Source organism: Glaciihabitans tibetensis, assembly GCF_003003265.1.
GTDB lineage: Bacteria > Actinomycetota > Actinomycetes > Actinomycetales > Microbacteriaceae > Glaciihabitans > Glaciihabitans tibetensis.
The window spans coordinates 281795-391791 of record NZ_PVTL01000003.1 but is presented as its reverse complement, the minus strand read 5'-3'; the positions used below and the strand labels follow the sequence as shown (position 1 = coordinate 391791).

Sequence of the window (109997 nt, the reverse complement as noted above, 5' to 3'; positions counted from 1 at the left end):
CATCACCTCCCGCAGCAGCAAGAACCCGGCGCGCTAGGTGCGGCCGCGTCGCCACCGGCCGAGCACTCCGGCGTCAACCGACCTGCGTTGATACCTGGCCGCCCTCGGCGATGATGCGCTCCAGGTGCGACAGCATCCGCGCTTCGTCCGGGGCGATGCCCGTGAACAGCCGGAACCCTTCCGCCGCCTGGAAGACCAGCATGTGTCCACCGCCCACGGTGAGACATCCGGTCGCCCGTGCCGCGGCCATCAGCTCGGTTTCCAGCGGCATGTAGACGACGTCGTGAACCCAGGTGGCCGGCTGCAGCAGGTTCACCGGCACCGCGGAACCGGGGCTCGCCGGCATTCCCAGGGGTGTGGCGTTTACCACGCCGTCCGCAGCGCGCATCCAGCGGGCCGCGTCCTCCACCGGGGCCGGCAGAATCGCCGCGCGCCCGTGAGCGGCATTGAGCGTGGTGGCCGTGTCGGCGGCGCGTGTCTCGTCGATATCGATCAGGACGAGTCGTTCCACGCCGCTGCGCAGGAGGGCATATGCGACGGCGACACCGGCGCCACCCGCGCCGAACTGCACAACCGTGCGTCGCGGCACGGCCGCGAGATTTTTGTCAATGGACCTGGCAAAGCCATACCAGTCCGTGTTGTACCCGGTCGCACGGGAGCCATCGAACACGACCGTGTTCACCGAGCCGAGAACACGCGCATCTGCCGACAGTGCATCGACGTGCTGCACTGCGGCCTGCTTGAAGGGGTGGGTGACATTCACTCCGCGGTAGCCATCCGCGCGAGCGTTCCGGATTCCTGCGCCGAGGTCGGAGTAGCCCGGGTCGCGACTGCCGTCAAAGACGTCGTAGCGGTAGTTGAGGCCTAGGGCGGCACCCTCCGTCTCGTGAAGCACCCGGGAGAGCGACAGGTCGAGGTCCAGGCCGATGAGCCCCACCCGGATCGGCGCCGCGGAGCTCGCGCGCGCAAACTTGTCTGCCATGACCTCGTCGTCTCGTCTAAAGCTGGTGTCTCGGGCGCTGGATTCCTAGACGCTGGGTCTCATCGCACCCGGTTCAGTCGAATTGTGGGCGACCGGATCGGTCGCGGCAATACGAAGTGCCACCTAGTGGAACGCTACGCGGGCGGGCGGGCGGCAAGACGTCGGCCCAGCGCGATGGCCGCCGTCCGCACGGCGAGAGTCACGCTTTCCCCACCCGCGGTACTCTGCGGACCGGAGATCGCGATGGCTGCGATGGGCTGGAGGTCAGGGGTGAGGATCGCGCTTGCAGCGCACGTTATCTCCGAACCCTCTCGATCGTGCCGCAGCACCAGCCCCGGGTCGCGCACTGAGCCGAACCCGGGCACGTAGGCGCGCATCACCCTGCCTGCGGCGGTCGAATCGGCCGACCACCGGTCCCCCACCCGCGGGTGCCTGCCCACCGCATCCTGCCCGCGCAACACACCGATGCACACGACGTCGGATCCGTCCAGAACCTCCAGGTGGACCGTTTGCCCGGTCGCGTCCCGCAGGTCTGCCATCGTCGACAATGCCAGTCCTCGTAGCGCGTTGGGCTGCGCCGCGAGCTCGCCCAGCTCGAACAGCCGAAGGCCAAGGCGAATACCCGAGCCGTCCCGTTCGAGGTAGCGATGTTCCACGAGTTCCGAGACGAGGCGTGACACCGTCGACTTCGGCAAATTCGCGCGGCGAGCAAGTTCGGACACACCCAACCTCTTGTCGTCGACGCGAAAACACTCTAAAACGAGGGTCACCCGGTCGATCACTGAAACCGCGTCGTTCCATTGCGTGGTGCGCATGAGTGAAGTATCGGCCCCCTTCGTGCCCCGTGACAAGAGCCCGAGCGGGACTCAGGGTGGCGCGGGAGCGAGCCGGTCGCCCGGCCCGCTCCGGTCGCCCGGTCCGCCCCTGTCTCCCGGTCCGCTGTTGGTTAGCCCGCCATCTCGCGGATGGACTCGTACAGTTCAAGGCGCTCGCCGTCGTAGTAGGTCGAGAAGAACTCTTCCGCCTTCTCGGTGAAGGCAGCGCGGTCAACCTCATCCTCTTCGACCACGGTGTACGACGAGTCGGCGCGGTACTCGTCGAGGATCTTGTTCGTCTCCTCTTCCACGCACTCGCGGTTCTCGGCACGGATGCCGTGAAGGGTTTCGTCGAGAAGTTCCGACTGCTCATCGCTGAGCTTGTCGTACGTGTTCTCGCCCACAACCAGCCAGTGAATGCCCACCTGGTGGTTGTTCAGGGACGCGACTTTGAGAATCTCGTCGAAACTCTGCGAGTGGGTGGCGACAATGGGGTTCTCCTGCCCCTCGGCGATCCCCTGCTGGAGAGCGACATAGATTTCCTCGTTCGCTACCGTGACCGGGGTGACGCCCATTGCCTCGGCGTTGGCGAGAAACTGGGGCGAATCCGGGAACCGGATCGCGAGGCCCTCCAGGTCATCAGGGCTTTCGATCGGGGTGTCGGTGGTCGTGAACGTGCGGTTTCCGAAGAACCAGCCGTCGACAATGCGTGCTCCCGTCTCTGCGCTGAAATCCTCAAATAGCTCGGACGATGCGGTGTCGATCCACTCGAACGCATGGTCCACATCATCGAAGACATACGCCGCATCCACCACTCCGATGGGTTCGTAGGTCGCACTCAAGGCGGAAGCGCCCTGCAGGTCGATGTCGATGTCGCCGGCTTGCACGGCGGCGAACCGCTCCGTGTCGGGGCCGAGCTGGCTCGCCGGATACAGCTCCACGGTGAAGCCGATGTCGGCGTCCTCAAGGCGCTCCTTCAGCAGCTCGACGCCGCAGTAGTAGTTTGGCGTCGTTTCGGGCTGGCTGGTCGCGACCGTCAGGGTGACGTCCTCGTTTTCGGTTGGGCCCTCGTCGGCCGTGTCCCCGGAGTCTTGGCCGCACCCGGTGATGAGCAGGGTCGCCGCCGTCAGCAACGACGCCCCTAACACCACCCGGCGCGTGCCGTGAGCGTAGCTCATGTGATTCTCCCTTTTACTGTGTGATTGCCGGAGTCGGATGGCCCGGCACTGGACGGCCCTGAGGAGCGGACCGAAGGCAATGTGTAGTTGTCGGCATGGGTCTACAGGCCCAGAATGGTCGGCACGATCGTCACGATCGGTGGGAACACCGTGAGGAGCAGCAGAACCGCGACGAGCGGAATCAGGAAGGGCAGAACGCCTCGGAACACCACGCCCATCGGTTGTCTGGTGATCGACCCGACCACAAAGAGCACGGCTCCGACGGGCGGAGTCAGCGAGCCGATCATGAGGTTCAGGATCATCACCACCCCCAGGTGCACGGGATCGATCCCGAACTGCGCCGCGATCGGCATCAGCACCGGTACGAGCACGAGGATGACCGGCGGTGCTTCCAGGAAGGTGCCGAGCAGCAGGAGCATGACGTTGAGCACCAACAGGAAGATGATGGGGCTGTCGGTGAGGTTGGTGAGCCAGTCGCCCAGTACCCGGGATACCTGTTCGCGGGCGAGAACCTGGCCCATGAGGTTTGCCGCCCCGAGGATGAGGAGGATGCCGCTGGTGACCACCACGGTTTCCTTCGCTGACCTGAGGAGCACCTTCAGGGTCAGCGTGCGATAGGCGGCACCGAGCACGAGCATGTAGGCGGCCGCGATGGCTGCCGCCTCTGTGGGGGTGAAGATGCCCCCGAGGATGCCACCGAGAATGATGACCGGAGTGAAGAGAGCGCCGATGACCCGCACGCCCGCTGTCCGGAACGCCGGTCCGTCAAAGCGTGTCCCCTCCATTCCCGGACGTTTGCGCACCCAGATGAAAACATAGATCGCGAGGCCGAGCGTCATCAGGATGGCTGGCAGGATGGATCCGGCAAAGAGTGCCCCGGTGGAGATCGCTGCCGTTGCCGCGAAAAGCACCGCCGGGATGCTCGGCGGCATGATCGTGCTCAGCAGGGATCCCGACGCACTCAAACCCGAAGCGAAACCGTATGTGTATCCCTTGCGCACCATTTCGGGAACGAGCACCTTGCTCAGCGCGGCGGCGTCGGCCAGCGCAGATCCACTGATCCACGAGAATCCCACGCTGGTGCCAAGGTTCACGTAGGCGAGATTGCCTCGTACCCGAGGAAGTGTGGCGAGGGCGAAGTCGAACAGACGGCTCGCGATGCCCAGATGGTTGGCGACGGTTCCCACGAAGATGAAGAGGGGCACGGCCAGAAGGGGAAAGCTGTTGATGCCGTCAACCACAGACCGAATCGCCAGCCCCGGGGAGTTGCCGTTGGTGTAGAAGTACAGCATGCTCGAGGCCATCATCGCGAAGGCGACCGGCACGCGCAGCAGGAGAAGCGCGGTCAGCACAAGCAGGTAGACGGTCAGGTCCATGTCAGCCCTCCATCTCTGAGATGTCGAGCTTCGGCTCCGGCCGGTTTGCAGCGAAGATCTTCGCGATGGAGTGAATCGCCCCGGATGTGAAGCCGATAAACGCGAAGACGTACAACACCGCGATGGGCATGTGGAGCACCGTTGTCACTCGCCGCCAACCCTGTTCGATCATCAGGAGCGATTCCCAGGCGAGCGCGATGCAGGTGATCACCATCACCACAGCCGCGAAGACGCGCAGCACCGTGAACAGCCGCTTGCCCTGCAGGATTGCGTCGAATACCTCAATGACGATGTGACCGTTTTTACCGATCAGATACCCGGCGGTAATAAAGGTCAGGGCAACCATGGACAGCCGGGCCACTTCTCCGGCGCCTACCCACGCGATGGCGGGAACATACCTCCCGAGCACCTGCCACATCACGCCGAAGAAAATGAGCCAGAAGAATACTGTTCCGGCCCAGATCTCGATCCGTGCTAGCCACCGGATGGGGCCAGGAAAGTGGGCAGGCGAGTCCGACACGGGTGCAGTCTGCGGCTTGTCGCTCATCGGAATCGCCACACGGGTCGAGAGGGGCGGGACCGGCAAACTCGGGGTGCGACGGTAAACATCATCAACCTCTCTGTCAATGTGCGGATTCCTGCCGCTGAAGCGACTGTGGGCCTAATGGCCGCCGCGCACAAGCACGTGTCCCATCAACTGGAACGACGCGCCAAGCGGGCGATCGCTTTCCTACACCTTTCTGGCGGTCGTGCCCCGTTGGTCGAGGCCTTCGCGCTGAGTCGTCGTCGAGACATCCGCCCGTTCCCGCCGACTGATCAGGTTGAGCATCGTCTGCGACATCACCACCTCGCCACGCTGGTTGAACAGTTCGATGCGCGTGTGAAGCAACCCACGGTCAGGCCTGCTGTTCGATTTTCGGGCGGCGACAACGGTGAACCGAACGGACAGGGTGTCTCCGGCGCGCACGGGCAGGTGCCAGCGGAGTTCGTCGACGCCGGGAGATCCGAGGCTTGTGCGCTCGTTCAGGTAGTTGTCCACCATGATGCGCATCATCATCGATGTGGTGTGCCAGCCGCTGGCGATGAGGCCACCGAACGGCCCGGCAAGGGCCGCGATCGGATCGGTGTGCATGAGGTGCGGGTCGAATTCCTCCGCGAATGCGACGATGCTCTCTTCGCTGACATAAGTCGACCCGTACTCACCGGTTGCGCCGACGCGGTAGTCCTCGAAGTGGCGGTCCGCCAGGGGCACCGCGAAAAAGTCATTCATAGAGCTGTCACTCTAACCGCCAGAATCAGACGGCCGGGGGTGCCGATTTCTGGCTGACGCGCGGACGCCCGGAGAGCAACTTCCAGACGGTGAAACCCGCGCCGAGCACAACGGCGAAATCGTCGGTGAGGCCCAGCGGTCCGGTGAGGAGTTCGGGGATGATGTCGATCGGCGACGCGCCATAGACAACTGCGGCGACGGCGACCAATACAGCGGCGACAGTCTTGCGGCGAGAGCTCATTTCGGCAAGATACCCGGCGAGGCTGGGACCCTGCCGCGAGCCGAGGGTGCGCCACTCGCCTTGACTACTCCTCACGAGAGTCCCAAACTCAGTTGTGACTAGAGAAGTTGACGACGAAGACACCATCCGCCAGGTTGTAGACCGGCTGCAAGAGAAGTACCCCGAAGTGGCACGGCAGGAGCTGGAAAGCGTCGCCCGCGAGGAATTTCATTCTCTCGCTGGCCGACCGGTGCGCGACTACCTATCGATCCTCACGGAGCGGGCAGCAAAGAAGCGTCTCAAACGCGATATCAAGGAATCGTCGTAGGGCGACGATACCCGGCGCGAGCAGATTCGGCACGTGGCGCAGCCTCTCGGTCTACCCCTAGCAAGAGAGGCGCGCAGCCCGGCAAACTTTCCCTCGGATTGTTACGCTGAGAAGTGTCAACGCTGTTGACACTGATCTCGACGAGGAGACCGATCGCTCGCAGCCGACGCCCCCTTGCGTGACTGCATTCTCGAAAGGACTGCCGTGACCAAGGTAACCGCGGAGCTGAACCCGAATCGCCTCGCCACCCTTCGGCTTCGCCGCACCCGCCGCCCCCATTCATTCGATGCGCCGCGTTCCGTCAGCGAGATCCCGACGACCCACCCGTTGATGTCCCCCGAAGCAAATGTGCAACGAATCATGCAGACCGGGACGATCTGGTTCGCCGCGGCTATCGGAAGCGTCGCGGTCACCCTCGGGCTGCTGCTCGCATCGGGCTGGCGACCGGCGCTGCTCACCGGCGCCGTGCGAGTGCTGTGGTGGGCCGCCTCCGCCCTGGTCGCGGTCAGTGTCGGCTTGATCGGCTGGTCGGGCTGCCCGATCCTGGAGGTCGACGTGCCGACGGCAAACCGCAACAAATCGCGTACCATGCAGCTCGGAACGATGATGTTCATCGTCGGCGGAACCACCGCCCTGCTCGCAGTTCTCCTCGGCCCCGCGGTCTAGTCTCCTCGCCCCGCCTCAGCTTTATTTCGGCGATTCGTCTGGGGTAATGAGGTGCTGCATAGATGCCCCATACAGGCGGATGACGGCATCCCGACTTCCGGCAATTGCCGTCTCCTCCGTGACCCATAGGGCGCTCATGAGGCCAGAGAGCTGGGTGATGACGAGCTGGGCTCGAAGTTCCTGGTCGGGCCCCTCGAGCCGATGACGCAGGGGATCTACGAGCAAACGATGCACCGCGGTGCGCAGTTCGTCCCTCACCTCGGGGCTGTCCGACGCCCGGATGAGCGCGACGTAGGTTCCGCTGGCGGCCGCCACGCGCCGCTGATCGAACACAAAACGTGCGAGTTGTTCCCCAATCCGGTCCTGCGGGCCCTCGACGGCCGCGCTCCAGGAACCGGGAAGAATCATCGTGCCGAGGAACAGCGCTGCCTTCGAGCCGAAGTGGCGGATGACGATCGCCGGGTCCACGCCCGCTCGTTCCGCAATGTCGCGCACCCCGGTGGCTGCGAACCCCTGCGTTGAGAAAAGGTGGGTGGCGCTCTCGCGGATCGCGTGTTTTACAGCCCACGACCGGTCGCCGCTCACCTTCGCGCCCTCACTCACCTGGCCATGGTCTCATAGGTGCCCGGCGTGCGATCGTCATAGATCGCCGGTCGTCGCAACGCGCGCCTCGCGCTAGCGCATCGAACGCAGATCCCCATCCGTTTTCGACCAATACTTACTGGGAAAATCCTGATGTGGGGGGTCCTGTTGGAGACTCCCACCCCAGCCGTTGTCGACGTACTGTCGAGTGTATGAATAATACGAGGCGTCTGCGCCGCTGCCGGGGTGGGCGGGCATGAGCTCCGCCGATCGCCCCCACACAACGGTCTCCCGGCCTCGCCGCTCACCGCGATTGTTCGAGATGATTCGTGACTACGTTGCGGTCTTCGCCGGCCGCTCCGTCGCCGCGCTCCTCCACGTCGTTCGGCCGGGTGGCGGCACGGCCCTGCCCGGCACCGTGGCACATCGAATCTCGCCCAGGCTGCTCGCCCGGGTTCTCCAGGGCCCCCGCGAAGGCATTGTCGTCGTGACCGGATCCAGCGGAAAATCCACAACAACGCAGATGGTCGTCGGCATTCTCCGCCAGCACGGTCTCACCGTCTTTACAAACAACCGCACGGCCAACATCACCAAGGGTCTCGTCTCGGAGCTGCTTCCCCAGCTCAATTGGCGAAACCGCATTGAGGTGGATGTCGCTGTCCTCGAGATCGACGAGGGCTACTCAGCGATCATTTCCGAGATGGTGACCGCCCGGGTCTCCATCCTGCTCAACGTGATGATCGACCAGTTGCACCGCTGGCACGAGCCCGAGCGGGTGGCTGGCTATCTCGCGCGAACCGCAGGCGCGACGAGCGATACCGTCGTGGTGAACGCGGACGATCCCCATCTCGCGGCTATCGGCATGGCGACGGACCTCAGCACGACCGCCGACGCGACCGTGCGCCGGTTCGCCCTCGGCAGCGACATCACGGCCGCGGCGAAACGCACCGCGTCCGCTCCACGATTTAGCGAGGACTCCGCTACCACGCCCCGACCGGCAGATAGCGTCGTTGTTTCGGTGGACGGCAGCGAAGCGCTCATCAGCATCAACGGTACTGACCTGCAGGTCGCACTTCCCAGCGCCGGAACTCATATCGCCTCGGATGCGGCAGCCGCCATCGAAGGAGCGCGCGCGCTGCTCGGCGACCGCTTCGATGCCGAAACGACTCGGCTCGCGTTCCAGTCCATGCCGGGCGTCTCCGGGCGCAACGAGCGCGTGACCATCGGCGGGCACACCGTTGACTTCGTTTTCACCAAGAGCCCCGCGAGCATGCAACTCAACCTCGATCTGCTCGATGACACAGCGGAGCAGGTCATGCTCGCCGTTGGTAAGGACATCTACGACACGTCACAGTTGTGGCTGGTCGACTGGTCGACCCTGCCGGACGTCGCCGTTGTTTCGGGCTGGCAAGCGTGGGATGCGGCGCTACGGCTCGCCTACGACGAGGTCGCCGTCGACGCGGTCGAACCGGATGTTCGGATCGCCACCCGCGAATTTCTTGACCGCCAAAACTCGAGTGAGGGGCACAGCACCATTATCTATACCCCGGAATCGATGCGGGTAATGCGCCGCAACCTCCGTTTGAAATGGGCGGATAGCTGATGAGTGCGATCACGATACTCGACATGTACCCCACCCACCTCAACGTGAATGGTGACGGCGGCAACGTTCTCGCGCTGACCCGTCGGCTGCAGTGGGCGGGCATTGCATCGCGGGTGGAGCGGGCCGAGGTCGGCGCCACGTGGTGGGACGTCGAACCCGACATCCTCCACATCGGCGGCGGCACCATTGCCGCGCAGAAAGCAGTGCTCGCCGACCTCACCGGCGCGCGCACCCGGCTGCACGCCTGGGCAGCAGACGGCGTCTCGATCCTTGGCGTTGCCGGCGGGTTTCACCTCTTACTTGACGAGGTTCTTTTCCCCGGCGAATCGAATAGCGTCGCGGGCGTTGGGCTGTTGGGCGGCCGAAGTCTCCCCGCCGAGGAGCGCATCAGCGAGTACATGGTCGCCAGGGCGGGCAGCGATCTGGTGCACGGGTACCAGAACTCCGGGCAGCTCGTCGACCTCGCGGCGGACAGCACACCGTGGGCGCGGGTGCTTGCGGGTGTGGGAAACGGTGCCCCCGAGGGCACGGAGGGCGCGGTTCGCGGAACTGTACTCGGCACCAGCCTCAACGGACCCCTGCTCCCCCGAAATCCGTTGGTCGCCGACGCGATCCTTGCCCACGCGGCCGCCCGCCGCGGGCTCGAATACGTCACCGGTCCCCAGCACGCCCACGCCGATGCTGTTGCTAGCCAGGCATCCGCGGTAATCCGCGAACGCCTCGGCGTGAAGGACTGAACGATGTCACGCAACTCCCCCTCAGTAGGAAGCGCCCTGGCCGGACTGCTTGGGGTGCTCAGCTTCAGCGTCCTGGCCGGGATCCTCGTGGCCGTGATGGTCACACCGGCGATCACCGTTGCGCGAGCCGCCGTCAGCACCACCGCCGAGGTGTTCGACCGTGTGCCCGGCGAGATCACCATCGACCGCCAGCCCCAACAGAATCGAATCTTCGCGACCGAAAATGGTTCTCCGGTGCAGATCGCGACCATCTTCGACCAAAACCGCGAAGAGGTCACCTGGGATCAGGTATCGGAGTTTGCGAAAGACGCCGCCGTCAGCGGAGAAGACCGGCGCTTCTATGAGCACGGCGGGATCGACCCCGCTGGAATCGTGCGCGCCGCCGTCACCAATGTTGCCGCAGGCAGCATCGCCGAAGGTGCCTCGACGATCACCCAGCAATATGTGAAAAACACCTTCATTCAGGCCGCGCTCGAATTACCCGAGGCCGAGCAGGCGGCGGCCTACAACGCCGCGATCGACACCTCCTTCGCGCGCAAGGTGCAAGAGATGAAGCTCGCCATCACCCTGGAGAAGGAGTACACCAAAGAGGAGATACTTCTCGCCTACCTCAACATCGCCAGCTTCGGTGGCACAACCTATGGCATCGAAGCGGCCGCTCAGCGGTACTACAACACTTCCAGCCTCAATCTCAGCGCCGCGCAAGCCGCGAGCCTGATCGCGATTGTGCAGTCCCCCACGGCTCTTCGCCTTGACAACCCCGACAACTGGCAGCGCAATACCGAGCGCCGCAACGTGATTTTGAACGCCATGCTCGCCGACGGAAATCTGACCCCGGAGCAACACGCCGAAGCGGTCGCTGTCGTCGCAGATGGCAGTACCGTTGCGCTCACCAACTCCTCCAACGGGTGTCTGGTCGCGCACGACTTTGCGCAGTACTTCTGCGACTACATAACCAATCTCATTCCGGAACTCACCGCCCTCGGGTCTAATCCAGACGAGCGAGTTGCCGCCTGGCGACACGGCGGATTCGACATCCACACCACCCTCGATCTCAATCTTCAGGTCACGGCGCAGAACGCCGTGTGGGCGAATGCTCCGAACGACACAACCCGCCTCGAGCTGGGAGCCGCTGCGGTCTCCGTCGAAGCAGGCACGGGACGAATTCTGACCATGGCGCAGAACAAAATCTTTGACAACACGGGGGATGCTGACGCCACAACCACCGCGGTCAACTTCACCACTGACCGTGCCTACGGTGGATCAAGCGGATTCCAGCCAGGGTCGACCTACAAGGTCTTCACGCTGCTCAACTGGCTCGAAAACGGCCGCGGGATCAACGAGATCGTGAACGGTTCGCCGCGCACGATCCCCCAGAACCAGTTCAGCAACCGCTGCGATCCATCACAACTGATCGGCCGCCCATACGAATTCGGCAACGACGACGGTTTCGGCGGCAACATGACGGTCGCCACCGGCGTGCAACGGTCGGTCAACGGGGCCTTTATGTCCATGGCGTTGGAACTCGACCTCTGCGAGATCAAGGAGACCGCCGAGTCCATCGGAGTGCACCGCGCCGACGGCGGCGAATTGGGTTCGACGCCGGCATCCGTTTTGGGCACGAACGAGATCGCGCCACTCACCATGGCCACCGCCTACGCGGCAATCGCGAACGAGGGTGTCTTCTGTGAGGCGATCGCGGTCGATCGCGTGACCGGGCCCGACGGCACCGAGCTCGGCGGGCAACCTCAGGAATGCTCCCGGCAGCTCAGCGAGGACGTCGCCAACACCGCCGCCTACGCGATGGCCGGGGTGATGGTCGGGGGCGGTACAGCCACCCGATCCAACCCGAATGACGGCGTGGAGTACATCGGTAAAACGGGAACCACCGACAGCTCGAACCAGACCTGGGTCGTCGGGGCCTCCACCCGCGTCGCCACCGCCGTCTGGGTGGGCAACATCGAGGGGGCCTACCCGATGCGCAGCTACCGCAATATTCAGGGGGTGCAGGGCGGCGTGATCCGCCACGACATCTTCCGTCCGATCGCCTCGGCGGTAGACGACATACCCGCTTACCGTGGGACGGACTTCCCCGAACCGGCCCCGGATCTGGTGGGGCGCTCAGCACCGACACGACGGAGTTCTGCCGACTAAGTCGGTAAAACGATACTTAGCGTCCGCGCGACCACGGGCGCGACGAAGAGAAACTTCTTGTTCAGGAGTAGACCTTTCAGGGGAGCGGGTTCAGAAGGCGGAGTCAGCCGAGGGTGATCGTTGCGCTGAATAGCGCGAACCCGGAGCTGCGGAACGCCCCCGAGCTTCACGCCGCGGGAAGGTCTTCGATTGTCGAAACCCACCAAAAAGCACTTCACTAACCCTTGGGTGGGCATAATTTTCGGAGCCTTGGGAATGTCGCTGGCAATCTACGTACTCATCGCGCCCGCGGGCGGAGAAAATGCGGTGATCGGAGTCTCCGGATTGTTCGGCCTTCCCATCTGGACCATGAGGGTCGTGCTCTTCGTGCCTTCCGCGCTGTTCATCTACTGGGGGCTGCGTCAACTCATGACCGACCGATGAACCTGAGGGGCTCGAGCGCCCGATCAGCAAGTACCGATGCCTGGCGATCGTCGTACCAATGATCACCCATCGGCGATTTTGGCCGCTATCTGGGCAGACAAAAAATGCCCGGCTCCTCCTCACGCAGAAGAGAAACCGGGCTGTTGTGACCCCAACCGGATTCGAACCGGTGTTACCGCCGTGAGAGGGCAGCGTACTAGGCCGCTATACGATGGGGCCGTCGCGACAACTTGACAATGATGCCACACCTTAGGTGCTCGCACCAAACTGGCCCGTCCGCCCGGCGAGTCGGCCAGCGATTCGCTAGGCGAGCACCCGCAGCACTCCCTCACTCACCTCGAGCTCGAGCGGGAGCGGTCCGAACCGCTCGCCATCGGCGTAGGCCACCACGGAATCTGCCTCGATCCTGACGGTTCGCGCCCGGTGAATCGATACGCGGGGGTCGGTGAGGTGGGTGCCGGCGAACACGCGCGGGAAGATCCGCAGGAACGCGAGACGCGATAGCGGGCGCACGACCAGGATGTCGAGCAACCCGTCATCCATCACGGCATTGGGCGTAACCTTCATGCCTCCCCCAATCGAGACATTGTTGCCCACCGACACCAGCAGTGCGTCGGTAGTCAGTTCTTCGCCGTCGAGGACGAGTCGGTAGCGAATGGGCCGCAGTCGCACCAGCTCGATGAGCAACGCGAGGATGTAGCGGCTTTTGCCCCGCGGACGCCGCATCGCGTTCGCCCGCTCGTTGACGATGGCGTCGAAGCCGGCAGACAACGCACCCGCGAACCAACGCCGCTCCCCCGACGCAGACGTCACCCGCACCGCGTCAATGACACGGCCACCCCGGTCGAGACTCTCCAGCAGCGCTTCCACTGCGACGTCCGGTTTATTCAGCGGCAGTCCGAGCCCGCGCGCGAGGTCGTTGCCCGTTCCACAGGCGATGATGCCCAGCGGGATGTCGCTGCCCACCAGCAACCCGGCACCGAAGTTCACCATTCCATCACCGCCCACCACGACGAGCGCATCGGGCCGCCCGACGAGCGCCAGTCGCGTCGCCTCCACCAACTCCGCGAGGCTCGCTGCCTGCAGCGCCACCACCCCGTGTCCGTGGTTTCGGAGCGCAGCCACCACCTGCGTCCCGACCCCCCGGCTCGCGCCGAAGCCGGCGGCGGGGTTGATGGCCACGACCAATTCGCGGCGCCGAGGCATCCGCTCCCCACCGTCATCGGAAGCTGGCACGGGCGCGGGTGCGGGGGACGTCATTCCCCGATTATCTCGTGGTGGCTGCGTCACCCAGCTTCACCCGGCGCAGCAGCTGCGCGTTCAACGCCACCACAATCGTGGAGACGGACATAAAGACCGCGCCGAGCGCCGGCGACAGCAGGATCCCGGCGCCGTAGAGCACGCCCGCCGCCAGCGGGATGCCGACGATGTTGTAGCCGGTCGCCCAGAAGAGGTTTTGCTGCATCTTGCGATAGGTCGCCCGGCTGAGGTTCAGCACGTCGGCGACGCCCCGGGGGTCGCTGGCGGCGAGCACCACCCCGGCGGATTCGATAGCGACGTCGGTACCGGCGCCGATGGCGACGCCCAGATCGGCCTGGGCCAGGGCGGGAGCATCGTTCACCCCGTCGCCCACCATCGCGACCCGCGCTCCCCCGGTTTGCAGCGCGACCACCACGTTCGCCTTGTCGGCGGGGAGCACCTCCGCGAAGATCTCGGTGATGCCGAGGCGTTCGGCAACCCAGTCGGCGACCGCGCGAGAGTCGCCGGTAAGCATCGCCACCCGCACCCCGCGCGCCTGCAGCGCGGCGACGGCCTGCCGGGACTCCGGCCGAATGACGTCAGCCAGCGCGATGGCGCCGAGCACGGCGTGTTCCGACATCACGTACACGACGCTCTGGCCCGTGCCGGTGGCCCGCCCCGCGGCATCCGCCAGCCCCTCGGGAATGGCCAGGGCGCGCTCCTCGACCACACGCGCGCTCGCGACCGTGATCCGGGCGCCGTCGACGGTCGCCTCGGCGCCACGTCCCGCAAGGGAACGGAAGTCCGTCGTCACCGCCGCGATTTTTTCTGTGGGATGCTCCGCTGCCGCACGCACGATCGCCCGTGCGATGGGGTGCTCGGATGCCTGCTCAACCGCGGCCGCCAGCGCGAGCACGCGTGAGCGCTCGGTCGCTGTGCGCTCGGGATCGGATTCGGGCGTGCGCTCGGTCGGCGTGCGCTCGGTCGGCGTGCGCCCGGTCGATGGCGTCGGCAGCAGCACCGCGGCGACACCCTGGCGTCCCTCGGTCAGCGTGCCGGTCTTGTCGAACAGCACCACCTCGATGGTGCGGGCGTCTTCCAGCGCAGCGCGGCTGCGCACCAGCAGTCCTCGTCGGGCGCCGATCGCGGTCGACAGCTGGGCGACCAACGGAATCGCGAGTCCCAGGGCGTGTGGGCAGGCGATCACGAGCACGGTCACTACCCGTTCGATCACAAACGCCGGATCATCCGGACTGATCCAGGTCCAGGCAATCAGCGTCAGGGCCGCGGCGGCCAGGGCGACGTAGAAGAGCCAGGCTGCGGCGCGATCCGCGAGTATCTGACTGCCCGACTTGCTCGCCTGCGCGTCGGCCACCATCTTCATCACCCCGGCAAGGGTGGTGTCGGCGCCCGTCTTGGTGACCCGCACGGTCAGGGATCCGGAGCCGTTGAGGCTCCCGGCAATCACGCCGTCGCCGGTCGACTTGCTGACGGCGCTCGATTCGCCGGTCAGCAGGGCTTCATTCACGTCGGAGCTGCCGGCGATCACCTCTCCGTCCACGGGAATCGCCGCTCCCGGGCGCACCAGCACCGCATCATCCACCTTCAGGCTCGACACCGGCACCGCCACAACACGGTCGCCGTCACCGTCGCCGCCACTTGCGCCGTCACCGGCGTTGACGATGCGGTCTGCTTCGTCGGGGATCAACTTCGCCAACTCGCCCAGCGCGTTCTGGGCGCCGGAGATGGCCGACATCTCGACCCAGTGGCCGAGCAACATGATCGTGATCAGAGTCGCCAGTTCCCACCAGAAGTCCATGCCGGGGAAGCCCAGGGTGACGGCCGCGCTGTACGCAAACGCGACGACGATGGCGAGCGAGATCAGTGTCATCATGCCGGGCTGGCGGGCGCGCAGTTCGCGAACCGCGCCGGTGAGGAACACCGATCCGCCGTAGAAGAAGAGAGCGACACCAAACACCGCCGGGATGAGGGTGCTGCCCTCGAAGCGGGGTCCAGACAACCCGAGGATGTCCTGCAAACCCGTACTGAAGACGAGTGTGGGGATCGTCAGGATCAGGCTGACGATGAACTTTCGGCGAAAGACGGACGGGTCATGGTGCGCGTGTTCGGAGGCGGGGTGGTCGTGGGCGGGGTGGTCGTGGTCTGGGTGGTCGAGGTCTGGGTGGTCGTGGGCCGGGTGGTCGTGCGCCGGGTGGTCGTCGTCTGGCACGTCAGGGGCGTGCGGGTGTGAGGTGTGGGCGCCGGAGTCGTGCGGGTTTGAGGCGTGGGAGCCAGGGGTGTGGCTTGCACCAAGCGGATGTTCCGTGCGGAAGTTCATGGACCCGAACATACCCCTAGGGGGTATATAGCGCAAGAGTCTGACGTAGGCTCGCGGTATGAGAATTACGAAGTTCGAGCACGCGTGTTTTGCGGTGGAGCGGGACAACCACCGGGTGGTCGTCGACCCGGGTTCGTACACGACACCGCTTCTGGACCTCCGTGACGTCGTGGCGATTGTGATCACGCACGAGCATGCCGACCACTGGACGCCAGACCAGTTGCGCCGCATCCTCGACCTCAACCCGACCGCACGCCTGTTCGCGCCCGCGGGCGTGATCGCCGCCGCACGCAAAGCTGCCGCCGCCGCCGACGACGCAGCCTCCAACGCGGGCGCGGGGTTCGAGTTCACGGAGGTGGCCGACGGCGCTGTGCACGAGGTCGGCCCGTTCGTGCTGACGTTCTACGGTGCGAAGCACGCCGTCATCCATTCGTCGATTCCCGTCGTCGACAACGTCGGTGTGCTCATCAACGAGACCATCTTTTACCCCGGTGACGCGTACACCGTTCCCCCGGTCGCCATCGACGTGCTCGCGGTGCCGTCCAGCGCGCCCTGGCTCAAGATCGGCGAGGCAATGGACTACGTGCTCGCCGTGGCTCCCAAGCGCGCTTTCGCCACCCACGAGATGGTCAATTCGGTGATTGGCAAGGGCATGGCGACGGCGCGAATCCGCTGGGCAACCGAACAGGGTGGCGGCGAGTTCTTCCCCCTCGAGCCCGGCGAGTCGCTCGACCTATAGCGGCAGCCTGCAGCGCGCTGCCTGTAGCGCGCTGCCTGTAGCGCGCTGCCTGTAGCGCGCTGCCGACTACTCGTTCTCGCCGACCGGACAGGAGCCGTCGGCAGATGGCACCGGAGCCACCGATTGGCTCGCCGACCGGGCGCCTATCGACGAAAAATCGCGAAACAACGCCCACGCCTGTCCTGGCGGCGAAGGTCTTCCCGGCATCAGGACCGACGACTGTCCTGTCGGCGATCGCAGTCACCGGCGACTGTCCTGTCGGCGTCCGAGCTCCGACCCGCGCGGGCGAATTCGGGACCATGTGCCCTAATACGCTCCGCCGATCGGCGAAATGATGAATTGAGAAACCCGCCACACCCGCAACACCGGCACCACGGAGGACGCACATCATGGACCTGGCACAGGCAGTCGAGGCTTCCGAGTTGTACGCCCCGACGCCGTCGCCGCCTCCGGTGCACATCCCCGCCAGCGAGAAGCGGCCCGAGCCCATCGAGCCTGCCGCTCTCGCAGTTGCTGTCGCCCATCGCCTCGATGCGGTCAAGGCCGACCTCTTCAAAGGTCTCGCTCACCCCGCGCGAATTCGTGTGCTTGAGGCGCTCGTCGACGCCGACAACGTGCCGGTAGCTACGTTGCTTGTGCACACCGGGCTGGAGGCGTCAAACCTGTCCCAGCACCTGGCCGTTCTACGGAACCACAACCTCGTGGTTGCCGAGCGCCGCGGGAGCCAGGTGTTCTACCAGCTCGCGTACCCCGAGGTCGCCGACCTCATGGTGGTGGCCAAGACGCTGCTGATCTCAATCCTGGAGACCACGCACCGCAACCTCACCTCCACGGTGAGCGCCGTGGCGATCAGCTCCACACTCGCCGAGGCCAACCCCAGCGAATCCGGCACCCTGCGGGCGGTTGCCTATCCAACGCCGCTCCCGGTTCCTCCCGCCGGCACGACCTACGACCGCGCAGCGCCGCTCGCTGCAGCACCGCTCGCTGCTGCCCCGCTCCCCGTGCCTTCGGCCGAAGCGTGAAGTCCGGGCGCACTCCCGTCCATCACACCCTCGCTCACGTCGCTCACCTCGCGCACAACGCGCACCTCGCGCACCTCGCTCCCGGCAAGCGGGACTATCGCGCTGTTCCCCGCACCTGGAAGGGCGATCTCGTCGCGGGAATCACCGTCGGCATCGTCGCGCTGCCCCTCGCACTGGCGTTCGGCGTCAGCTCCGGCGCGGGTGCCGAAGCGGGGCTGATCACCGCGATCGTCGCCGGCCTCGTTGCCGCGATCTTCGGCGGATCCAACGTGCAGGTCTCCGGCCCCACCGGAGCGATGGTGGTTGTGCTCGGTCCGATCGTCGCTACCTACGGCATCGCCGCCGTTCCCGTTGTCACGGTGCTCGCCGGCGCCATCGTTATGCTCGCCGGACTCCTCAAACTTGGACGCACCGTCACTTTCATCCCGTGGCCCGTCATCGAAGGGTTCACGCTCGGCATCGCAGTCATCATCTTCCTGCAACAGGTGCCGTCCGCCTTCGGTGTGGTCGCCGGTGACAGCAGCAACGCCGCCGTTGCCGCCGTCCAGGCGCTATCTACGGTGAGCTGGCCAGAAGTGCTCTGGCCGGTCGCGATCGTCGCGGCAGTCATCGCCATCATGTGGGCGACCCCGCGTATTCACCGCTCGCTCCCGGGCTCGATCCTCGCGATCGTCGTGGTGACGGTGATGGCCACCCTCGCCGACCTGCCCGTGGCCCGCATCGGCGCGCTGCCTGCGAGCCTGCCTTCGCCGTCGCTACCGCTCATCGACGGGCACGCGCTCACCACCTTCCTCGCTCCCGCGCTCACCATCGCCGCGCTCGCCGCGATCGAATCACTGCTCTCCGCGCGGGTGGCCACCGCCCTGGCCGACACCGGCACGTACGACGCCGACCGCGAACTGGTCGGGCAGGGCCTCGCGTCGATCGCGTCCGGATTTTTTGGCGGGATGCCGGCCACCGGCGCCATCGCGCGCACCGCAGTCAACGTACGCGCAGGGGGACGCACGCGGCTTGCCGCAATCACCCACGCGTTGGTGCTCCTCGGCGTGGTGTACCTGGCAACCGGACCGGTCTCCCAGATCCCGCTCGCCGCGCTGGCGGGCGTGCTGATGTTCACCGCCGTCAAGATGGTGTCACCGAGCGTCGTGAGGAGCGTGCTGGGCTCGACCCGCTCCGACGCCGTGGTCTTCGTTGTTACCGCGATCATCACCGTGTCGTTCGACCTCATCCTCGCCGTCGAGATCGGCATTGTCGTCGCGGCATTCTTCGCGCTGCGCACCCTCGCGAAGTCGGGTGGGGTGCACCGCGAACCACTCCCCCTGCCCTCGGTGAGCGGCGACGAGCGAATCGCGCTGTTCCGCCTCGATGGCGCCCTGTTCTTTGGCACGGCGGAGCGGATGTTGGAACGGGTCAGCGAAATCGACCGGGTCAGCGTTGCCATCATCCGGATGTCCCAGATTGACGTTCTGGACGCCACCGGCGCCCGCGTGATCGCGGACATCGTGCGCACCCTCGAAGCGCGCGGAATCACCGTCCTGATCAAGGGTGTACAGGAGCGCCACCTCCAGTTGGTCACCCGGGTGGGCGTTCTGCGCACGCTGCGCACCAAACAGCACCTGTTCGCCGACCTCGCCAGCGCGGTCGAGCATGCCCGCAGCCACGTTCGCCGCGACGACGCCGCATCCCGTGCCGCGGCACTAATTGCCGCGGAACCCCGTGCCGCCGTGCCGGGCACGACAGGCCCGGCCACAACGCCCGCGCCGAGCATTTCTTAGACTTATTCTCAGGTTGGCTAGCGCTGACAGCAGTTGGCGGGCTATCGTGCAGAGATGCGCGCGACCATCCCCCTCCGGTTCGCTCGCCGCGGCGCAGTGGTAACCGTGCTCGCGGTGGTATGCGGGATGTCGCTGTCCGCCTGTATCGGCCCGGGCGGCTATTCCGTCTTCGACGATCAAGCGGGGTATCCCGCCTTCGCTGAAGAGCAGTCGGCCGCTGACGTGCTTCCGCCTGATTTCGACGAGCTGGATCTGGCTCAGTTCGACCCCGACACGTCCCGGTATTCGGGCAGCTACAACGACGCGGACTACTTTCTCATCCGGATGACGGAGGACACTGGCGGCGGCCACTGTCTCGCGGTCGCCGCGGGTATCAACTCCTCGATCGTGTGCGGCGGAGACATGGCAACCTTGAGCTATGACGGAGGAGTCGAGGCGCAGCTGATGCCCGCACCCGCGATTTCTGCCGACGGGTGGACGTCTATCAGCGACAACGTTCGGGTTCGCGAGTAAATCTGCGCCCGAGCGATTGCGCCCTACTCCGCCCGATACGACGCGGCGAGGCGCTCGAAGCCCTCGTCAAGGGTGACGCTCGGGGTCCACCGAAGGTCGGCCCGGGTGCGCCGCTGGTCAAACCAGTGCGCGGTCGACAGCTGTTCGGCGAGGAAGCGCGTCATCGGGGGCTCGTCCGAGCCGGGCGCGATCCGCCACACCGATTCGATCACCGAGCCGGCGGCGCGGGCCAGAGCGGCAGGAACCCGCCATCCCGGAGCCTTCACTCCGGCCGCGGCGCACATGCCGGCGAGCAACTCCGCGACCGGGCGCGGTTCCCCGTTGGTCAGCACATAGCTGTTGCCGTGCACCTCGTCGACGCGGGCAAGTGCCGCCGCGATGCCGGATGCCGCGTTGTCGATGTAAATCGAATCGATGAGAGCGGCCCCGTGGCCGAGCAGGGGCAACCGTCCGTCGCGGGCGCGCTGCACAACCCGCGCCACCAGCTGGGTGTCCCCCGGGCCCCAGACGAGGTGCGGGCGCACCGCGACCACGTGCAGGGCGGGCGAGTCGGCCGCCAGTGCGAGCAGTTCCGCCGTGGCCTTCGTGCGGGCGTAATCGCCGCGCGCCTGTTCGGGATCGGCCGGCCCCGCATCATCCCCCACGATCGACGATCCCGAGTGCGCGACCGACGGCGAGGACACAAGCACGAGCCGCGCCACCCCGGCCGAACGCGCCGCGGCGAGCAGGCTGCGCGTTCCGTCGACGTTGACGCGGTCGAAGTCTGCGGGGTCACCCGCGAGCGACACCTTCGCCGCGAGGTGCACGATGGCATCGACACCGTCGACGGCCCGGGCGACGTCGTCGGCGTTGGTGACGGATCCGAGCTCATCGCTCAGCCGCGGCACCACCCCGCCAAGCCCGGACGGCCTGCGTTGAAAGGTGCGAACGTCGTGTCCCTGCCCGGCGATTTCCGTCGCGACAGCGCGGCCGAGCAGCCCGCTCGCACCGGTGACCAGCACCCTCACGGGCGGGTCATCCGTCCCCCGCTGAGAATCCCCGCAGCCCAGGTGGACAGGCGCACGCGATCGATTTTTGAATTGTGGCGGATGTCGGTGGGCAGGTGCGGCACCACGAGGACCGCAGCGATCGGCACCGACGTCGCGGCGCGCACGGCCGAGGCGAGCTCCGGCGAGGCCAGCCCGACGCGCCGGGCGGAACGCACCGTCTCGACGACCGCGACAACCTGCTGGTTACCGCGTGGTCCGACCCCGGCGACTGCGGCGCGAGCGATGGCGGCAACTGTTTCGATCCGCTGTTCGGGTCCGACCGGGGTGACGATGCCGTTCGCGGTGACCAGCACGTGCGGCATCCGCCCCTCAATCCAGAGGCGCCCCGCAGAGTCGAGGTGGCCGACATCGCCGGTGCGGTGCCAGCGCTCACCCGCACCAGTGCTGGCAACCTCGCGCTTGGAGGCGCGGTCGGTGAGCCAGAGGCGGTCGTAGTGGTCCTTGACATGGGGCGCCGACACGATGATCTCGCCGGTGATGCCGGGAGTATCGCTGGGCTCGCCGACGGCGTCGCCGTTGACGTCGAGCGCGCTGATGCGCACCCGGGCGGTGGCCGCGGGAGTTCCCACGCAGACGCCGCCCGCGGATCCCTCGGGCGCTGACGCGGTGGCCTCGCGGATCTCTGCGAGCGTGATATCGGTCATGAGGAGACCCTCGGTCATCCCGTAGGGGGTGTGCGGGGTCGCGTTCGGCATCAGCGTGGCGATCGCGGTGAGCAGCGGCTCCGACACCGGAGCGCCCGCCGACAGGAAGCTGGTGACACTGCGCAGCGCCACATAGTCGGGGGCAGACAGCTCCGGAGCGGTGGCGACCACGTTGGTGACGGCGGCCGGCGAGAGAAACAGCACGGTCGCATCGACTGCGGCGACGGCCTGCGCGACCGCGGTGGCCGTCAGGGTCTTCGGTGATGTCACGACCATGTCCGGGGTGACCGAGCGGGCGCCCAGCGCGGGGCCGAGCAGGGCGAACGGGGCGAAGCCGGCGACAAGGCCGGTGCCCACCCCGATGCCGTACTTCGATGACAGCGCTTCCGCGACGGCCGACAGCTGGTCGTGGGTGTACACCACGCCCTTCGCAGGTCCCGTGGAGCCCGAGGTGAACAAGACGGCGGCCGTGTCATCTGGCCGCGGCGCCTCGGGAAGAACCTCGTCGGCGCCCAGCTCGATGAGGTCGGCGAGGCTGTGCTGCACGTCGAGCGCGCGGGCCGTCGCGGCGGGAAAACGCACGGTCGAGATCTTCTGGCCGGGCCAGCCGAGGGCACGGGCGGCCATCAGACCAGGAGCGGCGCCGATCACGTGGGCGGGCCACGCGCCGCGCACCGCGCGGGTCAGTCCGCGAAGGCCGAGGCCCGCGTCGGCCACAACCACGATGGCGCCGATGCGGAGGCACGCGTACAGCACGGCGGTGAGATCGGCGCCCGGCTGGATCAGCAGCGACACGCGGTCGCCCTTCTTCACGCCGGCCTTGCTGAGGCCGGACGCGATCTGCCGCACCCTCCGCGAGAGCAGCTTCCAGCTGACCACCCGGGGGCCGTCGCCCGAGGAGGGAACCATTTCCACGAGCGCGACATCGTCGCTGTCGCGCATCACGTCAAGGTTCTGCCAGAGCGGCGCGCGCAACGCGACTGAGCCATGACCGGCCGAGTCGGGATTGGGACTGGTGGATGTCGCCCCCTGGCGGTCACCCAGCCAGGTCAGCGCCGCGGAGGCAAAGTCGACATCCTCGGCGATGAGGTGCCCGGCGCCCTCGAAGCGATGTACATCGGCGTGCGGCATCCGCTCGACAAGGTCGTCGAGGTAGCGGTCGCTGAAGATCGGGTCACGCGGACCCCACAGCATCAGCGCGGGTACCGACAGGGCACTGACGCCGGCCGCGATCCGGTGCAGCTCGCCCAAGCTGGGGTGCTGCGCATCGACGGGAATATCCGCGACGAACCCGCCGATGCCTCCGCGGCGGGCGGCCGTGCGATACGGCGCGCGGTACGCGTTTTTCACCTCGGACGACAGCGGCGGATGAGCCAGGGCGAGGGTGGTTTCGAGGAACGCGGGCGTCGCAACGGTGGCATTGCCGAGCACCCCGCGGGCAAGCGCAAGCCGCAACGGCGCGGGAATCGGCGCCGCCTCGCTCTGGTGCACCGCGGTGTTGAGCAGCATGACGCCGGCGAGCAACTCGGGATGGTCGACGGCCCAGCCGAGCGACACAACCCCGCCCCAGTCGTGCCCGAAGGTGAGAACCGGGCCATCGAGCTCGAGGGCGTCCGTCAGTGCCGAGAGGTCACGCACGCGCTGCGGAAGCGCACGCACGAGTCCGCTGCGCTCGGAGAATCCCATGTCGAGCTGGTCGACGGCGATGATGCGCCAGGCGGGATGCCCCGTGGCGGCGTCAGCGGTAGCCTCCGAGACCAGCGAGCGCCACAGATACGACCAGGTCGGGTTACCGTGAACGCAGAGCACCGTGCCCACCGTCTCCACGCCGAGCTTCGCCAGCTCGGGCCCGTTGTCGAGGATGTGCCAGGTGCGGGTGACCGGCGCCGAGACATCCGCCTCCCCACCGCGCTCCGACACCGCTGCTCGCACCAGCCGGGAAAACTTCGGGTCGAGGCCGGGCAAGCCGGCGGGCGGGTGGGATGCTTCGGCGGCCACACTCGCGGCCCGGGGAAGGCGACTCACCAGGCGAGCTCCATCATGGCGGTGTTGAGGCCGGAACCCACACCCATCAGGAGAACGCGGTCGCCCTTCTTCAGATGCTCCGCCTCCTGCGACAGGGTGATCGGGATCGAGGCGGGGCCCACGTTGCCGAGCTTGGGGTAGGTCAGCGGCACGCGGTTCTTGTTCATTCCCGTGGCCTTGACGATGGCGTCGGTGTGCACGGAGGAGACCTGGTGGAGGATGTAGCGGTCCATGTTGGTCCAGTTCCAGTCGCGCTTGGCCTCTTTCCAGGCGGCGACGACCAGGCCCATGCCCCCACGGAGCAGTTCCTTGGCATTGGTGAACATGCCGTCGACGCTGCCCACGCAGAGTTCGTTGAATTCGGTGGCGGCGCGGGTCACTCCGCCGAGGAGGCGGTGGCCTTCGGGGTGGCGGTCGGCGCGGCCGAGCACGGCGGCGGCGGCACCGGACCCGAGGGTGAGGCTCGCGAATTCGCTCATAAACGCGTCGCGGTCCATCTCGGAACTGAGAAGACGTTCGATCGTGTTGTGCTGGATGACGTCGGCGTCTTCGCCGTCCACGATGATCGCGTAATCGATGGACCCGGAGTCGATCAGCTGCCCGGCGAGGTTCATGCCGTTGACGAACCCGAGGCAGGCGTTGGCGATGTCGAAGTTGGTCGCCGAGGACGGCAGCCCGAGTCCGTGGTGGATTTTCACCGCAACGGAGGGCTCGAGGTTGCGCCGGGTCACCGAGGTGTTGATCAGCAATCCCACCTGGCCGGGCTGAATCCCCGCAGCGGCGAGCGCACGCTTTCCCGCAGAAATGGCGGCGTCGTCGAAGTTCTCGCCCTCGGCCCAGTTGCGCCGTTCGTACACTCCGGCGACGCGCTGGAGCAGTCCCTTGGGCAGCTTCAGACGCTTCAGGACGGGAGCCAGGCGAGCATCAATTTCTTCCGACGTTGTGACACGGGGTGCGATCGTTGTTGCCAGCGAAAGAAGCGCCACATTTTTGTGTGTCGTCGTTGCATTTCCGTCCAACGGAACTCCATATCCAGTCCTCGCTGATTCTTCAGCGCACAGCTTCCCAGTATCCCTTACCTGCCTGTGTGCCGCTTGCGAGTGAACGGTATGTGCGGGTCTGCGGCCCTTTTGCTATCGTGCGCGGCCGATCACGCGCGACTGGCCGGGGTCGCATACGCTGTGATCATGGTGGATGCCCCGCTGATAGGCCCCGCGCTGGCTCCCGACCTGCACGTGATGACGTACAACATTCGCCGGCGCATTCCCCACGCGAACCGGCGCAGTCCCGACCTGTGGACTCCACGTCACAGGATCATGCGGCGACTGCTTCAGGCTGAGCGCCCGACCGTGCTGGGTGTGCAGGAGGCGCTACCCGACCAGGTGCAGTTTCTCGATGAGTGCCTGGGCGCGGGATACCAGTGGGTGGGCCGGGGCCGAAACGCCAACGGCAGCGGCGAGCACTGCGCGATCTTCTACGATTCGCGCCGGCTGACCCTCCTCGACTGGACGCAGAAGGCGCTGTCGAACACTCCCGATGTACCCGGATCTCGCAGCTTCGGAAACCACGTGCCGCGCATCGCGGTGCTGGCGCGTTTCACCGACCGCGTGACGGGGGTCGAGTTTCTTGTGGTGAACACTCACTTCGATCACCTGTCGCCCAAGTCGCGGCTGCGCTCGGCCGAAATGCTCAGTGAGCTCGTCTCCTCGGCCGCGGTACCAGCAGTGGTGATGGGAGACGTCAATACCCGCCCGGGGTCGCGGCCCTACCAGCAGTTCACCGGTGGCGGGCAGTTTCGCGACGCGTGGACTGCCGCCCGGATTCGCCTCACCCCGGCGTACACGACGTTCTCGAACTACCGCCAACCGCGGATCGGCGCCAAACGCATCGACTGGATCCTGGTCAGTGGCCCGGTGACCGTGCGGAGCGTCGGCATCAACCCGTTCCGTCTGCGCGGCCGAGCGGCCTCCGACCACGAACCGGTGCAAGCCGTACTGCGCATCAATCCCGAGATCACCTAAATAGGGGCCTGTGTTGCCGACACCCTGTGATTAGCCTGCTTGCGTGATGGAGACATTCCGGCGTCCGCCCGAGTCACCCGCGGAGTTCGCCGCCGACGGGGTACGCATCTTCGGCGTACTCAGCCTCGTGATTTCCCTCGTCATCTTCGGCACTCCGGCCATCGCCGCCTTCTCCCTGGTGATCGTCGGCCAGATGGTGCCGCGGATGCTCGGGATGCGTCCCGCCCTCGACATCGCCGTCGGAATTGTGCTGCTGGTTGCCGGTTGGAGCAACGTTCTGAATCTGTACACCACCGTGCCGGGGTGGGACCTTCTGGTGCACTTCTTTACCAACGGACTCGTCGCCGCCATGCTTTACCTGCTGTTCGTGCGCTTTACCGATCCCGAGGGAGCGCGAACCGTGCGCACCTCCCCCACGGTCGTGATTCTCACCACCGCGTTCGGGCTCTCGGCCGGAGTCTTCTGGGAACAATTCGAGTGGCTCGCCCACAACCTCGTCGACGACACGATCTTCGTCGCCTACAACGACACGATCGGCGACCTGACCGCGGGCGGACTTGGCTCGCTGCTGGCGGGTCTGGCCATGACGTTCGTGGCGTCGCCGGCCAAGTCCCCCTCGCGCCGCGCGACGAGCGCGGTGTCGTAGCAGGCGCGGTGTCGTAGCAGGTCGCGCGCGGTTCAGGCGTCGCGGACGCAGCGAAATCCGATGTGGGTGGCGGACGTGTCATCCGTTTGGGGAGATCGAGCGGCGGGCCGGTAACGCAGGCAGTACTCCGGCGCGCACAGGTGCGAGCCGCCCTTCAGCACGCGTTGCCGGTCCGCCCGGTCAACCGAGACGGACGCAGCGGCGCCCTCGCCCGCAACCTCGCCTTCCGACATGGAGCAGCACGAGCCGTCAACTACAGCCTCGGCCCCGGTCGGCGCGAAAGACGGCGCGACGGCCGGCGCCGCTGCCTCCGCAGCGACATGCCTCGGCCCGTAGGCGGTCGTGGTCCATTCCCACACGTTGCCGATCATGTCGAACAGCCCGAACCCGTTGGCCGGGAACAGCCCGACCGGGGACGTGCCGCGCCAGCCCCGGGCACCCTCGTTGCGGTACGGAAACGCGCCCTGCCAGGTGTTCGCCATCAGGCGTCCCCCGGGTCGCACCTCGCTGCCCCAGGCAAAATCCGCAGCGGCCAGACCGCCGCGCGCCGCAAATTCCCACTCGGCCTCGGTGGGCAGCCGCCGCCCCGCCCACGCGGCATACGCGCTCGCGTCGTCGAACGACACCTGGACGACGGGATGATCCAGCCAGTCGATCGTGGTGGGCGGCACCCCGTGGGGCTGGCGCCAGCTGGCGCCCGGCGCCCAATCCCACCACCGGCGCCAATTAGTGAGAGGAACGGGTCCCGCGGTCTCGCGGAACACGAGCGCACCCGGGGCACGCTCGTTCTCGGACAGCTCGGGGTATTCGTCGGCGGGCAATGGCCGCTCGGCCGTGGTGACGTAACCCGAATCATCCACGAATCGCGCAAAATCACGGTTGGTGACGGGGCGAAGGTCGATATCGAACGCGTGCACCTCCACCTCGTGCACCGGACCCTCGTCCGCATAGAACGCTTCAGAGCCCATCAGGAATCGGCCGCCCGCCAGGTGAACCATGGGAACGGACCGCTCGGCGGTGTGGTTTATGAAAGTCGAGACACTCGTCATTGCCTCAGCCTTGCCGCTGTGCGCTCGGCGAACCATCACCCGCGGTGGGTGACTGCAGCCTAGAAAGTGATGCTGGGATGCAGTCGCGCGATCGTCCAGGTGCGCTTCTGGTGCGCGGCCAATACGGTGACGAGCAGCGACGCCCCGATCGTGAGGCACAGCACACCGACCGCGGTCCACGCCGCGGCCGGGTCACCGCCGGCAATCAGGGTGCGCAGTCCCCCGACCACGTAGGTCAGCGGAAAGAACGGACTGATCGCCTGAAAGAAGGGCGGCGCCGTCTGCACCGCGTAGGCCCCGCCACCCGAGGTCAGCATGAACACCAACAGGATCAGGGCGAGCAGCCGGCCGATCCCGCCAAACCACGCGACGAGCGCCTGGTGCATGGCCGCGAACGCGACGGCGGTGAGGGAGATAAGTCCCAGCAGGGCAGAAAAGTTGGGGGCGCTCACCCCGACCACGAACTTGAGAACCACCGAAAGCAGAACTCCCTGCACCAGCGCGAACAGCACGCCGGGGACGTACCCCGCAACGGCGATCCGCCACGACCGGGCGGGCGAGGCGAACGCCCGCGGCGGCACGGCCCGAAGCACCTGGTAGGTGATCAGCCCGCCGATCCACAACGCGATGGGAATGAAGTACGGCGCGATGCCATCCCCGTAGGCGGCTACCGCATTTGCGCGGGTCGCCTTCGCCTCGACCGGGGCAGAAATGACCTTGGTGCGGATGTCCCGGTCGAGGCTACTGAAGGTGGGCACCCGCTCGGCTCCCGCTACCAGAGACTGCGCCAGCACCCCCGCGCCCGCGGCGAGCGCCGCCGAGCCGACCTTTGCCCGGCTGGTGCCAGCCAGCGCGGATTCCGTACCCGTCCGCAACGCCGTCGCGCCCGCGGCGACATCCGCAGCTCCCGTGGACAGCTCGCGGAGCCCACCGGAGAGAGCCGCTGCGCCGCTCGCCACGCGCTGCGCGCCCGCGTTGAGCGCGGCGATCTCCGTCGCGATGTTCCGCGCGGACGCCGAGGCCTGCGCCGCGTTGTCGCGCACCGCGGCATCCGTCGAGGCGATTTCCGTCGCGACCGTGCCCGCCGTCGCGGCAGCCGGGGTGAGGACGGCGTTTGCTTCTGTCAGCGAGCGACCCAGCGCGGCGACATCCGGGTCATCTGGATACCTCGCCGCAAGAGTCGCCACCTGGCTCGACAGGCTGGTCTGCACCAGGTCGCGGGAAGTCGCGAGCTGACCGGCAACGGTGTCGGCTCGCGGACGGGCTTGCCCGAGAGCTCCGTCAAGTGCGGCCTGCGCCGATGCCACGCGGGTCACCACGTCGTTCGTCGAGGCAGCAACCCGGGCCGTGCCCGCCGCGACCTGCCGCGCACCGGCGCTGAGGGTGGCCGCGCCCGTCGCGGAGGATGCCGTGCCGGCGGCGAGGGTGGATGCCCCTTGCTGCAACTGTGCGGCTCCCGCATCGAGTTCACCGACTCCCGTTACGAGGCCCCCGAGACCCGCGTCCAGCGCGGCGCTGCCCTCCGCGAGAACGCGGGCACCATCGGCGGCGCTACTGACGCTCGAGTGCAGCTCGTTGAACCCGATGTAGATGCTGTCGAGGTAGGCCGCGATGGTGGTGGCCGACAGGCGGTCGCTGACACTGGCGAGCAAAGCCTGGGCGATGTTGCCATTGATGTAGTTGTAGGCGTCGTTGGTCTGGATGGAAAGCGCGGCCGCCTTGGGTGAGTCACCCGCCAGCGACGCGAGAGAAGCCGAGAACGACGCGGGAACCGTGAGCACGGCCGCGTATCGTCCCTTCTCGAGCCCGTCCTCCGCCTGCCCTGCCGTCGCCTCCGTCCAGGAGAACCCCGCGTCCTCCCCCGTGGTCAACCGGGCCGTCAGGTCTTCTCCCGCGGAGATGGTCGTGGTCTCTCCATCGGTGGACACCGCAGCGGGGGTGTCCGCGTTCACCACGGCAGCGGTCAGATTGTCCAGGTTGTCCGTGGGGTTCCAGTTCGCGACGAGATACGCCGCTCCGTAGAAGGTCGGGGTGACGATCACGACGACCAGGGCCGCACGGGTTACGAGCTTGCGCCGGAATCGCGCGATCTCCAGCAGGGGAAGCGAGAACATTCGGTGTCCCTTCTCAGTTCATGCGCACGATCTTCACCCGTGAGCGGGCCAGCCGCTCGGCTGGATCGTGCGCAAAGAGGTCGCCCAGATCGGTCGCGTCTTCACAACTGACCGCAACGGTGAGCGTGCGCCGGGCTCCGACGAGCGCGAGAAGGGCCGACCAGGCGCGGAGGCGATTCTCGTGCTCCCGAAGAGCGTCGATGTCGTCAATGATCAGGAGCTGGGGATCGCCGATCAGGGCGAGGGTGGTGCCGAGAACAAATTGGTCGAGTGGGGCAAGGTCGCCGACAAAGCGGTGCCCCACGAGCGTGGGGGGCCGTGTGTGATTCACCGGGAGCAGCGGCGAGGCACCGAGACGCTGAAGCACCGCGTTCGCCCGCTGCAGATAGGACTCGACCGTGGCTCGGGTAACGCGGGGCCGCCACCACGATTGGTGGAAGATCACCCGCTCCGCGACATGCTGCTCCACGGTCAAGGACGCATCGAGATCATTGACGCCCTGCACCACCCCCAGTCCGGTGACCGCTCGCACGGCGCCCGCCTGAACCGGCAGGCTGAAGCCCAGCACCGTGAGCCGCCCGCTCTGCTGTTTCATCCGGCCGGCGAGAGTCAGCAGAAGTGCCGTCTTGCCGGATTGCGCTCGGCCCTCGATCACCAGGAGGTCGCCGGTGTCAGCGTCGAAGCTGAGCATCTGCGGTCGAGCGATGGAGGGAGCACTGGCGATGCAGAGATCACGGGCAGAAACCGCGGGCACCCGTGCTGGGCGCCCCACCGGCGCTGGTCCTGTTACGCTCTGGCTCACCTCGGCCTCCTCGCGGGCCACGGCCCGCTCGACAACACGGTTCGTTAAGCTTCACCACCGTGTCGCCCAACCGCTAGCGGGGAGGTAGAGAAAAAACTCAGGTCACGGGCGAGAACCACGAGTTAGAGCGGCATTGCGCCGAACCGAGCACGCGAGGCACTCTGCTGGGCAAGTCGCCGCAGCGCGAGGAGCAGAGGCTCGACCAGCACCGTACCGAGCACGACGTAATGCACCGCGGCCTCGGCCGAGTCCGTCGGAACCCCGGCGATTTCCGCTGAGGCCACCGTGTGCATGGCACCGGCGTAGGTGTCGAGCATTCCCTCCGGCAGCTCGAAGCCCGCGGCGCGTATCCCGTCGATCGCCCCGGCCACAGCGGCCTTCGCCGCGCTGTCGCAGCCATGGGTGTCCCAGCCCCACTGGTCGAGGAGTGCGTCGACAGCGGTCGTGTCGACATCCGCGGCCGTCGGCGCTATCAGGGCATGGTGGGCGATGCCGAGCAGGTCATGACCCGATTCTGGAGGGGCGTCCACCCCGTCGAGCAGGTCGCGCGTGACAGCAATGCTCAAGCCAGCACCGACGATGAGCGCGCGGATGAGGCGCAGCCGGCGCACGTGCGACTCGTCGTAGCTGGCTTGCGTCGCGGACGTCAGCTGCCCCTCATGGAGCAACCGTTCGCGCAGGTAATACTTGATCGTCGCAACCGGCACGGTGCTTTCTCTCGAGAGCTGGGAAATTCGCACGGCCTACTCCTTGACTTAGATAGTAGAACTCTCCAATACTAGCGAGTACCACTATCTATTGAAGGGGATCGACATGGCACAGGTCAATATCGGCAGGATGACTCATCACTATGACGGTGAGCTCATCGTGTTTCTCATCGGCATGAGGTTCAACCGGCCGTGGCGCGTGGACAAGTGGTTGCCCGCGTTCCTCGCCATGCCGCGCATGCTCACCGAGCTCTCTAAGGATCCGGACTCCGGGTTGATGGGCTTTCGGCTCTCCTTCAGCGCGGACGGCCCCGTCATCGTTCAGTACTGGAACTCGCGCGAGAAGCTCTACGACTACGCCAGCGCTCCGTCGGCTGAACATCGGCCAGCCTGGACCGCGTTCAACAAGCGCGCACGCAAGGCCGCGGGAGCCGTCGGAATCTGGCACGAAACTTTTCAGGTCGAACGTGCGGAAAGTATGTACGTCGGCATGCCAGCCATCGGGTTGGCGCACGCAACCGAGACCGTGCCGGTGACCAGGAACTCCGACCGAGCGCGGCAGCGGATGTCGGGCGGCAGCACGCCCTCCGCTGCCATGCCCGGACCGAGTTGATCGCCCTCGGGCTCGGGAGGACTCACGACACTGCGCGGCCTCCGCCGGGTGGGGCGAACCTCATGAGGAGACGAAACCCCTGCCTGTCGACAGAACGGTGTTGTGCCGCCAGGACAACAACGCCAACACCGGCCTCTCGGTCGAGCCCGATCCAGCTGCCGAACCCCCCGGTACTGCCGTTGTGCCAGGTGACTGCGCGGCCCTGAAACTCAAGCGTGATCCACCCCGCGCCAATGCCGACCCGGGGAGTGAACTGTGAGACCGGGTCGAGAGCGGAGTATCCCCTCGTGCTCCCGTCCAGAACCGAGCGAAGAAACCCGCGCATTGTGCCGATGGTCGCGCGAACGCCACCCGCGGGCGCGAGGGCTTCACCTACCCAGGCGGCCACCGGGCGCCCGAAGCGACTGGATCCCGTTAGGTCCGCGGGTCCAAGCTGCTCCGGCCGCGCGGGAGTTGAGAAGCCGGCGCCGAGAACGTCATGCAGCAGTTGTTCATAGCTACTCCCTGCCGCGTTCGCGACGGCATGCCCGAGTAACTGAAAACCCAGGTTCGAGTACCGGGGTCGAGGAGCACCAAGCCGCATGTTGCGGGTCTGTTCGAGGAGGTCAGCCAGCGAATCACCGTAGGGGTTTCTTCCTCGGATCCAGAAGTCATAGTTGCGGCGAAGGGGATGCATCCCGGGCGGTAAACCCGGAAGGCCCGACCGGTGCATGGCAAGAGAACTGAGGCTCACGGAGCCAATTTCACCGTGATTCTCAAGGGGAAGAAGATCGCGCAGGATCGTCTCCTGCGAGAGGAGGCCGCGCTCCACCGCGTCCCGATACAGCATGCCCGTGAGAGCCTTGGAGATCGACCCGATCTCAAAGGTGGAGTGATGGCCAGCGCCTACCGTCGCAGTTAATTCGTGCTCGGGGGTGAGCACCGCGACCGCCACCGGCGCTGCCCCCGTCGACCCGAACACGTGGCCTATCGCGCGAACCAGGTCAGCGTCGCCAATCCATCCAGTTTCCATCGAACACGTCCTCATCCGCGGCCTCTGGCGACGATCGCCAGTGTTCGAATCGTCAACATCTGCTGACGAACTCGCCGAGGTCAAGAATAGTGAGGTGCGCGGGAAAAAGTCAACATTTGTTGACGCACGGTGTTACCTCTTGCCGTACTTCCGGTGGACTGCCTGCTTGGTCACGCCGAGGCACTGAGCGATCGCTTCCCACGACAGGCCTGCTTGACGCGCGCTTCGAACCACGCCGGCCTCGCTGCGCGCGACCTCGCGATGAAGCTCAGCGAGGATCTGCAACGCTTCCGCTGGCCCCTTGCCGTCCATCGATCCGACTAGGGTCTGCAGCTTCTCGGCCTCCATTCGTCAATTCTAGTTGACGGGCGGAATGGTGCGCACAGCGGATTCCAGCGCAGAATGGAACCATGACCCCCGAGCCGAAGACCTGCCGCTCCTGCGGCAGGGAGATTACCTGGCGCAAAAAGTGGGAACGCAACTGGGACGAGGTCGCCTATTGCAGCGCCGCCTGTCGGTCTCACAAGATCTCAGCGACCGACCGCAAGCTCGAAGAGGCGATCCGTAGCCTGCTCGCCGCGCGGGCTGCGACGTCGACCATCTGTCCATCGGATGCCGCGCGCGCGGTTTCCCCGGATGACTGGCGAGAGCTGATGGAACCCGCACGCCGCGCCGCCCGGCGAATGGTGGACGCCGGCGAGGTGGACATCACTCAGGGAGGGTCAGTCGTCGACCCATCCCGGGCGAAAGGGCCTATCCGAATACGTCGCCGCCCATAAGTTTGCGCCGTCGAACCGTCGCACGGTCACCTACTGGAACGGTTCTTGATCGACAGCGCGGGGCGTTCGATGAGGATCCACGACAGCCAGCCGAGCGCCACGGATCCGACTAGGACGATGCCGATGTTGACAATCAACGGAATGGGCCCGAGGATCGCGATGACGATCTGCTGGACAAGAAAACCCCAGAGGTAGGTGCCGTAGGAGACGTCGCCCATCCGGGCGAGTGTTTTCGAGGCAGGAGTACGGACTCTGCCGCAGGTGACGACGCAATACGGGAGCGCCAACCAGGCGAAAGGAATTGCCGCTTCTGGCCAAAGAGCCGTGGCGATCGCCCAGACACTGAGCGCCAATGCCGCGGTTCGTCGGCGATACGCGCTTTCGGGAACCGCTATCCGGAGGAGGGCGCCGACTGCGAAGAAGACGATCGCCGGCGCCGCATCGGCAAAGCCCGGGAACAGCGTGGTGGCCGCCGTGACGAAAAAGATGGTGGCCGCCAACAGACCGAGGGCCAGATATCCCAGGGAGCGTGCTCGCGGCGGGGTCAGGCCGACGAGGATGACAGCGGCGTAGCAGACCAGCTCCACGCCTAGGCTCCAGAGCGATCCGTTAACCACCGCACGGGGGTGCCCGACGAACACGCCGGGGAGCTCGTACTGGACGAGTGTCGTCATGCCCTGGAGGTAGGTCCAGGTCTGAGCCGACGTCACGTATGTGGCTAGGTCGCGGGTGGTGAACAACGGCCCGATCACAAAGACCGTGATCAGCACGACCGCAACCAGCGCAGGGAAGATGCGAAGGGCGCGGTGACGCACGAACCGCACGATGCCGGGGCGCGTCTCCCAGCTGCCAGCGATGAGATACCCGCTTGTCGCGAAGAACACGGCCACGGCAAGGGAATGGATCGGAAATCCGAGCACGACAGGCGCCGGACCGGAACCCGTCAGAACGAACGCATGTCCCACAATCACCGTCATCGCCGCAGCCAGGCGAATGGCATCGAAGCTGTTACGAGTGCGATCGATAGGAGCCTCGCGTTTGCTCGCTATCTCGAGAATCGCGGCGACGGTGGGATTCGGAGTTATCGGCAAGAGTGATGTCCTCTAGTTCTGATGGTCGCTATATATCGAACACCTTACTATTAATGCTTCGACGGGTTGAGTATGCTGTGGTGATGGCTACACAGGACATGCGCGAGCCGACCTTTTTGATCCTGGCCGCGCTGGCGAACGGGAAAAAACACGGCTACGCGCTTATCGGCGAAGCCGATGAGCTCTCCGGCGGCCGGGTCAAGTTGAAGGTCGGGACTCTCTACGCGGCGCTCGACCGACTGCAAGCTGAAGGGGCTGTCGCCTCAGCTGGCGAGGAGGTCGTCGACGGGAGGCACCGCCGTTACTACGAACTCACCGACCACGGCGTCGCCGTCCTGGGCGACGAGGTGGCGCGTATGGAACAGAACCTGGAGCAGGCCAAGGCGCGACTGCGGATGCGCCCCGTTCCGCCCGTGGCGGTGCGTCTGTCGTGACGCAGCTGGAGACTAACTACCGGAGGGCGCTGCGGTCCTACCCGAGAGTATGGCGGCAACAGAACGAGAGCGTGATCCTCGGAACACTGCTCGATGTTGCCGAGGCCGAGGAACGCACCGCTCCGCGCGCGATGGAGCTCATGCACCTCGTCGTATCCGGGATGCTGACGCGGTTCGGGCTCTGGCTCACGACGAGGACTCGTGACTGGATTGCAACGACAGCGCTCGGGATAGGCGCAGCGATGTCAGTGGGGCTGGTCTTGTCAGGGACTTGGATGCCGTGGTCGAGAGTTCTCGGTCCTTACACCGGGCGCTACATCCCAGAAGCGAACCCGCTACTGGACTTCGGCATCATCATCTACACGTTGTGGATCCTGGGCTTCATCGCCAGCCTGATCCCGGGGCAATGGAAGACCGGGCGCGCCTTCATGATCGTCGCCCTGGTCGCGCCCCTCGTCTTCGCGGTCATCAATCGCCCGACTCACCTGTACGGACCCAACGACCGCACGCTCGTCTTCTTCACAATCATGGCCGCGTTGGTCTTGCTCGGCACTCCCCGCCAGAAAAAGGTCGGCTACGTCGCGTCGGCCGCGGGTGTCGGGATCGTCTTCTTGTGGCTGGCGAACGCAAAGCCCGCGATCGGGTACATCGACGATCGCCGCTTCTGGGACGCGCTTGTCTCACCGGACAAGCTCGCGATCGCGATCGCGATCGCCGCTGTGGCGGCGGTCTACCTCAACGTTCGCTACCGCACCCCCCGACAGATAATCCTGATCCTCCTCATCCCGTGGATCACCGTTTGCGGCGCCAGCTTCTACCTGGACGACCCGATGAACGGCGTCCGATTCGCGATTGCGGTGGCCGCAGGCTTGATCCTGACCGAAAGCGTATATCGCGGTCTCATCGACACTGAAAGCGGATACTTCGGACGCAACCGGATCGGCGCGTAGCGGTCGCTATGCGGTCGCGAAACGCTTCGCCGACCGCTCCTTGGCCTTCGCTGCCTCGTCGTCGCGGTTCTTCGGAGGAGCGGAGGTCACCAGATCCTGGAGCAGGTGACCGGTGATGTGGGCGATCTCGGCGACCGCGCGGTCGAAGGCGTCCTGGTTGGCCTTGGACGGCTTCGTTGCCCCACTGATCTTGCGCACATATTGCAGGGCCGCGGCGTGCACTTCATCGTCTGTGGCAGCTGGCTCAAAATTGTGAAGGGTATGAATATTCCGGCACATGCGATCACGTTACGCCGCACTGCTGGCACACGAAAGTCCCTTATTAGCGCTTGCGCACTATCGTTGCCTGATCGCGGTCAGCGGCCGAATCGGGTCGTCACGCCGGGTGAGTACAGCACCGAATCAGGGGGGCGCGCCGCTAGAGAGTCAAAGCCGGCCCGCGCCAGCAGGGTGTCGCTGAGCGAGACCAGTTCCGCTTCGTAGACCTGCCACGGTGCGTGGGTGTTACGCAATCGCACCGTTCTCCCGGCAACCCGGGTGTACAGAGCCCACCGAGCTGTGAGGAAATCGGCCAGCGGATCATCTACGACAGGAATATCCGTGGTGCGCACGACGACCTCGCAGGTCGCTGCCCGATCGAGATGGCGTCGCCCCCTATAGATCAGCCCGTCGTCGGTATGGGTCAGGGTGGTGTCGGACCACACATAGGGCAGCGCGAACAGCACGCGCGCCGCGAGAACCGCCGCGAGTCGCCCCGCGTCGAGGGTGACAAAGACAACACCGCGGTGACCGTGTTGGTCGACCGCGTACAGGCGCACGTTGATCTCAACAAAGTCGCCAAAGTATGGCACGGGCGGGCTGCCGAGCACGGTCGCGCGGTCGAGCACGAAGGGGATCAGGCCCACCCACGACGAGCCGTCGAACTCGTCGGGTCGCAAGCCCTTCGGCAACAGCGGTGCAACCAGCGCCGAGTCCACCCGCCAGTGCACAAACGCCAGGTGAGACCACCGCTGGCTTGCCACGGCTCGGCTCGTCAGCTCTGGAGCGGTTGAGGTGATGGGGTCGATCATGTATTGAGGCACCGATCAGTTCTGGAAGCGGTTCGCGCGAGGCCCGGTTGACGTGTGAAGTGTGACGTGTGAAGTGTGAAGTGTGAATTGTACGGAGGAGACGCCGGTTGCACATGGACGTTGCCGGCACCGGACCGGTCTACATCATCTGCAGCTCGTACCCCCGCCAGATGATCACAGCTGCAGCGATGGCCACGACGATCGAACCGACGATAACGATCCGCCCCCGCACGGCCCCAAGCGGGTTGTCCGACTTTGACGTCGCGATGCCGACCAGCAGTACGAACACCGACAGCGGGAAAATTGACAACACCCCCGCCGCGAACAGCTTTGTGTATGGGTCTGCCGGTATCCAGGAGGCATAGAGCCACTCCGGGTTCAGCCACGGAACGAACACCACGACGACGATAGCCGCCTGGACGCCAAGCATCCAGAGTGCAGCCCGACCGGTTCGACCCTCTCTGCTGGGTGCATCTCCTTGTGTCGCGGGCGGCAGTGGCGCCTCGGTTTCCGTCATGCGGTAACCCTAACCGGTGACGACTGCTGCCCGATGTCCCGTCTGTCGATCCTTTGGCGGGAGTTGTTGCATCGGAATTCGTGGTCTGTGCTGCATAGGACGCAGCGTCCCAGGATAAAAGGTGAGGCAGCTCAAAGCAGGGCAAAGAGCCGCATGTTCGTGGGTACTTGGCTAGTCGCGGGCGAACGGATCGAACATCTCCCACGAAGACCGGACCATCAACCGATCATTGCGAGGTGATCGTGAGTGTCAGCTTGGCGGCATAGGTTCCGGCCGGGCTGTCCACGGGCGAAACGAGGGTGACTTCGCCGCCGAGCACGGTAACCCCCGCGCCGCTCCCCGACGCGAACTGGGCCGGGTAGACGGCGGTACCGGCGAGCTGCGCCACGGCCGGCGCGGCCCTTATGGCTGTGGAACGGATGACAAACGGGCGCAGCCCAACGTGCCGAGTGCCAATCGTCTGGCTCGCATCAGCCTTGTTGATGAACGGGGTCAGGTTGGCCGAGACATCCCAGCCCTGCTTGCTGGCGACGCGACCGTCGTGCACCGTGATCTCGGGCAGTGTGCCCGTGACGACCGAGACCCCGTTCACAAGTTCCGCCGTGCCGAGCTTCGCCGGCTCGTCGGTGGAAAACTCAATGCTCAGGAGGGAGTCACCAGCCGGGATCGTCGAGACCGATAGATCAATTGAGTTCGGACTCGGGCTGTCGCAGGTCACGTCGACCGACTCGGCCCCCGGAATGCTGTGGATTTGGTCGAGCCCCTCGGTGACGAGGTTGATCGGCAGCGGCGCGTAGCCATAGTTTTCGGCAAGCGCCTGGCCCTCGCACAGCGCAAAGCGGGCGAACTGGCCCAGCGACCGCCCCTTTTGCGTGGTGAAGTTCGCCGTGACCTCGTTCGGCACAAACATGCTCGAGTAGCTCGACAGCGGGTAGGCGCGGGGATCGGGGTTAGCAAAGACTCCCTCTGGGCCAGCTGCGGAGCCCTGGAGAGCGATCCCCACGGCGGCGGCGGTCGGCGCGACAAACGCTCCGCTCGCGTTGAGGAGGTTGGCCGTAGCGACGCCACTCTTCACGGCGTAGCTGTTTTCCACGTAGGTGATCGATCCGTTGCCGTACGACTGGCTGACGTAGCCCACCACGCCGAGCGAACCGGCAATCGCCCTCATACCCTCGGTGACGGGGTAGTGCGAAGTCGCGCCGCAATCTGGCTGCGCACCCCGTCACACACAGTAGTCACTCCAGACACCCTCGTGCTGGGTGGACATCCAACTTGTAAACACCTCGGTCGATCCCGACAGGTCGGCCCGCACCACGGGCGTGATGTCCTGCGCTGGCATCACAATCTGCGGGTTCTCCGCCTGCACCGCAGGGTCGTCCCAGCGCGTGATCACGCCGGTGAAGATTTTCGCCACCGTATCGCCGCTCAGACGCAGATCGTCGACCAACGTGTCCCCGGAGCGCAGGTTGTATGCGATCGAAGTCGCGCCCGCCGCGATCGGCAGCGACGCGAAGTCAAAGGGGGGTGACGCGATCGCGTACTCCCCGTCCGCTTCAGAATCGAACGCGTGCTCACTCACCGCAAAGTCCATCGTGCCCCTGGCGAACTCCCCGAGCCCGCCGCGGGAACCGACCCCCGCGTAGGACATCGCCTGTCCCGTGGCGGAGTAAACAGCGGCGCGCCACTGCTCGACCGCATCTTGGGCCCAGGTCGACCCACTGCCTGAGATCGGCACCAGCGTCTCGGCCAGCGCGGGAGCCACACCGAGCGGGGTTAGCAGTGCTGCCGTGAGTGTGATGCCGAGTGCAGCGCTGCGCGCGGTGAAACGTCGTGTCCCCATTGCCAAACGCTCCCCCATGTCGACCATCACCGTAGGGGCCGATCGTGAATGGCGCATGAACGGCGAGGACAGAAACGAAAAATAGTCGCGCGAGGTCTGGCGAACAAAAGACTTTTCGGAGCCTCACCCGGAGCTTCTACGACACGAGCCCTAACGTCGAAGAAGGGCTCTGCCCGCAAATGATGCTCTTAACGCAAAAACCCCCGTATTAGCGGGGGTTTGAAGCTGGGGTACCTGGACTCGAACCAAGAACAAAAGAATCAGAATCTTCCGTGTTGCCAATTACACCATACCCCAAGGCGACTCACCGAAGCGGGCCGACTAGTTACTGTAACGCACTCTGCGCAGCGCGCCAAAATCGAGCGGTCAACCCCGGCGAGTCGCGATCGTTGCGGCCACCAGATCGAGGTTGATGGCGTTTGCGGTGCGGCCACCGGCGCCGGCGGCAACGATCAGCTGCTGTGGCCCTGGCGGGGTGGAGTCCCCCGCGGCGTAGACCCCGGGCACGCTGGTACGGCCCTCCGAGTCGATCACGATGAAACCGTCGGCGTCGTAGCGGAGCCCGAGGTTTTCTGCGTAGCCCAGCGCTGCGGAGAAGATCGGTCGCACGAAGATCGCGTCGCGCGCGATGGTTTCACCGTCGGCGAGCAGTACACCGGTCAGCCCCGAACGGTCGCCCGCGACATCCGCCACAGCCCGTCGTTCGACCCGGATACCGCGCTCGGCAAGCCGCGCCTCCTCGGCCTCGGACACGACTCCGATGGCGTTGGTGAACACGATGAGGTTCGTGCTCCACTGGGCAAGAATGTGGGCGCGGGCGGCGAGGTCGTTGGTCTCTCCCAGCAGGGCGATCGGGCGATCCGCGTACTCGTAGGCGTCGCAGGCGATGCAGCTGTGAATGCTGGTGCCATAAAACGAGCGGATGCCGGGAAGCGCGGGTAACGTCTCCGTCACACCGGTGGTGATCAGCACCGTGGATGCCCGAACTGATCCCGTCCGGTCGGTGATGACGAACCCATCACCGTCGGCCAAAATACTGGTCACAACCGTCTTGCGAAACTCGGTCTCCGGGTAGGCGGCGAGTTCGTCGCGGCCGAGGCTGCGCAGTTGCATCGGTGAGACACCGTCGCGGGTGAGAAAGCCGTGCGAGGCGAGGGTGACGGCGTTGCGGGGGCGGTTGCTGTCGAGCACCAGCGTGCGACGGCGCGCGCGGGCAAGGTTCAGCGCCGCGGACAAGCCAGCGGGACCGGCGCCGATGACGGCGACCTCGAACGCGTCATCCGACCCCGCAGCGGGCGTGGCAGAACCCGCGTCAACGCCGCCGAGCGTCACAGCAGCGCCCGCAGTTTCGCGAGCCTCGCCAGCGTCGAAGACTTGCCCAACAGGTGCATCGACTCGAACAGTGGCGGGCTGATGCGGCGCCCGGAGATCGCGGTGCGCAACGGGCCAAACGCGATTCGTGGTTTCAGCTCGAGGTTCTCGATCAGGGCAACGCGGAGCGCCGCCTCGATCGTCGCGTGGTTCCAGTCACCCAGCGGTTCGAGCGCCTCGATGGACGCTTCGAGCACGGGCGCCGCGGCCTCGGGCTTCGGCATCGCGTCGGCGTCGTACTTGAGAGCGTCGTCGGAGGTGAAGAGGAAGCCAAGCAGCGCAGGCGCCTCGCCGAGCAGCTGCATGCGTTCCTGGATCAGCGGTGTCGCCGACAGGAGGATCGCGAGGTCCTCGGAGGTGAGAATGTAGTCGCCCATGTAGGGAACGAGGCGGTGGGCGAGCTCCGTGGTCTCCAGCAGGCGAATCTGGTCGCCGTTGAGCGATTCCGCCTTCTTCTGGTCGAAGCGGGCGGGGTTCGGGTTGACGTCAACCACGTCGAAGGCCGCAACCATCTCCTCGATCGAGAACACGTCGCGGTCGTGCGTGAGCGACCACCCGAGCAAAGCGAGGTAGTTGACCAGGCCCTCGGGAATGAATCCGCGGTCGCGGTGGTGGAACAGGTTCGACTCGGGATCGCGCTTGCTGAGCTTCTTGTTGTTCTCGCCCATGACATAGGGAAGGTGGCCGAAGCGCGGGATGAAATCGGTCAGGCCGATCTCGATGAGTGCGTGGTACAGCGCGATCTGGCGGGGCGTCGACGAGAGCAGGTCTTCGCCGCGCAGCACGTGCGTGATGCCCATCAGGGCGTCGTCGACCGGATTTACAAACGTATATAGCGGGATGCCGTTGGGCCGAACCACAACGAAATCGCTGAACGATCCGACCGGGAAGGTAATCTCGCCGCGCACCAGATCATCGAAGCTCAGCTCGGTGTCCGGTACGCGCAAGCGCAGCGCCGGCGCCCGACCCTCGGCCCGGTACGCGGCGATCGCCTCGGCCGTGAGCTCGCGCTCGAAGTTGTCGTAGCCCTGCTTCGGGTCGCGCCCGTTGGCGATGTTGCGAGCCTCGATCTCTTCGCCCGTGGCGAAGCTCTCGTAGAGGTGACCGGATGCTTTCAGCTGTTCGATGACGCCGGCGTAGATGTCGGCGCGCTGCGACTGGCGGTAGGGCGCGTGCGGGCCGCCCACGTCGATGCCCTCATCCCAGTCGAGTTTGAGCCAGCGCATGGCATCGATCAGCTGCGCGTAGCTTTCCTCGGAATCGCGGGCGGCATCGGTGTCTTCGATGCGGAAGATGAGCTTGCCCCCGGTGTGGCGCGCATAGGCCCAGTTGAACAGGGCCGTGCGGATGAGCCCGACGTGCGGCGTTCCGGTCGGCGAAGGGCAGAAGCGAACTCGGACGGCGTCACCGGTAGCGGTGGTAAAGGCAGCAGACATATCGGCAGTAATCCTACCGGCGATGACAGAGGGGTGAGGCTAGAACGTGAGGCAGAGCTCCCGCGCGTACTCGGCCTGTTCTGTTGTCTCCTCAAACGGCTCGTCACAGATGAAGAACGTGTTGCCCACGCTGCTCGTGAGTACCGAGCGAATGCTGCCCTCGACGGGGTCCATCCCGGAGCATTGAATCTCGAAGGGCATCGACAGCTGCGGGCTGGTCACGACCTGCACGACCGTGCCGGGGGCCTCCGCCACCATCGTCGCGTTCGGTGCGGCGGGCAGCCTGGAGGGTTCTCCGAAGTCCCGAGCCACCTGACCGGTCTGCCTTGCGTCCTCGAGGAGCGCGCTCTCCCAGGTTTCGCGCAGCTCCGCGTCGAAATCGGTCAGCTGGTTCAAGCCGTCTCCGGTGTATTCGGGAGCGGTATCAAGATCGACGATGTCCGGGGCCGGACGCTCTGAGGCCTCCCCCGTCATATCGGTCAGGAGGTACGCGCCGACCTTCACCTCGGGACCCTCCATCTTCTCGTCCCAGAAAATGCTTGCGGTGTCGGGGGTGCAGTTCGAAGCTGAGCCAGACGACACGGCGGTCGGCCCCGGCTGCGTCTCGCCCAGGCATCCGGTCAGGCTCGCGGCCACCCCCAGCGCGAGCGCGCAGGCGGCGTACGTGCGTGTGGTGCGGCGTCCACGTAATGACATGACTTCCACGCTACGGCCGTTGCCACAAAACCAACTATTTCTCACGGGTCATACACACCCGACACGGAGGTAACACTCGCGCTCGTCGAGATGAGATCACCGTGCTCGCCGGGACTTTTGGCTCTGACGCGGCATCCGTCTTACGAGATTGGATAGATAGAGGACTAAGGGAGAACGCTCATGCTCGAAAACGATCACGACCTCGACGGGTGGTCGCCCCAGGGGCCGGTGACAGAACTTTCGCCGGCCAGCAGCTGGGAGTTGCTGAACAGCGCCTCCTTCGGACGACTCGGGGTGAGCGTCGACAACCAGCCCAAGATCTTCCCGGTGAATTACCACGCGGACGGGTCCGCCATCATCTTCCGCACCGCGGCCGGAACGAAACTGCATGACCTAATCGCCAACCGGTCGGTTGTGTTCGAAGTCGATTCCCGATCCGCCCAGGGCGCCTGGAGCGTGATCGCCGAGGGCAACGCGGAGGTCATCGACGACAGTGACGAGATCACCGCCGCCGAACGCCTGCCCCTGCCCGAGTGGGTGCCCGTGCAGACGTATGTGTTTGTTCGCATCATCCCGACCCACCTGCACGGCCGACGATTCCTCCGCCATGTCGAGGTGTCGCGTCACGAAAGTCCGGTCGCCGAGCAGAACGAGCAGAACGGTCCGGCGCTGTGAGGGTCGGTGCACTGCGCGAGACCGCGATCGGCGAGCACCGGGTAGCGCTCGACCCCGAGGTTGTGGTGCGTCTGGTCAAGGACGGCCGGGAGGTCGTGGTCGAATCCGGCGCCGGCACCGCCGCGAGCTTCCCCGACGCCAGCTACGAGCGGGCCGGAGCACAGATCCTTTCGCGCGCCGAGGTGATCGCGACCAGCGATGTGCTCGCCGTGGTGCGGTGCCCCGAGGCCTCCGTCGTCTCCGCCCTGCGCTCCGACCAGCTGCTCATCGGGTTGCTTGATCCGCTGAACAACCTCCCGGTGATCGAGACACTGGCCGCCAAGCGCGTCACGGCGGTGGCGTTCGAGCTGCTGCCGCGCACCGTCAGCCGCGCCCAGTCGATGGACGCCCTGAGCTCCCAGGCCTCCGCCGCCGGTTACCGTGCGGCCATCGTCGCCGCGGAAGCCTTCGGCCGCTACCTCCCCATGATGATTACTGCCTCGGGCACCGCCCGGCCGGCCAGCGTCATCGTCATCGGCACCGGGGTCGCCGGGCTGCAGGCCATCGCAACCGCGCGCCGCCTCGGCGCCGTGGTCACCGGATACGACGTGCGTGCCGACTCCCGCGAGCAGGTCGAGTCGCTCGGCGCCCAATTTCTGACGTCGTCAATCACCGCGGGCGCCGGCGAAGGTGGCTACGCGCGCGCCATGACCGCGGAGGAACAGGCCGGCCAGCAGGCCGAGCTCGCCGCCGCCCTCAAGAGCTTCGACGTGATCATCACCACCGCCAAGGTGCCGGGACGCACTCCTCCACTGCTGGTTTCGGCCGAGACCCTCGCCGCTCTCAAGCCGGGATCGGTGTGCATCGACCTGGCCGCGAGCGATAGGGGCGGAAACGTCGCCGGCTCCATCGACCGCGAACGCGTGGTCACCCCGGGCGGCGTGATTGTGGTGGGGGCGGGCGAACTCGCTGCCGACATGCCCACCTCGTCATCGCAGATGTATGCCCGCAATGTGCTCGCCATGATCAATGACCTTGTGACGGATGACGCGATCGCCTTCGATCTCGCCGACGAAGTGAGATCGGCGGTAGTTCTCTGCCACGCGGGCCAGGTGACGAGCCGCGCCGTGCGAACGGCGCTCAAGCTCGACCCGGTGCTCGATCCGCCGCAGGACCCACTGCACGCCGGGCAACCCGAGGTTCCGGAAGCCGCCGCCGCGGCATCCATCACCATTGAATTTGATCCCAAGAATGGGCAAGCCGCATGAGCGACCCGATGTTCACCAACCTGGCGCTGTTTGTGCTCAGCCTTCTCGTGGGGTTTGAAGTGATCAGCAAGATCCCCTCGACCCTGCACACGCCGATGATGTCGGGCGCCAACGCCATTCACGGCGTCGTCGTCGCCGGCGCGATCGTGATCGCCGCCCTCGCGGACGACCCTGCCGGATATGTGCTCACCTTCATCGCCGCCGCGTTTGCGGCCGCAAACGTGGTGGGCGGCTACGTCGTCACCGATCGGATGCTCAAGATGTTCCGCAAACCCGACCGTCCCGCAGCAGACGCCCCGAAGGCAGGCCAGAAATGACCGCGCTCGAGTGGGTCACCGGGCTGGCCTATCTCATTGCCTCGACCATGTTCGTCGTCGGTCTGCACCTCATGCGGTCGCCCGCCAGTGCACGCCGGGGCAACCTGCTCTCCGCCGCCGGCATGGTGCTCGCCATCGTCGCCACCTTTGTCTACGCGGCCGTCACCTTCGGCGGCAACTGGATCGGCTGGACGGCGCTGGCCGTCGGCCTCGCCCTCGGTGGCGCCTTCGGTGCCATCAGCGCCCGCCAGGTCAAGATGACCGACATCCCGCAGCTGGTCAGCATGTTCAATGCCGTCGGTGGTGGCGCCGCCGCCGCCGTCGCGTTTGCCGACTTTGTGCACCGCATCGCCGAGAGCGCGGCGACCGGCGCGGGCGAGGGTCACATCGAACTCACCGTGTCGATCCCGATTGTGCTCGACGTGCTCATCGGCGCGATCACCCTCTCCGGTTCCGTGATCGCCGCGGGCAAGCTGCAGGGAATCATCCCCGGCAAGCCAATCGTGTTCCCCGGCTCGCGGATTCTCAACGTTCTGATGGCCCTCATCGCCGTCGCCGCGGGCGTTCTCACGATCGTTCTGCCGCCCAGCGCCCTCACGCTGTCTGTGCTGTTGGTCGCCGCACTCGCGATCGGCGTGCTGATGGTTCTCCCGATTGGTGGTGCGGATGCCCCGGTGGTGGTCTCGCTGCTGAACGCGTTCACCGGCCTCGCCGTTGCCATGGCCGGATTTGTCATCGACAACCAGGCGATGATCATCGCGGGAGCGCTCGTGGGAGCCGCCGGAACCATCCTGACGCTGCAGATGGCGACCGCCATGAACCGCTCGGTCCTGAGTATCATCATCGGCGGCTTCGGCACCGGTGATACCGTCGCCCCGGCCGGCGGGCCCGGAGCGGACGCCGCCGGGGTTCGCCAGATCAGCGCCGACGACGTGGGAATCCAGCTCGCCTACGCCCGGCACGTGATGATCGTTCCCGGGTATGGCCTCGCCGCGGCGCAAGCCCAGCACGAGATCGCCGAACTCGCGAAGATCCTGACCGACCAGGGTATCGACGTGAAGTACGCGATCCACCCGGTGGCCGGACGGATGCCCGGCCACATGAACGTGCTGCTCGCCGAGGCGAACGTGCCGTACACGCAGATGCTGCAGCTCGAAGAGGCGAACCCCGCCTTCGACACCTGTGACGTTGCGCTCGTCGTCGGTGCGAACGACGTCACCAACCCGGCCGCGCGCCGGCCGGGCAACGCCGTCTCAGGTATGCCCATCCTCGACGTCGACCACGCCAAGTCCATCGTCGTGGTGAAGCGGTCGATGAGCCCCGGCTATGCGGGTCTCGACAACGAACTCTTCAGCAACACGAAGACGGGCATGCTGTTCGCGGACGCCAAGGGCGGGCTCGCCGACATCATCACCTCGGTGAAGGAGTACGTCGCGAACTGACCCACCCCGCTTCGTGGAGGCGTTCAAAACCGTCGAGCAGCAGGCTGAGCGCGAACTCAAACTCGAAGCGGTCGTCACACCCGTGTGCCACAACCGAGTCATCGTGCGAAGCCGCGCCCGCGACGAGCGCTATGTGGGGATAGCGCTCGTTCATCTCCCGCGGCATCGTGGCCTCCGCGGCGCTACCACCGCTGGGCAGGAAGAGTTCCTGGGTGAAGCCCCACATTCGGCTGCCGAGTGCGTGCATCACGTGGTGGGTGAGATCCACCGAGAACCCGCCACCGAGAAACATCCCGACCATCGAATTCATGTAGTCCAGCACAACCGGGGTCTGGTGCTTGCGCGACTCGAGAACCTGCCGCGCCCACGGATGACGCAGCAGAACATCTCGGGCCGACAGTATCCGTAGCCGCACCGCGTCCTTCCAGGCCGCGTCTGCGGCGGGAGGGTCGATCTCGCCGACGATCACCTCCACCATCGCGTCGAGGAGCTCTTCCTTGTTCGCGACGTGCTTGTAGAGCGCCATCGGAACGACGCCGAGCTCCTCGCTGAGCCGGCGCATGCTCACCGCCTCGATGCCGATGTGGTCGGCCAGCGCGACGGCGGCGGTTTGCACGCGGTCACGGTTGAGGCGCGGGCGTGTCGAGGCGAGTTTCTCGGTCATTTCGCTACCTCCGCATTGCCAGCCGCCTCGACTCTTGACAGGAGTACACCGTACACCTTACGGTCAGAGTGAATAGGTGTACACCGTACACCTGGCTGTTGCTACCCCACACCGACTCAGGAGATCACATGGACCCCACCCGCAAAACGGCAATCATAATCGGCGTGCTCTTCCTTCTCACGGAGGTCGGCGCGATCGTTGGTCGGCTGCTTTACCGTCCGGTCCTGGGAAACCCAGCCTTCGTCCTCGAGTCTGACCCGGCCACCAGCGTGTACGTCGGAGTTCTGTTCGAGGTGGTGCTGATCATCGCGGTCGTCGGCACCGCTGTCGCCGCGTACCCCGTTCTCAAGCGACAGAACGAGGCCCTGGCGCTGGCCTACGTCGCCGCGCGAATCCTGGAGGCGGCGATCGTCGCGGTCGGAACCCTCAGCCTCCTGACGGTGCTCATGCTGCGGCAGCAGCCGGGCGGAAGCAACGATGCGGCGCGGGAGACGGTGGCCGGCGCTTTGCTCGCACTCCAGGACGGCACCCTGCTGTTCGGCCCGGGATTCGCCCTCGGGGTCGGCTCGCTGCTCCTGGCCTCGCTCATGTACGGCTCCCGACTGGTTCCCCGGCCGCTCGCCCTGCTGGGGCTGGTGGGCGGAGCGGCAATCACCCTGTCGACGGTCGCGGTGATCTTCGGCCTCTACGGACAGTTCTCCACCACGGGCCTGCTAGCGGCGCTTCCGGTGTTCGCCTGGGAGCTCGGACTCGCGCTGTGGCTGATCATCAGGGGATTTTCCGCGATTGACAGCCCGAAACGAATCCGACGCGGGTCCACCTCCGTCTCAGCCGGGCTCTTATAGGCGCTCCATTTCGGCGTGATTTATGAAGGTGGATGTCGCGGCGCGGGAGGTTCAGCCCCGCGCCGCGACACCGTGGAGGACTACTCGGCGCTGTCCTCCCGGGCGCGGCACTACCCGGCTGTACTGCTCGGCCGTACTACTCGGCCGTACTACTCGGCCGTGCTACTCGGCGCTGTAGTACTCGGCCGTACTACTCGGCGCTGTACTCGGCGGCGACGTCGAGGATCCAGGTCACCCCGAAGCTGTCGGTGAGCATGCCGAAGCCGGGGCTCCAGGCGGATGCCGCGAGGGGCTCGACGACCGCGGCGCCGACGGACAACTTGCTCCAGTAGCCCTGCACCTCGTCGAGGCCCTCTCCCCGGACGGACACGAAAAAGGGCTGGTCGGTGATGGTGACGCCGTTCTCACGGTGCGTCGAGCCCGCGCTCTCGGATGATTTCGCGGCAAGCCCGGGAATGTCATACGCCATCACCCGGAAGCCATCCGCGGTCTCGACTTGACCGAAGACGACGTCGTCGGCGCCGGGGGCCTCCTTGGGCATTCCGAAGTCGCCGTAGGTCGCGATCGTGACCTGGCCCCCGAAGACGGACTGGTAGAACTCAAGAGCCGCGCGGGCGTCGCCGCGGAAGTTGAGGTGCGTTGTGGTCTTGATACTCATGTCTACTCCAAAGTGAGAATGTCGCCTGGGTTTCTCCCCGACAACATCCACCCTGCCAGCCGTGTAGGACAGTTTCGGTCCTAGACCACGCCTAGACTCGAATCCATGACGACGACCACCTCCCGCCTGCTTAATCTGCTGTCGCTGCTGCAGACCAGGCGCGACTGGCCGGGCTCTGTGCTCGCCGACCGCCTCGGCATCAGCCACCGCACTGTGCGCCGCGACGTCGACCGGCTGCGCGAGATGGGATACAGCATCCAGGCGACGATGGGGCCGGACGGCGGCTACCGTCTCGACGCGGGCAGCGAGCTGCCGCCCCTCCTGTTCGACGACGATCAGGTCATCGCCCTGGCTGTCGCGTTGCGATCCGCGAGCGTCAGCGGCGTCGGTATCGAGGAGGCCGCTTTTCGCGCCCTGACTACCGTGCGGCAGGTTATGCCCTCACGACTGCGCCACCGCCTCGACGCGCTCTCGTTCACGACGATCCCGCTCGGCCCCGGTAGCGCAGCGAACGATCCGGTGTCTCCGGAGGTACTCATTGCGATCTCCGCGGCCGCCCGCGCGCGGGAGGTACTTCGCTTCGACTACGCGAGCCGTCGCTCGACCACCACCGCCACCGCCACCGCCGGTGACGGTGACGGTCACGACCAGCCCGCGTTCAAGCCCGACCGCGAGCCCGAAGCGCCGCGACGGGTCGAGCCGCACCACCTGGTGACCTCGACCGGCCGGTGGTACCTGGTCGCGTGGGACCTCGACCGCGACGACTGGCGCGTCTTCCGCGCCGACCGCGTCACCCCGCGCACGCCAACCGGCCCGCGCTTTTCGCAGCGCGAGATTCCCGGCGGCGACGTCTCCGAGTACGTGTCCGCGATCTTCAAAGGATCGCCGATCCTCAAAGGATCGCCGCGGGCCAACGTGTGGCCCTGCACCGGCAAAGTCATCCTGCACCGGCCGGCGAGCTACGTTCTTCCGTTTGCCGGCGACGGCACGGTCGAAGACCTCGGTCCTGACCGGTGCAGCCTCGAGGTCGGGTCCTGGTCGTGGGTCGCCCTTGCCGCCGCGCTTAACCGGTTTGACACCGACATCGACGTCATCGGCCCGCCCGAGCTCACCCAGGCGTTCGCGCAGCTCGCTGCCCGCAACGCGGCGACCGCGCGCTAAGAGTTGGCGATGACCGGCGTGGCAGGCGCGCGGATCGACTCCTTGTTCAGGAGAAGACGATTATGCCCACGATCGCATTTCAATCAAGATGCCGAGCAGAAGGCTGTAAAACACGGGCAATCGGCGGCGCCTGCGCTCCCGGCTGAGTCCGGGCCAGTACAGCCACAGCGTCAAGGCCGCGAGAAGACCGACGTGGATGAGGAAGAAGAACACGATGCCAGTTGCGTGCGTCATAGTCACCACTCTCGGACAGCTAATTCTCTTCGTTACCCGGAAGTTCCCCGCGATTCGCTACGCGCCCGTTCTCCCGGCTACCCTGCGGGCTGCGGGCTGCGGGCTGCGGGCTGCGGGCTGCGGGCTGCGGGCTGCGGGCTGCGGGCTGCGGGCTGCGGCACAATGCTAGAGGAAATCTCGCGTCGGTCGGGTTCCCGTGCATCAGAATGGTCGATGTGCCGTTCGAACAGCTCGCAGCGACTGACACCGACGGCTTCCGCGACTTCATACGAGCTGAGTCCGGACGGCGCGCACGCGCTGATCCGTAGCGTCGCCGTCGCGCCCACGCGACGCGCGGCGGGTGCGGGTTCTCGACTCGCAATGTGGGCAATGGCGCATGCCGCGCGCTCAGGTGCTGAGCAAGCCTGGCTTTTCTCGCGCTGCACCGCGAAGTCGCGTGGTCACGCGACCTCACTGATCTGTCTCATGGACGTCCAGGCTGGGAGACAGACAGCGCGTGAACTCCCGACATCGTCAGTACGGCCGCGTAAAGGATCAGTACGGGTGGCAGGAAGGTGAACGGCGAGAGCACGACGGCGATCACCGCGAAAACTGCGCACGTAACAGAATGCGCCTTGCCCATACGCACCGTGAGCAAACGGCACTAGAAACAACACGCTGACCCATACCCAGGCGATCACGGCCGTAGCTGCCGCAGCGAGGACGGCGGCAGCAGGGAGGGTCGCAGCCAGCCCCCAGCGCACGGCGAGACGGCCATGCTCCCATGCAGCGTGATCGTCGAAGTACACGCGCGCGGCGCAGGCAAACACGATGTACTCGACGACGACAATCGGAAGCCCGACCGCGGCGAAAAAGGCCAACCAGACACCAACCGCATGTCGGCGACACGGGAGGGCCGTTTGGACGGGACACTCGGGCAACCCGAAATATTCCAACGCACCCCCGACGAACGCCGAGGTGGTTGGCACCAGCGCGACCGCCGCCAGTAGCGCGATGGCCGCCACAAAGCGGCCCACCAGTCGGTTGATGTCCCGGGCGTCTCGTGCGGTGTGAACGCCGCCCGCTGGGTGTGCCGGGTCGAATGGCTTCACCACGATCAGGACCGGTTCCGCGTGCAACGGTCGCTGTAGCCCATCGTCGGGCGGAGAAAGATGGCCTGCCCGCTTGCCCACACCCGGAGGATCGTCCGATCGTGTGGATGCGCGCGCGCCGGTATCAGTGTGAATTGGTTTCGCTTGAGAAGCACCCGTGAAGACACGCTGTAGTCGGTATATGTGGAGCCGAGAATCGAACCCGCAGCGAGCGTGAAGTAGTACGTGTTCCGTGCCGAACCGCTCAGCAGGTCGGGGTGGCTGATACCGAGATGCCTCGACGCGAGCTCGCAACCGTCAGCGGCACGGCCCTCGACGAAGTATGGCCCTGCGGCCTCCGGCACGCTCGTCGCCCAGCTGACCGACGGAGCTGCGTGCTCATGATCTGCCCCGGCGGAGACCCGCACACCCACAACAAACGGGGTCGTAGTGCCAGCTTTCGCAAAAAGCGAATCAACGGTGCGCTCTACCTCCGTCGGGGTACTGCCCCGCGGAACGTTGATCTCACCCACCCCGCCGGGGCCCGCGAGACGCAGCCATTTCACGTCGAGCCCCCGTGATCGGCTCTCCGCCATGACCGCCGCGACTGACGACCGATCTTCAGGGTCAAGCGTGAGTGCAGAAGCTGCGGGTTGGGGCGCGTCGCCGTTGTCGTCTGGGTCGAGGGCGTGGGCGGATGTCCCGGCCATCACCACCGCGAATACCGCGAGGCATAGCGCGGCTGAGTAGCCTGCCCCAAAGCTCACGTGCGTGGCATCCCTCCTGTCGACAAAGCGCAGCGCCCAGACGGAAACATGACAATAACTTAGACTTGTACGACGCCGTCCAGTGAAGCAGCCCAACAGGGACGGCGACAAGCGGGAGCGAGAAACTTATCCGCGTGTTCAGATCAGTTACACCTCCTGGAAACCAGAAACTAGGGCGACGAACCCAGCGTCGGCGCCGGCGCCATTGTGCCGCGCGGCCCGCGCGACCCTTTGGTGATCCGTCGAGTGTGTGTCCTACCTGTTTCTGATGCTGTCTGGTGGCGCGGCCCGGCTTAGAAGGGTGTGGGCGCGTCGGAGGGTGGGTTGTACCAGCCGTCGTCATCGCTGTCGGCCTCAAGTTGGTTCCACGCCTCGAGGAATCCGTACGCCGGTGTCGCCTCCGCAGTCTCATCCACCTCTCCTTCATCGTCGCCTTCCACCCCGTTGGCAGTGTCGGCGTTGATGGTGAACTGGATCGGAACAGCAGGGTCGGTGGTGTGCGTGCGCCCCGCAGGGGAAATCCACTCGATTGTGCCGTTCTCCAAGTACCGCACCGACCAACTGGTGTAACCCTTAACATGATGGTGACCAGCACAAAGATGTTGAAGATTGTCGGTACTGGTATGTCCGCCGTACTGCCAATCGACGATGTGGTCGACATCACAATGTTTCGCAGACCGATTGCAGCCCGGGAATCGGCAGATCAAGTCCCTGATCCGTAACCACATCCGCATCGCCGCCGGAATCTTGTACCGGGTGTTCCCGACCGACATCACTACTCCCGTCTCCGGGTGGGTCAATACCCGAATCCAGGACGGGGCGCCTGCGGCGAGTTCCATCGCGGTGTCTAGATCGATCGGACCATACCCTTCCAGGGTCGCCGGCTCATCTGACCGGCCGAGGGCGGTGAGGGCGGGAACCATGATCATCACCGTGGCGGTGATCCCGGTGGCAGCCAGTCCGGCCATCACAACACCCTCGCCCGCTTCTCCAAGAGTGTCCGCCTCTCCGTCGGTCTCAGGGTTGGTGGTGCGGTTGGGAGAATCAGTAGGGATGGTGCCATTGATCGCGACATCACGGAACGCGTCCACACGAAGTTGTCCGAGGGTGCGCTTTTCGTCCTTGGTTTGCAGGCTCCGCGCGGTGTCGGTGTAGCGGTTGTAGATCCCGACAGCATCCACCGCTGTGAGCTTTACCGACAGCATCGCCATGCCGTCTTCGGCAGGGTCAACCTCCATGTAGCGCCCGCGAACAGCTTTCTTTTTCCGGCTATCAATGCTCTCCGGGTGCAGCCGCTCCCGGACAATACGTGCCCGGGACTTCAGCTGCGACACCGTCGATGCCGCAGCGACCGGGACAACCGCGTCTTCAAAATCGGGACGCATCTCCTCGGGTACATCTTTCGCCTGCGAGGCGATCACCGAGGCGTGCCGGTAACTCATCGCCCCCTCCGTCAAGGCGATCATCGTGGAGGGGAGGGTGGCGCAGAGGATCTCGGCCTCATTGATCAGCTGCGCGATACCGTTCTCCGACTTATGGGTCGCCGTAGCCAGCTCTGTGATCATTTCCCGCCGGGCAATGACCTCCGCGTTCCATCCCGCCTTCTCGGCCCCCGCCCTGAACTGCTGCGCGCCCTGCACCGCTCGAACGGATAAAACACGGTATTGCTCGAACAGTCGGGTGCGCCGCGCATGCAGGGTCGCTTCTTCTCTATCGAGGTCAATCAGCTGTTCTGTGATCGCGTCCTTCTCCGCCGCCACTGCACGAGGGTCATACAGAACGCTGGCGTCGATGGAGCCAGAGGAGCCGGAGGAGTCGGAGGAGCCACCGCAGTCAGTCGATTCGGTGGAATCACTGGACGCGCCCAGAGGGTGGGCGGAAGCCCATTCTGCGAACTGGGCATCATCCAACACGCCCAGGTTCGGGTCGACAACCGCCGGTGTCGGCCGGGCCTGCTGGGCCTGCTCCAGCAGGATCGCCACCTCGTTCTTCCACTGCGCCTCGGAATCCCACCCGGTCGCAAAGTGGCACCGAACCACTGGGAGACCATTACGGAACTCCCGCTCAACGGCAGCATCGCCAACGATGTCGCGTGCAGCGTCATGACCCGACGACACAGGCTCGTGGGGTGGCGGATCGTCGGCAGGATCAGGGGCGAACCTGTCGTCCGGCGGGTCGACTGAACTTGTCATACCCTTACCTCACACCCACCCACCGACATTAGAACAAATATTCGATAAGTTTGGGGAAAGGGTTGACAAGTTCAGACAAAAACCTGGTCAACCGGTCGTTCTACCCAGAAGATTCCCGAACCGTAACCCATACCGGCGTCTGTTCGGCGCACTAATTTGCCACTGGGTTCGTCACTGGGTTCGTCACTGGCGTGGACGAAGCGATTTACCCTTCTTCGCGCGCTTTTTCAGGCTGCCGAGAAGAGCCAGACGAAGCATAGACCGAGTACCAGTATCAGCGCCCAAGAGAGAAGTCCGGCGGCGAAGGCACGCGCTCCGGAGCGGGCGAGGGTCTCCAGCCGGAGCGACGCGCCAATTCCGAACAGCGCCATCGCAATGAAGACCGTCTGCACAAAGTCGGCGGCGCGAAGCACCTGCTCGGGCACCAGGAGGAACGACCGCACGAGCACCAGCGCGACGAACCCCACGATGAACAGGGGCACGATCGGCGGGCGTGGCAGGAAGGGCGCTGCCGTGCTGGCGGAGCGAGCCACGTCGCCAGAGCGAGCCACGTCGCCAGAGCGAGCCACGTCAGCAGAGCGAGCCACGTCAGCAGAGCGAGCCACGTCAGCTGCGTCGGCGGCGCGGGCTGTGCGGCGACGGGTCGCGACCGAGATGACGGCGACCATGGGCGCGAGGGTAAGCACCCGCGTGAGCTTGACCACCACGGCGCTGGCGAGCGCCACGCTTCCGCCCGTTTGTGCGGTGGCGACGACCTGGCCGACGTCGTGCACGCTGGCGCCAACCCAGTGTCCGAACTGGCTGGCATCGAGACCGAAGACGGGCGCGAGGGCGGGCAGCACCACGATCGCGGCGGTGCCGTAGAGCGTGACGAGGGCCACCGGCGTTGCGGTGTCTTTCGGATCCGATCCCCGCGCGGCACTGACCGCACCCACTGCAGACACTCCACAGATGGAGAAACCCGCCGCGAGCAGAACCGGTTGGTCCCCTTCGAGCCGGAACAGCCGCGCAATCGACAACGTGAGGCCGAAGCTGGCGAGAACGAGCGCCACGATTGCGACGATCGCGACCCATCCCAGTTCTGCGATGTCGCCGAGGCTGAGTTTGAGCCCGAGCAGCACGATCCCGAGGCGCAGCAGTCGTTTCGATGACATCGCGAGCCCCGGGGCGAAGCGGCCGCCGAGCGCTGGCCGGAAGCCGGGCACACACCCCACGACGACACCGACCACGAGCGACGCGGTGAGGGCGGGGATCGCCGGAACGGCCCAGTGCAGCCCGAACGCGAGCGCCGCGCCGATGGCCGCAAGCAGCACCCCGGGAATCGCCCCGCGCCAGGTGGACGTCACGACGTGGCCCCGCGCCAGGTGGACGTCACGACGTGGCCTCGCGCCAGGTGGACGTCACGATGTTCTCCCGTGCGTGGCGGATGTCTCGACGACCCAGCTGCGCCACGGGCGACTCACGGGTGCGGCGAACTAGCCGCGGTTGCGGGCCGGGTTGCTCAGCGTGCCGATGCCCTCAATGGTGATGTCGATGGTCTGGCCATCCACAAAGCCGCCGAGCCCCGCGGGCGTTCCGGTGAGGATGATGTCGCCGGGCAGCAGCGTCCACACGTCCGAGGCGAATGCGATGATCTCGGGAATCGAGTGGATCATGTCGCGGGTGTTGCCGTTGCGGCGCGGTTCTCCGTCGACGTAGGTCTGGATCTCGAGCGCACTGATGTCCAGCTCCGTCTCGATCACGGGGCCGATCGGGCAGAACGTGTCGTACCCCTTCGCCCGGGCCCACTGGCCGTCGGAGAACATTACGTCGCGGGCCGAGACGTCGTTGGCGATGGTGTAGCCGAACACGTAGTCGGCGTAGTCGGCGGCCTTGACCTGCTTGGCGACGCGGCCAATGACAATGGCGAGTTCGCCCTCGTGCACAACCCGGCCCTCGACCGGGGGAATCTGGATGGTGTCGCCGGGGCCCACGATCGCGGTGTTCGGCTTGAGGAACAGCAGTGGGGTCGCGGGTCCGCCATCGGGTGCGGCCGTGACATCCGCCTCGTCCCCCTCTTCTGCCTTCGGTGAGCCAGCAGAGTCGGAATCGGCGCTCTCGACTGGCGCGCTGTCTCGGTAGTTCAAGCCGACGCAGACCACTTTGGATCGCGGGATGACGGGTGCCAGCAGCTTCACGCCGTCGAGGGCGACCCGCTCCCCCGTTGTATCGAATCCGCTGAACATCGGGTCACCGGACAGGACGACGAGGTCGTCTCCGTCGACAATTCCGTAGCGGGGGTCACCTTCGGTACTAAAGCGCGCGATCTTCACCTGAGTAGCTTATCCGTCGAGGCGCATCATCCAGCCGTGCGGGTCCGCGATGCGTCCGTACTGAATGTCGGTGAGCTCCTTGCGCAGCGACATCGTGAGCTCGCCGGCCGGAGCATCGGCGGAACCGATCGTGAAGTTGGCTCCCTTGACCTGGGCGATGGGCGTGACGATCGCCGCGGTGCCGCAGGCGAACATCTCCGTGATCTCGCCGGACTCGACGCCCTCGCGCCACTCGTCCATCGTGACCGGGCGGTGTTCCACCGTGAGGCCACGGTCGGCCGCCAGCTGCAGCAGTGATTCGCGGGTGACACCCTCGAGGATGCTGTCGGACTTCGGGGTGACGATGGTGCCGTTTTTGTAGACGAGCACCACGTTCATTCCGCCGAGCTCTTCCACGTACTTGTGCTCGACCGAGTCGAGGAACAGCACCTGGTCACAGCCGTTCTCGTAGGCCTCGGCCTGGGCGATCAGCGAGGACGCGTAGTTGCCACCGGTCTTCGCCGCTCCCGTTCCGCCAACGCCCGCGCGCGAGTGCGTCTCAGACAGCCAGATCGAGACTGGCGTGACTCCGCCGCTGAAGTAGGCGCCGGCGGGGCTCGCGATGACGTAGTAGGCCACCTTCGCCGCGGGACGAACGCCGAGGAACGCCTCCTTGGCGAACATGAAGGGGCGCAGGTAGAGACTGGTCTCGCCGCCCGACGGAACCCAGTCGGCGTCGACGGCGATGATCTGCTTCAGCGACTCGAGGAAGTACTCGGTGGGCAGCTCGGGCAGGGCGAGGCGTCTCGCCGAACGCTGCATTCGCGCGGCGTTGGCCTCCGGACGGAACGACCAGATCGACCCGTCGGCGTGACGGTAGGCCTTGAGGCCTTCGAAGATCTCCTGGGCGTAGTGCAGAACGGCGGCCGCGGGGTCCATCGGGATGGGGCCGTAGGGCTGCACCCGCGGGCGGTGCCATCCGCCGTGCTCGGACCAGCAGATGTCGACCATGTGGTCAGTGAAGTGGTTGCCGAAGCCGGGGTTGGCGAGGACCGCCTCGCGCTGCTCGACACTCTTGGGGTTCTCGTTGCGGGCAACGCTGAACGTGAGGTCCTTCTGGGCCATCGGAAGCTGGATCGTCATCTTCGTGGAGTCTTTCGTCGAATATAGAGGTGCGCTGGTGGTTACTGTGCGGCCAGTTGGGCGACGATCGCGTCGCCGATACTCGCCGTGCTGCGGGGTTCGGATGTGCGGGATGCCACGTCGGCGGTCACCGCCGCCTGAACACGGGCCGCGGCATCACCAAATCCGAGGAAATCGAAAAGCATCGCGACCGAAAGGATCGCCGCGGTGGGATCGGCTTTCTGTTGTCCCGCGATGTCGGGCGCGGATCCGTGAACCGGCTCAAACATGCTGGGAAAGGCGCCCTCGGGATTAATATTGCCCGAAGCCGCCAGGCCGATGCCGCCGCTGATCGCGCCAGCAAGATCGGTGAGGATGTCGCCAAAGAGGTTGTCCGTGACGACTACGTCAAATCTACCCGGATTTGTGACGAGGAAGATAGTTGCGGCATCCACGTGGAGGTAATCCACGCTTACCTCGCCGAACTCGAGGGCGATGCGGTCGACGGTGCGTTGCCACAGGCCGCCGGCGTAGGTGAGCACGTTTGTCTTGTGCACGAGGGTCAGCTTTTTGCGACGCTTCATCGCCGTCTCGAACGCGAACCGAACCAGGCGGTCGACCCCGTGCGCAGTGTTGATGCTCACCTCGTTGGCGATCTCGTGCGGGGTACCCACCCGGATCGACCCTCCGTTGCCCACGTAGGGACCCTCGGTGCCCTCGCGCACTACGACGAAGTCGATTTCGCCGGGCGCAGCAAGGGGCGACGCGACTCCGGGCAGCAGCACGGTGGGGCGGAGGTTCACGTAGTGGTCCAGCGCGAAACGTAGCTTCAGCAGCATCCCCCGCTCAATGATCCCGCCGGACAGGCGCGGGTCCCGGGGGTCGCCGCCGACCGCGCCGAGCAGAATCGCGTCGTGGGTGCGGAGCGTGGTGATGTCTTCGTCGGTGAGGATGGAGCCGGTCGCCAGGTAGTGGGTCGCGCCGAACGGGTATTCGGTGGTCTCGAACGTGGTGTCGGCGGGGGCTGCGGCGTGGAGCACGCGCACGGCCTCGGTGACAACCTCCGGACCGATCCCGTCGCCGGGGAGAAGAGCAAGACTGACGATTCTAGGCATGCAAACAGGGTACTGCCGCAGGCGCTGTTGCCCGTTCGGCCGACACTGCCGGGAGTGGGGAACACCGGGAGCTGAGGGATCGTACAATTTCGCGCACCCTCACCGATAGGGATGGCCTTTGCCCCTCCGTCGGGAGCATCGTGGAAGCAGACCTCGGTGTGCGCCATCCGCGCCGTCGCCACCTCACTAATGCGAGCGCAGGGAGCAGCCATGTCCGACCCAGATATCAACAGCATCACCACTCTCGAGGAACTCGACTTCGACCTCGTCGGCACGCTCGTCACACCAAACGACGCGGGGTGGGACGCCGCCCGAACCGTCTGGAACCTCGCGGCCGACCAACGTCCGGTGGCCGTGGTTTTCGCGGAGGATGCTGCGGACATCAGCGCCGTGGTGCGCTTCGCGACCGAGACAGACGTTCGCGTCACGGCCCAGTCCACCGGCCACCTCGCCATGGCCGTCGGCGACCTGTCGGACACGATCCTGATTCGCACCAGCAACCTCGACACCATCGCCCTCGATGAACGTGCCCGCACGGTGCGGGTGGGCGCGGGGGCGACCTGGGGATTGGTGAGCGCGATGTTGGCTCCGGCCGGCCTTGTGGCTCTGGCCGGGTCATCCCCCGACGTCGGCGTTGTTGGCTACACCCTCGGCGGTGGGTGCAGCTGGCTGTCACGGTCGCGGGGCCTCGCCTCTTCTGCGGTGACCGCCGTCGAAATGGTGCTCGCCAGCGGGGACACGGTGCGAGCCACCGCGAACGAGCACCCCGACCTGTTCTGGGCGGTTCGTGGCGGCGGCGGCAGCTTTGGCATCGTCACGGCACTGGAATTCAGCGTGTTTCCGCTGACCGACATCTACGCGGGAATGCTGCTGTTTCCGGTCGACCGGGCGCGCGAGGTGCTCGACGAGTACGCCGCGTGGACCGACCGGCTCGACAATCGTGCGACGACCTGCGCGCGAATCCTGCGGTTCCGTCCGCTTCCCGAGGTTCCCGAGCTCCTTCGCGGACAGTCTTTTGTGGGAGTCGACGGAGCGATCGATGCGCCCGACAGCGAAGCGGAAGCGCTCCTAAAGCCGCTGCGCGCCATGGTGGCCTCGATCGACACGTTCTCGCGTATTCCCGCGGCGAGCCTCGCCGAGATCCACATGGACCCCACGTTTCCCGTTCCGGCCATCGGCGACGGCATCTCGATCACCACTCTCGACACCGCGGTGGTCGACGCACTTCTCGACTCAGCAGCCGGTGACCCCGCGGGTGCCCTGCTCGTGGTCGACATCCACCACCTCGGCGGTGCCCTCGGCGTGGCCGATCCGGCCGGTGGCGCCCTCACTCACCTCGCGGGCAACTTCGTCGTCTACTCCGCCGGCGTCGTCCCGTCGGCCGAGGCGGCGACGGTCGTTGCGGGTGCTGTCGCATCTGTGCGCGAGGCGCTCCGCCCGTGGGCGGCCGCCTGGACGTACAGCAACTTCCGCGAGACGACCGCAGAGCCCGATGAAATGTGGGATGCCGCGACGCTCGAGCAACTGCGTGCTATCAAGTTCGCCCTCGACCCCAACAACACCATTCGGGGTGCGCACCCACTCGAAACGGAACCAGCATCGCCCGGCGCCACGGCCTGAGCGCCGCCGGTTGCAATCGGCCCCCTGTTTGGGGGCACGTACGCCAATGTCTGCTACTAGACTGACGGCCATGAGTATCGGATCCGGAATCTTTTTGTTCGTGGTTGGGGCAATTCTCGCGTTTGCACTTCAGCTCGAAGTGGCGTGGATTGATCTCAACCTCGTTGGCTATCTCCTGATGGCCGCAGGTGCCGTCATCTTCGTCATCGGCCTCGTGCTTGCGGCACGCAAGCGCCAGTCGACCACCACCGTGCGGTCGGGGGTCGGCGCCAACGGCGAAGCCGTGACCGAGCGTCGTACGACCGCGACGCCCGACGAGATCCTGTAGCTTCCGCAAGCATCCCCAAGCCAACCCAAACCGCTTCAGCACCGCAGGGTCGTCGCCATCGTGGCGGCGGCCCTGCACTCTTTAATCACCGCTTGGTGAAGCGTTACTCGCCGCTCCTCGAAGTGAGGGCTGCAGTAGCTGCGCGGTTCGTCGGGTATACCGTCTCGGTGGTAACCAGCTCGAGCGCACGCATGCGCTCGACGATCTGCTGGCGCGGCCGACTGTAGGCGAGGGAAACTGCACGCTCTGCCAACCACGCTTTCAACGCGGCGAACGCCTCGGCACCAGTGACGTCGATGTCGGTGACTGCTTCGAGGTCGACGACGACGTACTTCACATCGGGGGTCGCCGAGACGGCGCGTTTTACCGCGTCGGAGAAGACCGAGCCGTTGGCGAAGAACAGCGGGGCGGCCATGCGGATGACGAGAACGCCCGGTGCCGTGGCCGTTCCGGACGGAGCCGAATCCAGAAGCGACGAGGAGGGGTTGTCGTCGGCGGCGAGCACATCAATTGCTGGCGTTGAGGCGCGCTTCGCAAGATTGATCAAGGCGAGGACGAACGAGATGACTATCCCGGGGATGGCGCCGATGAAGAGTGTGGCGAGAAAACAGACAGCCCCGATGATGAACTCGAACCGGTCCTGTCGCCACAGCAGCCGAAAGTCGCGGATGCCCAGAAGTGGCAGGATCGCGACCCCGACAATGGCGCCGATGGCCGGTGACGGGATGTTCTCGAGCAGGGCGGTGCCGAACAGCAGCAGGAGGAGCGTCCCGACCGCGGCCACCAGTGACGGTAGCTGGGTGCGCGAGCCGGCCTGGTCCATCGCGGCCGTGCGCGACGTCGACGAACCGACCGCGAAACCGCCCGTCGCGCCCGCCGCAACGTTCGCGGCACCGAACGCGAGCAGGTCGCGGTTGGGTCGCGTGGAGTACCCGCGTTTTTCGCCGTAGCTGCGGGCAACCAGCAGGCCCTCGGCCACCGTCACCATGGTCAACGCGATCGCCGAGGGCACGAGTGCGAGCCAGGTAAGCCAGTCGAGCATGGGCCAGGTAAGGCTCGGCGCACCGGCCTCGACTGGTCCCAGCACGGACACACCCTGCTCCTGAAGCCCCGTGGTCACCACGATCACCGTCGCGCCGACCAGCACGATGAGCGCCCACGGAACCGCGCGAGCCAGGCGGCGGCCAGCCAGGAGAACGACGACTGCGCTGGCCGCGATCAGCACCGACCAGCAGTTGGTCGTCGGCAGACCCGAGATCAAACCGCTGACCTTATCGACGAATTCGCCGCCGGAATCGATCTTCACCCCGAGCATCTTGGCCAGCTGGCTGATCAGAATGTCGAACGCAAGCCCGGCGACGAATCCGATGAGGATCGGCTTCGAGAGAAAATTGGCCAAAAAGCCCAGTTTGAACACCGCCGCGAGGGCAAAGAGCACACCGCAGATGATGGCCTGCGCGAAGGCCATGGTGAGGTAGCTGGCACTACCAGCGACGGCGAGACCCCCGATGGAGGAAGCGACGAGCGCTGCCGCTGCCGCATCCGGCGACGCGACGACCTGCCGCGACGACACCAACAGCGCATAAACGACGGCCGGCACCACCAGGGCGTACAGCCCGGCGGTAGGCGGGAGTCCCGCGATCTGCGCGTACCCAATGTTGAGTGGCACCGCGATCGCAAGCAGGGTCACCCCCGCGATCGCCTCGCCGGCTGCGTTCCGCGCGGTGAGTCCCGCGAGGGGTCTCTGCATCCGTGTGCTCCGTCGGAGCCCGGGTCCAGTGCGCGCCATGCCTCAGTATCTCGATCCCTCACGGAGAGGGATAGGGAGACCGAGTGGTACTTTTCGGGTGATTTCTGGGCCACGCACAAGAGCCCGGCGCGTGCGCCGGGCTCTTTCACTTTCGTTCGTGCAGCATGCCCGCGGGCCCGCTTACTGCCTTACCCCTCGGTGATGTCGATCTCGCGGAGTAGGTCGGCGTCGATCGCGACGCGCACCTTCTCCAGCAGCGCCTCGGGTACCGGCGAATCGACGGTCAGCACGCTGAGCGCCTGGCCGCCGGCGGCGCGGCGCGCGACCTGCATGCCAGCGATGTTGATCGACGCGTCGCCGAACTCCTTGCCGTAGAGGGCGACGATGCCGGGGCGATCCGTGTAGATCATGACGATGTGGTGCTCCGAGATGGGAACCTCAACGTCGTAGCCGTTGATCGCGACGATCTTCTCCGTCTGCTTCGGTCCGGTCAGCGTTCCGGAAACGGAGATCTGCTCGCCGCCGCTTCCCGCACCGCGAATCGTGAGCAGGTTGCGGTACTCCTCACTCTCGGACTCGGTGATCAGACGCACGGCCACACCACGCTGTTCGGCCAGCAGCGGCGCGTTGACGTAGCTGACGGACTCGCTGACGACGTTGGTGAAGATGCCCTTGAGCGCAGCGAGCTTGAGCACGCTGACGTCGAGGGCCGCGATCTCACCGCTGATGACCACGTCGACGCTGACCAGCGGGCTGCTGGCGAGGGTCGAGAAGATCTGACCAAGCTTTTCCATCAGCGGGATGCCGGGGCGCACCTCAGAGGCGATGACACCACCGGCGACGTTCACTGCATCCGGAACGAGCTCACCACCGAGCGCGAGACGCACGGACTTGGCGACGGAGACGCCGGCCTTCTCCTGCGCCTCATCGGTGGATGCACCGAGGTGCGGGGTCAGCACGATGTTGTCGAGTTCCAGCAGCGGGGACTTCAGCGGCGGCTCGGACACGAACACGTCGAGACCGGCACCGGCGATGCGGTTGGTCTTGAGGGCGGCATACAGAGCGTCCTCGTCGATCAGGCCGCCGCGGGCGACGTTCACAATGAACGCGGTCGGCTTCATCATTCCGAACTGGTCGGTTGAAATCATCCCGGTCGTCTCAGGCGTTTTCGGCATGTGGATGGTGATGAAGTCGGACTGCGCCAGCAACTCGTCGAGGGTGACCTGCGTGACGCCGAGCTGCTGCGCACGGGCGCTCGTGACGTAGGGGTCGTACGCGATGACGTTCATGCCAAAGGCCTGCAGGCGCGCGGTGATCAGTGCGCCGATGCGGCCGAGGCCGATGATTCCGACGGTCTTCTCATAGAGCTCGGTGCCGGTGTACTTGGAGCGCTTCCAGGTTCCGGCGGCGAGGCTGGCGTGCGCGGCCGGGATGTAGCGGGCCATGCTGATGATGTGACCGACGGTCAGCTCGGCGGCGGAGATGATGTTGGATGTCGGGGCGTTGACGACCATCACGCCGGCAGCGGTCGCTGCCTTGATGTCAACGTTGTCGAGACCAACACCGGCGCGCGCGATCACCTTGAGGGTCTTGGAGGAGGAGATCGCTTCGGCGTCCATCTGGGTCGCGGAACGGATCAGGACTGCGTCGGCCTGGGACAGAGCTTCCAACAGCGCGGAACGGTCGGTGCCGTCCACGGAGCGGACATCGAAGTCGGGGCCGAGGGCCTCAACGGTAGCGGGCGACAGTTCTTCGGCAATCAGCACAACCGGCTTGGCCACGAGTCAAATCCTTCATTCTGGGAGGGGAAGCGCGTATGCACAACCGTGCCCACTTTAGTGCAGGCGTTCTGGGTGAGAGGCCGTCAGCTATTGGGCACAAAGGCCTGTAAGACTGGTCGGATGACTACCGCGGAGCTCGTGCAGACCGTGCTGGCGTTCGCCCTCGGCGCTCCGTTCATCGTGATGGGTGTCACCCACTTTGTCCCTGGTTCGGCGCGCACGATGGCTGCGATGATCCCGCCGGCGCTTCGGCGCAGCGGCATCCCGAACCCTCAGATCCTGGTCGCGTTCACGGGGATCTGCGAGATCGCGGGCGGGCTGGGCCTGCTGCTGCCGCCGTTTCGGGTCGCCGCGGTGATCGCGCTGGTGCTGTTTCTGATCGCCGTTTTTCCGGCGAACGTGCACGCCGCGGCGCATCCCGACCGGTTCGGACGCCTGGCGATCCCGTTCTGGCCGAGATTTGTCGGGCAGCTGGTGCTGATCGCGCTTCTGCTGGCACTGCTGCTCTGACTCGTTGTGCGCGCCCAACTCGTTGTGCGCCCAACTCGTTGTGCCGTTCGGCGCCCCGCACACTCGATTCCGTGCCGCGCGGCGCCCCGCACACCGTTAGCCGAGGGCGATGACCGACAGGCTCAGGCAGGCGAGTGCGCCGAGGCCGACGAGCAAGATCAGCGCCCGGGCGGCGACGCCGCGGCGCGCACCGACGATCAGCGCGGCGATGTACACCACGACGGGGAGGATCACTCCGGCCACGAGGAGCGTCCAGGGCGCGTTTTCGCGGCCGAGGCCCACGAGCTCGTACTGCGCGGGTAATTCGATCATCGACCGGATGGCGTCCCACAGGTAGTAGGCGTAGATGACGCCGAACAGGGCGGTGACAGCGATCGCGATCCAGCGGGAGGTGAGCTCGGAATCGGTGCGGTCAGTCATGTCAGACCCCCAGGGCGAACGGCAGAGGCAGCAGGACGATGGCGCCGAGAACCAGCAGGAGTAGCCGCAGGGAAGCCTTGCGTCCGCGCGTCAACAGCAGTGTTGCGACGAACCAGAGTGCGGGAGCGGCGACGGAGAGATACTCGCGAAGCTGCGCCATTACGACGTCGAGCGCCCCGACCGGCACCGCGATGTTGCGCGCGGCGCTGGTGAACCACCCCGCCGTGTAGAGAAGGTAGACACCCGCGAGCACACCCAGGGAGAGGAGCATCACCGAGCTCATCGCTTGCCGCTCGACGGGAGCCGCAGTCGCAGCCTCGGTGGCGGACTCGTCGTGCGGCAGCGCGTCAGTCGGGGCGGGGTCGGCGGATGTCGCGGCCGCGGCATCCGCCTCATCACGATCCGCGGGGCGGGCAGAAGACCGGTCGGGCGCGGGTGAATCGAGGTAGGTGGGGTCACCGTCGTCGCCCCAGTTGAGGGCGTCTTCATCAGGATCGCGTGCCATTGATCCAGTATCTCGCGAACGGCGCGACCCTCGTTTCTCACGACCGCGCGCACGGGGGAAACCTTCGTTTTTGGTGGAAGCTCGCGCGGCCGTTACACGCCCGTCACATCCATGATGTTGACTCGAAGGATGGACCTCATTGATGTACGCGAAATCCGGGTGCCCACCACCCGAAACGAGGTCAGGTTTGCGCCAGGAGAGATCCCGCTCGGCGGGGGAACCTGGCTGTTTTCGGAACCACAACCCGGCGTTTTCGGGCTCGTCGACCTGACCGCTCTCGGATGGGAGCCGATCACGATCACGGACGACGCCCTGATCGTGTCGGCCACCTGCACCATCGCCGAGCTGCTGCGCCTGCCCGCGCAGGAGGGGTGGGTGGCACAACCGCTGTTCGCGCAGTGCGTCAACTCGCTGCTCGCCTCCTTCAAAATCTGGAACGTCGCCACCGTCGGCGGCAACATCTGTACCTCGTTGCCCGCGGGGGCACTCATCTCCCTCGCCGCCAGCCTCGACGCCACCGCGGTGATTTGGTACGCCGGCCCGAGCGGGGAGCGGCGGATGCCCGTCTCGCAATTTGTGCTCGCGTCGCGCACCAACGAACTCGCGCCCGGCGAGGTGCTGCGGTCCATCGAATTTCCGCTCGACCACCTGCGTTCGCGCACGGGGTTCCGCCGTATCGCGTTGAATGAGCTCGGCCGCACCGGCACCCTCGTCATCGCCCGGCTCGACGAGACCGGCGAGGTGGTGTTCACCATCACCGGCGGCACCACCCGGCCGCGCCAGCTGCGCTTCGACGCGCTGCCGAGCGCCACGCAGCTGGCCGCCGCGGTCGGGTCGATCACCGAATGGTTTACCGACGCGCATGGCAGCGCGGATTGGCGGGCCGGGCAGAGCGCCCGGTTCGCGGAGGAGCTCCGGATCGAGCTCGGAGGCACATCATGAGTACCAACCCAGTAAACCCCGTCACCCCGGTCAACCCCGTCACCCAGGCCCTCACGTTCGAGATCAACGGTGAGCCGGTAACCGCCGCCCCGCAACCGGGACAGGTGCTGCGGTCTCTGCTGCGCGACCTCGACCACTTCGAGGTGAAGAAGGGCTGCGACTCGGGCGACTGCGGCGCGTGCTCGGTGCTGCTCGAGGGCGAGCCGATCCACTCGTGCATCTACCCGGCATCCCGCCTCGAGGGAGCGCATGTCACCACCGTCGCGGGCCTCGGCACCCCGGAGCACCCCCACCCGCTGCAGCAGAGCTTTGTCGACGCGGCCGGGTTTCAGTGCGGCTTCTGCACCGCGGGCATGATCGTCACGGCATCCACCCTCACAGAAAATGACAAAGCCGACCTGCCCCGCCTGATGAAGGGCAATCTCTGCCGCTGCACCGGCTACCGCTCGATCAAGGACGCCATCTGCGGCGTGAGCAACACCGACCGCCCGGCCGATGGCGCATCGGCGGGCAGCTCGGTTCGCGCGCCCGCGGGCCTGCGGGTCGCCACCGGAACAGAGCCGTATACGTTGGATGTCACGGCCACGGGCCTGCTCCACCTCGCAGTTCTCGGTAGTCCACACCCGCACGCGCGCATCGTCTCGATCGACACCAGCGCCGCGCTCGCCCTCGACGGCGTGCATGCCGTACTCACCCACCGGGATTCGCCCGCAACGCTCTTCTCCACCGGACGCCACGAGCACCGCACCGACGACCCCGACGACTCGCTCGTGCTCGACCCGGTGTTGCGCTTCCGTGGCCAGCGGGTTGCTGCGGTCGTCGCCGAGACCGTCGCGATCGCCCAGCGCGCGCTGCGCTCGATCGTTGTGGAGTACGAGGTGCTTCCCGCGGTCTTCGACGCCGACCTGGCCCGCTCCCCCGGATCCCCCTTGTTGCACGGCGAGAAGAGCGCCGCCGAGTCCCGCATCTCCGCGCCCGAGCGCAACACCATTGCTCAATTGCACGGTGAGATGGGAGATGTGGATGCTGCGCTGGCAGCTGCGGACGAGGTAGTCAGCGGAACCTGGAACACCCAGCGGGTCAGCCACGCCTCGCTCGAGACCCACGCCACCCGCGGCTGGCTCGACAAGGACGGCCGGCTCGTGCTGCGCACCTCCAGCCAGGTGCCGTACCTCGTGCGCGACGAGCTGTGCCACATCTTCGGTCTCGACACCGAACGCGTGCGGGTCTTCACCGCGCGGGTCGGTGGCGGGTTCGGGGGCAAGCAGGAGCTGCTCACCGAAGACCTCGTCACCCTCGCCGTGCTCGCCACCGGGCAGGCCGTGCAATACGAGTTCACCCGCGAAGACGAGTTCACCATCGCCCCCACCCGGCACCCGGTGCGTCTAAACGTGACCGTCGGCGCCACCGCGGACGGCACGCTCACCGCCCTCGCCGTGGACGAGTTGATGGACGCGGGCGCCTACGGCAACCACAGCATCGGCGTGATGTTCCACGGCGTCAGCGAATCGCTCTCCATCTATCGCTGTGCGAACAAACGCGTCGACGCCGAGTCGGTCTACACGAACAACCTGCCGTCGGGGGCGTTCCGCGGCTACGGCCTCGGGCAGGTGGTCTTCGCGGTTGAGTCGGCCATGGACGAACTCGCCCGCAAGCTCGGCATCGACCCGTTCGAGTTCCGCCGTCGCAATTCCATCGTGCCGGGAGATCCGATCGTCGTCACCGATCCGCACGAAGAGAGCGACCTGCTGTACGGCAGCTACGGCCTGGACCAGTGCCTCGACCTCGCCGAGGCCGCACTGCTGCGCGGCAACGGCGCGTCGGCGCCGGAGGGCTGGCCGGTCGGAACCGGCATGGCGATGGCGATGATCGCGTCGCTTCCCCCGCGCGGGCACTTCGCCGAAACCACCATCGAGCTGCTGCCCACCGGGCGCTACTCGATCAGCGTGGGCACCGCGGAGTTCGGCAACGGCACCACCACCGTGCACGCCCAACTCGCGGCCACCGCGCTGAACACCACGGCCGACCGCATGCACATCCACCAGTCCGACACCGACGTCGTCGGCTACGACACGGGCGCGTTCGGTTCCGCCGGTGTGGTGGTGGCCGGCAAGGCGCTGTACTCGGGCGCCAGGCTGCTGGCCGCGCGGATGGTTGAGCGTGCGGCGTCGCTCGGCTTCGCGGGAGGTTCGGTTGTGCCCGAGGGAGTGCGGGTCGGGGAGCGCGTGATCGCGGCATCCACTCTTCTCGAAAATGGACCGCTGCTGGCCGCCGGACGCCATGACGGAACGCCCCGGTCAATCGCGTTCAACGTGCACGCGTTTCGGGTGGCGGTCAATCCGGCCAGCGGCGAGGTGCGCATTCTGCAGTCGATCCAGTCGGCGGACGCCGGCACCGTGCTGAACCCGGAGCAGCTGCGCGGGCAGATCGAGGGCGGCACGGCCCAGGCGATCGGCTCGTCGCTGTACGAGGAGATGACGCTCGACGGCGAGGGACGGGTGCTGACGAAGGCGTTCCGCAACTATCGCGTGCCGCAGATGGCCGACATCCCCGACACCGAGGTGTATTTCGCGTCCACCCACGATGACCTCGGGCCGCTGGGCGCGAAGTCGATGAGTGAGGCGCCGTACAACCCGGTTGCCCCGGCGCTCGCGAACGCGATCCGGGACGCGCTGGGCCTGCGCCCGCAGGAGCTGCCCATGTCGCGCGACCGGCTGTGGCGGATGGTGGAGCGGGCGCGGGCGAGCACGATTCGGCGCGCCTAGCCGCTCGCGACGGTAGTTAGCTGCTCGGCGCGGTAGAAACCTCAGCCCTCTAACGCTCCGCGCGGTAGAAACCCACCCGGCGCGGTAGAAACAACTACCGCATCGAGTCGGTTTCTACCGCGGCGAGCACTTGGGTTGCAGCTAAGTACCGCGGCGAGCACTTTTCTACCGCCGCGAGCGGGTACTCGAGCGCCGGACGCGGGCTACGCCGTGACGCGGTGGATGGACCCGCGGGTAGACATCAGCGGCACGCCCGGCTTCGCCGCGCGCGCAGCGATCACCTCAGCAAGGATCGACACCGCGGTTTCCTCCGGGGTGCTCGCGCCAAGGTCCAGTCCGATCGGCGAGTGCAGGCGCGCTAGTGACTCTTCGGCGACGCCCCGCTCGCGCAGTTCGTCAAACCGACGGTCCGAGGTGCGGCGGGAACCCATCGCACCGACGTATCCGACACCCCGCTGCAGCGCCAGCTCAACCAGATCGGCGTCGAACCGGTCGTCGTGGCTGAGCACGCAGATCACGGTGCGTTCGTCGGTCTCGGTCTCCGCGAGGTAGTGCGGCGGCCAGGCCACCACCACCTCGACATCCGGAAACCGCGTCGGCGTCGCGAACAGCGGCCGCGGATCGCACACCGTCACCCGGTAGCCGAGCACCACGGCGGCCCGGCTCAACGCCGCCGAATACTCCATCGCCCCGAAGATGATCATGCGGGCCGGAGACGCCGCGATCTCGAAGAACGTCTCGAGTAGCTCGCCCTCGCAGTCGATCATGCTGAGCGTGTTGACTCCATTGAGCATGCGGGATGCCAGCTCCGCCTCGATCCGGGATGCAAAACGGTCGTCGGAGCCACCAACAACAACGCTCACCCCATTCGCAGCGCGCGAGTTCCCGGAGCCGACGACACTGGTGCTGACGGGGTCTCCGCTCTCGGTGTCGACTACGCGTGCGTAGCCGACGACACTGGCGATTCCCGCGGCGTCCCCGCGAACCGCCGCGGCCAGCTGTCGCGCGACGACCGAATCGGGAGTCACCAGTTGCACGTGGATGCGCAGTTGGCCGCCACAGGTGAGTCCCACTTCGAACGCGGTTTCGTCGCTCACGCCGTATTCGACGGTCCGCGACATCCCATCATGTAAGACTTCGTCGCAGACGCCGACTACTGCCCCCTCGACGCAGCCTCCCGCGATGGACCCGAGTACCGCTTCGCCGTCGTAAGCCATCGAGGTTCCGACCGTGCGCGGGGCGCTGCCATCGATCGACACGGCGGTGGCGACGGCGAGGGTTTGGCCGCACTCCAGGGCAGCGAGCAGGCGGTCGGCAATCTCGAACATGCTCTCAGCCTTTCACAGCGGAACCGGTCTCGCTGACTTGCGCATTCCGGTGGCGACAAGCTGCCGCTACCCTCGCCGCACGCACCCTGACGATCAGAACACGAAGTTCGTTGGGTAGCTGTCTGACCAGCCACACGACAGACTTTTGTCATGACGGAGAGCGCACGAATCGAGACGGCGAGCCGGCGTGCACTGCGGGGAACGCTGGCGCTCGGGGCAGCCCTCGCGCTTGGAGGGTGCGCGTACCTCACCGGTGTTGACCCGATTGCCTGTCCGGCGATCGGCTGGACGAACAAGGTCTCGGTCGAGATCGTCGGCCCCGCCGACGGTATTGACGATGTGCGCCTCTGCGTCGACGAGGTGTGCACAGCGGGGCCAACCTTGCCTTCTGACAGTCCTCCCGTCGTCGTAAACACCTTTGCCCCCAGCGATTCAGCGACGTTCACTCCCTCACCTGAGCAGTCTGTGATCGCCTACGGATTCGCCTCAAGGATCGACGACGACACCTGGAGCATCGCCGTCGACATGTCGTCTCCCGACGACGTCACGGTTCAGGCGCTGTCTGCAGACGGAGTGGTGGTGGCCGAAACTGTCGCCGAGCTTGAGTGGACGCGTGTCGGCGGGTCCGCGGAATGCGGTGGTCCGGGCGCCGCCGGTCCGGTCGAGCTCGTCATCGAGAGGTAGCGCGCTATGAGACGGGATTCGCTATCGCACGGGAGTGGCCGAGTGTCCGCGGCGCTCCTTCCGGCGCTCGTCGTGACGATTGGGTTGGCTGGTTGCGCGTACCCGCGGGCGTGCCCGGAGATGGGATGGGTCAATACCCTCGAGATCGAGCTGGCCGGCCCCACCGACGCCGTGGACCTGGTGCGGCTCTGTGTTGATGGTGAGTGCGCCGGGCTGGATAGCAGGCAGCTCGACGAGAACACGTGGGAAGTGCCCGTGAGCATGGGGATGAGCACACCGACACCCGTCACGATTCAGGCGCTGTCTGGCGAGGGTGTCGTGATTGCCGAAGCCGTCACCGACATCGACTGGACGCGAGCGGACGCGACGGACGCGTGCGGCGGTCCAAGCGCCGCGACCGTCGGCCTTGCCCTCTAGCTGTATCCGCAAGTCGGGGTGAATCACTCAGTGTTAGGAACTAGTAAGGATCTCATCAAATAAATGTGTGTTTTACTCATTATGTGACTACTGCCCGCCGCATTGTCGCCTTCACCGCTGTAGCCGTGAGCGCGTTCGCCCTCCTTCTAATCTCCCCGGCTGAGGCCTTTGAGTCCCCCAGTCGTGCTTGTACGACGTCGCCACGACACGACCGGATGCTTCGACGCCACCCTCGACCCCCGAGAGCAGATCGAGCTCAGCACGGGCACGGAACTGGTCGCCGTGACCACCAGCGCGCTGGGGCGGGGATGAGTACGCCGCTGACGTCGAAGAAATCACACAAATACTTGAGGACAAGCCGCCATAGGTTCGAAGTTGGTAACCAACGGTGAAGCCTCATAAGGACGCACGGCGGCGGCTCGGGTACGCACTCGGCGCGCTGCCGGGCATCGTCGCTCATCTTCTTCTATCCGCTGCCGCGTGGACATTCATCCAGCTGAGTTCAATGATGGTGGCAAGGTGCGGTACGAGTATTCCCTGCGACTCGACGCTCTTTTTCGTGTCGGCGAATGGGATCGAACCACTCCTGATTGTGGTGTGGGCGATCACCGCTGTGCTCGCGATCGCTCGGCCGCTGGCACGGGGTCTCAGCCCGTGGCCCGTTGTTGGCATCGGGGCCGGTGCCTCCATCCTTTTCACTGGACTGGCCTACCTGATGCTCCTTATCGCGGTGAGACTCCTGTGACGCAGGCATGTCGAACTCGCCGTTGGTGAGAACGTGGGCGCGTCCCCCGACATCCGGTGCGCTGTGGAGCGCGGCGTTGTCGCCGTACCTGGAGTCGATCAGGGCGGTGCCGCCGCTCAGGAGCGGAGGGTTCCCCGTCGAGCCCGGGCGACGATGCGCTCCACCAGCTGCGGATCGCCCGGTGCCCACACGAGGCGCGGGCGAATCGCGACGATTAGCGGCCGGAAAACGGCCCCCGCAGCGCCGCCCACTGCAGCAGCATGATCGTTTTGCCGTCGACGATCCGGCCATCGCCAATCATGGCGAGCGCGTCAGCAAAACCGAGTTCGAGCACCTCGATGTCTTCGCCCTCCTCGTCCAGTCCCCCGCCCTCGCTCGTGCGGTCGGCCGGTGTGTAGGGCGCGGCGTAGAAGTGGAGTCGCTCGGTGACAGATCCCGGGCTCATGTAGGCGTCGAACACGTGCTCGAGCGGCCCGACATCCACTCCGAGTTCCTCGCTGGCCTCACGGCGGATGGCTGCCTCCGGGGCATCCCCATCGAGAAGACCGGCCGCCGTCTCGACGAGCATGCCGTCCGGGTGGTCGTTCACGTAGGCCGGAAATCGGAACTGCCGGGTGAGCAGAACGGTGGAGCGTTGCGCGTCGTAAAGCAGGATCGTCGCTCCGTTGCCGCGGTCGTAGGTCTCACGCTGCTGGGTCGACCATTGCCCGTTCTGCGAGCGGTAGTCGAACGAGGTGCGGCGCAGCACTTGCCAGCCGCGCGATGTCACCTCGACGTCGCGGACGACCACGTTGGGGTTGCGATTCAGGTCGCGTCCGGTGAGATGGAGGCCGGTGCGTCCCCGGTGGTCGGGCAGGTCAGCGCCGGGCAAAGCGTTCGGGGTCGGGGTCGGGGTCGCGTTAGTGCTCGCGCTCGCGCTCGCGCTCGCGTCGAGAGAATCTGTCATGCCTCCATCATGGCGCGGTCACGCCGGGGCACTCCGGCGACATCCCTCCGTTAGAGTCAGCGGCATGACACAGGCGCAAACGCTCGCCGAACGACTAGCTCTTCTGGCCTGCCGCACGGACAACCATAAGATTCGCTCCCCGTTCTCAAGTCAGACGGGCAACTTCGACTACACCCTCCAGGCGGCGCTGGTAGTAGAACTCATCGAACGCGGACGCGTCGCAGTTGTGTCGAAGCGCGGACCGTTCGGCGGTGAGAAGTTCACGCTCGAACAGTCCGGGTTCGAACCCACCGGTAACGCGCCTCTCGACAGCCTGCTCGCCCGCGTCGCTGACCCCAAAAACACCAGGAAGTCGCTCCAGAACTGGCTTATGTACAGTTCGACTAGACAGACGATCATCGAGGATCTGGCCGAGCGTGGAATCGTCACCGTGCACCATGAGGGGTCCGGTCTCTTAGCGAAAACGCGAGTCCGGCCGGCCGACCCTGCCACTCACGACGCAATCCGCGACGAATTCGAGGACGTCTTCCTCCGCGACCGGGAACCATCACGGCCCGACCTGCTCACCGCCGCACTCCTCGCGAGCGGTGAGACCTGGGAGTATGTCGAACCGCTGGAGGGTACGCCTGGAATGGCTCACTTCTTCGAACGGCTAATCGAACTCTCCAACCGGTACGGACCGAAATGGACTTCGCCCGATGCACAGCAGGACACGCGGAGTGTGAGCCGCGTCCTCAACGCGCTCGGGCGCGCCAATGCGCCAAGCGGCTGACCGAGGTCACACCACGGCAACCCGCGCGGACGCGAACCAGCACCAGGGAGCGCGCGGGCCGCTCATTTCCAGCCAGTGTTGACCGCGGGATGGCGTAGGGAGTGACGCGTGCGCAGCCGATTTGCCTCAGTGGTGCCGGTCTCTGCGAGATCTTCGCCATCTGCTTGCAACGTAATGTCGGTGAGAACTTTCTGGAGCGCTGCCATTGCTTGCCGAGCAACTCGGGCGGGGTCGGCTGCCTTCATCGCGTCATTAAAGACTTCCACGCCGATTGGTCCTGCATAACCGACGCAGAGCAGGCGGGACAGAATCGAACGGAGGTCGAAGATCCCTGTCCCGGGAAGCAACCTGCGGTGCCGCGCTACCTCGATGAGCATCCCCGCAGGAACCGGGCCGGGCAAATCGGAGAGCTGAACGAGGAAGATTTTCTCCACCGGGATGCCATCCAGATCGGATTCGTCTCGGTGTAGAACGTGAATGTGGAAGGAGTCCACGACGACTCCGAGATTGTCGCGGTTCGCCTCGCGGACGCTTGCCCACGCATCGACGAGGGTGGAGTTTCTGAAACTCCACGACAAACTCTCGTAGCCGACCCGTAGCTGCCGTTTCGCTGCTTCATCGCTTAGCCACTGGAGGTCTTCGACAATCCGCGTGCGAATGCTGCGGGGGTCGGTGGATGCCGCGACCAATACGAGCGGAGCCGCGCACTCGACGGCTGAGTCGAGAAAGCGCAGCGCCTCACGGCGTTTCGATGCTCGCAGGTCGTCGGGAGCTCCGTCAAAATCCCGCAGCACCTGAAGATCCGCCAGTCCGAGGGACTGCTCAGCAAGCAAACCCCGAAGCTTCCGAGAACCGCCCGGAAACAAACGGTGATCTTCACGCCACAACTCGACCTGGTCGAAACCAGCGACGCTTGCAGCACGGATTTTGTCTGCCGTGGTCCCGCCCAGCAACACCGTGTTGATGAATAAGGGGTTCTGCTCGAATGGTGATCGCATGACAGTTCCTTTGCTAGACGGACGGGCGAAGTAGCAGTCTTTTGCAGAAGTTCCACGGAATCGGGCGGTTGTCATCGCCGCCGTTGGGGGCGGCGGAACCAACATGCTAGTGCGGCCGCCGCCCTCAACCTCCCCCCTAAACGGGGGTCTTTTATGCCCTGCAGTGTTGTGGTTATTTTGTCGTCCGCGCATAGCTCAAGCGCTTCCCGTGCTCGTCATCTACGAAGGGATCCCCCGCTTGATGCCCTCAGACGTCGCGAAATCGCCTGCGCAGTGCACGAAAACATCTCCCGGTGTTTCTCAAGCTGTGGTGAGTTCGCTTGCCCTGCCGGATCCGGCCGCGTCCATGCTCGGTCGCTGGCTGGAGGTGGTTGCGGCGGTACCCCATGCGCTCGCGATTGAAGGCGACGGGGTCCGATTCACGTTTGCGGAAGCGGACGCCCTCAGTGACATCGTGGCAAAAAATACGCGCCACGCAGTGCCCGACGATGGGCAGCCGCTCGGGGCGATGATGGGCCACGACGCATCCGCAGTGATTGTGGCAATAGCGATGCTGAAAATTGGACGCCCCCTGGTCATGCTCGACCCACACCTTCCCGCGGAACGTCTTCGTACGATCGTGAATCTTGTGGGGATGTCGTCTGCCGTGGTTGCACGCCAGCACGCAGGCGCTGCTGCTCAGCTAGATGACTGTCTGACCAACGTGGTTGCCTACGACTCCCTCGTCTCCTTCAAGGCGGCTGAGCACGCACGCGACGAGGTCGACTCCTCGCTGGAGCTGGAGTTGGAGCGAGGACGAGCGGCTCGAGGGCAGGACATCTTCACGATCGTCTTCACGTCCGGGTCCACGGGTGCACCGAAAGGGGTCTCGACCACTCAGGATGTTGTCCTGTCGGACGTCGTGACTTTCCATGAACGGCTCGGGTTCGATGTGCAGGACCGTGTCCTTATGACCCTTCCGCTGGGATACTCGGCCGGTACCTGTGCATTGTGGGCGGCGCTGCTCAACGGCGCGAGCGTGTGGTGTCTGGATTCTCGCGACAAGGGCGTTGCCGCTGTCGTTTCCTACATTCGCAAGAACAGCCTGTCGGTCATTTTGTGCACTCCACACCTCATGCGTGCCATCGCATCGGGGATGCCCCCGCTCGCGTCTCTGCCCTCCGTACGCGTCGCCGCCACGGTCGGGGAGGCCGTCCACGGCCGCGACCTCCGAGCAATACGGGAGCATCTTGGGGCCACTGCGGTGCTGGCAAACTGGGCCGGCTCATCCGAGACGGGGATGATCGCGTTGCATACGATCACGGGTGACGAAGCTATCCCTGATTGTTCGTTGCCTGCGGGGCAGGTAGTCGACTTGAAAGTCGTCACTCTTGTCGGCGAGGACGGATCACCCGTCAAACAAGGCGAGGTAGGTTCCGTCGTCGTGACAAGCGACTACACCTCGACAGGGTATTGGGGCAATGAGGCGCAGACTGCTGAGCGGTTTTCGGTGGACGTGAACGGCGTTCGGGTCTACCGGCTGGGCGATCGCGGTCGCTTCGATGGGCGGGGCCACCTCACGCTCCTCGGCCGTGCTGATGCAGCGGTGAAAATTCGTGGCTACCTGGTTGAACCTAGTGAGACGGAAGCTGCCCTTCTCTCCCTCGACACGGTCGAAGAAGCGGCTGTCATGGCCAACAACCACGATGGCGTTTCTCGCTTGGTTGCCTATGTGGTCCCGTCGGCTGGTCTCATTCCGCCATCAAACGCCGCGTTGCGCAAGGAGCTTCGAGGGCGCCTCCCCGAGTACATGGTCCCTTCCGAGATTCTGCAACTAGGCGCCCTGCCACGGACGGAACGCGGCAAGGTTGACCGGCGAAGTCTGCCCGCGGTCCCTGCGCGTCATCGGCAGCTGGGCCTGTCGGCGCAGGAGGCGGAGATCGCGGCCATCTGGGAAAAGCTCCTGGCCCTGCCTTTCGTCAATAAAGACGATGACTTCCTCGCCCTCGGCGCGGACTCTCTCAGCGTTGAGGAGCTACTCGCCGTGGTCGAAGACCGCTACCGGCTTTCTCTGCGCTCCACAGACCTGATGAATAACCCCACTTTGGAGCAGTTCGCCCGGCTGATCGCGGGAAACGCCGAGGCATCGCCGTCCCATCCCGACGTGGTGCACTTGAGTGCAGGCGGCGGCAATGAACCGTTGTTCTGCTTCGCTGGCGCAGGCGCCCTGGGACTTCAGTTCCGGCCACTCGCCCGGCACTTCCCCGAACGAGACGTGTACGCCTTTCAAGCGCACGGCCTGGAAGAACGAGCAATGCCCGACCGAACCGTCACCGACCATGCGCGTCGATACCTCGAATTCATCAGGACTACAAAACCACATGGGCCCTACCTTCTCGCCGGGCACTCGTTCGGCGGCCTGGTGGCCCTCGAGGTGGCGCACCTCCTCGCCGAGGCTGGCGAGGAAGTTGAACTTGTCGCACTGATCGACACCTACCTTCCGGGCACCGAGGAGGCAGCCGCCGATGATACTCCCGCGAGTGACGCGCACGGAGTTCCTACCGCGCCGCACCGAAGCACGGAGAGGTTGCTGTTCGGGCTGAAGGATTTCGGCCGCCATGCGCGCTCGTACCTGCTCGGTTTGACGACCTTCCGCGGCGAGCTCCAGTTCCAGGCGTTTTTCGACTTCACCCTGCGGGTGGCCCGAAAGTATCGGGTCAGGCCCTACGCGGGCCGAGTCCTTCTGGTCCACGCGGAGGACAACCCCGACGGCCCAGACCAGTGGTCCGCGTCTCTCGCAAGCGCCGTCGAATTCGAGCGGGTAGCCGCGCTACACGAACCTATCCTCCGAGAACCCTATGCAACAGAACTCGCCCGCCACCTAAGGAAGTCCATCACCGCCGGGCGAGCACAGTAGTGGTTCCGCGTCGCACGGCTGCCCTGGTGGCCATCGGAATCGTCGTCGTGGCGGGTGTGGTCGGTACGTTCGTCCTCGTGAGCTCATTGCGGGGCGCGGGGCCGCCCTCGACACCGCCCGGCGGGTCATCCGGGGACGACGATCCACGCAGCTGCGCCGCCACGGCCGGCAGCTCGCGCTTCGACACCGAGTTCACCGGCGCCGACGGACAACCCATTCCGTACAGCGTCAGCCTGCCCGCGGACTATTACACCGAGTGCCGGGAGTACCCCGTGCTGTTCGCGCTGCACGGGCGCGACCAGAGCAACGCGACCTTCCTCCCCCAGGCCGAGGAGCTGCGCGGGGCCGTCGACGCCGGGGTGCTCGACGACGTCGTGATCGTCACCCCGGACAGCGACCTTGACGGGCGCTGGGAGGGCCAGTACGACACCGCGTTCATTGACGAGCTCATCCCACACGTCGAGCAGACCTACCGCGTGCAGACAGGCTCGGCCCACCGGCTGCTCGTCGGCTGGTCGATGGGCGGCCACGGTGCCTTCCGGTTCGGCATCCAGCACCCGGAGGTGTTCGCGGCCGTGTGGGCCGTGGACGGGGCCATGAGCCGCGAGCCCGCCGAGTACCTGGAGTTTTTGGACCGCGTGGGCACAGACGAACCAAAGATCATCAGCGTCGGGGGAAACCTCAACGGCGACCGGGTGGAGCAGGTGATCGACTTGTTCGCCAAGCAGGGGGTCACGTTCCCCTACGAGCGCCTCCCCCTCGACCACGAGTTCACGCTCTTCGTGCAGGCCGACCGCGACGCCGGTTGGCCGACCATGACCTGGATGGACGCCCAGCTGGGCCAGACCCCCTGACCGGGCTGTTCCCGTCCCGTCCCGTCTTCGGTGCCGGCGCGTCAGGGCAGGGGCGGCGTGGCGGGCTCCGCGGGCACACGCGGACGCGACACCAGCACCGGGCACCCCGCGTGCCGCACACACTGGTCGCTAACCGACCCGAGCATGAGGCTCGCGAACCCGCCACGACCACGCGACCCGACCACGAGCATCCGGGCGCCCTTCGAGAGCTTCAGCAGGGCGTTGGCCGCCTGCCCGAGGGTGGAGTAGTAGTGCACTTCGGCTGCGGGATGTCGGTCGACAAAGCGACGCGTCTCCGTGATGAGATTCGCGCGGATCAACGTCGAAACCTCGTCGAAAGTCGACACGTAGCCATGGGAGAAAAGCGCCCCATGAGGTGCGGAGTCGACCGTCCACGAGCGCATGATGAGCAGAGGGATCGCCATCTTCTCCGAGATCTCCAGTGCCAACTCCAGCGCGCTGTCCGAACTGGGCGAGCCATCGTGGCCGACCACGACGCGATCGACTGAGGTGCCTTCGCCCGCGGTTGATTCGTCCGGGGAGTCCGCACTCGAGACCTTGGAACTGCCGGTTGTCGCACTCGACGCACTCGACGAGCCTGGCGACTCGGACGAGCCGGATGAGCCAGCCGGGTCGTCGGGAGTAGTGGCATCTGGTTGGGACATCCGGTCCTCGCAAATAGTGTGACGTCACTGTCGGGAATTGCCTTGTTCCAGCATTCCAGCCGCCGTTCGAAATGTCACGGGGCCCGGAAGCGCCTGAAGATGCTAGAAACGCTCTATGACTGAACCCGCCGATCTCCGCGTCATGTGGGACGCCCGCTACGCCGCCGCGGCGGGCTCCGCCGACTCCGTGTGGTCGATATCGCCAAACGACTGGGTCGCGGCGACCGTCGGTCCGCTCACGCCCGGCACCGCAGTCGACCTCGGCTGCGGCGAGGGGCGCAATGCCATCTGGCTCGCATCTCGAGGCTGGACGACCACGGGAGTCGACTTCTCTTCCGCCGGGATCGACGTCGCACGGGCGCGTTCACAACGAGCTGGGGTGGACGTCGACTGGCAGGTTGCCGACGCCACCACGTGGCGTGCGCCGAAGCCAGTCGACCTTGTCGTGATTGCCTACCTCCACCTCACTGAGCCTGAGCTGCGCCGCGCGATCACGGGCGCCGTAGCCTCACTCGCCCCGGGAGGACACCTCGTGGTCATCGGGCACGATCGCACCAACATCATCGACGGCGTCGGCGGACCGCAGCGCGCCGACATCCTCTACACACCGGAGCTACTCGCCGATGCCGTAGCGGGGCTGACGATCACGACGTGCGAACGAGTTCTGCGCCCGGTCGAGACCGCCGACGGGACGAGAAACGCCATCGACGCGGTTCTGATAGCGCGCACGTAGGCGCCGCTGTTCGATTGAAGCGGCCATTGCTGCCTGCTCCCGTTCTGGTTCGACCGGAGGACCGCACGCTTGCAGCCAGCACGTGTGGCTACTCACGTCGAGGTCCTGTTTCCGGTCGGTGATTGCTGGAGCGTCGATACGGGGATGCAGCCGATAAATGTTGACACCGCGACCCCGGAGTGTCCCATATCCATCAGTGAGTACTGGCATCGCGGCAGGAGGTTATGCGACGTAGTTATGAGAATCGCCGCACCACAAGAAACCGGCCGTTCGGAGCTAGTCCCTGTCAAGGCTCCGAGACATCGCGTATCCCAAGAGATACGAGACGCATCAGCGAGCGCGAGCTGGAACTTCTGTCGCGACAATTACACCGCGAAGGCGGCGACAAGTACGACGCGATCTAGACGAACCGCTCGCCGCGATCAAGCACGGCGCTCTCATAGGACATAACGATGCGTCGAGCATGCGAATTCACGTGCAGCGTGCGGCTAACTCGTACGATCGCTTGTCATCGACGTATCGATGCGTTTGCTCAGTGGCGGCGGCGCCAAACCCGGGCCATTCCCACGATCCCCACAACTGCGATGAGGACAGCGAGTACCCCCAGTGCGATCGAGGTTCCGTCCGCGCCAGATCGAGAAAATGCAATAGCCGCCCCGATCGAACCTGTACTGACTAAGGGAATCCAGGGAACGTAAGCGGCAGCCTTCGTGCGAGAATCTGGTTCATTCATTTGTACAGGATGCCTTTCATGAAAAATGCTGATCAAGATGGCGCCCTCGCGACGCCCGCCGTTCATAGAGCGGCGCGTTGGGCGCGCCTTGTCGATGCCCTTCGAGGGATGTCTGCGTCCTGAATAGCGGGATTTCTTAGCGGCTACGTGTCATCCTTGAGAAGAATGTTTCGCGCCATGACGCATAGCGAGTACCCGAGAGATAGTATCCGGAGGCAGTTATGCTCCCGAGGTCCTAACTACCCAGGACCATAGTCAAAGCTTGCGATGATCACCGCTCAGTACGCGATCAGACCCACGTAGAGAGGCCCATCATTCAACTGAGGCCCGACTAGGTCTCGTCACCAAATGTTGGCTCGCGTTTGGCGCTCGTGGACTTGTTGCGCGCTTTCTTGAAGTTCCGTACGTACAGTAGGACGCCGACGGCAAGCAAGATGACTCCTCCTGCACTGTAGATTCCGGCGCCCCACTGTTCGCGGACAAGCACACGGAAGCCGGTCACCAGCCCGAAGATGCCCAGTGCAATCAGAGCTGTCGCGATCTTGCGCGTCATCGGTGTGGCCTATCGTCGTCGCATGCAGGTGAGCTGTCTTGGGCTTTCCCCGTAACCCTAGCCATCGATCGCGATACTAATCGCTTCACCGACTATCGTCGCAAATCCTGCACAGATGGGATAGGAAACGGCAAGAGCAATCCCGCCCGAACTGCCTGCCGTCACGCCCAGACAGGCACCTTCTAGGACGCCTCCGATAAGGAAATCCGCGAGCTCCCTATCCGAGTAGCTTGTGAGCAGGTCTGCAATATCCCAACCGTTGCGGAACGCGTCGACCAATACTTCAATTCCCTTAACCGTTGACGTGCCAGCTGTTCGATAACGATCAATTCCGGCTGAGCCGATCGCGTTAGAGGTTTTCGACAGTTCTGAACCACGCAGGACACCACACGGCATTAGGTACGATGGAATCACGAAGGGGAGTAGTTCCCGACCCGCCTCGATATTTGGGGCGCGGAGGTACGTCGACATACTGGTGATTTTTCACCCGGCGTGCCACCCGGTTATTGACGGGCGAACGAGACCTTCGGCATCCATCAATGCCGAACGCACCCTTCTCTGCGGTTCGGCCTGTCGCATGAAAGGCCAATCCGCCATGACCTTCTGGGCCCTCTTTCTTATTGCTCTCGGTGTCTCCGCAGACGCCTTCGCTGTTGCGCTCACCAAGGGCCTGCACATGCGTAAATTCAATCTTCGGAACGCTTCGATCATTGCCTTTACATTTGGTCTGTTCCAAGCTCTCATGCCACTTCTCGGCTGGTTCTTGGGCAGCCAGTTCGCTCGGTACATCACCGGAATCGACCACTGGATCGCGTTCGGTCTTCTCCTTCTCGTCGGCGGCAAAATGCTCTGGGAGGCCTTTTCCACTCATGTAGACACCGGTCGGGACTTTGACCGCCTGCACATTCGCGAGCTCCTGGTGCTGGCCCTTGCTACCAGCATCGACGCACTCGCCGTCGGCATCACCCTCGCCTTCGTCCCCGTCTCGATCATCGGCGCAGTCTCCCTGATCGGAGCGACGACCCTGGTACTCGCCTTCCTCGGCGTAGTCATCGGCCGACGCGTTGGAGCACGGCTGGGCAAGCCAGCAGAAGTAGCCGGCGGGATCGTGCTCATCCTCATCGGCACACGGATCCTGCTAGACCACCTGGGCATCTGGTGAACCAACTCCCCGCTCACTGAGCCTGCGCTCAACCATATCCAGTGACACCATCACAGGTGCTCAGTGGCCGTGCCGATGGTGGCTGTCGGGGTAGTGCTCGTGGGTGTGGGTGATCGGCTCGTGGGTGTGTTCGTGCTTATGCAACCCGTTCGCGCCGACCTCCTGGCCGGGCTCGTGGGCGTGCTGGTGGTGCTCATCGTGGGCGTGCCAGTGGTCGTGGGTGATCGCGTCGTGGGTGTGCTCGTGCTCGTGCCGCTCCGTGAGGTGCAGCCAGACGCCTACCGCCATAAGGAGGCCGGCGACGATGACGGGCCAGCTGATCGGGTCACCGAGCGTGATCGCGAGCAGCGCGCCGAAGAAGGGGGCGATCGAGTAGTACGCGCCAGCTCGAGCGGTGCCGACATGGCGCATGGCGATGATGAACAGCACGAGACTGATGCCGTAGGCAAACAGCCCAACGATCATCGCGGATGCGATGTTGAATGCGCCCGGGAGCTGCGCGCCAAGCGAGAACGCGAGGATGAGGTTCACGGGGCCGGCGACGCCGCCTTTGACGGCGGCGAGCCAGGTAGCGTCGTTGAGCGCGATCTTCCGCGTGAGGTTGTTGTCGAGGCCCCAGCTCAGGCAGGCGCCGACGATCGCAAGCGATGGCCAGGGGCTGCCGAAGTTGGCGCCGGAGGGGATGCTGAGAACGATCGCGCCGGCGACGATGGCGAGCATGCCGAGGGCGATGCGCCGATCGAAGTTCTCTTTGAACACGAACCAGGCAAGCGCCGCGGTGAAGACCCCTTCCGCGTTCAGCAGCAGCGAGGCTCCGGATGCGGGCATGTTGGACAGACCCAGCATCAGCAGCACGGGGCCGGCAACGCCACCGAAGAACACAGCCCCGACTAGCGGCGGGACCTCGGGACGGGTGATGTGCACGCGGGGCGCGCGCCGGATGAGCCTGTAGAGACCCAAGCCCAGCCCGGAGCCGCAGTAGAGCAGCCCGGCGAGCAGCCACGGGCTCACCTCGTTGTCGAGCAGCAGCTTGGCTAACGGAGTGCCGGCACCGAACAGCACAGCCGACACCAAGGCGGCCTGGACGCCCTTGTTCCTGAAAGTGCGCAGCATCAAAAGGCCACCGATGCGTCGTGCTGGTGGTGAGCCGGCGTGCTGGTCAATGAGTGCTCGGCTTGGAAAATGGCGTCGCTGACCAGGCGGCTCGCGTGCTCGTTGGCGAGCCGATAAAACACCCGCGTCCCCTCCTGCCGGGTCGCTACAATCCGGGCGAGACGGAGCTTGGCGAGGTGCTGCGACACCGCGGCCGGTGACTTCTCGACGAGGTCGGCCAGGTGGTTCACGGACAGCTCTCCGTTGCGCAGCGCGAGAACGATTCGGACCCGTGTTGCATCCGCGAGCATCCCGAAGATTTCGACCGCTAGCTCGACGTAGGGGCTAGACGGATCACGACCACACACCGGCTTATCTGCATCCATACGCAGATTCTTTCATAGCCGCGATTCCCGCTTGCCGAAAACGGTGCCAAAACCCCTGTTCATTCCAAAACCTTTTCTAGATCTTGATTTCGAGCAGTTCCGTGGACATCAGTTCTGACACCTTTGTAAACCGCGACTTGCTGCTGCCCGCTCTGCAGCTCACAAACCATCGTTTTTGGGCGACAACGGTCAAGACGCGAGATGCCAGCTCGTACTAATGGCGGGTGACGCCCCGCAATCTACAGCACAACCACCTTTCGCGACACCCCATGTTGAAACCCCGTCAACTATAGAAAAGCGATTCGGTATCCAATATTTTTGGTGTGCATCAGCGACCGCCGGTGTGTGACGCGTCGACGGGGGCACACTATGAACGCAACTGAAACGTCCGGCTGGAAATCTTTTTGGAACCGCGGGCGGTGGTGGAAGGCCATCGTTGCCGTCGTTGCCTACCTCGCGCTGTATCAGCTGGCAGGGTTCGGCATCGCAGTTGTCGCCGGCGATCAGGTCGAAACCGGAAATCTTCTGGCCACGCCCGCGAGCGTATTTTTCGGGCTCGGTGCCGGGCTGGTCGTTGGAGCGGTGGTCCTTGTCGGGTTCGCGGCGTCGGTCGGGTGGCTGCGCCCGCTCTTCTCGCGTCAGCCGGTGGCGGGTCGGTGGTGGATGTGGATCTTCGTGGTGCTGCTCGTGATCCCGATCGTGTTGCGCTTCGCTGGGATCGACTATGACTCGTACGGCACGGGCGTCGTCGTCACGATGCTGTTCACCGGGTTGTTTATCGGCTTCACTGAAGAGTTGCTCTACCGCGGGATCGTAGTCAAGATTCTTCGCAACGCCGGGCACCGTGAGCTGAGCGTCGCCGCTCTCTCGTCGCTGTTCTTCGCGCTGTCGCACTCGATCAATATCTTCGCTGGGCAGCCGGCAATCACCGTAGCGCTGACGGTCGTTTTCACCTTCGGATTCGGCATGATGATGTACCTCGTTATGCGCGCCACCGGAAATATCGTCTGGGCGATGCTCATCCACGCGATCACCGACCCCACAACAATCCTGGCCAGCGGCGCTCTCGATGCAAGTACCGGCGCAGCCCACAGTCCCATCCTCGACCTCGCCACACCCTTCAACATCATCTTCGTCATCGCCGGAGTGATCGTCCTGTTCTTCATCCGCGGCAAGGCCGAACCAGTCGCTGACGGGCTAACCCGCCGATGATCGCCATCACAACCGGTAGCGGCGAACGACGCGTCGTCGGCCGCGGCCTGCTCTTCGTCGGGCGATCTGGCTGGCGGCGCGATACCGGAACAGGGACAATCTCCTGCGCGGGCGCCTGTGAAGAGGATAGGGAGACGTTATGTCTGTAACGAGCGACCGGCATTGGCGAGTGCGCCCAAGGGTATGGATCGGGCTGGCGATCTGGTTGGGCGAGTTGCTTCTCGTTTTTGCCATTCAGTCCCTTGCCGGTGTGCCGTACGACACTTGGGGCGACAGCGCTGAGAACTTGTTCTTCGGCGCCGGACTTTCGCTGATCGTCTCGGCCGTACTGCTGGCACTCACGGTCACCCTGCTCGGCTGGTGGCGCCCGGCCCTGTATGAACGCGAACGGAGCCAACATAAGTGGCCGCTCTTCATCCCCGCACTCGTCGCTGTCGCAGCGCTCATGAACCTTGCCGGCACTGACTGGGCTGCATACAGCGGCGCATTCCTCGCTGCCTCGCTGATCCTCTGCCTGGTCGGTTTCACAGAGGAAATCGTCAACCGCGGCATGCTGCTTGTGGGATTTCGCTCCCGTTTAGGCGAGGGGTGGGTCTGGTTCCTGACATCAGCACTCTTCGGGTTGAGTCATCTGATCAACATTGCCCTCGGCGCGGACGAGGGCGGCACGGTGCTGCAGGTGTTCTTCGCATTCAGCACGGGAACCACCTTTTACATCCTGCGCCGCACCACCGGCTCATTGTGGTGGGCGATGCTGCTGCACGGACTGTGGGACTTCTCCGTCTTCGCTGCCGGAGTCGGCACCCCAGGCGACATCGCATACGCGTCGAACGCCGTCGAGGCTTTCGCGGGGATCCTCGGTCTGGCGTGCGTCGTTTTCGTCATCCGGGGAGCACGCGAGCGCATCACTTCGGCAGGCATCAAATGACCGCGTCGACGACCCGAGTGACCGCGATTCCGCGCGTCTGGTGGGTCGGGGTCACGGCCGCTGCAGCCTACGTGCTGCTGGTCGCAGTGGTAGGCAACATCGTCGGCGACATGGCAGGCGACGACGAGTTCCTCGAGTTCGCACTCTCGCACTTCGTGCCGCTGCCGATCGCGATCGCGCTCGGCCTGATATTCCTCCATCGCGCACGGTGGGGCTCGCGGGTGTGGACGGAGACGCCGACGTCTCGCCTGATCCCGCGGCGCCGATGGCCGCTCATGATTCCCGTGCTGATGGTCGCGTTGCCGCTCGCGCAAGTGTTCGACGTGCCCTGGACGGATCGTTCCGTCGGACTGGTGCTGACGGTAGTGCTGGCGACCGCCCTGGTTGGGATCGGTGAAGAGCTGTTCTTCCGCGGCATCCTGCTCGAGTCGATCCGCGCACACCATGGCGAGTTGGTGACCCTCCTGGCGACGTCGGTACTCTTTGGTTTTGCGCACGTGATCGGAAGCGTGTGGGCGGGGGTGCCAGCGCCAGCAATCGCGTTTCAGGTGACCTTCCTCGCTATGAATGGCTCCCTCTACTATTGGGTGAGGCGGGCCACCGGCCAGCTCTGGGTCGCGATGGCTGTGCATGCGCTAACGGACTGCATCCTCTATCTCGCCTCCGGCGCGACCCGCGCCAGCGAGACGCTCGCGCAGCAAGTCGATCCGGCGGACCAACCCGTTCTAGTCGTAGTCCAGTTCTTGCTAATCGGGGCTGCGGTCGCGGGCGTCGTCAGCGCCGCTCGTGAAGACCACCGGACGCGACGAACTGCTCGCCTCGCTGCGTCCTGACCGCCGTCGACCACGTGCAGAAAGCAGGAACCATGGCACGCCCGGGCGCGAGGCAGGACGTCCTCGCCCGAGCAAGGTCATTACCGAGCGGCCGACACGCAGAAGCGTGACATCTACCACTGCGAACAAGCCATGGCGGCGATGTCAGCACTGCGTCGACGATCTCGTGCCGTAATCGGCCAGAAAATGGTCGACACCCCCCGGCGGCTCGCGCGAAGCCGCGCGTTGGCGACGCCGCGCGTCCCCCCCGCTACCCCGGCAGCGCGCCCACAACCCACCCGTCCGATGTCCAGACGTACTCGATGCGGCGGCTCGCGGTGTCCTCCGCTGCCTCCCAAAACACCAGCCGTGTTGGGCGCACGATATAGCCATCCCACGTCGGCGAGACGTCGAGCGGCCCTTCCGGTTTCGCCGCGATCGCCTCCGCCCACTCCTTTCGCCGCTGACCCAACGGCAGGCGCGCGAACTGCGCGGTGTTCAACCACGCCAGATGTTTCAGGTAGCCCGACCGTTTTGCGTAGGCGGCCGCCAATAGTTCTGGCGACTGTTTGCTCGCAACGCCCTGCACCACGAGCTGGCGGGAAAACCCCTCCCACGCGAACACGAGACTGACGCGCGGGTCGGCGGCGATGTCAGCGACCTTGCGGGAGTTAGCGTCGGTATTGAACAGGAATCCGTCCGGCGTCACGGCCGAGAGCAGCACCGTGCGGCCGGCGGGGAACCCGTCCGCGTCAGTGGTCCCCAGGGTGAAACGCGGCCGGTCGGGATCCGCGTTGTCTGGCAGCCACGAAGCTACCAGCGCGAGCGGGTCTACGCCCGAGACGCCAGTCGACCCAGCACCCGTCAGGTCGCTCATGAGAGGTCCACGACCAGTTCAGTCACGAGGCGGCACTGCGTGACTGAATCGGTCTATCTCGTGCAGCGCGGCGAGCGATCGTGTGACGGACTCCTCGAACAGGGCCGCTCCCGCCTCGGAGGTAGCGCCGGTCGGATCGCCAATGACGCCGCTCGGACCGAAGTCGTTGCTCATCCAGCCGAACGACACGGGCTTGTTGTTGAACCCGATGAACTCCATCTCGGCAATGTGCTCCGGGATGTTGCGCTCGGCCTTGGACATGTCGACGAGGTCAGGACGCACGTGCAGCACCAGCGAGGTCTCCCCGTGGCCAGCGTGGATGCCGAGGCCAAGTTCGTCCGCTCCGTCGGCTCCCCCGGATCCGGCGCGCTGGATTCCCGCGGACATCGTGAACGTAGAGAGCCCGAACCGGCGGCGCAGTTCGCGGTTCGCGACCTGAAGGGGTGCGCCGTTTCCGCCGTGGCCGTTCATAAACACGAGCTTGCGGGCAGGGGTGTTCGCGATCGAACGGCCGATGTCGACGAGCGTCGCCATCAGCGTTTCCCACGACAGCCAGACGGTTCCGGGCGCCCAGTGGTGCTCGTCCGACTTTGTGTACGTCAGCGTGGGCAGAATCCAGATGTCCAGTCCTTCGGCGGCCCCGCGTTCGACCGCGGCGGTGGCGTAGGTTTCCGCGAGGAGTGCGTCGGTGGACAGCGGCAGGTGAGCACCGTGATGCTCAATTGCCCCGGTCGGGATGACGATGATCGAGTCAGCGGTTAGCGCCGCGGCCGCGGCCGGGCCAGACAGCTCGGCGAGCTTGCGTGAGACGAATGGCCCTGAAGGAGCGGGCCCTGAGGTAGACGAGCCCGAAGTGGAGGTAGTCATGAGGTGAGTTTTCCCATTCCGGGTACGGCGGCGTCGGCCACGAGTTTGCCGGGGTTCAGCAGGCCCCTTGGATCGGTGCTTGCGGCGAGCTGCTGGGTGCGTGCCGCCTCGAAGTCGACAAACCATTGGTGCGGGCTGTGCACACCCACACCGAGTTCTTTCAGCGCTTCGATGCCCGCATACACCTGCTCCGGGCTCTCGTAGACGCCGGCGAGCATGCCGATCGGGCGGTCGATCTTGCCCTCGATGTGCAGCATCCCCCCGGGATACACGGCGTGCACCTCGTCGATGCGGTCCACCAGCGCGTCACCGCCGACCTCGAGGTGGAAGTAGGTGCCGGGCGAGGTCTTCTGCAGCCACTCGATCGGGTGGTTATACGACAGGGTGCTCAGACGAACGCTCGCCTGGGGTCCCTCTCGCACGTCTTCGACCCGGCCGCCTGCCGACTCGATGAGGGCGGTTGCGGCGTCAATGGTCTCGACGTCGAGGATGACGCGAAGGCTGGCGCGGTCTTCCGGGATGGCCGGATCGGTGGGCAGCGCGTTGGATACCTCAGGCAGATCGGCAGAGACCAACCGCGGTGATGGTTCAAGCAGCGCGACGCTCTTCAGGATCGGGAGCACATCGGCGAACGTGTTGAAACTCGCGTACAAAGCACGCCAGTCGCGCATCGGGTCGAGTCGCACGGTAGCGCGGGCAATGATGCCCGCGGTGCCGTAATTGTGCACGTAGAGTTGCGCCTCTTCGCCTTCTACGTGCACGAGTCCCTCCGTTGCGGTGTGCACCACATCGAGCGCGGCGACAAACCCCTGGTGGTTGGCGCCGTGCACGATCGAGCCGGTCCCCCCGGACCCGCCAGCGAGGAACCCGCCGATGCTCGACTGCGCGGTGGACGGATACATCCAGAGCTCTTGGCCGGTTTCGCGGGCCGCCTGCTCAAGGGCGATCATTGGGGTGCCCGCCTCTGCGGTGATCACTCCATCACCGACCTCGATGATCGCGCGAGCCTTCGACATGTCGAGCACGAGGCCACCCTCGAGCGGGATGGCCTGGCCGTAGTTGCCCGTGCCTTTGCCGCGCGGGGTGATTCCCACGCCATGGCGCACGGCCGCTGCGACGACGGCCGCGATCTCGTCTGCGCTGGTGGGGAACGCGACGATGTCGGCGAGCCCCAGCGGCAGTTGCTCGGTAATGATCGGTGACATTTTGGCGCCGTCGACCGACGCCTTTTCCCGGGCGCGCAGCTCCAGCGTGGCTCCGCGCGGGCCGAGCAGTTCGACGAGCTCGGCGTGAAGTTCTTCAACCGACATGGTGGGGACGTCCTTCGTTGTGCGGATGATGCAGTGTCGTGCGAGTAAGGCTGTGCGGGGCGGGCGGCCGCGACATCCACCAATGGTCATGAGGTGATCTGTACAAAATGACCAAGACAAATCAATGACAGGTGGATGCCGCGGGCGCCGTCAGCGCGGTGCGCGGGTGATGCTGTTAGAAGCCGATGCTCTCGTCGATGAACTCGTTGGTGACGAGGTCGTCAACGGTGAGGCCTTCGGCTGCGGGCGTTCCGAGCTCGATGGCGATCGGGATCATGGCGTCGAGCGACCCCTGCACGCGGTCGAGGTCGAAGTTGCCGACGGTGGAGTCATCGCCGTTGCTCACGAGACCAAGCTCGACCTGCTGCGCGACGGAGAAATCGGCTACTCCGGCGGAGTAAACCCAGCCGGTGTCGTATGCCTCAACGAGCTCGAGGATGAGTTCGTTGGCGGAGGCGGGGTCGCTGTAGAAGTCGACCTCGGCCTGCTGCAGCACGGGGGTGAGCAGTTCGAGGCACGGGGACAGGTCTTCGAGCTCGGCGCTGCGCACCCCGAGGGTGGCCGCGTAGGACTCCCAGCCAGCGTCGTGGATGGTCTGGAACGCGACCGGCTTGGCCCAGTCCTCGACCTCGTTCTCGTAAACGTACGGCTCGGCGCTGGCGAAGCCCTGCTGTGCGTCGGCGCCCTGGGCTGCGACGAAGTTGGCGGGTGTTCCGTCGTATCCGCCGTCCACTTGGTCGCGGGAGAGCTGGCCGTCGGCGATCAGCCACTCCATGTACGCGGCGCCACCGAAGTAGCGCACAACGGCATCGGTTTTGCCGAGGTCGGCGATGGTCTCGACGTCCGGGTAGGTTTCCGGATCCCACATGATCATCTGCGGGTTGATCTCGAGCGGAGCCATAAACGAAGTCACGGGAAGGTCCGCTGACTGTGCGATCTGGTCGCCGGTCGAGGCGTAGCCGATGGTGATGTCGGTGTCCTGGTACATCTGGGCGGCGACGGTGGAGAATCCGATGGCTGGGCCGCCGGCGCGAATTTCTACATCGACACCGGTGTACTCGCCGGACGCCATGAGCGGGCCGGAGACCGACTTCAGATCGGGGTCGGGCGTGTATTCGTCGCCAAGGAGTTCGTAGAGGTTGCCGTGCTCCGACTCGGGGTTCCAGTCGGTTTGGATGGTAACGGTCGCGGGGCACGCCGACGAGAGGTCAACCGATCCGATGGTGAGGTCCGTCGATGCTGTGGCTTCCTCGTCAGTTGCAGCGGAGCATCCCGCCAAAAGGGCAATGGTTGCCAGTGCGCCCACGGCCATCAGGGAGCGTTTGCGAACGGTGCCGCGCCGAACGGCGCTCGGTCGGCTGAAGCCGGTGGGGGCAGTGCTGCGGGTGGTGCTGGGCATGGTTCTCCTTGGGTGTGAAGGGAATGTGCGCGAAGCGAGGTGCGGTGTGATGGTGCGGTGGTGCGGTGGTTCAGTTCTGGGGGTTCGCTCAGGAGGCGGGCTCGTACCAGCGCCCGACGGCGAGGCGGCCGATCAGTCCGAAGATCAGGAAGATCGCGACCCCGAGGATGGCCGCGGTGATGATTGCGGCGAACAACTCGGGAGTCTGCACGCGGGAGGCGTAGTTGTTGATGAGGATGCCGAGGCCAGGCTGGCCGCGGCGGAAGAAGAAGTCACCGACGATTGCACCGACGACCGCGAGTCCCGCGGAGATGCGCATGCCCGCGAAGATGGCGGGCATGGCGTTCGGAAATTGCAGCTTGGTGAGCACGGTGAATCGGCTGGCGCCCTGCAGCTTGAACAGCTCGCGCTGGCTGCGTTCCACCGCCTGTAGGCCGAACAGGGTGTTCGAGACCATGGGGAAGAGCGAGATGAGAACACAGACGAGAATGCGCGATTCGAAGCTGTAGCCGAGCGTGGTTCCGATCAGGGGTACGAGGGCGAGGATCGGCACACACTGCAGGAAGACCGCGTAGGGAAAGAGCGACCGCTCGATCCAGCGGGCCTGCGACATCAGAACGGCCCAGCCGATGCCGATGACGATGGAGATGGCGAGCCCGATCAGCGCGACCTCCGTCGACAGCCACAGCGCGCGCAGCAGGTCGGTGGTGATCGGGCGCCCGCCGTCGGTCGGCAGGAATGAGTCGATCACGATGCGGTGAGGGGTGGGCAGCACGGTGGTGCGTCCGAGGCTCTCCAGGTACAGCGCGGCGGCGTACCAGACCACGATGATGGCCGCGAATACGACGAGTGGCGGTCCCCAATTGCGCAGTCGGGCGCTGGTGGATGTCGCCACCGTACGAGACGGATTGACGGTCTTCGGCGTGGTGGCCTCAAGCGTGCGGGTCATGAGTGGCCTTCTCTTAGAGCGTGCGATACCTGGCCGCAGAGCTTCGCGAACTCAGGTGTGAACCGCAGATCGGGATCGCGGGGGTGTTCGAAGGGAACCTCAAACGTGTCGACGATGCGGCCGGGGCGACCGCTCATGACCACGACCCGGGTCGACAGGTAGACGGCTTCCGCGACGGAGTGGGTGATGAACAGGGCCGCGAATTGCTGCTCCACGAAGATGCGCAGCAACTCGTCTCCGAGGCGTTCGCGCGTGATCTCGTCCAGGGCGCCGAACGGCTCATCGAAGAGGAACAGCTCGGGATCGAGCGTGAACGACCGCGCGAGCGACGTGCGCATCTTCATGCCGCCGGACAGTTCCTTGGGGAGGTTCTGTTCGAAACCGGACAAACCCACCAGGTCAATCGCCGCACGCGCTTTCGCCGCGCGTGCCTTTTTCGGCTGACCGTTGAGTTCGGCGAGCAACTCCACGTTGGACTGCACGGTTCGCCAGGGCAGAAGGGTCGCGTCCTGGAACACGTACCCGATGCGCTTGGTGGCGAGCGTTGCCGTGCCTTCGCTGGCGTTCTCCAGGCCGGAGGCAATACGCAGCAGCGTCGACTTGCCGCAGCCGCTCGGGCCGACGACTGTGACGAACTCGCCGCGCTTCACGGTCAGGTCAACACCGGACAGCGCCACCGTCCCGTTCGGAAACTGCATGGCGACGTTGCGGAAATCCAGGAGTGGATCGCTGGCGACATCCGTACTCACGGCGGTGGGGGTGAGGGTCAAGGTACTCATCTCTACAGGGCTATCGGTACTGCGGGCGGGGTGGTGGGCGACGCTGTGGCGGGCGACTCGATGTGGGACGGTTCTGTGTCGGGGGATGCCGCGGTGGGCGACGCGACGGCCGACTCCACGGACGTGACGGCGACGAGGAGACCGTTGTGGAAAACCATCCGGGCGGCGGGCGCGTCTGCGACAACCTCGATCAGGCTGGAGCCTGCGATGGCGAGCAGGTCGGCGCGGCCTCCCACGAAAACGCCGGCCGCGGGCAGCGCCATGACCTCTCGGGCGCCGGAGCTGACGGCTGTGTAGGCCTCATCGATCGTGAGGTGTCCGGCGACCACCAGGAGCATCGTGGTTTCGAGCGCGTCTCCGCTGCCGAGTGGGTTGAACGGGTCGCGCACGTTGTCGGCGCCCGCGGCGAAACGTGCACCGGCGTCGATGAGCTCGCGCGCTGCAGTCAGCCCGCGCGGCGTTGCGGTGGGGTTATCCCAGCCCTGCAGGTAGAGGTTGGTGATGGGGTTGGCGATGATGCCGACCTTGCTGGCAACGACTTCGGCGATGACACGGGTGCGGTCCTCCGTGTCCATGGTGCCGAGGCGCACGCAGTGACCGGCAGAAACGTTCTGGTTCCAGCCCCGCACGGCCAGCGCGAGGGCTTCCAGTGTGACCGGTCCGGCGAGAGATTCGTCGGTGTGCAGGTCGACGCCCGCCCCACGTCGTTCGGCGATGGCCAGCAGGCGTCGCAGGTCCAGCAGCGGATCGGCCGCAAGGTGGGGCGCTCCCCCAACGAGGTCGATGCCGAGGTCAAGTGCCGCCTCCACCTGCGCGTCGGGGACGTCGGGCCCGGCGAGAACTACGAGTTCGATGTCCATCAGCCCGGACAGTTCGTCGCGCACCCGCAGCAGCGCCCGGCTGGCCAGCAGCGGGTCGTCGCCGCGGAGGATGTCCACGTGGGAACGGATAGCGGTTGTTCCCTGGCGGAGCATGCTGAGTGCCTGCGTGCGAGCCCGGTCCGCGACATCCGCCTCGCTCATCGTTGCGGTGTATTCGCGCCAGGAGAAGATGGCTGACATCAGGTCGCCGAGCGGCGGACGAATCGCGTCCCAGGAGCGAGCCTTGTCGAGATGCGCGTGCGGGTCGGCGGTGGCCGGCAGCAGCAGGTACCCCTCGAGGTCGAGCTCCCCGTCGGCACTCGAGCCGGCTGCGCTCGACCCGGCGAAGACGGGCGACGGCGCCGAACCGGCGGGGCTCACCTCCGTGACCACTCCCCCGTGGATCGCCACATCGACCTCGCGCCCGTCGGGCAGCGTGGCATTTCGCAGCAGCGAGATCGGGCGGGGCAGGTTCACGGATCTCCTCGAGAGGTAGCGCACACGGACAAAATGTTGATGTAATCAACATTATGAAATCTAGGCAGGGTTCGTTTCCGACATGTGTCGCAAGCGTTCCGGTCGCGTAAATTGCCGCAATCTGCCGCCGTTGGACTCTCGTGCCGCTCCTCCGGCCGTGATAAAGCCGCCGAATCAGCCCCTATAGTCAGGAATCATGAAGACCGAGCACACCACCGAGGCCGAGCGTTTGGGCCAGCAAATCCGTGGGTTGCGGCGAGCGCGCGGACTCACCCTGGTGCAGCTCGCGGCGCTGGCGGGCCTGTCCCATTCGTTTCTCTCGCAGCTTGAGCGGGGCCTCGCCCGGCCGAGTATGACCTCGCTCGGGGCAATCGCCCAGTCTCTGGGAAGCAGCCAACTTGAGCTGATCTCGGGCGCTGCAGACCGCGACCGCGACCTCATTGAGTCAACTCCCACGCTGGTGCGTGCCAATGAAGGCGACATCGGCCCGTACGGTTCGGGGCAGGCACGCCTGCTCGTGCAGGGCGACCGTCGATTCCACCCGATGCTGTTCGAAAGCAGCAACACCGATCCCGGCAGCTTTCACAGCCACGTCGAAGACGAGTTCGTTCACGTTCTCGAGGGAACGTGTGAGGTCGACCTCGGCGAGCAGGGCCTGTTCGTGTTGCAGACCGGGGACTCGCTCTACTACGTCGGAGGCACCCCGCACCGCTGGTCGAGCGCCTCGGACGCAGCGTTCCGGCTGTTCATCGTGAAGCAGCACGCGTCGGTGCGCAGCCTCGACGGCATGCTCGACGGCCAGAATGAGAACGAAATGACGGAACTTCTGTGAGCTTTTTCAGTGATGTGGAACGCGGCTGTGTTGTGGAAAGTCGGCGGGATGTCGCGTCGGGCGTAGTTTTGGTCACTCTCACGTCCGTCAACGGGCGAGAGCTGCCGCCGTGGACTCCCGGGTCGCACATCGACCTCATCCTCACCGGCCTCGACGGCGCACCGCTCGAGCGGCAGTATTCGCTCTGTGGCGATCCCAACGACCGCACGCGCTACCAGGTCGCGGTGCTCCGGGAGGACTCGGGTCGCGGCGGGTCCGCCGCCATCCATCAGAACCTGATCGAAGGCGCGACCCTGCGCATCCGCGGGCCGCGCAACCATTTCGGTTTTGACGCGCGCCCGGGCTCCCCTGTCTTGTTTATCGCCGGCGGAATCGGCATCACTCCGCTCCTCACGATGAGCCGGGAGGCCGCAGCCGCGGGCGTTGACTACGCGATTGTCTACCTCGGGCGCTCCCGCTCCACCATGGCGTTCCTGCCCGAGCTGCACGAGGAGCACGGGCCCCGGCTGCGGGTCTACGCCCGCGACGAGGGCGACCGAGCCGATCTTTCAGCCATCGTCGCGGAGCTCCCGCCGGCCACGCGCGTGTACTCGTGCGGGCCGACCGGGCTCCTCGACGCTCTCGATGACGCGTGGACCGGACGCCCGGTGGAGCAATTGCACGTGGAACGGTTTGAGGCACGCGAGTTCGGCGAGCCGGTCTGGCAGGACAGTTTCGAGGTGGAGCTGGCGATGACCGGCGTCACGGTTGAGGTTCCGCTCGGCCGGTCGATCCTGGATATGGTCGAGGAGAACGGTGTACTGGTGGTGTCGTCGTGCCGCACGGGAACCTGCGGCACCTGCCAGACGCCCGTGCTCGAGGGCGAGATCGAGCACCGGGACTCCGTGCTCACCCCGGGTGAGCAAGAGCACGGCGACACGATGATGATTTGCGTGTCGCGCGCCGCTTGTCCGCGCCTCGTGCTCGACCTCTGAGCGGGCTCAGCGGCCGACGCGGGAGCGCAGATCGGCCGTGATCTGCTTTTCGTCGCCGCTGACCAGGCGGTAGTCGCGCACTACCACTCGGCCAGCCACGATGACGTGCTTCGGGCGCCGGCCGGGTGAGGCCCAGAGCAACCCCGCGACCGGATCTGCGACGCCCGCGTCGGCTACCCCCGAGACATCCCACACACAGGCATCCGCCGCAGCGCCCACCCGCAGGTGCCCCAGTTCGGCTCGACCCAGTCCCTCCGCCGAACCCGCGGTTGCCATCGCGATCGCCTGGCGGGCGCTGAGCGGGGCTCCGACCAGCGGTGCCACCTGCATCGCCAGTCGAGCGTCGGCGAGAAGGTGTCCGGCGTCGTTGCTTCCACCGCCACTGGTTCCGAGGCCCACCGCGATGCCCGCAGCGCGCAGCGCCACCACCGGAGCGATGCCCCACCCCATCGGCAGGTCGCACCCGGGCGCGTGAGTTGCGCTCACCCCGGCGGCGGCGAGTCGCGCTACTTCGGCGGGACTGACGTCACAGAGGTGGGCAAGGGTGACGTCGGAGGCAAGCCAGCCCCACTCCTCCAACAGCTCAATCGGGCGGCGACCGTACTTTTCCAGGGCGATCACCACGTCGACCTGTTCGTTCGCCTGGGTACGGCGACGCAAGCCATGGAGCGCGGCCACCTCGGCGAGCAGCTCGAAGGTTTCGCGGGGGTCGCTGTGCACCCCGGCCGGGCCCACCGCCAGCTGCAGCATGCCGTCGTCGCTGATCCCGCCGTGGATGCCGGGCAACAGGGCCTGCACGATCGCCTCGGCAGACGCGGCCGCCTCTTGCGGGTCGTCACGGGCGGCACCCCGCACAAACGCGAGTCGCCCGCCGAGCGCACGCGCGGCCTCCGCCGTGGCCCGCGCGATGGCTACGCCGTCCGATCCGGCTGGCCAGGCGAGGTGGTGATCGGCGACGGTCGTCACACCGCTGAGCAGGCCTTCCGCGACGGCGGCGGACGCCGCGAGAGAGGCAAGCTCGCCGTCGAACCCGGACTCGGCGTAGGCGGCTGCCATGGTGGGAAGCCATCGCGCCATCGGCACACCGCGGGTACCGGGCAGCGTGCGGAATGCGGTCTGCATCAGGTGGTGATGCGCGTTCACGAGGCCGGGCGTCACCACGCAGCCGGAGGCGTCGAGCACTTCGCGTAGCGGCGCGGTCGTCGGCCCACCCGCAGCGGTCGCGGCATCTGCGCCCAACGCGGCACCCTTAGCGACCACCCGGCCGTCGGCCATCGCAATGTCACCGGCGCGTTCGGTGGATTGGTCGATGACGATGCGGCTGGCGTCCGTGATGGTGAGCATTGTGATTTTCTAGCACCTTCGTGTGTCGGGCGGATCACACGCCCGCACACGCACCGTAAACACGCGCGAGCGCGTCGTGCCCCTTAGGCTTTCCAACCACACAGCTTTCCCCTTAAACCCACGCGCGATTCCTAGCGCCGCACCCCGTGTCGCACCTCGCGCCGCGCTTTTTCCGGAAGGACCCCCAATGTCTGCTCCCTTCAATCTGGTGATCCGCGCGGCATCCGCTCTCATCGACGGCGAGATCCGCAGCGTCGACATCGGGGTCATCGACGGCACGATCGCGGCGATCAGCAACGACCACCTCCACGGCGACACCGTGGTGGAGCTCGCGGACGACGAGGTACTCATCCCCGGACTCGTCGACACCCACGTGCATATCAACGAGCCCGGACGCACCGAGTGGGAGGGCTTCTCCAGCGCCACTCGCGCCGCCGCCGCCGGAGGGGTCACCACCGTCATCGACATGCCGTTGAACAGCGTGCCGGCGACCACGACGGTGGACGCCCTCGAGTTCAAGCGTGCCGTGGCGGCCGAGAAGGCGATGGTGGATGTCGGGTTCTGGGGTGGCGCTGTGCCCGAGAACCTCGGCACCCTCCGATCGATGCACGACGCCGGCGTCTTTGGGTTCAAGGCGTTTCTGGCGCCGTCCGGGGTGGAGGAGTTCGGTCACCTCGACGCCGCGCAGCTGGAGTCAGCGCTCGAAGAGGTCGCGGACTTCGACGGCCTGCTGATCGTGCACGCCGAGGACCCCGGAGTGCTCGGCGCCCACCAGAACGAGGGTGGCGTCAACTACCCGCGGTTCGTCGAATCGCGCCCGGACGAGGCCGAAACCACCGCCATCGACAGGGTCATCGCCGGGGTGCGCAGCAGCGGAGCCCGTGCCCACATCCTGCACCTGTCTTCGGCCGCGGCCCTGCCCGCCCTGCGCGCCGCCCGCGCCGAAGGACTCGCCATCACGGTGGAGACCTGCCCGCACTACCTCACCCTCGCCGCGGAGGACATCCCCGACGGAGCAACGCAGTTCAAGTGCTGCCCGCCCATCCGCGACGAAGCCAACCGCGAGGCGCTCTGGCAGGCGCTGCTCGACGGTGATATCGACTTCATCGTCACCGACCACTCCCCCAGCACGGCGGAACTCAAGTTCTCCCACGGCGGCGACTTCGCCCTCGCCTGGGGTGGCATCGCGGGGCTGCAGTTGGGGCTGTCTGCTATCTGGACCGAGGCTATGCGCCGAGACATCCCGCTGTCCCGCGTTCTTGGCTGGATGTCTGCGGGGCCGGCTCATTTCGTCGGACTCCCCCAGAAGGGCCGCATCGCCGTCGGCGCCGACGCCGACCTGGTCGCTTTCGCCCCGGCCGAAGTCTTCACGGTGCGGGTCGAAGACCTGCTGCACAAGAACCCGGTGAGCGCGTACGACGGGCGCGAGCTGGCTGGTGTCGTGCGCTCCACCTGGCTGCGCGGGGTTGCGGTGGATACCGCGGCCGATGCCGAACCGACCGGACACCTGCTGCGCTACCTGGGGCTCGGTCTCGACGCCGACCTCGACTAGAGCGAGCCTGCGACGCGCACGCGAGCCCGCGAGCCGAAACACTCTCGTCACACGTCGCTGAGACAATGACGCCATGGCAATAATCCTCGGGGACAACCAGTACGGAAAAGCAGAGTCGCGGGTCGTGCGCATCTACCGCGATGGGTCCCGCCACGAGATTCGCGACATCAACGTCAGCACGGCCCTGCGCGGCCCGTTCGCCCCGGCGCACCTCGAGGGCGACCAGAGCAACGTGCTCCCGACCGACACCCAGAAAAACACCGCCTACGCTTTTGCGAAGTCGCACGGCATCGAGTCGATCGAGCAATTCGGTCTCGCCCTGGCGCGGCACTTCGTCGGCGCCATCGAGCCGGTGGAGGGCGCCCGGGTCGAGGTGGAGGAATACGCCTGGACCCGCGCCCTCGTCGACGGGCAGGAACACGACCACACCTGGACGCGCACCGGCGCGGAGGTGCGAACTGCTGCAGTGACGGTGGATTCCTCGGGCGAGCACGTCATCGGCGGCCTCAAAGATCTGGTGCTCCTGAAGTCCACGGGGTCCGAGTTTGCCGGCTTCCTCGAAGACGACTTCACGACGCTCCAGGAGACCCACGACCGCGTCATGGCGACGTCGCTGAATGCCAAATGGCGTTTCGGCGCCGTTTCAGAGGCGTCAGCGGCGGATGTCCCGTGGGACGAGATCTACGCGGGCGTCAAGGCCATCATGGTGAAGCAGTTCGCGACACTGCAGTCGCTGGCGTTGCAACAGACCCTCTGGCACATGGGCAAAGCCGTGCTCGAGGCCTACCCGTTCATCGCCGAGATCCGGCTGTCCGCGCCGAACAAGCACCACTTCATGGTCGACCTCGAACCCTTCGGCATGGACAACCCAGGTGAAGTATTTTTCGCCGCCGACCGCCCCTACGGCCTCATCCAGGCGACGATCCTCCGTGACGACGTGCCACTTGCTCCCGAGGCCTGGCGCAGCGCCGCGGGCCTGGCATAGCCTTCCGTTTGCCCCGCCCCGGATCATCCGCACCATCGCACCAACCGAACAGCCCGACTCGAACCGCACGGAGACGACCATGACCCCCACCAGCGTTCCCACCGGTGCCACTACACCCGACGCCGGAATGGAGGCAGACCTTGAGGTTGCCGCCGCCGCGGCCGCTCGCCTCGCGGGAGACGCCGCCGACCGCCTCGAGACCGCGGGGCCCTCAGCGCGCGCCGCGGCCCGCGCCGCAGCAGACGCCGATGCGCGGTGGCTTGCCCGCGCGATCGAGCTCGCCACCGAGAATGTGGCCAACGGCGGCGGACCATTCGGTGCCGTGATCGTGCGCGACGGAGAGCTCGTCGCCGAGGGCCAGAACCGCGTCACGGCGTCGCTCGACCCCACCGCGCACGCCGAGGTCAGCGCGATCCGCGCCGCCTGCCAGGCCGTCGGGGACTTTTCGCTCGCAGGCATGACGCTCTACACCTCGTGCGAGCCTTGCCCGCTGTGCGTATCCGCGTCGCTGTGGGCGCGCCTCGACCGGGTGGTTTTCGCGGCGAACCGGGATGACGCCGCCCGAGGTGGCTTCGACGACAGCGAGTTTTACGAACTCTTCGCCCGCGACCGCGCGACCTGGCCCATGCAGATCGAGGTCGCTCGTCCGAGCAACGCGACCGAGCCCTTCGACGCCTGGCTCGCGCTCGAGGCTCGCACCGACTACTGAGCGCCGACTATTGAGCACCGACGACTGAGCACCGGACCCCGCACGACGTCACCGGGTCAGACCCGTTGTTGTCCCGGCGACCTCGGGGCACCATCGAGTCATGACCAAATACCTCATTTCATTTCCGAGCGAAGCCCTGGTTCTCACCGAAGACGACTACCCGATCGTCTCCGCCACGTCCCGAGCCGTGATCGCGGAGGCGAAGGCTGCCGGCGTGTACGTCTTCGGCGGCGGGATCAACGAGGAGGTCGGTCCCGTACTGGTTTCCGCCGACGGCGCCGTGAGCACGACGATCTACCCGGGCAGCGAGCTGAACGGCGGGTTCGCGGTGCTGGAGTTGCCGACCCGCGAGGATGCGGTCGAGTGGGCGAGAAAGCTTGCGGAGGGTTGCCGTTGCTCGCAGGAGCTCCGCGAGTTCGGCTACGACCCGGACAGCTAACCGTCCTAAGGAAACGCAGTTCGTACCCCGCGGAGCACGAGCATGGGCAGCGATCAGTTGCGTCCGTCGCGTGCTCGCTAGGGTTGGGTTATGCGCGATCGCGAGAGTGGAATCCCTTTCGGGCGGCCTCCCGTGGCCGACATCGCTGTGCCGCCATTCGCGACCGGGGACGAGTTCAACTCTTTTCACGTAGAACTGCAGCTCTACCTCGCGAGCCTCGACGCCGGTGATGTGACGGTCACGACGTTTGCCCTGGGCCAGCTGGTGGAACGCTCGCGGCGGCAGGGGCTCGCCGAGCAGTGGGCCCACCCGGAGCCGCATATCCTGGAAATCGCGGTAGCGACCTACTTTCCGGCCCCGTGGACACCGCTTCAAATCCATACCGAGTTGATGACGACGGGGGTGGGCTACGGAACGGTCGGCGGTCCGTGGGGAAAGAAACAGGTCGCAGACGTAAAGAAGAACCGCCTGCTCTGGGGTTCCGACCCGATCTTCAGAGCGATTCGTGCCAGAGACGGCAGTTGGAGCGTCACCGGGTCGGAACGCGGCGTCGAGTTCCTCGAGGCAACTCTTCGCACCGACGACGACATGGTGCTTTACCGCCAGTATGTCGAGAGAACGTTCGCGGCGCCGTTCGGTGCACGATACAGCCCAACGGCGCTGCCCCAGCTCGACCGATCAGCCCACGCCGTGCGCTCAGCGTGGGCGGGACACACGACGTTGCCCTACATCGCCGAGTGGAACGAACGGCCCAGGCCGGACGAGTCTCCGGACCGCGGTTGAGATCGTGAGAGTGAAATAGCGAGAACGCGGGAGCGCGCCCGCTCAGCTGCCGCGGTACGTGGAGTATGCGAAGGGGCTGAGCAGCACGGGCACGTGATAATGCGATGCCGCGTCGGTCAGCTCGAAGTCGATTGTCACCCGCGGGTAGAACCCGGTCTGGCCGGACGCCGCGAAATACGATGCCGTGTCGAAGACGAGGCGGTACACCGCGGGCTCAAGCGCATCAGGGCCGAGGTCGGCAACCCGACCGTCGGCATTGGTGCTTGCCTGAGCGAGGATGATGCCGTCCTCAGACAACAACACCACCGGAACCCCAGAGGCGGGGCGGCCGAGTGCGGCGTCCAGAACGTGAGTGGTGACGTGGCTCATGCGTCGGCCTCCCCGAAGGTCTTCTCCAGCCGGAGGATGGCGATGTCGCGCAGCTGCTCGCCGACGATCTTCAGCTCCGCGGCGTTGTCGAGCGCGAGGCGACGGTTGAGCTCGGCGAGGATTTCGGCGCGCGTGCGACCCGCCGCGCGGATGATAAACACGCGCCCGAAGTGTTCTTCGTAGGCGGCGTTGCCTGCGGCGAGGGCGGTGGCCAGCTCCGCATCATCCGCATCAACAGAGGCCTGCTCGCCCCGGCTGAAGTCCTGCGCCGCGCCCTCGCCCACCGGCTTCTCACCGATGCGGGGATGATGCGCGATCGCCTCGTCGATTTCCGCGCGGCTGAGCGGGGTTGCGGCGAGGTACGCGGTGCGCAGGAGGTGCACCGTGGCGGGAAATGGGGCGGCGGCGGCAACCTCATCCACCCACCTTTGAACGGACAGTGCGGCCGTCAGGGCGGCGCGAAGCTGGGTGTCAGTGACGTCGATCATGGTGTGTATAACTGTACCCATGACAGGTGTCGCGACCATGGCCGGGCAGGCGCCGGAGGATGCCCCAAAATTGGGGGATGCCGTGGCGCTGGCGGATGTCGCGGAGCCCACGCACCTCACCGGCATAGTTCTGGCGGCCGGAGCGGGAACCCGCATGGGCACTCCCAAGGCGCTGCTCCACACCGCCGACGGCACCCCTTGGCTGCGGCGAGCCAGCCAATTGCTTGCCGCGGCGGGCTGCGATCCGGTGCTGGTGGTGCTCGGCGCGCGGGCCGATGACGCCCGGGAGCTGCTGCCGACGCCCGCCGGAGTGGTGCGCGCGGTCGTCGCCGCGGACTGGTCGGAGGGAATGTCGCACTCGCTGCGCGCCGGACTCGCCGCTGCCGCTGCCGCTGCCGCTGCCGCTGCGCAGACAAGCACCGCCGCCCTCATCACGCTCGTGGATATGCCCGACTTGCCGCTCGCGGTGGTGCGCCGCGTGCTCGGCACCAGCATCACCCCGACTTCGCTTCGGCAGGCCGTCTATAACGGGCGGCCGGGGCATCCCGTGCTGATGGGCAGTGCGCACTGGGCCGCTCTGACCGCGACGCTGACGGGTGATCGCGGCGCTCGGGGCTACCTCGTCGAGCACGGCGTAGAAGAGGTGGAGTGCGCTGATCTGTTCGACGGACACGACATCGACTCGATGGATTGAGGGCTCGCTAAGCAACGGCGCGACCTGGTTCCGGTCGGGAGAGCCGTCGCGACGCCGCTAGGGTAATTCGATGCCCACCATCGTTGCCTTCGTCGCCTGTGTGCTGCTTCTCGGACTGGTCGGGCTGCAGATCGCTCTGCTTGCCGGCGTGCCTCTTGGTCGATTTGCGTGGGGCGGGCGCGACGATGTGCTTCCGACCGAGAAGCGCAGCAACGCCATTCTCGCGATTGTGCTGTACCTGTTTTTCGCCCTCGTGATCCTGCAGGGGGTCGCGGTGGTCGAACCCTTTTCGCTTCTCGTCGGACAGATCGCGATCTGGCTGTTGACCGCGTACTTCTTCGTCGCGTTCATCTTCTCGGCGATGTCAACGAGCAGGCACGAGCAGATCCTGATGTCGATCGTCAACGTCGTGCTCGCCGCGCTCACCCTCATCGTCGCGATCGCCGGCCGCGCCACTCTGTAAGTCACCTATGCCAATCGCACCTGCACGTTAATGCTTCGGCCCAGGACGATGAGCCGACGCAGACCATCCACGGTGTCGAACGACCATTGATAGGTCGAATCCACAGCCAGGGACCCGCCGGGAACGCGGTCGCCGAACAGCACGTACGCTTCACGTCCACTCGCCTTGGATGATGGGTATGCCAGGCCGTCAAAGCCTGCCAAATGCGCAGCCTCCGCCCACACCACAGTCTGGGGATAGTCCCGTGCTCCAGTGGAGCAGACCGCTCCTGCATCGATTCCAAGGGCCCTCTCCCCCAATCCCATCAGCGACGCGAGGCGAATCTCCCGCTGGACGACCAGGCGCGAGCACACGCGACCCCCATACTTCGACGGCGCTATTGCCCCGCCGCTTTTGGGGACGTCGTGCAGGATGGTTTCGCAGAGGGCCGCGTCCTCGAAAGCCGCGGTATACAGGACCGGCACGATGGGATCGCCAAAGAACGCGAACCGGGTGCGACTCCCCTGGCCTGGATTGAATTCGTGCGCAGCAAACCTAATCGAATGCGTTCTGTACAGCAGCTCACCTGCCGCGAGGATTCTCTCCTTCGCCGTGAACGGCGTCGGAGGAATCGGAACACTCACCACACGACGCCCCACGCCTGATCTGCAGCAGCGGCTACAAGGTCGGGGTCATCCAGGAAGTCCACCGGGCGTGCGTCGTTGGGCATGTAAGTCGTCGCCGTGCAGAGCCAATAGATCAGCTCCCTTTCGGGCTTCTCGTGTCGAGCGGCAATCTCGGTCAAATCTTTGATCACCGGACGCACCGCTCCCCCGTCAAACTGAAACCCGGGGTAGAGCAGCTTGTTGGTACGGGCGACCGCAACCAGCTTGCCAGCCTTGCGGAGGTCGGAGGCATAAGAACGGTGAGTTTTGGCTCCGACCAGCGCGGCGACCTCGAGGCTACTGAGCAGGCCGAACTCCTCAGAGAGCTGACGCCAGAAGATCTCTGTTTCCGCCAGGCTTGACGCAATCTCAGGGCTGACGACCGCAGGGGCTTGCTCGAGCGCCGTCATGACCCCATTGGACGAGATCTGCAATCGGATTGTCCGGGCAAGCTCACGCTGGAATGCCCCGACGCTAGCAGGGCTGAGGGAATCAGAAGCCAGGTGCAACGCCTCTACCAGCTCGGGCACGAGCGTGTCGTCAAGATGCTGTGCCGACCGCGCTCCGCTATCCACCATGGAAGCCTCCATTCCCTACAAAACAAGTCTAGCGTCCGAAACGGCGAGTTCGCCAGCCAGGTAGCCAGGTAGCCAGGTACCCAGTCATCCCAACCGTACGAGCTGCCGCTACGGCGCGGAGAACAGCGCGCGCTCAAGAACCCGCAGGTCATTCTCGCTGTGGGCAACAAGAGTCACGGTTTGGAGCGTGGTGGTGGGATGCCCCGCAATCCACTCGCGGATCGCTGCGACCGCCACCAGCGAGGCAGCCTCCATCGGGTAGCCGTAGACGCCGGTGGAAATCGCCGGGAACGCGATCGACTGATACCCCTCGGCGAGCTCCAGGCTGGAGCGGTAACACTCGGCGAGCAGCCGAGCCGCTTCCGACTGAGGATACGCGGCGTAGACCGGCCCGACGGTGTGCGCGATTTTCTTCGCGGTGGCGATGCCGAACGCGTCCGTCAGCTTCGTCTCACCGGTGTGCGCGCCGCCGAGCGCACGGCAAGCCTCGAGGAGTCGAGGGCCTGCGGCACGATGGATCGCGCCATCCACCCCGCCACCGCCGAGCAGACTCGAGTTGGCCGCATTGACGATCACGTCGCTCGAAAAACGGGTGATGTCGGCCAGAACCGCTTCGATGCTCGTCATCGAAGAAGGTTAGCCCTCGAGGTCGAAGTTCACTCGCATGAGTGGACTGCCCTGAACCCAGGCGTCGACGGATGTGGGCTGCGAGATGCGGCCGGGATTGCTGGGCTGGTTGAGGTCGGCCACGATCTCGGTGAAAATGGCCCGTCGTTCGGCCTCGTTGGTGATGGGGGTCGCGATCGCGGGCAGGTCGGCGTGGACACGGTATTTAAGGTGAAACGTGAAGCGCGGGGTGTGTTCCAGGTTCACGTACCAGTTGCGCTGCGCGGGAAGACTGCTGAGGTAGACCTGACCTCCTGCCCGGTAAAAGAAGATTTCGATTCGGCGGGGTTGTCCCGAGCGGCGCCCAGTGGTGGTGATGTCGATCGTGCGCTCGAGGGCGGTAGAAGCAGGGGTGATCTCAATCGCGCGGCAGATCGAGGATGGCAAAGAGTCGTAGATCGGCATTCTGGATCTCCCTGAGTCAGCGCGGCGTGATGCCATCGAAGAGGTTGTCGACGAGGGCGATCGCGAACGCATCGGTCACGGGTTCGTCGGGGACAAGAAGACGGTGGTAGACGGCGCCCCAGAGCTGGTCCACCAAGACCTGCACGTCGATCTCAGCGCGAACCTGCCCAACCGATTGTGCTGCGGCGAAGCGGTCTGCGGCAAGTTGCCTGCGGTGGGATGAATAGAGGCGCCGATAGTCGGTGGCGAGATCGATATCCGCCTGGGACTGCCCGATCAGCTCGGTGAGCAGGCGACCGGCCTGGGTTGTGGTCATCAGCCTCACGAAACTGCGCAGCTGCCCGGTGATATCGGCGCGGATGTTGCCGGTGTTCGGGAAGGTCAGCGTGACCTCGACACTGTGGAAATAGCTCTCCAGGGCCAGTGCCCCCGCAGACGGCCACCACTTGTACAGCGTGGTCTTGCTGACGCCCGATTGGCGGGCGACGCGCTCGAAGGTAAGGTCCGCGAGTCCTTCGTTGAGCAGGATCTCGCCGACCGTACTCAGTACATCTGCGCGCACTTCCTCGGCGGGACGTCGTCCGCGTCCGCGGCGCGCCGTGCCGTCCTCAAGCGGGGCGGGGGTTTCATTGGTGGAGGGTGCCACGGGGTTCCTTGTGTTCGGGAGCGTCGATCGCTCGCGGGGTCTAGTTGATGAGGAGGCGGGCGATGCGGCCGCCGCGGAGCTCGAAGTGCATGGGCCCGGTGCCGTTGTATCCGTCACCACTCACCGTGAGGGTGACAGTGTGACTGTCGGGATGTTTGCCGGGAGTGGCGCCGACGAAGTCGAAGTGGGCGCGGACACCGATGTTGTCCGTGGCGTTCCAGGCGCGTACTCCGTCGTGACCGTGGAACTCGCGACCCCAGTCATTCAGGTAGGCATCGGAGGTAAAGGCGTCGACGAATGCATCGGAATCCGCGGCATTTGTCGCATCGATGAATGTCTGAATCGGGGCGGGCAGTGAAGTGGCGGTCATGGCTTGCGATCCTCAATTCTGGTTTTGCCGATGAGCTGCGGTGTCAGGCGAGTCCGCCGTTGACGAAGATGACCTGACCGTTAACCCAACGCGCCGGACCGGCGAGGAATGCGACGGTCTCGGCGATGTCATCCGGTGTACCGAGACGCTCGAGCGGGGCGGCTTTCGACAGTGCCTGAATCGTTTGCTCGTCTTTCCCGTCGAGAAACAGCGCGGTGGCGGTGGGCCCGGGAGCCACCGCGTTCACGGTGATGTCCTTCCCACGCAGCTCGCGGGCCAGCACCAGGGTCATTGCCTCTACCGCGGCCTTCGACGCCGCATAGGCACCGTAGCTGGGGAAGCTGGTGCGCGTGACCGTGGTGGAAAAGTTCACAATCGCGCCACCCGCGCGGACCCGGCGTGCGGCCTGCTGGGAAACTACGAACGTGCCGCGAATGTTCGTGCGGTGCATCCGATCCAGGTCCGCCAGATTCAGACTCGTGATCGGCGCGAGAACCATGATGCCCGCCGTGTTCACGACTACATCGATGCCGCCAAACGCGGCCTCGACCTGATCGAACGCGGCCAACATAGCGTGCTCGTCGGCGACATCACCACCGACGGCGATCGCCGACCCGCCGGCCGTGGCGATCTTCGCTACGAGGGCGTCGGCCTTTGCCCGATTGCCCGAGTAGTGCACGGCGACCGAAAGGCCGTCCTCAACCAGTCGTTCAACCACTGCCTGGCCGATGCCGCCGGAGCCGCCCGTCACCAGTGCGACTCGGCCGATGCTTGACGCTGTGCTCATGAGATCCTCTTCCTTGCCGCTTATATGAACGATCAGTACATTTAATCACGAAATGAACGATCCGTCTATATCACGATGGAGATTGCATCTCGTGGCTCGAAGGCAACGCGAACGCCGCTCAGGAAACGGCCGCGGAACAGCTCTCGCGTCAGAACCGCTCGAGCTCGTCCAGTTCTCCGTACGACAGACCGATCTCCGCCACCCGGGAGCGCCCGACCCGCAGGTTCTCACCGAGCACGGCCGCGGCAATCAGGCTGACGACGCTGAACGCGGCCGCGTAACTGTCGAACGCGGTGACGGAGTCCACCGGACAGACCACGAAGTGCTGCACCTGCGTTGAGTAACGCCGTGCCCCCTCGTCGCCCAGCAGCACGACGGGAGTCGGGCGGGCGGATGTCGCGGCAATCAGCCGCGGAAACAGCTCGGGCCTCCGCCGGAACCCGACAACCACAATCACATCCCGCCCATCGAGCGACGCGAGTTCCTCGCCGAGGGACTGGCCGGGCAGGGGCGCGAGCGACACTCCGTCGCGCGCCTGCGCAAGTTGCTGGCGCAGGTGCAGTGCGACCGGGTAGCTGTTGCGAAAGCCGACCACCAGTACGCGGCGCGCCCCCGCAATCAGGGGCGCGATCTCGGGCAGGTTGAGCGCGCCGAGCGCCGCGTGCAGGTTGAGGCTCTCGCGTTCGATCTGGCTCGCGAAGCTCACAGGGCCGTCCGCCGCGACCGGGGTGCCCGATGACCGTAACGCGCGCACGTGGTCGCGCACTTCCTCGGCGTTGCCGAATCCGAGCCGCCGGTACAGGCGGCTGATCGTCGCCTTCGATACCCCGCTCAGCCGCGCGACCTCTGCCGCGTTGTACAACCCGAGGTCCGCGAGGTGGTCGCGCATAAACTCGGCCGCGCGCAACTCCTGCGGCGACAGTGACGCCATCGCCGCGCTCAGCCGTTGACCGATGTCTCCCTCGGGGTGTGCCAGCGAGGGGGATGTCACGCCGCCGACCTCGCCGGCGTGCTTGCTGCGACCGCCAACACTGCGGCTTCGAACGCGTCGAGTGCGGCCGCGACATCCACCTTCTTGACATGCTCGTCGGGGTGATGACTCACGCCGCCGCGGCAGCGAATGAACAACATCGCGATCGCGGTGAGGTCGGCGACGGCCACGCCGTCGTGGCCCGCGCGGCTCCACATCCGCATGGGATCGGTGTCGCCGGTGGCGCGGATGCCCGCGAAGACGGCGTCCTGCAGGCCGGGGTCGCAGACGGTGGCGTCGGCGCGATAAATCTCCGTCGCCGAGAAGGAGAGGCCACGGCGCTCGGCGATGGACTCCGCGGCGGCGAAGATCAGCGCCACGCTCTCGTCGCGGTCTGGGTCGAACTCGGCGCGGAGGTCGAGGCTGAACTCGACCCGTCCGGGGATCACGTTGACGCCCCCGGGAAAGGCCTGGAGGCGTCCGACCGTGCCGATGACGTGCTGCTGCTTCGACAGCCGTTCGACCTCGATCACCAGCTCGCTCGCGCCGACGAGGGCGTCGCGGCGGCGGTCATACGGCGTTCCCCCGGCGTGCCCGGCGTGGCCGGTCATCACCAGG

General features: G+C 65.7%; 119 protein-coding genes and 2 tRNA genes (2 of these 121 running past the window's edge). 50 read left to right on the top strand and 71 right to left on the bottom strand.

Features of this window, described 5'->3' with window-relative positions:
* Nucleotides 1-37: the 3' portion of a type II 3-dehydroquinate dehydratase gene (locus B0I08_RS07865; protein ID WP_106211497.1), read on the top strand. It extends 437 nt beyond the left edge of the window; 37 of the gene's 474 nt are visible here — the last part of the coding sequence; its start codon lies off the left edge, out of view; the stop codon is at nucleotides 35-37.
* 36 nt (nucleotides 38-73) lie between these two features.
* Here B0I08_RS07865 and B0I08_RS07860 read toward each other — a convergent pair whose 3' ends face one another.
* The 7 genes from B0I08_RS07860 to B0I08_RS17880 all read right to left on the bottom strand — a co-directional run bounded on the left by B0I08_RS07860 (nucleotide 74) and on the right by B0I08_RS17880 (nucleotide 5862).
* Complete coding sequence (locus tag B0I08_RS07860; protein WP_106211495.1) at nucleotides 74-982, bottom strand: shikimate dehydrogenase; 909 nt, start codon at nucleotides 980-982, stop codon at nucleotides 74-76.
* A gap of 134 nt (nucleotides 983-1116) precedes the next feature.
* Complete coding sequence (locus B0I08_RS07855) at nucleotides 1117-1797, bottom strand: IclR family transcriptional regulator (protein ID WP_106211493.1); 681 nt, start codon at nucleotides 1795-1797, stop codon at nucleotides 1117-1119.
* Between the two features lie 131 nt (nucleotides 1798-1928).
* Complete coding sequence (dctP, locus tag B0I08_RS07850) at nucleotides 1929-2975, bottom strand: TRAP transporter substrate-binding protein DctP (RefSeq protein WP_106211491.1); 1047 nt, start codon at nucleotides 2973-2975, stop codon at nucleotides 1929-1931.
* A 101-nt stretch (nucleotides 2976-3076) separates the two neighbouring features.
* On the bottom strand, nucleotides 3077-4351 hold the full coding sequence (locus B0I08_RS07845) for a TRAP transporter large permease (RefSeq protein ID WP_106211489.1): 1275 nt from the start codon (nucleotides 4349-4351) through the stop codon (nucleotides 3077-3079).
* A gap of 1 nt (nucleotide 4352) precedes the next feature.
* Complete coding sequence (locus tag B0I08_RS07840) at nucleotides 4353-4871, bottom strand: TRAP transporter small permease (protein WP_181243320.1); 519 nt, start codon at nucleotides 4869-4871, stop codon at nucleotides 4353-4355.
* Between the two features lie 210 nt (nucleotides 4872-5081).
* Nucleotides 5082-5621: a MaoC family dehydratase gene (locus B0I08_RS07835; RefSeq protein ID WP_106211485.1), complete on the bottom strand. Its 540-nt coding sequence runs from the start codon at nucleotides 5619-5621 to the stop codon at nucleotides 5082-5084.
* Between the two features lie 25 nt (nucleotides 5622-5646).
* Nucleotides 5647-5862, bottom strand: a complete 216-nt coding sequence (locus B0I08_RS17880) for a DUF1232 domain-containing protein (RefSeq protein WP_219905629.1) — start codon at nucleotides 5860-5862, stop codon at nucleotides 5647-5649.
* A gap of 94 nt (nucleotides 5863-5956) precedes the next feature.
* Between B0I08_RS17880 and B0I08_RS17550 the strand changes: the two genes are divergently transcribed.
* Both B0I08_RS17550 and B0I08_RS07825 read left to right on the top strand, forming a co-directional pair.
* A complete protein-coding gene (locus tag B0I08_RS17550) occupies nucleotides 5957-6169 on the top strand; it encodes a three-helix bundle dimerization domain-containing protein (RefSeq protein WP_146134352.1) in 213 nt (70 codons plus the stop codon).
* Between the two features lie 204 nt (nucleotides 6170-6373).
* Nucleotides 6374-6835 (top strand): hypothetical protein, encoded by a 462-nt coding sequence (locus B0I08_RS07825; RefSeq protein ID WP_106211481.1) that lies wholly within the window; start codon nucleotides 6374-6376, stop codon nucleotides 6833-6835.
* Nucleotides 6836-6856: 21 nt separating this feature from the next.
* On the opposite strand, the gene B0I08_RS07820 is transcribed toward B0I08_RS07825, so the two are convergent.
* Nucleotides 6857-7438: a TetR/AcrR family transcriptional regulator gene (locus B0I08_RS07820; RefSeq protein WP_106211479.1), complete on the bottom strand. Its 582-nt coding sequence runs from the start codon at nucleotides 7436-7438 to the stop codon at nucleotides 6857-6859.
* A gap of 235 nt (nucleotides 7439-7673) precedes the next feature.
* On the opposite strand from B0I08_RS07820, the gene B0I08_RS07815 reads away from it, so the two are divergent.
* The 4 genes from B0I08_RS07815 to B0I08_RS17750 all read left to right on the top strand — a co-directional run bounded on the left by B0I08_RS07815 (nucleotide 7674) and on the right by B0I08_RS17750 (nucleotide 12334).
* On the top strand, nucleotides 7674-9020 hold the full coding sequence (locus B0I08_RS07815; protein ID WP_106211477.1) for a Mur ligase family protein: 1347 nt from the start codon (nucleotides 7674-7676) through the stop codon (nucleotides 9018-9020).
* The gene (locus B0I08_RS07810) at nucleotides 9020-9757 is read left to right on the top strand and encodes a hypothetical protein (RefSeq protein ID WP_106211475.1); all 738 of its coding nucleotides are present in this window, start codon (nucleotides 9020-9022) and stop codon (nucleotides 9755-9757) included. The genes B0I08_RS07815 and B0I08_RS07810 overlap by 1 nt, the downstream gene beginning before the upstream one ends.
* A 3-nt stretch (nucleotides 9758-9760) precedes the next feature.
* Nucleotides 9761-11911 carry a transglycosylase domain-containing protein gene (locus tag B0I08_RS07805; RefSeq protein ID WP_106211473.1) on the top strand — a complete coding sequence of 717 codons (2151 nt, stop codon included), beginning with the start codon at nucleotides 9761-9763 and terminating at the stop codon, nucleotides 11909-11911.
* Nucleotides 11912-12166: 255 nt separating this feature from the next.
* Nucleotides 12167-12334, top strand: a complete 168-nt coding sequence (locus tag B0I08_RS17750) for a hypothetical protein (RefSeq protein WP_181243318.1) — start codon at nucleotides 12167-12169, stop codon at nucleotides 12332-12334.
* A 146-nt stretch (nucleotides 12335-12480) separates the two neighbouring features.
* Here the strand turns inward: B0I08_RS17750 and B0I08_RS07800 are convergent.
* From B0I08_RS07800 to B0I08_RS07790, 3 genes are all read right to left on the bottom strand, one after another.
* Nucleotides 12481-12553, bottom strand: a tRNA-Glu gene (locus B0I08_RS07800).
* An 84-nt stretch (nucleotides 12554-12637) separates the two neighbouring features.
* Nucleotides 12638-13594 carry a diacylglycerol/lipid kinase family protein gene (locus B0I08_RS07795; RefSeq protein ID WP_245884684.1) on the bottom strand — a complete coding sequence of 319 codons (957 nt, stop codon included), beginning with the start codon at nucleotides 13592-13594 and terminating at the stop codon, nucleotides 12638-12640.
* 7 nt (nucleotides 13595-13601) lie between these two features.
* On the bottom strand, nucleotides 13602-15911 hold the full coding sequence (locus B0I08_RS07790) for a heavy metal translocating P-type ATPase (protein ID WP_106211653.1): 2310 nt from the start codon (nucleotides 15909-15911) through the stop codon (nucleotides 13602-13604).
* Nucleotides 15912-15969: 58 nt separating this feature from the next.
* On the opposite strand from B0I08_RS07790, the gene B0I08_RS07785 reads away from it, so the two are divergent.
* The 4 genes from B0I08_RS07785 to B0I08_RS07770 all read left to right on the top strand — a co-directional run bounded on the left by B0I08_RS07785 (nucleotide 15970) and on the right by B0I08_RS07770 (nucleotide 19960).
* Nucleotides 15970-16650 (top strand): MBL fold metallo-hydrolase, encoded by a 681-nt coding sequence (locus B0I08_RS07785; RefSeq protein ID WP_106211469.1) that lies wholly within the window; start codon nucleotides 15970-15972, stop codon nucleotides 16648-16650.
* 389 nt (nucleotides 16651-17039) lie between these two features.
* On the top strand, nucleotides 17040-17672 hold the full coding sequence (locus B0I08_RS18225) for an ArsR/SmtB family transcription factor (RefSeq protein ID WP_106211468.1): 633 nt from the start codon (nucleotides 17040-17042) through the stop codon (nucleotides 17670-17672).
* The gene (locus B0I08_RS07775) at nucleotides 17669-19447 is read left to right on the top strand and encodes a SulP family inorganic anion transporter (RefSeq protein ID WP_106211466.1); all 1779 of its coding nucleotides are present in this window, start codon (nucleotides 17669-17671) and stop codon (nucleotides 19445-19447) included. Before B0I08_RS18225 ends, B0I08_RS07775 begins: the two co-directional genes overlap by 4 nt.
* A gap of 54 nt (nucleotides 19448-19501) precedes the next feature.
* Nucleotides 19502-19960 carry a hypothetical protein gene (locus B0I08_RS07770; RefSeq protein WP_106211464.1) on the top strand — a complete coding sequence of 153 codons (459 nt, stop codon included), beginning with the start codon at nucleotides 19502-19504 and terminating at the stop codon, nucleotides 19958-19960.
* Between the two features lie 23 nt (nucleotides 19961-19983).
* On the opposite strand, the gene B0I08_RS07765 is transcribed toward B0I08_RS07770, so the two are convergent.
* Genes B0I08_RS07765 through B0I08_RS07755 form a run of 3 tightly spaced genes read right to left on the bottom strand, consistent with a single transcriptional unit; the run spans nucleotide 19984 to nucleotide 24697 of the window.
* Nucleotides 19984-20967: an NAD-dependent epimerase/dehydratase family protein gene (locus tag B0I08_RS07765; protein ID WP_106211462.1), complete on the bottom strand. Its 984-nt coding sequence runs from the start codon at nucleotides 20965-20967 to the stop codon at nucleotides 19984-19986.
* Nucleotides 20964-23678, bottom strand: a complete 2715-nt coding sequence (locus tag B0I08_RS07760) for an alpha/beta fold hydrolase (RefSeq protein WP_245884682.1) — start codon at nucleotides 23676-23678, stop codon at nucleotides 20964-20966. The genes B0I08_RS07765 and B0I08_RS07760 overlap by 4 nt, the downstream gene beginning before the upstream one ends.
* On the bottom strand, nucleotides 23675-24697 hold the full coding sequence (locus tag B0I08_RS07755; protein ID WP_106211459.1) for a 3-oxoacyl-ACP synthase III: 1023 nt from the start codon (nucleotides 24695-24697) through the stop codon (nucleotides 23675-23677). Before B0I08_RS07755 ends, B0I08_RS07760 begins: the two co-directional genes overlap by 4 nt.
* Nucleotides 24698-24865: 168 nt before the next feature.
* Here B0I08_RS07755 and B0I08_RS07750 point away from each other — a divergent pair, with 168 nt between their 5' ends.
* Together B0I08_RS07750 and B0I08_RS07745 are read left to right on the top strand one after the other, a co-directional pair.
* Nucleotides 24866-25699, top strand: a complete 834-nt coding sequence (locus B0I08_RS07750; RefSeq protein ID WP_106211651.1) for an endonuclease/exonuclease/phosphatase family protein — start codon at nucleotides 24866-24868, stop codon at nucleotides 25697-25699.
* A 46-nt stretch (nucleotides 25700-25745) separates the two neighbouring features.
* Entirely contained in the window at nucleotides 25746-26345 is a 600-nt protein-coding gene (locus B0I08_RS07745; RefSeq protein WP_106211457.1) for a DUF2238 domain-containing protein, read from the top strand.
* Between the two features lie 32 nt (nucleotides 26346-26377).
* Here B0I08_RS07745 and B0I08_RS07740 read toward each other — a convergent pair whose 3' ends face one another.
* The 4 genes from B0I08_RS07740 to B0I08_RS07725 all read right to left on the bottom strand — a co-directional run bounded on the left by B0I08_RS07740 (nucleotide 26378) and on the right by B0I08_RS07725 (nucleotide 31050).
* Complete coding sequence (locus B0I08_RS07740; protein WP_245884679.1) at nucleotides 26378-27394, bottom strand: formylglycine-generating enzyme family protein; 1017 nt, start codon at nucleotides 27392-27394, stop codon at nucleotides 26378-26380.
* A 59-nt stretch (nucleotides 27395-27453) separates the two neighbouring features.
* Complete coding sequence (locus B0I08_RS07735; protein ID WP_106211455.1) at nucleotides 27454-29508, bottom strand: YhgE/Pip family protein; 2055 nt, start codon at nucleotides 29506-29508, stop codon at nucleotides 27454-27456.
* 13 nt (nucleotides 29509-29521) lie between these two features.
* On the bottom strand, nucleotides 29522-30310 hold the full coding sequence (locus B0I08_RS07730; protein ID WP_146134350.1) for an ATP-binding cassette domain-containing protein: 789 nt from the start codon (nucleotides 30308-30310) through the stop codon (nucleotides 29522-29524).
* A 122-nt stretch (nucleotides 30311-30432) separates the two neighbouring features.
* The gene (locus B0I08_RS07725) at nucleotides 30433-31050 is read right to left on the bottom strand and encodes a MerR family transcriptional regulator (protein ID WP_106211451.1); all 618 of its coding nucleotides are present in this window, start codon (nucleotides 31048-31050) and stop codon (nucleotides 30433-30435) included.
* A gap of 73 nt (nucleotides 31051-31123) precedes the next feature.
* Here B0I08_RS07725 and B0I08_RS07720 point away from each other — a divergent pair, with 73 nt between their 5' ends.
* Nucleotides 31124-31630 carry a DUF4188 domain-containing protein gene (locus tag B0I08_RS07720; RefSeq protein ID WP_106211449.1) on the top strand — a complete coding sequence of 169 codons (507 nt, stop codon included), beginning with the start codon at nucleotides 31124-31126 and terminating at the stop codon, nucleotides 31628-31630.
* 22 nt (nucleotides 31631-31652) lie between these two features.
* Here the strand turns inward: B0I08_RS07720 and B0I08_RS07715 are convergent, their stop codons facing one another.
* A complete protein-coding gene (locus tag B0I08_RS07715) occupies nucleotides 31653-32642 on the bottom strand; it encodes a serine hydrolase domain-containing protein (protein ID WP_106211447.1) in 990 nt (329 codons plus the stop codon).
* A gap of 132 nt (nucleotides 32643-32774) precedes the next feature.
* A complete protein-coding gene (locus tag B0I08_RS07710; RefSeq protein WP_106211445.1) occupies nucleotides 32775-32990 on the bottom strand; it encodes a transcriptional regulator in 216 nt (71 codons plus the stop codon).
* A 62-nt stretch (nucleotides 32991-33052) separates the two neighbouring features.
* On the opposite strand from B0I08_RS07710, the gene B0I08_RS07705 reads away from it, so the two are divergent.
* Nucleotides 33053-33421, top strand: coding sequence for a DUF2256 and DUF3253 domain-containing protein (locus tag B0I08_RS07705; RefSeq protein ID WP_106211443.1), 369 nt, complete (start codon nucleotides 33053-33055; stop codon nucleotides 33419-33421).
* 26 nt (nucleotides 33422-33447) lie between these two features.
* Here B0I08_RS07705 and B0I08_RS07700 read toward each other — a convergent pair whose 3' ends face one another.
* Nucleotides 33448-34512, bottom strand: coding sequence for an acyltransferase family protein (locus B0I08_RS07700; RefSeq protein WP_106211442.1), 1065 nt, complete (start codon nucleotides 34510-34512; stop codon nucleotides 33448-33450).
* A gap of 83 nt (nucleotides 34513-34595) precedes the next feature.
* Here B0I08_RS07700 and B0I08_RS07695 point away from each other — a divergent pair, with 83 nt between their 5' ends.
* Both B0I08_RS07695 and B0I08_RS07690 read left to right on the top strand, forming a co-directional pair.
* Nucleotides 34596-34946 (top strand): PadR family transcriptional regulator, encoded by a 351-nt coding sequence (locus B0I08_RS07695; RefSeq protein ID WP_106211647.1) that lies wholly within the window; start codon nucleotides 34596-34598, stop codon nucleotides 34944-34946.
* A 71-nt stretch (nucleotides 34947-35017) separates the two neighbouring features.
* Nucleotides 35018-35896, top strand: a complete 879-nt coding sequence (locus B0I08_RS07690) for a hypothetical protein (RefSeq protein ID WP_106211441.1) — start codon at nucleotides 35018-35020, stop codon at nucleotides 35894-35896.
* A 6-nt stretch (nucleotides 35897-35902) separates the two neighbouring features.
* Here the strand turns inward: B0I08_RS07690 and B0I08_RS07685 are convergent, their stop codons facing one another.
* From B0I08_RS07685 to B0I08_RS07645, 9 genes are all read right to left on the bottom strand, one after another.
* A complete protein-coding gene (locus tag B0I08_RS07685; RefSeq protein WP_106211439.1) occupies nucleotides 35903-36175 on the bottom strand; it encodes a DUF2277 domain-containing protein in 273 nt (90 codons plus the stop codon).
* A 77-nt stretch (nucleotides 36176-36252) separates the two neighbouring features.
* The gene (locus B0I08_RS07680; protein ID WP_106211437.1) at nucleotides 36253-36966 is read right to left on the bottom strand and encodes a YqjF family protein; all 714 of its coding nucleotides are present in this window, start codon (nucleotides 36964-36966) and stop codon (nucleotides 36253-36255) included.
* 139 nt (nucleotides 36967-37105) lie between these two features.
* A complete protein-coding gene (locus B0I08_RS07675; protein WP_146134349.1) occupies nucleotides 37106-37483 on the bottom strand; it encodes a hypothetical protein in 378 nt (125 codons plus the stop codon).
* A gap of 226 nt (nucleotides 37484-37709) precedes the next feature.
* Complete coding sequence (locus tag B0I08_RS18220; protein WP_106211434.1) at nucleotides 37710-38651, bottom strand: type 2 periplasmic-binding domain-containing protein; 942 nt, start codon at nucleotides 38649-38651, stop codon at nucleotides 37710-37712.
* A 54-nt stretch (nucleotides 38652-38705) separates the two neighbouring features.
* Entirely contained in the window at nucleotides 38706-39323 is a 618-nt protein-coding gene (locus tag B0I08_RS18215) for a substrate-binding domain-containing protein (protein WP_181243316.1), read from the bottom strand.
* Between the two features lie 225 nt (nucleotides 39324-39548).
* Nucleotides 39549-39620, bottom strand: a tRNA-Gln gene (locus B0I08_RS07660).
* A gap of 69 nt (nucleotides 39621-39689) precedes the next feature.
* Nucleotides 39690-40655, bottom strand: coding sequence for an NAD(P)/FAD-dependent oxidoreductase (locus B0I08_RS07655; protein ID WP_106211430.1), 966 nt, complete (start codon nucleotides 40653-40655; stop codon nucleotides 39690-39692).
* A complete protein-coding gene (gltX, locus tag B0I08_RS07650) occupies nucleotides 40652-42130 on the bottom strand; it encodes a glutamate--tRNA ligase (protein ID WP_106211428.1) in 1479 nt (492 codons plus the stop codon). Before gltX ends, B0I08_RS07655 begins: the two co-directional genes overlap by 4 nt.
* 39 nt (nucleotides 42131-42169) lie before the next feature.
* The gene (locus B0I08_RS07645) at nucleotides 42170-42826 is read right to left on the bottom strand and encodes a hypothetical protein (RefSeq protein ID WP_106211426.1); all 657 of its coding nucleotides are present in this window, start codon (nucleotides 42824-42826) and stop codon (nucleotides 42170-42172) included.
* 180 nt (nucleotides 42827-43006) lie between these two features.
* Between B0I08_RS07645 and B0I08_RS07640 the strand changes: the two genes are divergently transcribed.
* The 4 genes from B0I08_RS07640 to B0I08_RS07625 are packed head-to-tail and all read left to right on the top strand — an operon-like array spanning nucleotide 43007 to nucleotide 46507.
* A complete protein-coding gene (locus B0I08_RS07640; protein WP_106211424.1) occupies nucleotides 43007-43501 on the top strand; it encodes a pyridoxamine 5'-phosphate oxidase family protein in 495 nt (164 codons plus the stop codon).
* Nucleotides 43498-44748 (top strand): NAD(P) transhydrogenase subunit alpha, encoded by a 1251-nt coding sequence (locus B0I08_RS07635; RefSeq protein WP_106211422.1) that lies wholly within the window; start codon nucleotides 43498-43500, stop codon nucleotides 44746-44748. The genes B0I08_RS07640 and B0I08_RS07635 overlap by 4 nt, the downstream gene beginning before the upstream one ends.
* Nucleotides 44745-45065 (top strand): NAD(P) transhydrogenase subunit alpha part 2, encoded by a 321-nt coding sequence (locus B0I08_RS07630; protein ID WP_106211420.1) that lies wholly within the window; start codon nucleotides 44745-44747, stop codon nucleotides 45063-45065. The genes B0I08_RS07635 and B0I08_RS07630 overlap by 4 nt, the downstream gene beginning before the upstream one ends.
* Nucleotides 45062-46507, top strand: a complete 1446-nt coding sequence (locus B0I08_RS07625; RefSeq protein ID WP_106211418.1) for an NAD(P)(+) transhydrogenase (Re/Si-specific) subunit beta — start codon at nucleotides 45062-45064, stop codon at nucleotides 46505-46507. Before B0I08_RS07630 ends, B0I08_RS07625 begins: the two co-directional genes overlap by 4 nt.
* On the opposite strand, the gene B0I08_RS07620 is transcribed toward B0I08_RS07625, so the two are convergent.
* On the bottom strand, nucleotides 46476-47171 hold the full coding sequence (locus B0I08_RS07620) for a TetR/AcrR family transcriptional regulator (RefSeq protein WP_106211416.1): 696 nt from the start codon (nucleotides 47169-47171) through the stop codon (nucleotides 46476-46478). The genes B0I08_RS07625 and B0I08_RS07620 overlap by 32 nt on opposite strands.
* A 128-nt stretch (nucleotides 47172-47299) precedes the next feature.
* Here B0I08_RS07620 and B0I08_RS07615 point away from each other — a divergent pair, with 128 nt between their 5' ends.
* A complete protein-coding gene (locus tag B0I08_RS07615; protein WP_106211414.1) occupies nucleotides 47300-48016 on the top strand; it encodes a DUF4386 domain-containing protein in 717 nt (238 codons plus the stop codon).
* Nucleotides 48017-48206: 190 nt separating this feature from the next.
* On the opposite strand, the gene B0I08_RS07610 is transcribed toward B0I08_RS07615, so the two are convergent.
* Nucleotides 48207-48674 carry a VOC family protein gene (locus tag B0I08_RS07610; RefSeq protein WP_106211413.1) on the bottom strand — a complete coding sequence of 156 codons (468 nt, stop codon included), beginning with the start codon at nucleotides 48672-48674 and terminating at the stop codon, nucleotides 48207-48209.
* Between the two features lie 105 nt (nucleotides 48675-48779).
* On the opposite strand from B0I08_RS07610, the gene B0I08_RS07605 reads away from it, so the two are divergent.
* Nucleotides 48780-49835 (top strand): helix-turn-helix transcriptional regulator, encoded by a 1056-nt coding sequence (locus B0I08_RS07605; protein WP_106211411.1) that lies wholly within the window; start codon nucleotides 48780-48782, stop codon nucleotides 49833-49835.
* 60 nt (nucleotides 49836-49895) lie between these two features.
* On the opposite strand, the gene B0I08_RS17745 is transcribed toward B0I08_RS07605, so the two are convergent.
* A complete protein-coding gene (locus B0I08_RS17745; protein WP_181243314.1) occupies nucleotides 49896-50069 on the bottom strand; it encodes a hypothetical protein in 174 nt (57 codons plus the stop codon).
* 162 nt (nucleotides 50070-50231) lie between these two features.
* Between B0I08_RS17745 and B0I08_RS07600 the strand changes: the two genes are divergently transcribed.
* A complete protein-coding gene (locus tag B0I08_RS07600; protein WP_146134358.1) occupies nucleotides 50232-50627 on the top strand; it encodes a GNAT family N-acetyltransferase in 396 nt (131 codons plus the stop codon).
* Here the strand turns inward: B0I08_RS07600 and B0I08_RS17740 are convergent.
* The 7 genes from B0I08_RS17740 to B0I08_RS07570 form a co-directional block, all read right to left on the bottom strand.
* Nucleotides 50510-51163: a hypothetical protein gene (locus B0I08_RS17740; protein ID WP_181243330.1), complete on the bottom strand. Its 654-nt coding sequence runs from the start codon at nucleotides 51161-51163 to the stop codon at nucleotides 50510-50512. The two genes, B0I08_RS07600 and B0I08_RS17740, sit on opposite strands and share 118 nt — an antisense overlap.
* 2 nt (nucleotides 51164-51165) lie before the next feature.
* On the bottom strand, nucleotides 51166-51906 hold the full coding sequence (locus tag B0I08_RS07595) for a hypothetical protein (RefSeq protein WP_106211407.1): 741 nt from the start codon (nucleotides 51904-51906) through the stop codon (nucleotides 51166-51168).
* A gap of 293 nt (nucleotides 51907-52199) precedes the next feature.
* Nucleotides 52200-54098 (bottom strand): HNH endonuclease signature motif containing protein, encoded by a 1899-nt coding sequence (locus tag B0I08_RS07590; protein ID WP_106211405.1) that lies wholly within the window; start codon nucleotides 54096-54098, stop codon nucleotides 52200-52202.
* Nucleotides 54099-54325: 227 nt separating this feature from the next.
* On the bottom strand, nucleotides 54326-55444 hold the full coding sequence (locus B0I08_RS07585; protein ID WP_106211403.1) for a YeiH family protein: 1119 nt from the start codon (nucleotides 55442-55444) through the stop codon (nucleotides 54326-54328).
* A gap of 129 nt (nucleotides 55445-55573) precedes the next feature.
* Nucleotides 55574-56410, bottom strand: a complete 837-nt coding sequence (locus tag B0I08_RS07580; protein ID WP_106211401.1) for a fumarylacetoacetate hydrolase family protein — start codon at nucleotides 56408-56410, stop codon at nucleotides 55574-55576.
* Nucleotides 56411-56419: 9 nt separating this feature from the next.
* A complete protein-coding gene (locus tag B0I08_RS07575) occupies nucleotides 56420-57532 on the bottom strand; it encodes a branched-chain amino acid aminotransferase (protein ID WP_106211400.1) in 1113 nt (370 codons plus the stop codon).
* A gap of 41 nt (nucleotides 57533-57573) precedes the next feature.
* The gene (locus tag B0I08_RS07570) at nucleotides 57574-58626 is read right to left on the bottom strand and encodes a 3-isopropylmalate dehydrogenase (RefSeq protein WP_106211398.1); all 1053 of its coding nucleotides are present in this window, start codon (nucleotides 58624-58626) and stop codon (nucleotides 57574-57576) included.
* A 210-nt stretch (nucleotides 58627-58836) separates the two neighbouring features.
* On the opposite strand from B0I08_RS07570, the gene B0I08_RS07565 reads away from it, so the two are divergent.
* Together B0I08_RS07565 and B0I08_RS07560 are read left to right on the top strand one after the other, a co-directional pair.
* Nucleotides 58837-60246 (top strand): FAD-binding oxidoreductase, encoded by a 1410-nt coding sequence (locus tag B0I08_RS07565; protein ID WP_181243312.1) that lies wholly within the window; start codon nucleotides 58837-58839, stop codon nucleotides 60244-60246.
* A 70-nt stretch (nucleotides 60247-60316) separates the two neighbouring features.
* Nucleotides 60317-60574 (top strand): DUF6458 family protein, encoded by a 258-nt coding sequence (locus tag B0I08_RS07560; RefSeq protein WP_106211394.1) that lies wholly within the window; start codon nucleotides 60317-60319, stop codon nucleotides 60572-60574.
* Nucleotides 60575-60677: 103 nt separating this feature from the next.
* Here B0I08_RS07560 and B0I08_RS07555 read toward each other — a convergent pair whose 3' ends face one another.
* A complete protein-coding gene (locus tag B0I08_RS07555; protein WP_106211392.1) occupies nucleotides 60678-62324 on the bottom strand; it encodes a SulP family inorganic anion transporter in 1647 nt (548 codons plus the stop codon).
* A gap of 188 nt (nucleotides 62325-62512) precedes the next feature.
* On the bottom strand, nucleotides 62513-64105 hold the full coding sequence (gene serA, locus B0I08_RS07550) for a phosphoglycerate dehydrogenase (RefSeq protein ID WP_106211390.1): 1593 nt from the start codon (nucleotides 64103-64105) through the stop codon (nucleotides 62513-62515).
* Between the two features lie 120 nt (nucleotides 64106-64225).
* On the opposite strand from serA, the gene B0I08_RS07545 reads away from it, so the two are divergent.
* Nucleotides 64226-64615 (top strand): DoxX family protein, encoded by a 390-nt coding sequence (locus B0I08_RS07545; protein ID WP_106211388.1) that lies wholly within the window; start codon nucleotides 64226-64228, stop codon nucleotides 64613-64615.
* A 96-nt stretch (nucleotides 64616-64711) separates the two neighbouring features.
* On the opposite strand, the gene B0I08_RS07540 is transcribed toward B0I08_RS07545, so the two are convergent.
* Nucleotides 64712-65035: a hypothetical protein gene (locus B0I08_RS07540; protein WP_106211386.1), complete on the bottom strand. Its 324-nt coding sequence runs from the start codon at nucleotides 65033-65035 to the stop codon at nucleotides 64712-64714.
* 1 nt (nucleotide 65036) lies between these two features.
* On the bottom strand, nucleotides 65037-65540 hold the full coding sequence (locus B0I08_RS07535; protein ID WP_106211384.1) for a hypothetical protein: 504 nt from the start codon (nucleotides 65538-65540) through the stop codon (nucleotides 65037-65039).
* Between the two features lie 129 nt (nucleotides 65541-65669).
* On the opposite strand from B0I08_RS07535, the gene B0I08_RS07530 reads away from it, so the two are divergent.
* Together B0I08_RS07530 and B0I08_RS07525 are read left to right on the top strand one after the other, a co-directional pair.
* Nucleotides 65670-66482 carry an FAD binding domain-containing protein gene (locus B0I08_RS07530; protein ID WP_106211382.1) on the top strand — a complete coding sequence of 271 codons (813 nt, stop codon included), beginning with the start codon at nucleotides 65670-65672 and terminating at the stop codon, nucleotides 66480-66482.
* A complete protein-coding gene (locus B0I08_RS07525; protein ID WP_106211380.1) occupies nucleotides 66479-69247 on the top strand; it encodes a molybdopterin-dependent oxidoreductase in 2769 nt (922 codons plus the stop codon). Before B0I08_RS07530 ends, B0I08_RS07525 begins: the two co-directional genes overlap by 4 nt.
* 203 nt (nucleotides 69248-69450) lie before the next feature.
* Here B0I08_RS07525 and B0I08_RS07520 read toward each other — a convergent pair whose 3' ends face one another.
* Nucleotides 69451-70575, bottom strand: a complete 1125-nt coding sequence (locus B0I08_RS07520; protein ID WP_106211379.1) for an XdhC family protein — start codon at nucleotides 70573-70575, stop codon at nucleotides 69451-69453.
* A gap of 150 nt (nucleotides 70576-70725) precedes the next feature.
* Between B0I08_RS07520 and B0I08_RS07515 the strand changes: the two genes are divergently transcribed.
* The 4 genes from B0I08_RS07515 (at nucleotide 70726) to B0I08_RS17735 (ending at nucleotide 72421) form a co-directional block, all read left to right on the top strand.
* Entirely contained in the window at nucleotides 70726-71259 is a 534-nt protein-coding gene (locus tag B0I08_RS07515) for a hypothetical protein (protein ID WP_106211377.1), read from the top strand.
* 42 nt (nucleotides 71260-71301) lie between these two features.
* Nucleotides 71302-71676 carry a hypothetical protein gene (locus B0I08_RS07510; RefSeq protein ID WP_106211375.1) on the top strand — a complete coding sequence of 125 codons (375 nt, stop codon included), beginning with the start codon at nucleotides 71302-71304 and terminating at the stop codon, nucleotides 71674-71676.
* Nucleotides 71677-71859: 183 nt separating this feature from the next.
* Nucleotides 71860-71988: a hypothetical protein gene (locus B0I08_RS18150; RefSeq protein WP_281260200.1), complete on the top strand. Its 129-nt coding sequence runs from the start codon at nucleotides 71860-71862 to the stop codon at nucleotides 71986-71988.
* 76 nt (nucleotides 71989-72064) lie between these two features.
* The gene (locus B0I08_RS17735; RefSeq protein WP_181243310.1) at nucleotides 72065-72421 is read left to right on the top strand and encodes a hypothetical protein; all 357 of its coding nucleotides are present in this window, start codon (nucleotides 72065-72067) and stop codon (nucleotides 72419-72421) included.
* A 214-nt stretch (nucleotides 72422-72635) separates the two neighbouring features.
* On the opposite strand, the gene B0I08_RS07500 is transcribed toward B0I08_RS17735, so the two are convergent.
* The gene (locus B0I08_RS07500; RefSeq protein ID WP_106211373.1) at nucleotides 72636-73367 is read right to left on the bottom strand and encodes an NUDIX domain-containing protein; all 732 of its coding nucleotides are present in this window, start codon (nucleotides 73365-73367) and stop codon (nucleotides 72636-72638) included.
* A gap of 64 nt (nucleotides 73368-73431) precedes the next feature.
* Between B0I08_RS07500 and B0I08_RS07495 the strand changes: the two genes are divergently transcribed.
* The gene (locus tag B0I08_RS07495) at nucleotides 73432-74139 is read left to right on the top strand and encodes a GOLPH3/VPS74 family protein (RefSeq protein ID WP_181243308.1); all 708 of its coding nucleotides are present in this window, start codon (nucleotides 73432-73434) and stop codon (nucleotides 74137-74139) included.
* A 62-nt stretch (nucleotides 74140-74201) separates the two neighbouring features.
* Here the strand turns inward: B0I08_RS07495 and B0I08_RS07490 are convergent, their stop codons facing one another.
* Nucleotides 74202-75137 (bottom strand): sugar phosphate isomerase/epimerase family protein, encoded by a 936-nt coding sequence (locus B0I08_RS07490; protein ID WP_106211370.1) that lies wholly within the window; start codon nucleotides 75135-75137, stop codon nucleotides 74202-74204.
* 307 nt (nucleotides 75138-75444) lie between these two features.
* On the opposite strand from B0I08_RS07490, the gene B0I08_RS07485 reads away from it, so the two are divergent.
* On the top strand, nucleotides 75445-78033 hold the full coding sequence (locus tag B0I08_RS07485; RefSeq protein WP_181243306.1) for an alpha/beta fold hydrolase: 2589 nt from the start codon (nucleotides 75445-75447) through the stop codon (nucleotides 78031-78033).
* Nucleotides 78034-78059: 26 nt separating this feature from the next.
* The gene (locus tag B0I08_RS07480) at nucleotides 78060-78887 is read left to right on the top strand and encodes an alpha/beta hydrolase (RefSeq protein ID WP_181243304.1); all 828 of its coding nucleotides are present in this window, start codon (nucleotides 78060-78062) and stop codon (nucleotides 78885-78887) included.
* Nucleotides 78888-78928: 41 nt separating this feature from the next.
* On the opposite strand, the gene B0I08_RS07475 is transcribed toward B0I08_RS07480, so the two are convergent.
* Nucleotides 78929-79552, bottom strand: coding sequence for a universal stress protein (locus B0I08_RS07475; protein WP_106211365.1), 624 nt, complete (start codon nucleotides 79550-79552; stop codon nucleotides 78929-78931).
* A gap of 115 nt (nucleotides 79553-79667) precedes the next feature.
* On the opposite strand from B0I08_RS07475, the gene B0I08_RS07470 reads away from it, so the two are divergent.
* On the top strand, nucleotides 79668-80285 hold the full coding sequence (locus B0I08_RS07470) for a class I SAM-dependent methyltransferase (RefSeq protein WP_219905628.1): 618 nt from the start codon (nucleotides 79668-79670) through the stop codon (nucleotides 80283-80285).
* Nucleotides 80286-81349: 1064 nt separating this feature from the next.
* On the opposite strand, the gene B0I08_RS07465 is transcribed toward B0I08_RS07470, so the two are convergent.
* Entirely contained in the window at nucleotides 81350-81571 is a 222-nt protein-coding gene (locus B0I08_RS07465; protein ID WP_106211363.1) for a hypothetical protein, read from the bottom strand.
* A 57-nt stretch (nucleotides 81572-81628) separates the two neighbouring features.
* Nucleotides 81629-82042 carry a hypothetical protein gene (locus tag B0I08_RS17545; RefSeq protein ID WP_146134347.1) on the bottom strand — a complete coding sequence of 138 codons (414 nt, stop codon included), beginning with the start codon at nucleotides 82040-82042 and terminating at the stop codon, nucleotides 81629-81631.
* A 124-nt stretch (nucleotides 82043-82166) separates the two neighbouring features.
* Between B0I08_RS17545 and B0I08_RS07460 the strand changes: the two genes are divergently transcribed.
* Nucleotides 82167-82733, top strand: coding sequence for a manganese efflux pump MntP (locus B0I08_RS07460; protein ID WP_106211361.1), 567 nt, complete (start codon nucleotides 82167-82169; stop codon nucleotides 82731-82733).
* A gap of 60 nt (nucleotides 82734-82793) precedes the next feature.
* Here the strand turns inward: B0I08_RS07460 and B0I08_RS07455 are convergent, their stop codons facing one another.
* Together B0I08_RS07455 and B0I08_RS07450 are read right to left on the bottom strand one after the other, a co-directional pair.
* On the bottom strand, nucleotides 82794-83846 hold the full coding sequence (locus B0I08_RS07455) for a DMT family transporter (protein ID WP_106211359.1): 1053 nt from the start codon (nucleotides 83844-83846) through the stop codon (nucleotides 82794-82796).
* Entirely contained in the window at nucleotides 83846-84211 is a 366-nt protein-coding gene (locus B0I08_RS07450) for an ArsR/SmtB family transcription factor (protein ID WP_106211357.1), read from the bottom strand. Before B0I08_RS07450 ends, B0I08_RS07455 begins: the two co-directional genes overlap by 1 nt.
* A 369-nt stretch (nucleotides 84212-84580) precedes the next feature.
* Here B0I08_RS07450 and B0I08_RS07445 point away from each other — a divergent pair, with 369 nt between their 5' ends.
* The 3 genes from B0I08_RS07445 to B0I08_RS07435 all read left to right on the top strand — a co-directional run bounded on the left by B0I08_RS07445 (nucleotide 84581) and on the right by B0I08_RS07435 (nucleotide 87184).
* Nucleotides 84581-85423: a CPBP family intramembrane glutamic endopeptidase gene (locus B0I08_RS07445; protein WP_106211355.1), complete on the top strand. Its 843-nt coding sequence runs from the start codon at nucleotides 84581-84583 to the stop codon at nucleotides 85421-85423.
* A 139-nt stretch (nucleotides 85424-85562) separates the two neighbouring features.
* Complete coding sequence (locus B0I08_RS07440) at nucleotides 85563-86351, top strand: CPBP family intramembrane glutamic endopeptidase (RefSeq protein ID WP_106211354.1); 789 nt, start codon at nucleotides 85563-85565, stop codon at nucleotides 86349-86351.
* On the top strand, nucleotides 86348-87184 hold the full coding sequence (locus B0I08_RS07435) for a CPBP family intramembrane glutamic endopeptidase (RefSeq protein ID WP_106211352.1): 837 nt from the start codon (nucleotides 86348-86350) through the stop codon (nucleotides 87182-87184). The genes B0I08_RS07440 and B0I08_RS07435 overlap by 4 nt, the downstream gene beginning before the upstream one ends.
* A 250-nt stretch (nucleotides 87185-87434) precedes the next feature.
* On the opposite strand, the gene B0I08_RS07430 is transcribed toward B0I08_RS07435, so the two are convergent.
* The 7 genes from B0I08_RS07430 to B0I08_RS07400 form a co-directional block, all read right to left on the bottom strand.
* Nucleotides 87435-88040 carry a pyridoxamine 5'-phosphate oxidase family protein gene (locus B0I08_RS07430; protein WP_106211350.1) on the bottom strand — a complete coding sequence of 202 codons (606 nt, stop codon included), beginning with the start codon at nucleotides 88038-88040 and terminating at the stop codon, nucleotides 87435-87437.
* An 18-nt stretch (nucleotides 88041-88058) separates the two neighbouring features.
* The gene (locus tag B0I08_RS07425) at nucleotides 88059-88907 is read right to left on the bottom strand and encodes a creatininase family protein (protein WP_106211348.1); all 849 of its coding nucleotides are present in this window, start codon (nucleotides 88905-88907) and stop codon (nucleotides 88059-88061) included.
* Nucleotides 88904-90217: an FAD-binding oxidoreductase gene (locus B0I08_RS07420; RefSeq protein WP_106211346.1), complete on the bottom strand. Its 1314-nt coding sequence runs from the start codon at nucleotides 90215-90217 to the stop codon at nucleotides 88904-88906. Before B0I08_RS07420 ends, B0I08_RS07425 begins: the two co-directional genes overlap by 4 nt.
* Before the next feature lie 175 nt (nucleotides 90218-90392).
* Nucleotides 90393-91616 carry a substrate-binding domain-containing protein gene (locus B0I08_RS07415; protein WP_219905627.1) on the bottom strand — a complete coding sequence of 408 codons (1224 nt, stop codon included), beginning with the start codon at nucleotides 91614-91616 and terminating at the stop codon, nucleotides 90393-90395.
* 88 nt (nucleotides 91617-91704) lie between these two features.
* Nucleotides 91705-92565: an ABC transporter permease gene (locus B0I08_RS07410; protein ID WP_106211345.1), complete on the bottom strand. Its 861-nt coding sequence runs from the start codon at nucleotides 92563-92565 to the stop codon at nucleotides 91705-91707.
* Nucleotides 92562-93344, bottom strand: coding sequence for an ABC transporter ATP-binding protein (locus B0I08_RS07405; RefSeq protein WP_106211343.1), 783 nt, complete (start codon nucleotides 93342-93344; stop codon nucleotides 92562-92564). The genes B0I08_RS07410 and B0I08_RS07405 overlap by 4 nt, the downstream gene beginning before the upstream one ends.
* A 2-nt stretch (nucleotides 93345-93346) precedes the next feature.
* Entirely contained in the window at nucleotides 93347-94681 is a 1335-nt protein-coding gene (locus B0I08_RS07400) for an amidohydrolase family protein (protein ID WP_106211341.1), read from the bottom strand.
* Between the two features lie 196 nt (nucleotides 94682-94877).
* Here B0I08_RS07400 and B0I08_RS07395 point away from each other — a divergent pair, with 196 nt between their 5' ends.
* Nucleotides 94878-95513 carry a helix-turn-helix domain-containing protein gene (locus tag B0I08_RS07395; protein WP_106211339.1) on the top strand — a complete coding sequence of 212 codons (636 nt, stop codon included), beginning with the start codon at nucleotides 94878-94880 and terminating at the stop codon, nucleotides 95511-95513.
* A complete protein-coding gene (locus B0I08_RS07390) occupies nucleotides 95510-96487 on the top strand; it encodes a PDR/VanB family oxidoreductase (protein ID WP_106211337.1) in 978 nt (325 codons plus the stop codon). The genes B0I08_RS07395 and B0I08_RS07390 overlap by 4 nt, the downstream gene beginning before the upstream one ends.
* A 6-nt stretch (nucleotides 96488-96493) precedes the next feature.
* Here the strand turns inward: B0I08_RS07390 and B0I08_RS07385 are convergent, their stop codons facing one another.
* The gene (locus tag B0I08_RS07385; RefSeq protein WP_106211335.1) at nucleotides 96494-97831 is read right to left on the bottom strand and encodes an amidohydrolase family protein; all 1338 of its coding nucleotides are present in this window, start codon (nucleotides 97829-97831) and stop codon (nucleotides 96494-96496) included.
* A 187-nt stretch (nucleotides 97832-98018) separates the two neighbouring features.
* Between B0I08_RS07385 and allB the strand changes: the two genes are divergently transcribed.
* The 5 genes from allB to B0I08_RS07360 all read left to right on the top strand — a co-directional run bounded on the left by allB (nucleotide 98019) and on the right by B0I08_RS07360 (nucleotide 102299).
* Nucleotides 98019-99383: an allantoinase AllB gene (allB, locus tag B0I08_RS07380; RefSeq protein ID WP_106211333.1), complete on the top strand. Its 1365-nt coding sequence runs from the start codon at nucleotides 98019-98021 to the stop codon at nucleotides 99381-99383.
* A 73-nt stretch (nucleotides 99384-99456) separates the two neighbouring features.
* The gene (pucL, locus tag B0I08_RS07375) at nucleotides 99457-100368 is read left to right on the top strand and encodes a factor-independent urate hydroxylase (RefSeq protein WP_106211331.1); all 912 of its coding nucleotides are present in this window, start codon (nucleotides 99457-99459) and stop codon (nucleotides 100366-100368) included.
* Nucleotides 100369-100495: 127 nt separating this feature from the next.
* Entirely contained in the window at nucleotides 100496-101077 is a 582-nt protein-coding gene (locus B0I08_RS07370) for a nucleoside deaminase (RefSeq protein ID WP_106211641.1), read from the top strand.
* Nucleotides 101078-101177: 100 nt separating this feature from the next.
* Entirely contained in the window at nucleotides 101178-101516 is a 339-nt protein-coding gene (locus B0I08_RS07365; protein WP_106211329.1) for a YciI family protein, read from the top strand.
* A gap of 90 nt (nucleotides 101517-101606) precedes the next feature.
* The gene (locus B0I08_RS07360) at nucleotides 101607-102299 is read left to right on the top strand and encodes a hypothetical protein (RefSeq protein ID WP_146134346.1); all 693 of its coding nucleotides are present in this window, start codon (nucleotides 101607-101609) and stop codon (nucleotides 102297-102299) included.
* A gap of 42 nt (nucleotides 102300-102341) precedes the next feature.
* Here the strand turns inward: B0I08_RS07360 and uraH are convergent, their stop codons facing one another.
* Both uraH and uraD read right to left on the bottom strand, forming a co-directional pair.
* A complete protein-coding gene (gene uraH, locus B0I08_RS07355; RefSeq protein ID WP_106211325.1) occupies nucleotides 102342-102668 on the bottom strand; it encodes a hydroxyisourate hydrolase in 327 nt (108 codons plus the stop codon).
* Complete coding sequence (gene uraD, locus B0I08_RS07350) at nucleotides 102665-103156, bottom strand: 2-oxo-4-hydroxy-4-carboxy-5-ureidoimidazoline decarboxylase (protein ID WP_106211323.1); 492 nt, start codon at nucleotides 103154-103156, stop codon at nucleotides 102665-102667. The genes uraH and uraD overlap by 4 nt, the downstream gene beginning before the upstream one ends.
* A 19-nt stretch (nucleotides 103157-103175) precedes the next feature.
* On the opposite strand from uraD, the gene B0I08_RS07345 reads away from it, so the two are divergent.
* Together B0I08_RS07345 and B0I08_RS07340 are read left to right on the top strand one after the other, a co-directional pair.
* The gene (locus B0I08_RS07345) at nucleotides 103176-103850 is read left to right on the top strand and encodes a nucleotidyltransferase family protein (RefSeq protein ID WP_245884674.1); all 675 of its coding nucleotides are present in this window, start codon (nucleotides 103176-103178) and stop codon (nucleotides 103848-103850) included.
* A 70-nt stretch (nucleotides 103851-103920) separates the two neighbouring features.
* Nucleotides 103921-104313 carry a hypothetical protein gene (locus B0I08_RS07340; protein WP_106211319.1) on the top strand — a complete coding sequence of 131 codons (393 nt, stop codon included), beginning with the start codon at nucleotides 103921-103923 and terminating at the stop codon, nucleotides 104311-104313.
* A gap of 5 nt (nucleotides 104314-104318) precedes the next feature.
* On the opposite strand, the gene B0I08_RS07335 is transcribed toward B0I08_RS07340, so the two are convergent.
* From B0I08_RS07335 to B0I08_RS07295, 9 genes are all read right to left on the bottom strand, one after another.
* Nucleotides 104319-104939, bottom strand: a complete 621-nt coding sequence (locus tag B0I08_RS07335; protein ID WP_245884671.1) for an RES family NAD+ phosphorylase — start codon at nucleotides 104937-104939, stop codon at nucleotides 104319-104321.
* Nucleotides 104933-105535: a hypothetical protein gene (locus tag B0I08_RS07330; protein ID WP_146134345.1), complete on the bottom strand. Its 603-nt coding sequence runs from the start codon at nucleotides 105533-105535 to the stop codon at nucleotides 104933-104935. Before B0I08_RS07330 ends, B0I08_RS07335 begins: the two co-directional genes overlap by 7 nt.
* A gap of 108 nt (nucleotides 105536-105643) precedes the next feature.
* Nucleotides 105644-106162 carry a macro domain-containing protein gene (locus B0I08_RS07325; protein ID WP_106211315.1) on the bottom strand — a complete coding sequence of 173 codons (519 nt, stop codon included), beginning with the start codon at nucleotides 106160-106162 and terminating at the stop codon, nucleotides 105644-105646.
* 9 nt (nucleotides 106163-106171) lie between these two features.
* The gene (locus B0I08_RS07320; protein ID WP_106211313.1) at nucleotides 106172-106606 is read right to left on the bottom strand and encodes a nitroreductase/quinone reductase family protein; all 435 of its coding nucleotides are present in this window, start codon (nucleotides 106604-106606) and stop codon (nucleotides 106172-106174) included.
* Nucleotides 106607-106622: 16 nt separating this feature from the next.
* A complete protein-coding gene (locus tag B0I08_RS07315; protein WP_106211311.1) occupies nucleotides 106623-107252 on the bottom strand; it encodes a TetR-like C-terminal domain-containing protein in 630 nt (209 codons plus the stop codon).
* A gap of 40 nt (nucleotides 107253-107292) precedes the next feature.
* Entirely contained in the window at nucleotides 107293-107622 is a 330-nt protein-coding gene (locus tag B0I08_RS07310) for a nuclear transport factor 2 family protein (protein ID WP_106211309.1), read from the bottom strand.
* A gap of 43 nt (nucleotides 107623-107665) precedes the next feature.
* Complete coding sequence (locus B0I08_RS07305) at nucleotides 107666-108409, bottom strand: SDR family oxidoreductase (protein ID WP_106211307.1); 744 nt, start codon at nucleotides 108407-108409, stop codon at nucleotides 107666-107668.
* 148 nt (nucleotides 108410-108557) lie between these two features.
* Complete coding sequence (locus tag B0I08_RS07300) at nucleotides 108558-109400, bottom strand: MurR/RpiR family transcriptional regulator (protein WP_245884669.1); 843 nt, start codon at nucleotides 109398-109400, stop codon at nucleotides 108558-108560.
* Nucleotides 109397-109997, bottom strand: partial view of an allantoate amidohydrolase gene (locus B0I08_RS07295; RefSeq protein WP_245884667.1) — the final stretch only. It continues 704 nt past the right edge of the window; only the last 601 of its 1305 coding nucleotides appear in the window; its start codon lies beyond the right edge, outside the window — the gene reads right to left on this strand; it ends in the stop codon at nucleotides 109397-109399. The genes B0I08_RS07300 and B0I08_RS07295 overlap by 4 nt, the downstream gene beginning before the upstream one ends.

Excerpts from the sequence above, each read along its gene's own strand:
- B0I08_RS07675 (WP_146134349.1), bottom strand. The coding sequence starts at position 37,483 with ATGACGGAAACCGAGGCGCCACTGCCGCCCGCGACACAAGGAGATGCA.
- B0I08_RS07680 (WP_106211437.1), bottom strand. The coding sequence starts at position 36,966 with ATGATCGACCCCATCACCTCAACCGCTCCAGAGCTGACGAGCCGAGCC.
- B0I08_RS07395 (WP_106211339.1), top strand. The coding sequence starts at position 94,878 with ATGAAGACCGAGCACACCACCGAGGCCGAGCGTTTGGGCCAGCAAATC.
- B0I08_RS07500 (WP_106211373.1), bottom strand. The coding sequence starts at position 73,367 with ATGACAGATTCTCTCGACGCGAGCGCGAGCGCGAGCGCGAGCACTAAC.
- B0I08_RS07835 (WP_106211485.1), bottom strand. The coding sequence starts at position 5,621 with ATGAATGACTTTTTCGCGGTGCCCCTGGCGGACCGCCACTTCGAGGAC.
- B0I08_RS07795 (WP_245884684.1), bottom strand. The coding sequence starts at position 13,594 with ATGACGTCCCCCGCACCCGCGCCCGTGCCAGCTTCCGATGACGGTGGG.
- B0I08_RS07610 (WP_106211413.1), bottom strand. The coding sequence starts at position 48,674 with ATGAGTATCAAGACCACAACGCACCTCAACTTCCGCGGCGACGCCCGC.
- B0I08_RS07465 (WP_106211363.1), bottom strand. The coding sequence starts at position 81,571 with ATGACGCGCAAGATCGCGACAGCTCTGATTGCACTGGGCATCTTCGGG.
- B0I08_RS07715 (WP_106211447.1), bottom strand. The coding sequence starts at position 32,642 with ATGGAAACTGGATGGATTGGCGACGCTGACCTGGTTCGCGCGATAGGC.
- B0I08_RS07645 (WP_106211426.1), bottom strand. The coding sequence starts at position 42,826 with ATGTCATTACGTGGACGCCGCACCACACGCACGTACGCCGCCTGCGCG.
- B0I08_RS07345 (WP_245884674.1), top strand. The coding sequence starts at position 103,176 with ATGACAGGTGTCGCGACCATGGCCGGGCAGGCGCCGGAGGATGCCCCA.
- B0I08_RS07710 (WP_106211445.1), bottom strand. The coding sequence starts at position 32,990 with ATGGAGGCCGAGAAGCTGCAGACCCTAGTCGGATCGATGGACGGCAAG.
- B0I08_RS07845 (WP_106211489.1), bottom strand. The coding sequence starts at position 4,351 with ATGGACCTGACCGTCTACCTGCTTGTGCTGACCGCGCTTCTCCTGCTG.
- dctP (WP_106211491.1), bottom strand. The coding sequence starts at position 2,975 with ATGAGCTACGCTCACGGCACGCGCCGGGTGGTGTTAGGGGCGTCGTTG.
- B0I08_RS07430 (WP_106211350.1), bottom strand. The coding sequence starts at position 88,040 with ATGAGCGACCTGACGGGTGCTGGGTCGACTGGCGTCTCGGGCGTAGAC.
- uraH (WP_106211325.1), bottom strand. The coding sequence starts at position 102,668 with ATGAGCCACGTCACCACTCACGTTCTGGACGCCGCACTCGGCCGCCCC.
- B0I08_RS07735 (WP_106211455.1), bottom strand. The coding sequence starts at position 29,508 with ATGTTCTCGCTTCCCCTGCTGGAGATCGCGCGATTCCGGCGCAAGCTC.
- B0I08_RS07340 (WP_106211319.1), top strand. The coding sequence starts at position 103,921 with ATGCCCACCATCGTTGCCTTCGTCGCCTGTGTGCTGCTTCTCGGACTG.
- B0I08_RS17545 (WP_146134347.1), bottom strand. The coding sequence starts at position 82,042 with ATGTCGACGTACCTCCGCGCCCCAAATATCGAGGCGGGTCGGGAACTA.
- B0I08_RS07860 (WP_106211495.1), bottom strand. The coding sequence starts at position 982 with ATGGCAGACAAGTTTGCGCGCGCGAGCTCCGCGGCGCCGATCCGGGTG.
- B0I08_RS07545 (WP_106211388.1), top strand. The coding sequence starts at position 64,226 with ATGACTACCGCGGAGCTCGTGCAGACCGTGCTGGCGTTCGCCCTCGGC.
- B0I08_RS17750 (WP_181243318.1), top strand. The coding sequence starts at position 12,167 with ATGTCGCTGGCAATCTACGTACTCATCGCGCCCGCGGGCGGAGAAAAT.
- B0I08_RS07685 (WP_106211439.1), bottom strand. The coding sequence starts at position 36,175 with ATGTGCCGGAATATTCATACCCTTCACAATTTTGAGCCAGCTGCCACA.
- B0I08_RS07640 (WP_106211424.1), top strand. The coding sequence starts at position 43,007 with ATGCTCGAAAACGATCACGACCTCGACGGGTGGTCGCCCCAGGGGCCG.
- B0I08_RS07520 (WP_106211379.1), bottom strand. The coding sequence starts at position 70,575 with ATGTTCGAGATTGCCGACCGCCTGCTCGCTGCCCTGGAGTGCGGCCAA.
- B0I08_RS07320 (WP_106211313.1), bottom strand. The coding sequence starts at position 106,606 with ATGCCGATCTACGACTCTTTGCCATCCTCGATCTGCCGCGCGATTGAG.
- B0I08_RS07440 (WP_106211354.1), top strand. The coding sequence starts at position 85,563 with ATGTCTGTAACGAGCGACCGGCATTGGCGAGTGCGCCCAAGGGTATGG.
- B0I08_RS07565 (WP_181243312.1), top strand. The coding sequence starts at position 58,837 with ATGTCCGACCCAGATATCAACAGCATCACCACTCTCGAGGAACTCGAC.
- B0I08_RS07605 (WP_106211411.1), top strand. The coding sequence starts at position 48,780 with ATGACGACGACCACCTCCCGCCTGCTTAATCTGCTGTCGCTGCTGCAG.
- B0I08_RS07590 (WP_106211405.1), bottom strand. The coding sequence starts at position 54,098 with ATGACAAGTTCAGTCGACCCGCCGGACGACAGGTTCGCCCCTGATCCT.
- B0I08_RS07855 (WP_106211493.1), bottom strand. The coding sequence starts at position 1,797 with ATGCGCACCACGCAATGGAACGACGCGGTTTCAGTGATCGACCGGGTG.
- B0I08_RS07385 (WP_106211335.1), bottom strand. The coding sequence starts at position 97,831 with ATGCTCACCATCACGGACGCCAGCCGCATCGTCATCGACCAATCCACC.
- B0I08_RS07705 (WP_106211443.1), top strand. The coding sequence starts at position 33,053 with ATGACCCCCGAGCCGAAGACCTGCCGCTCCTGCGGCAGGGAGATTACC.
- B0I08_RS07330 (WP_146134345.1), bottom strand. The coding sequence starts at position 105,535 with ATGGTGGATAGCGGAGCGCGGTCGGCACAGCATCTTGACGACACGCTC.
- B0I08_RS07310 (WP_106211309.1), bottom strand. The coding sequence starts at position 107,622 with ATGACCGCCACTTCACTGCCCGCCCCGATTCAGACATTCATCGATGCG.
- allB (WP_106211333.1), top strand. The coding sequence starts at position 98,019 with ATGTCTGCTCCCTTCAATCTGGTGATCCGCGCGGCATCCGCTCTCATC.
- B0I08_RS07360 (WP_146134346.1), top strand. The coding sequence starts at position 101,607 with ATGCGCGATCGCGAGAGTGGAATCCCTTTCGGGCGGCCTCCCGTGGCC.
- B0I08_RS07540 (WP_106211386.1), bottom strand. The coding sequence starts at position 65,035 with ATGACTGACCGCACCGATTCCGAGCTCACCTCCCGCTGGATCGCGATC.
- B0I08_RS07790 (WP_106211653.1), bottom strand. The coding sequence starts at position 15,911 with ATGAACTTCCGCACGGAACATCCGCTTGGTGCAAGCCACACCCCTGGC.
- B0I08_RS07625 (WP_106211418.1), top strand. The coding sequence starts at position 45,062 with ATGACCGCGCTCGAGTGGGTCACCGGGCTGGCCTATCTCATTGCCTCG.
- B0I08_RS07770 (WP_106211464.1), top strand. The coding sequence starts at position 19,502 with ATGCGCGCGACCATCCCCCTCCGGTTCGCTCGCCGCGGCGCAGTGGTA.
- B0I08_RS07695 (WP_106211647.1), top strand. The coding sequence starts at position 34,596 with ATGGCTACACAGGACATGCGCGAGCCGACCTTTTTGATCCTGGCCGCG.
- B0I08_RS07305 (WP_106211307.1), bottom strand. The coding sequence starts at position 108,409 with ATGAGCACAGCGTCAAGCATCGGCCGAGTCGCACTGGTGACGGGCGGC.
- B0I08_RS07575 (WP_106211400.1), bottom strand. The coding sequence starts at position 57,532 with ATGACGATCCAGCTTCCGATGGCCCAGAAGGACCTCACGTTCAGCGTT.
- B0I08_RS07445 (WP_106211355.1), top strand. The coding sequence starts at position 84,581 with ATGAACGCAACTGAAACGTCCGGCTGGAAATCTTTTTGGAACCGCGGG.
- B0I08_RS07475 (WP_106211365.1), bottom strand. The coding sequence starts at position 79,552 with ATGTCCCAACCAGATGCCACTACTCCCGACGACCCGGCTGGCTCATCC.
- B0I08_RS07325 (WP_106211315.1), bottom strand. The coding sequence starts at position 106,162 with ATGACGAGCATCGAAGCGGTTCTGGCCGACATCACCCGTTTTTCGAGC.
- B0I08_RS07425 (WP_106211348.1), bottom strand. The coding sequence starts at position 88,907 with ATGACTACCTCCACTTCGGGCTCGTCTACCTCAGGGCCCGCTCCTTCA.
- B0I08_RS07410 (WP_106211345.1), bottom strand. The coding sequence starts at position 92,565 with ATGACCCGCACGCTTGAGGCCACCACGCCGAAGACCGTCAATCCGTCT.
- B0I08_RS07740 (WP_245884679.1), bottom strand. The coding sequence starts at position 27,394 with ATGACGAGTGTCTCGACTTTCATAAACCACACCGCCGAGCGGTCCGTT.
- B0I08_RS07750 (WP_106211651.1), top strand. The coding sequence starts at position 24,866 with ATGGTGGATGCCCCGCTGATAGGCCCCGCGCTGGCTCCCGACCTGCAC.
- B0I08_RS07630 (WP_106211420.1), top strand. The coding sequence starts at position 44,745 with ATGAGCGACCCGATGTTCACCAACCTGGCGCTGTTTGTGCTCAGCCTT.
- B0I08_RS07720 (WP_106211449.1), top strand. The coding sequence starts at position 31,124 with ATGGCACAGGTCAATATCGGCAGGATGACTCATCACTATGACGGTGAG.
- B0I08_RS07490 (WP_106211370.1), bottom strand. The coding sequence starts at position 75,137 with ATGCGATCACCATTCGAGCAGAACCCCTTATTCATCAACACGGTGTTG.
- B0I08_RS07745 (WP_106211457.1), top strand. The coding sequence starts at position 25,746 with ATGGAGACATTCCGGCGTCCGCCCGAGTCACCCGCGGAGTTCGCCGCC.
- pucL (WP_106211331.1), top strand. The coding sequence starts at position 99,457 with ATGGCAATAATCCTCGGGGACAACCAGTACGGAAAAGCAGAGTCGCGG.
- B0I08_RS07455 (WP_106211359.1), bottom strand. The coding sequence starts at position 83,846 with ATGCTGCGCACTTTCAGGAACAAGGGCGTCCAGGCCGCCTTGGTGTCG.
- B0I08_RS07370 (WP_106211641.1), top strand. The coding sequence starts at position 100,496 with ATGGAGGCAGACCTTGAGGTTGCCGCCGCCGCGGCCGCTCGCCTCGCG.
- B0I08_RS17745 (WP_181243314.1), bottom strand. The coding sequence starts at position 50,069 with ATGACGCACGCAACTGGCATCGTGTTCTTCTTCCTCATCCACGTCGGT.
- B0I08_RS07415 (WP_219905627.1), bottom strand. The coding sequence starts at position 91,616 with ATGCCCAGCACCACCCGCAGCACTGCCCCCACCGGCTTCAGCCGACCG.
- B0I08_RS07420 (WP_106211346.1), bottom strand. The coding sequence starts at position 90,217 with ATGTCGGTTGAAGAACTTCACGCCGAGCTCGTCGAACTGCTCGGCCCG.
- B0I08_RS07470 (WP_219905628.1), top strand. The coding sequence starts at position 79,668 with ATGACTGAACCCGCCGATCTCCGCGTCATGTGGGACGCCCGCTACGCC.
- B0I08_RS07515 (WP_106211377.1), top strand. The coding sequence starts at position 70,726 with ATGACGGAGAGCGCACGAATCGAGACGGCGAGCCGGCGTGCACTGCGG.
- B0I08_RS07570 (WP_106211398.1), bottom strand. The coding sequence starts at position 58,626 with ATGCCTAGAATCGTCAGTCTTGCTCTTCTCCCCGGCGACGGGATCGGT.
- B0I08_RS07535 (WP_106211384.1), bottom strand. The coding sequence starts at position 65,540 with ATGGCACGCGATCCTGATGAAGACGCCCTCAACTGGGGCGACGACGGT.
- B0I08_RS07435 (WP_106211352.1), top strand. The coding sequence starts at position 86,348 with ATGACCGCGTCGACGACCCGAGTGACCGCGATTCCGCGCGTCTGGTGG.
- B0I08_RS07810 (WP_106211475.1), top strand. The coding sequence starts at position 9,020 with ATGAGTGCGATCACGATACTCGACATGTACCCCACCCACCTCAACGTG.
- B0I08_RS07615 (WP_106211414.1), top strand. The coding sequence starts at position 47,300 with ATGGACCCCACCCGCAAAACGGCAATCATAATCGGCGTGCTCTTCCTT.
- B0I08_RS18215 (WP_181243316.1), bottom strand. The coding sequence starts at position 39,323 with ATGGGGACACGACGTTTCACCGCGCGCAGCGCTGCACTCGGCATCACA.
- B0I08_RS07405 (WP_106211343.1), bottom strand. The coding sequence starts at position 93,344 with ATGAGTACCTTGACCCTCACCCCCACCGCCGTGAGTACGGATGTCGCC.
- B0I08_RS07460 (WP_106211361.1), top strand. The coding sequence starts at position 82,167 with ATGACCTTCTGGGCCCTCTTTCTTATTGCTCTCGGTGTCTCCGCAGAC.
- B0I08_RS17880 (WP_219905629.1), bottom strand. The coding sequence starts at position 5,862 with ATGAGCTCTCGCCGCAAGACTGTCGCCGCTGTATTGGTCGCCGTCGCC.
- B0I08_RS18220 (WP_106211434.1), bottom strand. The coding sequence starts at position 38,651 with ATGAGGGCGATTGCCGGTTCGCTCGGCGTGGTGGGCTACGTCAGCCAG.
- B0I08_RS07365 (WP_106211329.1), top strand. The coding sequence starts at position 101,178 with ATGACCAAATACCTCATTTCATTTCCGAGCGAAGCCCTGGTTCTCACC.
- B0I08_RS18225 (WP_106211468.1), top strand. The coding sequence starts at position 17,040 with ATGGACCTGGCACAGGCAGTCGAGGCTTCCGAGTTGTACGCCCCGACG.
- B0I08_RS07785 (WP_106211469.1), top strand. The coding sequence starts at position 15,970 with ATGAGAATTACGAAGTTCGAGCACGCGTGTTTTGCGGTGGAGCGGGAC.
- B0I08_RS07620 (WP_106211416.1), bottom strand. The coding sequence starts at position 47,171 with ATGACCGAGAAACTCGCCTCGACACGCCCGCGCCTCAACCGTGACCGC.
- B0I08_RS07805 (WP_106211473.1), top strand. The coding sequence starts at position 9,761 with ATGTCACGCAACTCCCCCTCAGTAGGAAGCGCCCTGGCCGGACTGCTT.
- B0I08_RS07525 (WP_106211380.1), top strand. The coding sequence starts at position 66,479 with ATGAGTACCAACCCAGTAAACCCCGTCACCCCGGTCAACCCCGTCACC.
- B0I08_RS07555 (WP_106211392.1), bottom strand. The coding sequence starts at position 62,324 with ATGCAGAGACCCCTCGCGGGACTCACCGCGCGGAACGCAGCCGGCGAG.
- B0I08_RS07560 (WP_106211394.1), top strand. The coding sequence starts at position 60,317 with ATGAGTATCGGATCCGGAATCTTTTTGTTCGTGGTTGGGGCAATTCTC.
- B0I08_RS07495 (WP_181243308.1), top strand. The coding sequence starts at position 73,432 with ATGACACAGGCGCAAACGCTCGCCGAACGACTAGCTCTTCTGGCCTGC.
- gltX (WP_106211428.1), bottom strand. The coding sequence starts at position 42,130 with ATGTCTGCTGCCTTTACCACCGCTACCGGTGACGCCGTCCGAGTTCGC.
- B0I08_RS07600 (WP_146134358.1), top strand. The coding sequence starts at position 50,232 with ATGCTAGAGGAAATCTCGCGTCGGTCGGGTTCCCGTGCATCAGAATGG.
- B0I08_RS07530 (WP_106211382.1), top strand. The coding sequence starts at position 65,670 with ATGGACCTCATTGATGTACGCGAAATCCGGGTGCCCACCACCCGAAAC.
- B0I08_RS07815 (WP_106211477.1), top strand. The coding sequence starts at position 7,674 with ATGAGCTCCGCCGATCGCCCCCACACAACGGTCTCCCGGCCTCGCCGC.
- B0I08_RS07450 (WP_106211357.1), bottom strand. The coding sequence starts at position 84,211 with ATGGATGCAGATAAGCCGGTGTGTGGTCGTGATCCGTCTAGCCCCTAC.
- uraD (WP_106211323.1), bottom strand. The coding sequence starts at position 103,156 with ATGATCGACGTCACTGACACCCAGCTTCGCGCCGCCCTGACGGCCGCA.